We start from the raw sequence: 109,697 nt of genomic DNA, 5'->3' as shown, positions 1-109,697 counted from the left end.
AGCGCCGTGGCCGGCGTGTCGTTCGACGTCCAGCCGGGCGAGACGCTGGGCATCGTGGGCGAGTCCGGCTGCGGCAAGTCCACCGTCGGCCGCCTGGTGGCCGGCCTCGAAGCGCCCACCGGCGGCCGGATCGTCGTGGACGGCGCCGACCTGGCCGTGCTCGACCGCCGCGCCCGCCACGGCATGCACCGGCAGGTGCAGCTCATGTTCCAGGACAGCTACGCGGCCATGAACCCGCGCATGCGCATCGACGCCATCCTCACCGAGCCGCTGGAGATCCAGCAGGTGGGCGACGCCGCCTCGCGCCGAGCGCGGGTGAGCGAGCTGCTCGACCAGGTCGGGCTGCCCCGGCGGGCCCTGGAGCGCTACCCGCACGAGTTCTCCGGCGGGCAGTTGCAGCGCATCGGGCTGGCCAGGTCGCTGGCGCTGAACCCGAGGCTCATCGTGGCCGACGAGCCGGTCAGCGCGCTGGACGTGTCGGTCCAGGCGCAGGTGCTCAACCTCATGCGCGACCTGCAGCGCGACCTCGGCCTGTCGTACGTGTTCATCAGCCACGACCTGTCCGTGGTCGACTACATGGCCGACCGGATCGGCGTGATGTACCTGGGCAAGCTGGTCGAGGTCGGCCCGGCGCACCAGGTGGTCCGCAACCCGCGCCACCCGTACACCCGGGCCCTGCTCGACGCCGTGCCGGCGCCGGAGCCCGGCCGCACGCCCAGCCCGGACACGACCATCCGCGGGGAACTGCCGAGCGCGCTCAACCCGCCGTCCGGCTGCCGGTTCCGCACCCGCTGCCCGCTCGCCCAGGACATCTGCGCGACCGAGCCACCGCTGGCCGGTGACACGCACCAGGTGGCCTGCCACTTCCCGCTGGGCTCCGCCGTACCCGCCTGATCCGCAGGCGGGTACGGCCGGCCGTCAGGGCCGGTAGACGGCGGTGCTCCCGTAGAGCCTGCTGGTGAACGCCGAGATGTAGGAGGCCGTGTTCGCCGCCGTGAGGTTGTAGGTGAGGAAGGCGCCGTACCCCTCGTTGACCGTGCGCTGGGCCAGGCGCGCGGCGGTGGACGAACTGGTCGCGGAGAACGACACCGCGGCCGGGGAGAGACGCGACCTGGAGCTCGGGCCGCTCGGCACCGACCACGTGCCGTACCACGGGTTCCAGGCGTAGTCGAAGGTGTTGGCGATGCTCACCCCGTTGTAGCTCAGGCGGTCCGAGGCCGGGCCGATGTCGTACAGCGTGATGAGCTTGTCCGGCAGCTTCTGGCGCAACGCCGAGACCAGGTAGACGAACGAGAAGGCGTTCGGCTGGCCGGTGCCGTTGTTGCCGTAGCCCGCGTACTCGTCGTCGAAGTCGATGCCGTCGAGGCCGTACCTCCGCACCGCGTCGGCCAGTTCCTGGGCGAACGCGTCGGCGGCCTGCCGGGTCGGGAAGTTCGCGAATCCGGCGCCCTGGTGATTGCCGAGCACGGACAGCAGGACCTTGATGCCCTTCTCCTGCAGCGGGCGGACCTCGGTCGCCACGTTGTCCAGCACCCGCTGCACGTTCTCGTTGAAGTGCAGGTAGGCGCTCGTGCCGTTGTAGTTGATGTTGGCGGCGAAGATGACCGCGATGTCGAACACCTGCGCGCCGTTCCTGGCCAGCGTGTACTTCGCGGCGTTCGTCATGCTCTGGCTGTTGACCTCGATGTACACGACCGAGATCGGCCCGGTCTTCGCGCTCGGCCGGCGCTCGGCGTGCGCCGTGGCGGGTAACGCGACACCGGCGGCGGCTGCGGCCAGGCCGGTCAGGAGGGTCCTTCTCCGCATCAGCGATCCACTCATCGATCGGCTCCTCATCGTCGGGAGCGGGCAGGGGGTTGCTATATCGGTTAAGCCCAGCTCGCCGCCCGTGTCAGCGCCAGGCGGGGAGAGGGAGGTAAACCGGTATAGTGCCCCGATCATCAACAGCCCGGAGCCCGCTGTCAAGGTGTCACCGGCACGCCGATCGCGGAGAGGCGCTGAACGGCGAGCGCCACAGAGGCGAGCCTTATGATCGGCTTCGTCCTGATCGTCGAGATCGAGAAGACGTCAATCACATGCGCCGTGCCATGGTCCTTCTGGGTGGCGCCGCCCTCGCGGTCGGCGCGTTCGTGCTTCTCTACCAGGGCCCGGGGCAGCCGTTCGTCCGCGGTTATGTGAGCGACGTCAGCGCCACCATGCTGGTCTACGCGGTTCTCGGCCTGGTGTGGCGCACCACCACCGCCGCGCGTCGTGCGCTGGCCACGGCGGCGGTGGCCGTCGCGGTCGAGGTGTACCAGATGGTCGGCACGGCCCCGCCGGGCGTGGGCGGTGTGCTGGTCGGGGCGTTTCCCGATCCGTGGGACCTGGTCGCCTACGCCGTCGGGGTGGTCGTGGCTCTGGCTTGGGAGAGGGCGTCGGGCCGATCAGCGCGGCCGAGTCACTGACTCACGGGCTGGCCAGGTCGAGGAAGGCGCGGGCGGCCGGTCCGCAGTCGGTCGGGGACAGGACGGCCAGGGCCAGCGTCCGGGTGAGCCGCGGTTCGAGCGGCCGGGTCACGACCGCGCCGAGCTCGGCGGGCAGGCCGAGCGTGGGCACGATGCTGACGCCCAGGCCGGCGGCGACCATCTCGAGGATCGCGGACTGGCCTCCGGCCTCGTAGGCGATGTCGAGCTCGGCGCCGGCCCGGCGGGCGGCGTCGGTGATGATGGGCCGGCAGCCCGCCGTGGTGAGGATGAACGGCCGCCCGGTCAGGTCGGTGATGTGGAGGGTCTCCCGCCCGGCCAGGTGGTGTCCGGCCGGCACCACGGCGACCATCTCGTGGGTGCTGAGCGGGATGGTGTGCAGGCCGGGGGCGGGCAGGGTGACCACGCCGACCTCGGCCGCGCCCCCGTGCAGCCAGCCGCGGACGTCGTCGTCGGCCCCCTCGAACAGGCGCACCTGGACCTGCGGGTGGCGATCGGTGAAGGTGCGCAGCAGGCCGGCGATGAGGGTGCCGGTGGCGCTGGGCAGGCTGGCCAGGCGCAGCGGCCCGGTGACCTGGCCGGCGGCGGCTGCCACCTCAGGGCGGATGAGGTCGAAGTGCCGCAGCGCCTCGCGGGCGTGGGTGTGCGCCCGGCGGCCGGCCTCGGTGAGCGCGATGCCGTCGGGGTGGCGGACGAACAGCGGGGCGCCGAGTTCACGCTCCAGGCTGGCGATGGCGCGGCTGACCGCGGGCTGGGACATGCCGATCAGGTCGGCCGCCGCGGTGAAACCGCCGTGCTCGGCGACCGCGATGAGGGCGCGGAGCTGCGTCAACGTCATGGGGCCATATCTTAAGCGGTATTTGACCGTTTCCTCCCATTCCCCGATGGTTATGGCCATGCCTACACGCGAAACGATCGAAGTCGACGGCCGGAAGGCCAGCTATCTCACGGCGGGCGAGCACGGCCCGCAGGTGTTGCTGCTCCACGGCACCTACTGGAGCCGGGTCTGGCTGCCGGTGCTGGACGACCTCGCGGCGGCCGGGTTGCGGCCGGTCGCCGTCGACCTGCCCGGCCTGGGCCGCTCGGAAGGGGAGCTGACCCTGGAAACGGCCACGGTGCCGGCGCTGGCCGCCTGGGTGTCGCGGTTCGCGGCGACGCTCGGTATCGACGGGCCGGTGGGGGTGGCCGGGCACGACATCGGCGGCGCGATCGCCCAGCGGCTGCTGGTCGGCGGCGAGCTGCCGGTCGCCCGGCTGGCCCTGGTGAACTCGGTGAGCTACGACTCCTGGCCGGTGCCCGGCGTGCGGCGCTTCCGGGAGCCTGCCGTGGTCGCCGCGACCAGCGTGGAGGAGTTGCTCGCCGCTCGGCGCGTCGCCGTGTCCACCGCCCTGGCGCGGCCGGTCTCCGAGGCGGAGCTGGCCGACTACCTCGACCCGTGGCGCGATCTCCGCGTGGGGAGGTCCTGGATGGCGCTGGCCGGAGCGGCCGACTGCCGGTACACCCTTGAGCTCATGCCCGGCCTGGTCGCCTCCGATGTGCCGAAGCTGCTGGTGTGGGGCGAGGACGACACCTTCCAGGAGGTCCGCCACGCGCAGCGGTTCGCCGACGAGATCCCGAACTCCACGCTGGTCCGGGTGCCCCGGGCCGGTCACATCCCGATGGAGAACGACCCGGCGCTGGTCGCCCGCGCGCTGGCGGAGTTCTTCCTGGCCTGACGGCGTCACTCCGCCGGCGGGGGCAGCAGCGGGCCGAGGGCGCCCAGGGCCGCGCCGACGCAGATGTCGCGCAGTTGGTCGCGGGTGCACGTCTCGCGGGTGAGCCAGTCGACGCACAACACCTGGACGAAGACCAGCCACGCCTTCAGCACCCCGGAGACCGCCTCGCGGGCGTCGTCTCCCGCGAGGGGAAGGACGCCCAGGATCCGTTCCCTGAGCACGTCCAGCTCGTTCGCCATGATCGTCTGGATGACCGGGTCGCCGGCGAGGACCCGGTTCGCGGCGAGGACGGCGTTGCGGTTGGCCACGAAGTAGTCGAGATGGACGTCCATGCCCTGGACGAGCTGCTCCCGCAGGGACTGCGCGGGATCGAGCCGGGTGTCGGCGAGGAGCTGGTCGGCCGCCTGCTGGTAGACGGCGGCGAAGAGAGCCTGCTTGTTCGGGAAGTGCCGGTACAGCAGGGCCCGCGAGATGCCCGCCTCCTCGGCGACCTCCTCCATCAGCACGTCGGCGTACGGGTGCCGGGCGAAGAGCCGCGCGCCGACGGTGAGGAGCTGGGCGCGCCGCTCGTCGGGCGTGAGGCGCTGGCGAGGAGGCATGGGGAGAAGTCTAGTTGACACGCGTCTACTAGCGCGGCCATCTTGGTAGACACACGTCTACTAAGTTGGGAGAGATCATGGCCAAGGCGCTCCGCTTCCTCACGGTCCTGATGGGGTGGTCGTGTGTCCTGATCGGGCTGCTCCACGTCGCGCTCGGCAACGCGGCGATCCGCGGAGCGGCTGACGCCGGCGCGACGATCGACAGTTGGGGGCGTTTCATGGGCGCCGCCTTCACCGGCTACGGCCTGGCCTGGCTGTGGGCCGCCCGCCGGCGGCCCATCCCGGCCTCGGTGGTGCGCTGGCTGGCCGCCGTCTTCCTGCTGGGCGGGGTGGGGCGGCTGCTCTCGCTCGCGGTGTACGGCAGGCCGCACGGGTTCCAGGTCGTGCTGGCGGTGATCGAGCTGGTGCTGCCCCCGGTGTTCTTCTGGCTGGCCGACAAGGAAGAACGCGCCTGACGTCCTGCCGTGGGCGTTCAGGCGGAAGCGTGCCGTTCCGAAGTGACGGCGTGGCTGGAGAGGAGGGTCGCGGTGGCGAGGCTGCCCCAGGGCGCGACCGGACCGTGGGGTGCGAGAGCGGTGATGACCGAAGGTAGGACACGGTGGCACCACCCCGGCGAGCCAGCACGGTCCGGCGGGGGAAGCGGGACAGCGCGACGGCGACCGGGACCTGCCGCGTGACCACCAGCACCGTGTTGGCCACGAAGACGGCCGCCGTCCACACCGGCGAGGCGGGCAGCTCGGGGATGACCGGGGAGGCTGTGCCGTACGCGCAGCCGCGGAGCTACCTGGCCGTCGTCGCGACGGCTGTGGGGCTGGCGGTCGTCACGGCCCGCCTCACCCGGCGGCTCCACCCGGTCGAGGCGCTGGGGACTCGCGAGTGATCCCGGCCGGCTCGGGGAGCGGGAAGAGTGTGAGGAACCGGGACACGACGCCGTCCGGATCGTCGAAGGCGTGCTCCTGGCCGTCCCACAGGGCCGCGGACAGGGTGCCGGGGTCGGTGTCGAGGGTGGCGTCGGGCCGGTCGCACTCGCCGCGGACGGCTTCGAGATGGCCGTCGGCGATACGGACGCGGAACCGGTGCTCGCCGAGGTGCAGCGCGATGCTCGCGTGGAAGCCGCGCGCCGCGCGAGCGTCGAAGAGCGTCTTGAGCGACAGGACGAGCGAGTCAGGGCCGATGGGCGCATCGGTGCGCAGGGCGGGCGAGCGGCTGCTCCAGCGGCCGAGCTCGAGGATGAGCGGTTCGAGCTCGGCCCCCCAGCCGGTCAGTTCGTAGACCCAGGACGCCGCGGGGGGCGGGAGCTTGCGACGCTCCACGATGCCCGATTCGCTCAGCTCGCGCAGGCGCTGGGTCAGCATGTCGGCGCTCGCGCCCGGCAGCCCCGCGCGCAGGTCGGTGAACCTCTTCGGGCCCAGCAGCAGCTCGCGCACGATCAGCAGAGCCCAGCGCTCGCCCAGCAGGTCGAGGCCGTGGGCCACCGCGCATCCGTCGTCGTACTTCCGCCTGCCGGTCATGGAGGCCAGTTTACGTCCGAGTGGATGGTTGTTTTTTCCAACTAGATAGTCATAGAGTCCTACCTATGCCACAGTTCCTGATCGAGGCGCCCACCGGGATCGCCGACGACGCCAAGCGCAAGATGATGACCCTGATCACGGAGGCGATCGACGCCGCCTACCGGATGCCGGACGTGCGGATCTGGCTCCGGGAGTACGAGCCGGGCAACGTCGCCCAGGACGGCAGGATCGGCGCCGAGCCGATCCGGCCGCTCTGCTTCCTCGAAGCCCCCGAGCTGTCCAGCCTGGAGGCCAAGGGGGCCATGGCCGCGAAGATCCACGCCGCGGTCGCCGAGGCCTACGAGGGGCTCGCCAACACCGACGAGACGCTCATCCTGATGAACCACTACCCGCTGGAGAACGCGGGATGGGGAGGCCGGCTGCTCTCGGCGGGCAGCTCGACGTAGACGGTGGTGCCGGGCGGGGAGACGATCCGGCACTGGCCGCCGTGCGCCTCGGTGATCGCCTTGACGATGGCCAGCCCGAGTCCCGTGCCGTCCGAGCCGTCCTTGTGGAAGCGGTCGAACGCCCGCCCGAGGTCGGCCTGCTTGGCCTCCCGGCGGACCCGGGTGGCCGGGTGCAGGGTCCAGGTCTGCACGAAGCCGTCCTTGCTGGTGACCGTCACGCTGGTGTCGGTCTTGGCGGTGAGGGTGCCGCGCTGCCAGGTGTAGCCGATGAACGCCGTCCCCTTGTCGCGGACGGTCGCCGAGCCGTGCAACCCGACGACGAACAGGTTGTAGCGGCTGCGCAGCCCCGGCCCGCGCAGGGTGCGGTCCGCGGCCAGGATCTGGTCGGTGATCGTGGTGACGCCGTCCGGCAGGGGAGAGGGCTCGACCTGGACGGTGGGCGACGAGGCGGCGGTGGCGCTCGACGACGTGGCCAGGGTCATCGACGCGACCGCGGCGGCGGCCAGGCCGAGGGCGAAGGTCTTCTTCATGAAGGTCAGCCAAGTGGGGCCGGCTGGGATCGGCCGGGGAGAAACCTGGGAAATCCATGAGAGCCCGCCCGCCGGGATGTTCACGGTCGCCGGCGGACCTTGATCGTGCGCATGTCCGTCACGGCGACCTGCAGGATCTCGTGCGCGTACCCGTGCGCCTCCAGAGCGGCCATCGCCAGCAGGGCCGCGTCGTCCTCGTCGTCGTCCGCCCCGGCGGGCACCTGGCAGCGGAAGGTGAAGGCCGACCCGCTCGCGTCGCAGGTGAACGTGCCCGCCTCGGTGTAGGCGGGGCTGCTTCCCGCGGCCACGGCGGCCCGCTCGGCGGCGTCGAGGCCCTTGAACTTGCCCCTGATCGTCACTCTGAACACGGTCGTTCCTCTCGTACGGCATAGCCCAGCACCCGCTCGCCGAGCAGGCTCTCCATGACGTCCAGCAGGTCGAGGACCGCCTCGGCGATCGCGTCGGGCGGCTCGCCCGCGGCCGTCCGCCCGCCGATCTCGGACATGACCAGCGCGTGCAGGGAGCCGATGTGCCAGGCGACCGCGCGCGGCAGCGGATCGCCTTCGGGCGCGGCGGTCTCCTCGGCGAGGACGGCCGTCAGTTCGTCCGTCATCCGGCGGCCGAGGTCCTCCAGCCGGGCGGACAGCGTGGGCGCGGCCCGCATCATCTCCAGGACGCGCCCGAACCCGGCGCTCAGCCCCACGCGCCGCTCCCGGCCGCGCACCTCCGCCCGGAGCCGTGCCAGCACCGCGCCCATCGCGGACTCGCCCGGCGCGCGCTCCCGCACGATGTCGGCCAGCCGCTGCGGGGAGGCCTCCTCCGGCGGCAGGACGAGGTCCTCCTTGGACTCGAAGTAGTTGTAGAGGGTGTTGATCGACACCTCGGCGGCGGCGGCGACCTCGGCGATGGTCACGTTCTCGAAGCCGCGCTCCACGAACAGGCCGAGGGCCGTCTCGTGGATGCGCTGCCGGGTCTGCCGCTTCTTGCGCTCCCGGAGTCCTTCCTGCATAGGAGGACTCTACTGCAAATTTGCAGTGGATTATTGTTTTGCAATGGATGCACGGCCTCTGTCATTCTCGACCGCATGCCTGGATCCCGCTGCGAACTGCTGCGCTGGCAGTTCGACCTCACCTGGTCGCTGTTCGACTACCACCTCCAACTGCTGCAGCCGGCGGATTTCCTGTGGGAGCCGGCCTCCCTGTGCTGGACCGTGCGTCCTGACTCCGAGGGGGTCTGGAGGCCGGACTGGGCGGAGACGGAGCTCGATCCCGTCCCGGTGCCGACCATCGGCTGGCTGAGCTGGCACATCGGGTGGTGGTGGAGCGTGACCATCGATCACCTCGACGGCCGTGAGCCCCGGGACAGGACCGCGATCACCTGGCCCGGCGACGGGACGAGCGCCGTCGAGTGGTTGCGGGACCTTCGCACCCGGTGGCTGGCCGTGCTGGACCGCCTCACCGACGCCGACCTGGAGGCTCCTGCGCCCCCCTTCCCGTGGCCGCCGGACTCCGAGCAGACCGTCGCCCACGTGCTCGCCTGGGTCAACGCCGAGCTGATGAAGAACGTCAGCGAGATCGGCCAGCTCCGCCTGCTGAGAGCTGCTTCCTGACCGTTGTTCCGCTCCGACGAGAAGAGAGTTGTGCGGCCATGTCGAACGTCACCTTGATCCGCTCCGCTGCGTTGTCCGACGTCGCGGAGTACGCCTACGCGGCCACGGCCCCCGCCGGGTCGCGCTTCATCTTCCTCGCCGGCGCCTGTCCCCTCGACGAGGACGGCTCGACGGTGGCGATCGGGGACTACGCGGGCCAGGCGGCGAAGGCCGTCGAGAACCTGCGAACCGCTCTCACCGCCGCCGGTGCGACATTGGAGGACGTCATCAGCACCCGGGTCCTGGTCGCGTCGACCCGGCAGGAAGATCTGGGCACGGCCTGGCGGGTGGTCCGTGACTCGTTCGGCGAGCACGACGTGCCGAGCACCCTGATGGGTGTCACCGTGCTCGGCTACCAGGACCAGCTCGTCGAGATCGAAGCGGTCGCCGCCGTGCTCGACTCCTGATACGCGGCTTTCGTCCCCGTACCTCTATGGTGCCGGGGAGCGTAGATCATGGATGGACCGGCGGAACTGGGGGCGGCGCGTGGACTGGATCACGGAAGTCATTCACGTGATCAGCGATCTGCCCTTCCCGGCGGTGGGCGCGGTGGCCGGGCTCATGGCGTTCGCCGAGTCCGGCCTGGGCCTCGGGTCGGTCTTCCCCGGCGAGACGGGCGTGCTGCTGCTGGGAGCCGCCGCTGTCACGCCCGCGCGATTCGTCGTCCTGCTCTTGCTCGTGGCCTTGGGGGTGACGGCGGGTGATCACGTCGGCTACCTGCTCGGCCGCCGTTACGGCGAGCGGATGCGGGACCTGGCGGTGGTGCGGCGGCTCGGCGTGCGGCACTGGGACCGGGCCACCGGGGCGCTGCGCCGCTATGGGGCGGCGGCGGTGTTCCTCACCCGGCTCATCCCCGTCGTGCGCACCCTCACCCCGGCCGCGGCCGGCGCCGCCCAGTTGCGGTACCGGAGCTTCCTGCCTGCCTCGCTGGCCGGATCGCTGTCGTGGTCGGCGCTGTACGTGACCCTGGGCGCTTTCGCGGGGGCCTCCGCGGTGGAGCTGGAGAGGCTGCTGGGGCGCGCGTCCTGGATCCTGCTCGGCGCCCTGATCGTGCTCTTCGTCGTGGTCGGTCTGATCCGGCGCAGGCGGACGCTCAGTAAGAAGCGGGGCTGACTTCGGTGAGGAACCGGCGCTGGCCGTCCAGGAACCCGTCCGCGAACAGCGAGCGAGGGGCGAGGAGCGCGGTGAGCGTGACCAGGAGGTCCGACCGCTCCACGGACTGCTTGAGCAGCGAGTGGGTCGCGTCCGGGAAGTGCCTGACCGTCAAGGCGCCACCGGGGTCCAGGGCCTGGCGGTAGCCGCGCTCGGTGTCGGCGATGTCCACGTTGACGTCGTGACCGGCCAGGACGAGCAGCACCGGGATGCCGCGCAGGGCGGGGAGGTCCCGCGTGGCGTCCGCGGTGTGGTTCTTGGCGATGAAGCCCCAGCGACCGGCGGTCATGCCGTTCGCCTCGCCGCCCATGGCCGTGACGAACTCCGCGAAGCTCGCCCCGCGCCGCAGCAGCCGGCGGACGGTGTCGCTCCTGGTGACCTCCGCCTGGATGCGCGCCGGTGAGGCGCCGTCGGTCCGCAGCTCGGCGAGGAGGTTGTAACGCCCTTGCCGGAGCCAGTTGATCGCGGGCGAGACGGCGATGACGAAGCTCACCGGCGTCCTGGCGGCGATCTTGGGCAGGACCCAGCCCGCCTGGCTGGCGCCCCAGAGCCCGATCCGGTCGCCGTCGATGTCCGGGCGGGTGCGGGCCCAGGCGATCGCGGCGGCCGCCTCGTCGGCCCGGTCGTCCATGGTCTGGCCGAGCCAGTCGCCCGGCGCGCCCGCGACGCCGGGTTTGTCCCAGGACAGCGAGGCGTATCCGGCCTTGGCGTTCGCCTCCCACAGGGGCTTGTAGCCGTCGGCGTGGGTGGCGTCGACCGGGCCGTCGCCGTGGATGTACACGACCAGACCGTGCTGCTTGCGCCCGTCCCTGGGGGTGGCCAGCACGCCGTTGAGGGTGTGGCCGCCGTGGCGGATCGAGACCCGCTGCTCGTCCATGGCGTAGGAGTTCTGCCACAGCACCACACCGGCCGCGATCAGGGCGGCCAGGAGTGACCACAGGGCGAAGCGGGTGACGCGCCGGACCGTCGAGGACATGGGGTGACCGCCTCCGTATAGGTGTTTCTCCTAAACTATCGCTCAAAGAACGATCGTGGCGCATCTGATAGATTTGCTCCATGGGACACGACGTGACAGGGGACGGCACGGTGACCGTACGGCGGGGCCTGCCGTACGGGGCCGAGCGGCGGGCGGCAGAGCTGTACTGGGACGCCTTCGGCCGCAAGCTCGGCCCCGCCCTGAACCCTCCCGGCAAGGCGGTGCCCCTGATCGCCGCGCACCTGAACGCCGATCGCGCGGTCTGCGCGCTCCTCGACGGCCGGCTCGTCGGCCTCGCCGGATACCAGCTCGACGGGCGCTCCTTCACCGGCGGATCGGCTGGCGACGTGCTGCGCGCCTACGGGCACCTGCGCGGACTGCACCGGCTCCTGATCCTCGCCCTGTTCGACCGGAGCCCGGCCCCCGGACAGCTCGTCATGGACGGCCTCGCCGTACACGCGGAAGCTCGCGGCCGAGGAATCGGGAGCCTGCTGATCGAGGAGGTGGCCGCACTCGCGGCGGAGCAGGGCTGCCGGGAGATCAGGCTGGACGTGATAGACACCAATCCGCGGGCCAGGGCCCTGTACGAGCGGCGCGGCTTCACGGCCGTGCGCACCGAGCACACGCCCTACCTGCGCCGGTTGCTCGGCTTCGGCGCGGTGACCACCATGCGCCGCCCGATCCGCACAAGAGGGGAGGAACGGTGAGCGCTGATCCCGACCAGGTCGAGGTCCCCACCCGCACGCTCGTCCACGCCCTGATCCGCGAGGACGGCACCGTCGACGCGGAGGAGCTCTACTCCGTCGCCGGCACCCTGGGCATGAGCGACCAGCAGGTGCGGCTGTGCATCAAACGCCTCGTCGCCGAAGGCCGGTTCACCCACGAGGGCCGGGGCCGCAAGGCTGAACTGCGCGCGACCGCGGAGACCACGCGCGCCCTCGCCCCCAACGCCGACTTCCTGCGGCACGCGTTCGACCAGGACGCCGGGCTCGCCCCCTGGGACGGCGTCTGGCACCTGGCCGCCTTCGCGGTGCCGGAATCGGCGCGCCCGGTCCGGGACGCCCTGCGCGAGACGCTGGTCCACCTCGGCGGCGCCCCGCTCCAAGGCGGATTGTACGTCTGCGCCAACGCCTGGGAACCGTACGTCGAGGAAGCGGCCCACCGCCTCGGCGCCCACGCCGCCCTCACCCTGCTCACCTCCACCGACCTGCGCCGGGGCGACACCCGGGAGCCCGCCGAGCTCGCCCGGCGGCTGTGGCCCCTGGAGGAGATCGCCGCCCGCTACCACCGGCTGAGCCGCATCGCCGAGCCCCGGCTCGCCCGGCTCACCGGCTCCGGCGGACTGTCCTCCGCCGACCTGCTCACCATCGACGTCGAACTGGCCGCCGAGCTCACCCGCGCCATCGAGCCCGACCCGCTGCTGCCCCCTCAGCTCCTGCCCCAGCTCTGGCCGGGCACCCGGGCCCGCGAGTGCGTCGCCCAGTGCTGGGCGGCCCTGTACGAGCGCGACCGGGGTGCGGCCCGCCCGGCCCTCTTCCGCCTCTACACCGAGATCGCCCGGGAGGCGGCCGCCCGGGTCACGCCCTGACGGCGGAGAAACGGCGGCTGCTCGGCGCCAGGGCCGCCAGGGCGGGCGCGGCGAAGCAGACGAGCGCGCAGCCGGCCAGCACCGGCCGCCAGCCGAAGGCGTCGACCGCCGGCGCCAGGAAGGCCAGCCCGGCCGGGGCCAGGCCGTAGGAGAGCAGGAAGTCCAGCGACGACACCCGGGCGAGCAGGCGCGGCTCGATCTCGCGCTGGGTGGCGGTGAACCACGGCACGTTGAACAGCTCGATGCCCAGCCCGGCCAGCGCGTAGGCGGCGAACACCACCGCCGGGTGGAGCGGCAGCAGCAGGCTGAGCGGGGCGAAGCCGTACAACGCCAGCCCGGCCAGCGCGGCCCAGCCCTCCTCGCGCGGTCGCCGCCGCGTCACCAGCACGGCTCCGGCCAGCGCGCCGAGGGTGTAGGCGGTGAGCGCGCCGGCCAGCACCGCCTCGGTCCCGTAGAGGTCGCGACCGGCCAGCGGCAGGGCCACGCCGGTGGCGGAGTAGCCGGTGAAGATCACCGCTGAGAGGGCGGCCAGGCCGGCGAGGAACCACGGGTGCCGCCGCGCCTCGGCGACGCCCTCGCCGAACTCGGTCCAGAACGGCGCCCGCTCGGCGGCCGGCTCCGCCGTACGCGTGCCGCGCGGTGGCAGCAGCGCGGCGATCAACCACAGGGCGCCGGTGCCCAGCAGCAGCGCCCCGGGCTCGACCACGACCGCCAGCAGCGCCGTGGCCGCCGGGGCGAGCAGGGTGGTGAGGCGGACGGCCAGCGTGATGGCGGCGTTGGCCGGCTGCCGCCGCTCGGCGTCCACCACCTCGGCGGTCAGCGCCTGGAAGGCGGGCCGGCAGGCCCCCTGCCCCGCGCCGACCACCGCCGCCGCGACCGCCATGAGGAGCACCGAGCGGCCCAGCCCGAGCGCGACGAACGGCGTCGCGAGCGCGGCCAGCGCCCCGGCCGCCAGGACGACCGCCCGCCGCGAGTGCCGGTCGGCCAGCACGCCGCCGGCCGGAACCGCGACCAGGAAGCCCGCCGTCCGCGCGGCCAGCACGACGCCGAGCCCGGCGGCGGTCAGGCTCCGGTCGAGGACGGCGAGGCCGAGCACGAACGGCATCGACCACGTCGCCAGCCCGGAGGCCGTCGTCCCCGCCCACAGCCGCAGGAACGCGGGTTCCCGCAGGATCGACCGCCCGGAGGGGGAGGCCAGGGTCATCTGCCCAGCCCGCGCAGGTAGGCGGCGAAGCCTTCCAGCCCGTCGATGTTGCGCGGCCCGCTGATGCCCTCGTTGTAGTCGAGGACGTAGAAGCGGTCGTTCACCACGGCCGGCAGCTTGCTGGTGGTGGGGAACTCCTTCAGGAACTTGATCTTCTCCGCCGCCGGCCGGTCGCCGTAGTCGAGGATGATGATGACCTCCGGCTTCGCCTCGACCACGGCCTCCCAGGTGACCTCGCCCCAGCGGGCGTCCAGGTCGCCGAAGACGTTGCGGCCCCCGGCGAAGCGGATGATGTCGGTCGGCGGCACCTGGCGGCCGGCGGTGAAGGGCTTGTCGGTGCCGGAGTCGTAGAGGAAGACCGGCAGCGGCTCGCCGTCCTTGGGCGCCTGGGCCCGCACCGCCTCGACGCGCTGGCGGTAGCCGGCGACGAGGGCGCGGGCCCGGTCCTCGACGCCGAAGATCTGGCCGAGCCGCTGCAGATCGGTGTAGAGCCCCTCGAAGGGCGTGACCCGCTCGGGGTGGCCGGGGTAGTTGAAGCAGGACTCGGCGTGCATGAAGCTCTGGATCCTCAGGCCGTCGAGCAGGGCCGGGGTGATGCCGCGCTGGTCGCTGAAGCCGGACCGCCAGCCGGCCACCACGAAGTCGGCCTTGGCGTCGACGACCAGTTCGCGGTTGAGCAGGTCGTCGCTGAGGAACTTGACCTTGGCGTACTCGGCCGCCCACGGCGACTCCGACACCGGCGGGTTGGCGGGCGGCATGACGTAGCCGTGCACGTGCTGGGTCAGGCCGAGGGCGAACATCTTGTCCGCGCTGTCGGCCTCGTAGACGACGGCCCGGCGCGGCAGGGTGTACTCGACGTCCTGGCCGCAGCGTTTGACCGTCACCTTCCTCTCGGCCGTGGCGCCCTGGACCTGCGCGCCGCAGGCGGTGAGCAGGAGGAGGCCGGTCAGTGCGGCGGCGGTCGCCGAACGGGAACGCGTGATCACGCGGGGGTTCCTTTCATCGCGGTCAGGTCGTAGAGGACCTGGGGGACTCCGGTGAGCGGGTGCGGCACCACGCTCGCCTCGACGCCGAACACCTCGCGCAGGAGGGATGGCGTGAGCACCTCGTGCGGCGGGCCGCAGGCCACGAGTCGTCCCGCGGCCAGCACCGCGAGCCGGTCGCACGCGGCGGCGGCGAGGTTGAGGTCGTGCAGGCTGACCAGCACGCTCAGCCCGGCGCCGCGCAGCATGGCGAGCAGCCGGAGCTGGTGGTGCAGGTCGAGGTGGTTGGTGGGCTCGTCCAGGATCAGGACGCGCGGCTCCTGCACGAGCGCGCGGGCGACGAGCACCCGCTGGCGCTCGCCGCCGGACAACGACAACACGCCGCGCCCGGCCAGGTGCGCGACGTCCATGCGGGCCATCGCCCGGCGGCACAGCTCGTGCTCGGCCGAGCTCAGCGCCTGGTTGCCGCGCAGGTGCGGGGCCCGGCCGAGCGCCACGGTCTCGGCCACGGTGAAGTCGAGGTCGGCGTGGCCCTCCTGGGTGAGCGCGGCGACCCGCCGCGCGGCCGCGCGCGCCGGCATCGCGTTCAGGTCCTCCCCGTCGAGGCGTACGGCGCCGCCGACCGGCCGAAGCGCGCGGTACACGGAGCGCAGCGCGGTCGTCTTGCCCGAGCCGTTGGGTCCGAGGAGCCCCACGACCTCGTCCGGCCCGACCGTCAGCGACAGCTCCCGGACCAGCCGGCGCCCCGCGACGAAGACCGAGACCTCTTCCAGCGACAGCGTCATCAGCGACCGCCGAACAGGTAGCCGCGGCGGCGGAGCAGCGTGACGAAGACCGGCACGCCCACCAGCGCGGTGATCACCCCGATGGGCAGCTCGCGCGGCGCCATCAGGGTTCTCGACGCCAGGTCGGCCCAGACCATGAAGATCGCGCCGGCCAGCGGGGCGACGGTGAGCACCCGGACGTGCGCCGCGCCCACCCACAGCCGCACCAGATGCGGCAGCACCAGCCCGACGAAGCCGATCGCGCCGCTCACCGCGACCATCGCCCCGGTGGCCAGCGAGACCAGCACGAACAGCTTCAGCCGCAGCCGGTGCGTGTCCACGCCGAGGCTGGCCGAGGTCTCGTCGCCCAGGGCCAGCACGTCGAGCCGGCGGCCGTCGCGGCGCAGGAGCAGCGTGGTGGCCAGGACGACCACCGCGACCACGGGCAGCACGCCCCAGGTGGCCGCGCCGAACCCGCCCATCGACCAGAACAGGACCGTGCTGGTGGCCTCGCCGTCCGGGGCGAAGTAGACGATCAGGCTCATCACCGCCTGGAAACCGAAGGCCATCGCCACTCCGGTCAGCACCAGGCGCAGCGGCATCAGGCCGCCCTCGCCGCGCGAGGCCAGGTAGACCAGGGCCGAGACGAGCAGCGCCCCCAGGAAGGCTCCGGCCGAGACCGCGTAGACGCCCAGCGCGGCCAGGCCGCCGAACACCCCCACCAGCACCGCCCCGGCGGATGCCCCGGAGGAGACGCCGAGCACGAAGGGGTCGGCCAGGGCGTTGCGCACCATGGCCTGGATCGCCACGCCGACAGCGCTCAACCCGGCCCCGACCAGCACGGCGAGGAGCACTCTCGGCGTGCGGACCTGCCAGATGATCTGGTAGGCCGTCACCTCGTCGGCGGTGATCGCCCCGCCGGTCAGCGCCGCCCACAGGTAGCGCAAGGTCTGGCCGGGCGGCACGCTCGCGGCGCCCAGGCCGATCGCCAGCAACGCCGACACCCCGAGGGCGCCGGCCAGGAGGGCGACGGTCAACGCGGAGGGGGACCTCAAGAACGGCTCCAGGGAATGGGAATCATTTTCACAAACCCTAGCACCGGAAATGGTAACGGTTTTCACATCCGAGTAGCCCGGCGACAGGCTGCTCGGTGGCGGATAGGTCAGACCTCCGTGTGCCGATCGATGCCGAGCGTGGCGATCAGGTCCTCGTGCAGCTCGAACCAGACCCGGTGGCAGGAGTCGACGTCGGTGCGATCCACCCAGGCGATGTCCCCGGCCTGGGCGCGCGCCAGCGCAGCGGCGAACCGCGCGTCGTAGCCCCGGAATCGGCTCAGCAGGCCCGCGAGCCGGTCCGTGAGCGGGGCGAGCGCGTGGCCGACCTGCGCGAGCTCGTCCAGGACCCGGGCGTCCCAGGCCGGATCGGTGTGGTCGTTGGTCGCGAGCCGGTCCCCGGCGGCGGGCCGGAGCTGCCAGTCGGTGCAGGCCCGCTGCAGGCGCGTGTTCAGCGGCAGGAACTCTCGGTAGACGGCACGGACCTCGTCGCCCCCGCCGACGGCGGCGAGTTCGGCCGCGAGCAGGCGCTCGTTCTCGGCGCGGCCCCGCTCGGTCAGCGACCAGCCTCCGGTGCCGGCGAAGGCTGAGTGCTGGACCCGGCCGTAGGCCTCCGCGTCGTACAGCAGCTCCTTCGTCTCGGCCGCGTCGAGCCCGTAGCGGGCCGCGATCACGGGGGTGTCGGCGAAACCGGTGATGCGTACGGCATGCAGCACCAGCAGGTCGGGGGCGGAGTCGTGCGTCATCAGTCGGCGTCCTGTCGTGCCGTGAGGCGGTTGTAGTGCTGCTGGCAGGCCTGCGGGGAGTTGAACCCCATCGCCTGCGCCATCTGGGCCCAGGTCAGTCCGGCGCTCCTGGCGATGAACAGCAGGGCGGATTCGAGCCCGTCCACCTCCGCGCGGGCGGCGGGCAGGAGGGCGAGCGCGCTCAGCGCGTCCTCCGGGGTCAGCTCGGCCTGGCGCCAGACGGCGAACTGCACGAGGTCGACCGCCGACGGCGGGACGGGCGGCGGGCGCCACGGCCGGGGTTCGAGCGCGTCCGCGCCCCGGGTCAGGAGGCGCTCGCGGGCCTCCTGCTCGCGGCGGGCCTGGGCCTGGTCGTCCTGCGCTGCAGGGGTGAGCTCGTGCTTGCGCGGCATGGGACCATCGTGCACAATCAACAAAATGTTGTCAACAAAACGTTGATGAGGGGGATGAGTGATCGTAGCTCTGGCCGAGGCCGTCGCCGGCACCTGCGGGGGCAAGGCCGGTGCGCTCGGCGCGTTGATCCGTGCTGGGCTGCCGGTGCCCGGGGGGTTTGTCGTGCCGTTCGCCGCGTACCTGGCCGCTGTCCGTGGGCTGGACCTTCGGGAGCCGTCCTCGGTACGGCAGGCGATCGAGGCCCGGCCGCTCGACGCCGCCCTGGTCGAGGCGCTGGGGCGGGCGCTCGATGAGCTCGGTGAGCACGGTGAGCTCGGCGGCCCGCCGGTGGCGGTGCGGTCGTCGGCCGCGAACGAGGACACCGGTCTTGCCTCGGCGGCTGGGCAGCACGAGAGCTTCCTGGGGGTGCGGGGTGTCGGTGCTGTCGCCGAGGCTGTGCGGGGGTGCTGGGCCTCGCTGTTCACCTCCCGGGCCGTCGGCTATCGGGGTGGGCCTGGTGAGGGTGAGCTGGCGATGGCCGTGCTTGTTCAGCGGCATCTGGACGCCGAGGTGTCCGGGGTCATGTTCACGCCCTCGCGCCCGGGTGGGCCGACCGAGATCGAGGCGTCCTGGGGGCTTGGGCCCAGCGTCGTCGAGGGCCGGGTCACCCCGGATTCCTTTCGGGTCGCCGGGGACGGGGCGGTTCTGCGTGCGCTCGCCGACAAGCGCACCCGCCTTGACCGGCGTGGCGGCCGGCTCGTGGTGAGTGACGTGCCGGCCTCCTCGCGGCGGCGGGCGGCGCTCGACGAGGCGACCGTCGCGCGGCTCGCCGGGCTGGGCGCGGAGATCGCCGCGCTCCGGGGCGGGCCGCAGGACATCGAGTGGGCCCTCGCCGACGGGCACCTGTGGATCCTCCAATCCCGCCCCATCACCGCCGCCCTCCCCGCACCCCAGACCCCACCCGCCGCCCTCCCCGGACCACCGGCCCCAGCGGCCCCTTCGTCGGCCGCCCTCCCCGGACCACCGGGATCCCCGCTGGACCTTCGGGCCGCCACCCTCCCCCCACCGGCTGCTGCGGTCGGTGTGCTCGTGGGGACGGGCGGGAGTCAGGGGGTGGTGACCGGGACGGCGCGGATCGTGCGCGGGCCTGCGGACTTCGGGCGGGTGCGACCGGGTGACATCCTCGTCTGCCCCTACACCGACCCGGCCTGGACACCGCTGCTGCGCATCGCCGCGGGCGTGGTCACCGAGACCGGGGGCCTGCTCTCGCACGCCGCTATCGTGGCCCGCGAGCACGGCATCCCCGCCGTCCTAGGAGCCCCGGAGGCCACCACCAGGCTCCGCGACGGCAGCGCCATCACCCTCGACGGCACCTCCGGCACCGTCACCTACCCGGCGACCGCAAGCTGACGACCGCCCCCCACCGACCGGAAGCCGACGACCGCCCACCCCCACCGACCGAAAGGAGACGGGGACGCCCCGCGTCCCTCACCCCCATGGCGACTCGACACCTCTACCTGGCCCGCCACGGCGCGGCCGACGCGTTCGGCAACCTCACGGACGCCGGGCACCGGCAGGCCGCCCTGCTGGGCCGGCGGCTGGCCGGGGTACCGGTCGACGCCGTCTGGCACTCCCCGCTGCCCCGCGCCGTCGCGAGCGCCACCGAGCTGGCCCGGTCCCTGCCGGACGTCCCGGTGGCCGAGGCCGCCGAGCTCGTCGACCACGTGCCCTACATCCCGGACACCACCGAGATGCCCCGCGAGTGGGCCGGCTTCTTCGACGGCTACGACGACGCCGAGGCCGCCTCGGGGCAGCGGCTCGCCGAGGCGCTGGTCGACCGGTTCGCGAAGGCCGCCGACACCGACACCTACGAGGTCCTGGTGACGCACGCCTTCCAGATCGCCTGGCTCGTACGGCACGCACTGGGGGCTCCGCCGTACCGGTGGCTGGGTCTGCACAGTGCCAACACCGCGCTGACGATCATCGAGTACGCCACCGGCCTGCCGCCCACCCTCGTGATGTTCAACGACATGAGCCACCTCCCGCCCGACCTGCGCTGGACCGGCTTCCCGGACAGCGGCCGCCGGCTCGTCGACCGCCCGTGACGGCGGCCTCGCGGGCGGGCAGACTGGGCGGATGACGCTGGAAGTCGAGAGCCGGCCGTCGGACTCGCCGTACATCGAGCGGGTGTGGCGGAGCCGGAGCCACGCGGTCGACCGGATGTCCTCCGTGGCCACGCCGTACTGGGACCTGGTGTTCTGGGAGCACCGCGGCCAGGTCCACGCGTCGGTCCAGGGGCCGGAGTCGCGGGCGAGCCTGGCCCCGGTGCCGGAGGAGGCCACGTTCTTCGGCATCGTGTTCTCGCTGGGCAGCTCGATGCCGCACCTGCCGGTGCGGGACCTCGTGGACGGTTCCGTGGTGCTGCCCGGCGCCACGCGCAGGTCGCTGTGGCTGAAGGGCTCCACGTGGTGCCGCCCCGGTTACGGCAACGCCGAGGACTTCGTGCGGCGGCTGGTGCGCGAGGGCGTCGTCGAGCGGGACCCGGTCGTGGCCGCGGCCCTCGACGACCGGCCGCCGGACGTGTCCGACCGCACCCTCCAGCGGCGGTTCGCCGCCGCCACCGGGCTCACCCGCACCACCATCCGGCAGATCGAGCGCGCCCGGCGGGCCGCGGTCCTGATCGGGGAGGGGGTGCCGGTCCAGGGTGTGATCGACCGGCTCGGCTACTTCGACCAGCCGCACCTGGCGCGCTCCCTCGCCCGCTACATCGGGCGGACCGCCACGCAGCTCGGCGACCCGGATCCGGCCCGGCCGCTGTCGCTTCTGTACAAGACCTGAGGCCGCTTCCGGATCTACCCTCTTCCCCACCAGCACCGACGGTTGAGGAGCCTGCCATGGCCAAGATCATTTCCAGCTTCTTCATCGCCCTGGACGGCGTGGTCGAGTCCCCCGACCAGTGGCACTTTCCGTACTGGAACGACGAGATGGGCGCGGCCGTCCAGGCCGGCATGGCCGACTCGGCGGGCATGCTGATGGGCCGCGTGCTCTACGAGGAGTGGGCCGCCTACTGGCCCACCGCCGAGGCCGACGCGGAGATCGCCGCGATCATGAACGACTCGCGCAAGTGGGTCGTCTCCAGCACCCTGGACAAGGCGGAGTGGGCCAACACGACGCTCCTCCGCGGCGACGTGGCCGCCGAGATCCGCAGGCTCAAGGCGGAGGTGGAGGGCAACATCCAGATGTCCGGCTCCGCCACCGCGGTCCGCTGGCTGCTCGCCAACGGCCTGCTCGACCAGCTCAACCTCCTCGTTCACCCCATCGCCGTCGGCCACGGCCGGCGCCTGTTCGAGGGCTCCGGGACGCAGCCGCTCAAGCTGGTCAAGTCGGAGACCTTCGAGACGGGCGTCCTCAACCTGTCCTACGTCCCCGCCGCCGGGTGAGCGCCCCGCCGTCCTACAGCCGCCCGTCCCGGACCAGCGCCAGCGTCATGTCGTAGAAGGCCAGGATCGAATCCCCCGGCCCCTCCTCGAACTGCTTGCGCGCCTTGCTGATCGGGAAGGCCCAGTTGCCGCTGGGGAACTCGATGCCCCAGCCCTGCTCCTCGTCCCTGGCCCACCGCCCCGGCGTGGCCTCGACCAGGCACGCGCCGAGGAAGCACCCCACGACCGACGGCAGCGCGCCCAGCTCGCCGGGAGCCAGCCGGGCCCGCTGCCGCTCGACGAAGCCGTCCACCCACTCCACGGACGCCCGGTCCAGCCCGAAGTCGTGGTCGCTGGCGGGAGCGCACTGCGCGATGAACAGGTCGACGTTCGCCTGGATCCGGCGTAACTGATCTTCAAGCTCCATGCTCGGCAGGCTAACTCCTCGCGGGGATCGTCGCGCAGCTGGATTTAGGATAGCCTCACCTAACTTTGCCTTTTCCAGGGAGGATCCATGGGCGCGCCCCGAATCGTCGACCGTGAAGGTTATCTGGACCGCATCGCCGAGGTGCGAACCGGGGAGAGCGCCCGCCAGGTGGCCTACCCGATCAAGATCCGCGAGGTCGAGGTGATCCGCAACGCGATGATCGGGGAGCGGCTGATCCGGGTGACGTTCGGCGGCGAGGGCACGGCCGGGTTCGAGGCGCACGCCCCCGACGAGCACGTCAGGCTGATCTTCCCCGAGGCGGACGGGACCCTGCGCGTCCCCGGGCAGGACGGCTTCATGCTCGCCTGGCCCAAGCCCTTCCCGACCACCCGTAAGTACACGGTCCGCCGTTACGACCCGGCGACGGGGGAGCTCGACCTCGACTTCGTGCTCCACGGCTCGGGGGTCGCCTCCGACTGGGCGCGTACGGCGGAGCCGGGCGCGAAGGTGCACATCGCCGGTCCGCCCGGCGGGCTGGTCGTGCCGCACACCTATGACCGGTACCTGCTGGCCGGTGACCTGACCGCGCTGCCGGCGATCGCCCGGTGGCTGGAGGAGATGCCGCGCACGGCCGCGGGCTGGGCGTTCATCGAGGCCGAGGAGGAGATCGAGCTCGCCGCGCCGGAGGGGGTCGAGGTCCGCTGGGTCGGGCCGGGTGAGCTGGCGCGTGCCGTACAGGAAGTGGGGATCGAGGGACGGGTCTTCGTGTGGGCGGCGGGCGAGGCGGGGGAGCTGAAGCCCCTGCGCCGCTGGGTGCGCGAGGAGCTGAAGCTGGCCGCCGACGACTACGACATCACCGGCTACTGGAAGCGTGGCGCGACCGACTACAGCGACGATCATTGATCTTCTAGTAAGGTTAGGCTAACCTAATTTTGCCTGCCTGAGGGAATACCCATGTCTGTACGCCGGACGCTCGCTCCCGCGCTGCTGCTCGCCGTCACCCTGGTCGCCGCGGGCTGCGGCACCGGATCGGCCGACGAGCCCGCACCCGCCGCGAAGGCGGCCACCCGGGTCTTCAAGCTCCCCGACGGTGAGGTCACCATCCCCGCCGACCCGCAGCGCGTCGTCGCGACCGGCTACGCCGTACCGGCCCTGATCGAGGCGGGAGCGCCGCTGGCGGGGATCTCCTCCTGGAAGCGCGGGCTGCCGATGATGGACGACAAGGCCCGCGCCACCTACGACAAGCTGCCGAAGGTGGCCGGCGAGACGGCGGCCGAGACCAACTACGAGGCCATCGCCAACGCCAAGCCCGACCTCATCGTCATCGGCGTCCCCAAGCCGGTCCTGGCCGACATCGACCTGGACCGGCTGCGGTCCATCGCGCCCGTCGTGACCATCGGCCCGACCATCCCCTCGGCCTGGCGCGAGCTGTCGCAGAGCCAGGCCGACGCCGCGGGCGCCCTGGAGGGCTTCGACACGGTCAAGGCGGCCTACGACGCCAAGGCCGCCGAGCTGAAGAAGAAGTACGAGAAGGTGCTGCCGCAGCTCAAGCTCGCCCACGTCGGCTCCTACGGGCAGGTCGACAAGGGCGCCTTCCACCGCGAGTTCAACGGCTCGTGGGGCACCAACATCGCCAACGACATCGGCGCGAACTACTACGGCCAGGTCAAGGTGAAGGGCGGCGGCAGCAAGGACGTCAGCGAGTACCCCTCGATCGAGGAACTCCCGGCCGCGCTCGGCGAGGCCGACGCCGTCACCTACTCCGTCGGCCCGGACGGCAAGCCGCTGCCCGCCGTGCAGTACGTCCTCGACTCCGAGCTGTGGAAGCAGCTCCCGGCGGTGAAGGCGGGCAAGGTCTTCCCGGTCCGCTACACCGAGGCGGCGACCTACGGCCAGGCCCTGCTCGCCCTCGACGCGCTCGACCAGTCATTGGCTCCGCTGGCCGCGCAGTGATCTCCCCCGAGATCTCCCGAACCCTGGTGCTCGTCGCCGGGCTGGCCGCCCTGGCCGCGGTGGCCGTCGTCAGCGTCGGGATCGGCGCCCACGGCGTCGCCCCCGCCGAGGTGGTGCGCGCCCTGGTCGCCTTCGACGGCTCCGGCGACCACACCATCGTGCGCGACATCCGGCTGCCCCGCGCGGTGGTCGGGATCGGCGTCGGCGCCGCGCTCGGCGTGGCGGGCGTGCTCGTCCAGACCCTGTCGCGCAACCCGCTGGCCGAGCCCGGCATCCTGGGCGTCACCGCCGGGGCCGGGTTCGCCATGACCCTCGGGGCGGCGCTCGGGCTGAACGTCTCCTCCTCGGCCGAGCTCGTCCTGGCCGGCGCGGGCGCGGCGCTCGCCGCGGTGCTGGTGTACTCCGTCGGCCGCACCTCGCCGCTGCGGCTGGTGCTGACCGGCGTCGCGCTGAGCGCCGTGCTGGCCGGGATCTCCCTCGGGCTGCGGCTCATGGTCCCGGACGTCTTCGACCGCTTCCGCTTCTGGTCGGTCGGCTCGCTGGCCGGCCGCGAGAAGGACCCGGTGCTGCTGCCCCTGCTGCTGATCGGCCTGGCCGTCGTCGCGGCACTGCTGCTGGCCCGGCCGCTCAACGCGGTCGCGCTCGGCGAGAACGTGGCGCGCACGCTCGGCGCGAACGTCTCCCGGGTACGGCTGGCCGCCCTGGCCTGCATCACCGTGCTGGCGGGCGCGGCGACCGCGGTCGCGGGGCCGATCCTGTTCGTCGGCCTCATGGTGCCGCTGGCGCTGCGGCCCCTGGCCAAGAGCTCCGTCCCGTGGCTCACCGCCTACGCGGCGGTGCTCGGGCCGATCCTGATGCTCGTCTCCGACATGGGCTCGCGGGTGCTCCTGCCGACCGGCGAGGTGCCGGTGGCGATCGTCACCGCCTTCTTCGGCGGTCCGGTGCTCATCTGGGCGGTCCGGCGGTACGGGGCGGGGACGCTGTGAGCGCGCTCGCCCTGCGGGCAGGACGCCGCGCGATCCTCGTCGAGCGCCGGACGCTGACCGCCTCGGCCGCCCTCCTCACCGCCCTGGCCGGGCTCGCGCTGCTCGGCCTGTGCCACGGCGCCTCCTGGGCGACGCCCGGTGAGGTCCTGGCCGCGCTGGGCGGATCGGGCGACTCGGTCGTGGTCATCCGCGACTGGCGGCTGCCGCGCGTACTGGCCGGACTGATCTTCGGCCTGGCCCTCGGGGTGGCGGGGGCGATCTTCCAGAACCTCACCCGCAACCCGATGGGCAGCCCCGACGTGATCGGCCTCGACGCGGGCGCCTACACCGGCGCGCTCGTCGTGATCACCGTGTTCGCCGGCGGCCCCCTCCTGCTGGCCGCGGGCTCGGTGGCGGGCGGCCTGGCCGTGGCGACCGCTATCTACCTGCTCTCCTCCGGCGGCGGGCTGTCCGGGCTGCGCCTGGTCGTGATCGGCATCGCGGTCAGCGCGATCGTCACCGCCCTGAACTCGTGGATCGTGCTGCGCGCCGAGCTGGAGGTGGCGATGGCGGCGGCCGGCTGGCACGCCGGCTCGCTCAACGGCGTCGACTGGGCCGACCTGCCCGTCCCGTTCGTCATCATCGGGACGCTCCTGGTGGTGATGGCCGGCTCGGCGCACGCCATGCACCAGGCCACCCTGGGCGACTCGGTGGCCGCCGCCACCGGGGTCGGGTTGCGCCGGCTGCGGCTGCTGATGGTGGTCGTCGGCGTCGGCTGCACGGCGACCGTGACCTCGGTCGCGGGGCCCATCGTCTTCATCGCGCTGGCCGCCCCGCAGATCGGCCGCCGGCTGGCCGGCGCGGCAGGGGTGCCGCTGCTGCCCGCCGCGCTCACCGGCGCGCTGCTGCTGATGGGCGCCGACCTGGCCGCCCAGCTGCTGCTCGCCCCCGAATCCCTGCCCGTCGGCGTCGTCACCACGGCGATCGGCGGCTGCTACCTGATCTGGCTGCTGGCCAAGGAGGTGAGGCGCCGGTGACCGAGGTCCGCCTGCGCGCCCAAAACCTGGAGTTGCGTTACGCCGAACGGGTCGTCTCCACGCGGCTCAGCCTCGACGTGCCCGACGGCTCCTTCACCGCGATCGTGGGCGCCAACGCCTGTGGCAAGTCCACCCTGCTGCGGGCCCTGGTCCGGCTGCTCCGGCCCGCCGAAGGAAGCGTTCAGCTCGACGGCCGCGATGTCGGCTCGTACGCGCCGAAGGCGCTCGCCCGCTCGCTCGGCTTCCTGCCCCAGGACCCGCTGGCCCCGGAGGACATCAAGGTCCACCAGCTCGTCGGCCGCGGGCGCTTCCCGCACCAGCCGCTGCTGGCGTTCTGGTCGGCGGCCGACGAGGAGGCGGTCGCCGAGGCCATGGAGACCGCGGGCGTCTCCGGCCTGGCCGACCGGCCGGTGAACGAGCTGTCCGGCGGCCAGCGGCAGCGGGTGTGGGTGGCCATGGTGCTGGCCCAGCGCACGCCGTACCTGCTGCTGGACGAGCCCACCTCCTTCCTGGACCTCGCCCACCAGTACCGGCTGCTGGCCCTGCTCGCCCGGCTGCGCGACCAGGGCCGCACGGTGATCGCGGTGCTGCACGACATCAACCAGGCCTGCCGCTTCGCCGACCACCTCATCGCGATGAAGGACGGCCGCATCGTCGCCGAGGGCGCGGCGGCGCGGATCGTGGACGCGGCGCTGATCAAGGACATCTTCGACCTGCCCTCGGTCGTGGTGCCCGACCCGGTCACCGGCACCCCGATGATCGTGCCCACCCTCGACCTCCACTGACCCGATGGCACGGGGTGGAACGGTGCGGAACGCCTTGGGGGTGAGGGCGCGGGGGCGCGCCCGATCATCCGAACCGGAGGCATCACATGTCCATCACACGGGGAGCATCTGTCCTGGCTGCCGCCGTCGCGGCGGCCGGACTTCTCGCGTCCGCCCAGCCGGCGCAGGCCCTGGGCTACTTCAAGATCGTCAGCTCGGCGAGCGGGATGTGCCTGCAGCCCGACCCGAGCGTGCCCGCCAACTCCGACGCCCGCATCTTCCAGGCCAAGTGCGACGGCAGCGCCGGCCAGAACTGGCTGCCGCTCCAGGTCAACAACAGCACCACGACCTACCGCTTCGTCAACCAGCGCACCGGCTGGTGCCTGGAGGCCCGCGAGGGCGCCGTGAACCTGGGCCGCGTCGACCAGTGGCCGTGCAACAGCATCAGCAACGAGCGGTGGGTGTGGCACGGGTCGTTCAACAACTCCACGCCCAAGCAACTGCGCTCCGCGGTCAGCGGCACGCGCACCCACTGCATCGACGTGCCGGGCGGCTCCCCGACCGTGCCGGTCAGCGTCTTCCGCTGCAACGGCAGCGCGGCCCAGCTGTTCTACATCCGCCCCTGACCGGGGTGCGGCCCGGTGGGTGACCCGCCCGGGGAGCTGTCCGAGGCAGCACAATGCCTGGCGTGGGCTCCTCTTCTCTGATCACCATCACCCCGCTCCTGCCGGTCGTGCTGTTGCTGCTCGTGGTGCTGGGGGTCGTCGTCGCGTGGCTGGGGCGGCTCGGCCATGCGAAGGCGGTCCTGACCGCCAGCTTGCGGGCGGCCGTCCAGCTCGGGGCGGTGTCGGTGCTGATCACCTGGGTGGTGCAGTACGCGGGCGCGGTGGCGGGCTTCGTGCTGCTGATGTACGGCGTGGCCGCCCTCACCGCCGGGCGGCGCATCACGCGAGGCGCGCGCGCCGGGTGGGCGGCGCTGCCGATCGCGGCGGGGACGGCGCCGGTGATCGCGACCCTGGCGATCAGCGGGGTGATCTCGCTGGACGGCATCGTGCTGATCCCGGTGGCGGGCATCGTGCTGGGCGGCTGCATGACCGCGACCACGCTCGCCGGCCGCCGGGCCGTCGACGATTTGCGCCAGCGCCGGGGCGAGGTGGAGGCGGCGCTGGCGCTGGGCCTGCCGCCCCGGGAGGCGGCGCTGGAGATCTGCCGTCCGGCGGCGAGCCAGGCCCTGGTCCCGGCGCTGGACCAGACCCGGACGGTGGGCCTGGTCACGCTGCCCGGCGCCTTCGTCGGGATGTTGCTCGGCGGTGCGACGCCCATCGAGGCCGGCGTGGTGCAACTCGTCGTGCTCGTGGCCCTGCTGGCCGCCGAGGCCGTCGCCACGCTGGTCACCGTCGAGCTGGTCGCGCGCGGCCTGTTCACGGACACGCAGGACGCGTGACCTCCGGTCAGAAGTACTGGGGGGACAGGTCACCGGCGGGCCAGGTCTTGATCGCCTGAGCGGCGTTGAAGAGCTCGCCGTGGAAGGCGTCGAAATCGGGTGACCCCGACTCCTCGCGCCGGTTGAAGGTGGCGCACAGCGCGATCCCGTTGTGGCTCCGGCTCAGCACGGCGAAGGCGCCGGGCAACGACCCCGAGTGCATGAGCTTCAGCCCGCCGCCCACGGGGGTGACGCCCCAGCCGCCGCCGTACCAGAAGTCGCTGCCGAAGGGGCCGCCCACCGGCCGGGCCAGCAGCGTGGCGACCGAAGCGGGGGTGAGCACCGGGGTGGCGCCGTCGAAGATCCGCGTCAGCCGTACCAGATCGACCGCGGAGGTAGCCCAGCCGCCCGCGGAGTCGCTGTTGGCGTAGTTGGTGCCGCCGTAGGGGTAGGGCACGACCGTGCCGGAGTCGTCGAGCACGGTGGTGACCCGGTACTTGGAGAGGTAGGGCACCTCGCCGGTGCCCGCGTTCGTGGTCAGCCTCGGGCGGCTCACGCCGAGCGGGGCCATCACCTTGGTCTTGACGTACGTCTCGTAGTCCTGGCCGGAGACCTTCTCGATGATCCGGCCCAGCAGCAGGTAGTTGTAGTTGTTGTAGGAGTAGCGGGCGCCCGGGTCGTGGTCGAGCGGGCGGGCGGTGGCATAGCGGAGGATGTGCTCCATGCCGATCGGCAGCGGCACGCCGAACTCCTCGGCGATGGCGCGGTCGGAGAACAGGTAGTCACGCCCGGCGGCGGCCTTGTCCCAGCCGCCGAGATGCTGGAGCAGGCGGCGCACGCTGACCGTGACCAGCCGGGGATCGGCGGCGAGCGAGAGGCCGAGCAGGTCGGCCACCGAGTCGGACAGCCGCAGCCGGCCCTCCTGGACCAGCCGCATGATCGCGGCGGCGGTGAGCTGCTTGCTGAGGCTGGCGACCCGGAACAGGCTGGTCGGCTGGACCGGGGTCTCCGCCGGGCCGTACGAGCCGTAACCGCGGGCCAGCACCAGCCGGCCCGCCTTGGCGACGGCGAGCTGCGCGCAGGAGATGTCCCGCTCGGCGATGAAGGCGCGCAGCAGCGCGTCGAGGGGTGCGAGTTCGGGCGGCAGGTCCCCGGTGACCGGCGTCGAGGCGAGGGCGGCGCGGGCGGGCAGGGCGCCGAGCGCGAGCGTGGCCGCGCCGGCCGTGAGCAGGGTGCGTCGGGTGATCATGGCTTATCCCTGCGGGCAGAGGGCCGGGGTGGTGCGCTGGCCCCACTCGTGATCGCCCCACTGGGTCGCGCCGAAGACCTGGAAGCAGGGCTTCGTCCGCTTGACCGCGAGCCTCGCCGAGCGCGCCGCCTCGTTGTCGGTCCGGACGCTCGTCCACGTGGTGCAGCCGGAGCCCGCCGCCGCGCACTGGCGGAGCGCGACGAGCATGCGCTTCCTGGTGTACTGCGACTGCGCGGTGGTGGTGACGTAGGCGCAGACCGTGGCGTTGGAGGCCGTGTAGAAAACGTCCAGGTAGGTGCCGATCACGTCGTTGGTGCGGATCTGCTCCCGTGCGATCCGCTGGCCGTAACACTGCGGCAGTTCCTGGGCCGACGCGGGCACCGCCGGGACGGCGGTGAGCGCCGCGACGACGGCGAGGCCGCCGATCTTGAGGACGTTCATGCGGCAGAATCATGCGCGACGATCAGGTTGATCACACACCTTGGCCACGTCCCGCGATCAATGCGATCAAAGGCCCCAACAGGAGGTTGACCGGTGCCGGAGGGTCCGCGGCGCGGCAGGCGCAAGAAGCCGCTCGTTCACGACGGCACCCCGGTGACCGCCTTCGCGCTGGGGCTGCGGGAGTTACGGGCCCGGGCGGGCGATCCGCCCTATCGGACGATGGCCGAGAAGACGCATGTCGCGGCGAACGTCCTGTCCCAGGCCGACGCCGGGCATCGCCTGCCCACGACGGAGGCGCTGGTGGCCTACGTCCGGGCCTGCGACGGCGACGTCGAGGAGTGGACGGTACGGCTGACGCGCGCCCAGGCGGCGCAGGCCGCCCTCGACCGTCCCGAGCTGCCCGCGCCCATTGATCAGAGCCCGCCCACCCCCGAGCCGACCAATTCCCGCCCGCGCCCCCGTGTGAGTGCCCGCCTGCTGCTGCCGATCGGCGGCCTGGTCGTCGTGGCGGCGGTGGCCGGGCTCCTGCTGTCCGGTCTGTGGCCGCGCGGCGTGTGGCCCCGGCCGCCCGCGCCCCACCCGCCGGCGCCGCCCGTCACCCCCGCGGCCGCCTCGTGCCGGCCCACCTGGTCCTACATGGAGGCGGCCGAGATCTTCTTCCTGCCCTGCATCGAGCGCAGGCCGGAGGGCCTGCTCGTCTCCGCGCTGGCCAAGCCGGTCGCGCGGGGCGTGGTCGAGGGCGGCGTGACGGTGTGGGTCTGGCCGATGAACCTCAAGGAGAACCTGCTGCGCTCGCGCGAGTACCACCTGACCAGGAACCGGTTCACGCTACGCCACTGCCTGCTCGACTTCGACGGCGGCGACGAGATCAAGACCTGTGGCCCGTTCCTGGTCCGGCCCGCCGACCAGGGGACGCTGTACGCGGCGTCCGGCACGGCCGACGAGGACCACGACCAGGTCCCGCCGGGCTGGTCCTCGTCCTCGTTCACCGGCACGCAGAGCCCCGCCGTCGAGTGGCGCGCCCGCTAGGCGCCTGGTCCTTGAGGAGGAGCAGGTCAGGCCGATCGCACGAGCCGGATCCGCGCCGGTGGCCGACACACTGGGCGCATGAGAAGCACAAGAGCCGTGACGGCACTGGTGATGGGGGCGGTGCTGGTCGGCGTGGCGCCGGCGGCGGCGGCGACGACGGCACAGGGATGCGACACCGGCGCGCTGAAGAAGTCACTGGACGCGCTGGTGCGGGCGGGTGACACGCCGGGCATCCTCGCGACGGTCAGCTCCCCGGCGTGCGGGCGGGTGTCGCTGAGCAGCGGGGTGGCCGACCTCGGCACGAAGCGGAAGCTGCGCGGGGACGAGCGGGTCAGGATCGGCAGCGTCACCAAGTCGTTCACCGCGACCGTCGTGCTCCAGCTCGTCGCGGAGGGCAAGATCGACCTGGACCAACCGCTGACCCGGTACCTCCCGGACCAGAACGTCACCGTGCGCGACCTGCTCCGGCACACCAGCGGCCTCGGCGACTACACCGCCTCCGACGAGATCGACGCCCTGCGCGACCGCTACAAGCACTTCGAGCCGGAGGAGCTGTTCGCCATCGGGCTGCGCATGCCCCGGTCGGACCGGCCCTGGAACTACTCGAGCACCAACTACGCCCTGCTGGCCATGATCGTGAAGGAGGCCACCGGCCACGACATCGGCGCCGAGATCACCCGCCGGATCATCAAGCCCCTGAAGCTCACCCGGACCTGGTGGCCGGGCGACAACCCGCGCATCCCCGGACGGCACGCGCACGGCTACGTCTACGACGAGGGCCGGCGCTACGACACCACCCGCTGGAACATGTCGTACGGCGGAGCCGCCGGCGCCCTCGTGTCGACGCCCGCCGACCTGAACCGCTACTGGGCCGCGCTGCTCACCGGCAAACTGCTGCCCCCCGCCCAGCTCAAGGCGATGCGCGCCACCGTACCCGCCGACCCGGCCCGGATGTGGCCCGGCGCCAACGCCGGCCTCGGCCTGTACGAGACGAAGCTGAAGCACTGCGCGGGCACCTGGGTCGGGCACGGCGGCGGCGCCAACGGCTACCGCACCATCGCGGCCTCCAGCCCCGACGGGCGCCGCCAGGTCACCCTCGCGATCAACCGGCACCCGAGCGAGATCACGCCCCAGCTCCTCGACCTCGCCGACGCCACGCTCTGCGCACTCCGCTGAGGAAACTGCGCTGAGAAAACGGCAGAGCGCGGGCGGTGGTGCTCGCCCGCGCTCTGCCGTACCGGCTGGTCAGAACTGTGTGTGCGTCATCGAGTACCACGTCGGGGCGAAGACCAGCAGGACCATGCCCACCAGGACCACCACCGACTTGACCACGCCCCGGGTGGTCAGCGCCGAGGCCGCGACCGGCCGCAGGTTCCACCGCCCGGCCGCGACGAACGCCGCGACGCCGCCCAGGACGAGGTTCGCCGGGATGAGCCCGAACTCGCCGCGCAGCAGGTGGAAACCCGCCGCGAGGACCATCGTCAGGGCCAGCCCGGCCGCCGCGAGCGGGGTGAGCCTCGGCTGTACGCGGGTCATCGCCGGCAGGATGAGGCCGATCCCGCCGAGCACCTCGACGACGCCGATGAAGACGATCAGCGCCTGCGGCACGGCGGCGTACCAGGCGACCGCCTGCGGCGCGGCGGCGTAGAGGGCGTCGTCGGCGAGCAGGACCTTCCCGAACCCGCTCCCGGCGAAGAAGAGCCCCCACAGTCCCTGGAGGGCCCACAGGACGCCGTTCATGGTCGGCTTCTTGCTCCGGGTCCGGCCGGGCAGGAGGGTGGCGGTCTGGGTGGCGTTCATCGCGGTGCTCCTTCGGGGAGGTCGTCGTGCTGACGATTCCGAGGATGCTCGCCCGGCTTGATACATCCACGATGGGCCGGCGATGCGCCGCGATTGTGCTCCGGCCGCGCACTGGAAATGATGGCTGTTTCCATTTGTCGCGTCCATCGAGGGGGAGCCGCATGCGGGTGCGGGGCAGTGACACGTCCAGGCTGAGGCGGATCAACATGGTCACCACCCTGCGCGCGTTGCGCGGCCAGCGGGCGATCGGGCTGACGGAGCTGGCCGGGCGGGCCGGGTTGTCGCGGCCGACGGTCGAGGGCCTGGCCGAGGACCTGCTGGCGGTGGGGTGGCTGGCCGAGGTGCCGCCGGAGACGGGGCAGATGGGGCGGCCCAGGAGGTTGTTCCGGTTCCGGGCGGAGGCCGGGTACGTGCTCGGGGTGGACGTCGGCTCCTACTCGGTGCGCGCGCTGGTCTGCGACCTGGAAGGGCAGGTGGCCGGCCGGTCGGTGGTGCGGGTGGCCGGGGAGGCGGGCCGGACGGCCAGGCTGGAGGGCGTCAGGAACGCCGCCGCCGGGGCGCTGAAGGACGCGGGACTCGACGCCGGGCGGCTGATGGCGGCCTGCGTGGGCACCACGGGCGTGGTGACCAGAGCCGGGGTGGTCAAGCTGTCGATGGCGCTGCCCGAGTGGACGGGCGTGGACCTGGTGGGCGAGCTGGGCGGCGAGTTCGGCCCGGTGGTCCTGGTCGAGAACGACTGCAACCTGGCGGCGCTGGCCGAGCGGTGGAAGGGCGTGGCGACCGGCATCCAGGACCTGGCGTTCGTGTTGTCGGGCGTCCGCACCGGCGCCGGGCTGCTGATCCGCGGCGAACTATACGGCGGAGCCCGCGGCATGGCCGGCGAGATCGGCGCGCTGCGGCTGGTCGGCTGGCATCGGGCCCCCTCGCACCTGGCCGGCTGCCCGGGCCTGCCGGAGGGGACGGCCGCGGAGGAGGTGGCCGGCCTGGTGTTCGCGGCCGCCAGGCAGGGCGACCCGGCCGCGCGCTGGGCGGTCGAGCAGTACGCGCACGACCTGGCCGAGGGCATCGCCGCGGTGGTGCTGACGATGGACCCCGAACTGGTGGTGATCGGCGGCGGCGTCTCCCGTTCGGGCGACGTGCTGCTGGAGCCGTTGCGCCGCCACCTCGACCCGCTCTGCCTGGAGCCGCCCGCGCTGGCGGTGTCCACCCTGGGGGACCAGGCGGTGGTGCTCGGCGCGGTCCGGCACGCGCTCGACCACGTGGACGCCCGGCTCTACGACGTGGACGCCGCGCTCCCCGAGGCGCACACCGGCTGACGCCGCTTCCGGATCCCTTGACGGGGACGCCTGGGCCGCTACATATTTAACCTCGCTTCGTTAATAAGTCGGCTCAGCAGAGAAGCGGCACAGAGGAGCACCATGGCAAGGAGTGCACGTCTGGCAGGAGCGGCCTTAGCGCTGGTCCTCGCCGGAGCCGGGTTGACCGGACTCGCCCGGTTGACCGTCCCGCCCCCCGCCGCGCACGCGGCCACGAGCACCTACTACGTCGACCCCGCCGGCGACGACACCGCCGACGGCCGCACCCCGGCGACGGCCTGGAAGAGCCTCGGCAAGGTCAACGCCCAGACCTTCCAGCCCGGCGACACCGTCGGCTTCAAGGCCGGCGGCCAGTGGACCGGCCAGCTCGCGCCCAAGGGCTCGGGCACCAGCGCCGAGCCCATCACCATCACCTCCTACGGCACCGGCACCAAGCCGCTGATCGCGGGCGGGGGAGCGGTGGACGCCGCGGTCAAGCTGCAGAACCAGCACGACATCGTGGTCAGCGGCCTGGAGGTGACCAACACCGGCTCCGGGACCACCCCGCGCATCGGCATCGGGGTCAGCGCCACCGACGCCGGAGCCGTGCCCGGCATCACCATCCGCGGCAACCACGTGCACGCCATCCAGGGCGCCTCCTCGGGCAACCAGTCGTCCAACCCGTCGGCGGGCGGGATCATCGTCAGCGCCCGGGGCAAGAACGTCCCGACCTACTACCAGAACCTGCTCATCGAGGGGAACGAGGTCGCCGACTCCCGCTCCTACGGCATCGTCACCTGGTCGCAGTGGATGCAGCGCGAGGGCTGGACCTACCTGTGGGAAGACCTCATGGGCATCCCGGCCGCCGACTACCGCCCGTGGACGCCGAGCACCGGCGTGGTCGTCCGGGGCAACCACGTGCACGACATCTCCGCGGGCGGCATCAGCGTCATGCAGGCCGCCGGGGCGCTGATCGAGCACAACCGGGTGCACAAGACCGCCCAGAACCACGGCAACGTCGGCATCTGGTGGGCCGGCACCGACGACACGGTGGTGCAGTTCAACCAGGTGTCCGGCACCAAGTACTGGGGCCTGGCCCACGACGGCAACGCCTTCGACGCCGACGCCTCCGCCCACCGCAGCCTGGTGCAGTACAACTTCAGCCACGACAACGAGGGCGGCTTCTTCATCGCCGTCTCGACCGGCACCGGGCCGGCCGAGGCGACCATCCGCTACAACGTCAGCCAGGGTGACGCCAACCAGGTCTTCGCCCTGTCGACGAACGCCACCAACATCGACGTCTACAACAACACCATCTGGGTGCCGCTGACGCCCTTCATTCGCGACCATCCGGACCGGGGCTCGTTCAGCCTGGTCAAGGTGTGGAACTCCAGCGTGGGCAGCGTCCGGTTCCGCAACAACGTCATCCACAACTCGGCCGGCCTGCCGTACAACGACAGCGGGAAGGTCGTCTACGACCGCAACCTGTACCACGGCGGTCCCGTGCCGTCGCGCGACAAGGCGGCGCTGACCGGCGATCCGCTGCTGACCTCGCCGGGGACGGCCACCGCCATCACCGGGCTCGCCGGATACCTGCCGGCCGCCGGCTCGCCGGTGCTCCGCCAGGGCCTGGAGATCCCGCTCGACGGCGGGCGGGACACGGTCGGCACCGCACTGCCCGCCGGCATGCCCGACCTCGGCGGCCTGCAGCGCGCCGCGGGCTCCGGGAGCAACGAGGTCGCGGCCTCGGTGGCCACCACGTTCGGCAACGGCCAGTCGACCACCCCGGCCGGCCTCACCGACGGCACCGACTACGTGACCTGGGCCAGCCCCAGCTCCGGGGTCACTCTGCCGGGCAGCATCACGCTGACCTACCCGAGCTCGCGCCAGGTGTCGGAGGTCGTGCTCGCCACGCACTTCGGCCAGGGCCAGGGCATCACCAAGCTGGACGTCCAGACGTGGAACGGCTCGGCCTGGGTCACCCAGGTGACCGACGCCGCGATCACCTGGGCGAGCAACACGGCCACCGTGGAACGCCGGGCCGTACCCCTGCCCGCCGCGGTCGCCACGACGCAGGTACGGCTGGTCGTCAAGGCCGCCAACCGCACGTGGGGCAACCTGTCGGTCAACGAGATCACCACTCGCTGACGCCCCGGCCCCGGCGGCCCGTGCCGCCGGGGCACACCGGAAAGCGCTTCCCTCTCGCTCTTGACAGGCTCCGGCGCGAACTAATAAAAACACTAACCATTAATAAGTCGGGGGAGAACACTCATGGTCACACTCGCCGTCATCGGGGCGGGACTGCGCGGGCTCGGCTACGCGCGCCACGCCCTGGAGAGCGGCCGGGCCCGCGTCGTCGCGGTGGCGGAACCGGACCGCCACCGGCGGGAGAGCTTCGCGGCCGAGCACGACCTGCCCGCCGCGAACGTCTTCGCCGACTGGAGCGAGCTGCTGGCCGGGCCGAAGCTGGCCGACGCGGTGATCGTGGCCACGCAGGACCGGATGCACGTCGGCCCCGCCGTACGGGCGGCTGAGCTGGGCTACCACATCCTGCTGGAGAAGCCGATGGCGCCGACCGAGGCGGACGCCACCGTGATCGCCGAGGCCGCCGAGAAGCACGGCGTGCTGCTGGCCGTCTGCCACGTGATGCGCTACACGCCCTACACCCGGACGCTGAAGGCGCTCATCGACGAGGGCCGCATCGGCCAGGTCATGAACATCCAGCACCTGGAGCAGGTCGGCTGGTGGCACATGGCGCACTCCTTCGTCCGCGGCAACTGGCGCAACGAGGCCGAGTCCGCGCCCCTGCTGCTCGCCAAGGCCTGCCACGACCTCGACTGGCTCGTCCACCTGAAGGGCGCGCTGCCCGAGCGGCTGTCCTCCTTCGGCAACCTGGTGCACTTCCGGCCCGAGCAGCGCCCAGACGGCGCCGCCGCCCGCTGCCTCGACTGCCCGATCGAGGCCACCTGCCCCTACTCGGCCAAGCGCCTCTACCTCGGCTGCCTGGGCGACCCGGAGCAGGAGTTCTGGCCGCTGTCGGCGGTGACGCACGACCACACCGAGGCCGGCGTGCTGGCGGCGCTGCGCGAGGGACCCTACGGCCGCTGCGTCTACGCCGCCGACAACGACGTCGTCGACACCCAGGTCGTGACTATGGAGTTCGCCGACGGCACCTCCGCCACCTGCACGGTCACCGCCTTCGCCGCCCTGGAGCACCGCAAGACGCGCGTGTTCGGCACGCACGGCTCGATCGAGGGCGACGGCGTCACACTGCGGCTGCACGACTTCCTCACCGACCAGGTGTCGGTGATCGACACCCGCACCGGCGCGGGCGCCTCGGCCGCCACCGGCCACGGCGGCGGCGACGGCGGGCTGCTCGACGCGTTCGTGGCCGCCGTCGCCGGCGGCGACCCCTCGCTCGTGCTGACCAGCGGCCGCGAGAGCCTCGCCACCCACCGCGTGGTCTGGGCCGCCGAGCAGGCCCGGCACGCCGGCACCGTCGTCCCCTTCACCCCCCACCCCTGAAAGGCATCCATCATGCGCAAGTTGACGGCCGTCCTCACCGTCGGAGCCCTCGCCCTGGGCCTGGCCGCGTGCGGCAAGAAGAACAGCGACGCCGGCGCCGCGCCGGCCGCCTCGCTGGCCTACCGCTCCTCCTGGGGCGCCGACGAGCCGCAAGGCAAGATCATCAAGACCCTGCTGGACGACTTCGCCAAGCAGACCGGCACCAAGGTCGACCTCAAGTTCGTCGGCCGCAACGGCAACGAGAACCTCTCCACCGAGATGGCCTCGGGCCAGGGCCCCGACCTGTTCGACACCTCGACCGACAACCTGGCCACCTACGCCGCCCAGAACCTGGTCGAGCCGCTCGACGACGTGCTGACCGCGCAGGTGCCCGGCGAGGGCAAGACCGTCCAGGACGTCCTGCCCGCGTCGGTACGGCAGGCGTCCTCGAACGACAAGGGCCTCGCCTTCGTCCCGCACACCGTGATCTCCACCGCCGTCTGGTTCGACGCGGCCAAGCACCCCGACCTGGCCGCCACGCCCCCGCAGAGCTGGGAGGACTTCGTCGCCTACCTCGACCGGGCGAAGAAGGAGGGCCGCACCCCGATCGGCCAGGACGGCACGATCAACTTCTACAACGTGTACTGGTTCTACAGCCTCCTCGTGCGCGCCAACGGCGCCGGCAGCCTCAAGGCGCTGGCCACCGACCCCGCCGCCTGGGACCGGCCGGAGGTGCTCGCCGCCGCCGAGCGGGTCTCCCAGCTCGCCAAGGGCGGCTACTTCCAGAAGGACTTCATGGCCACCAAGTTCCCGGCCGCGCAGGACGCCTGGGCCCAGGGCCGCTACGACCTGAACCTCAACGGCACCTGGCTGGCCAGCGAGACCAAGCCCAAGCTGGCCGCCGGCGCCAAGGTCGCCTCCTTCCAGCTCCCGGCGGGCGGCAAGAACTCCGTCGAGGTCGGCACGCTCGGCTGGGCCGTCAACGCCAAGGGCAAGAACGTGGCCACGGCCAAGAGCTTCCTGGCCTTCGCGCTGCAGAAGAAGTACGTCGAGCAGATCTCCGCCACCGCGCTGAACATCCCCTCGCGCGCCGACGTGCCCGCCCCCGAGCACCTGGTGGCCGTGCAGCAGGCCGTCGCCGAGGCGACGGCCACGCACAAGACCTACGACGACGCGGCGGCCGACAAGACCTGGTGGAACGACCGCTTCCTGCCGCTGCACGACCAGCTCATCGGCGGCAAGATCGACGCCGCCGCGTTCGTGAAGAACGGCAAGCAGGCGACCACCGACTACCTCGCGAACAAGAACTGAGCTCATGGGAGCGGGAACCCTCACCCAGGCGCCGCCGGTGGCCCCACCGGTCAGGAGCAGGCCGCTGCGCCCCGGGCGCGAACGGGCCTTCTGGCCGTTCCTGCTGCCCGCGCTCATCGCCTACACCGCGCTGTTCGTGGCGCCCTCGCTGTTCGGCTTCTGGGTCAGCCTGAACAAGTGGTCCGGCCCCGGCTCGGAGATGACCTGGCGCGGGCTGGACAACTACCTGGCCCTGCTCACCAACGAGGCCTTCCGCACCTCGTTCGTGAACACGTTCGTGCTGGCGATCGTCGGCGGCGGGCTGGTCTTCGGCTTCACGTTCCTGTCGATGGTGGTGCTACGGCACATCAAGGGCCGGGCGTTCATCCGGTCGGTGATGTTCCTGCCGATGATCATCTCGATGATCGCGGTGGGCGCCGCCATCGGGTTCCTGCTCAACCCGGAGGGCGTGGTCAACTCCCTGCTGACCGGGCTCGGGCTCGACCCGCAGCCCTGGCTCGGCCCCGACCTGGTCTTCCGGTGCATCGTGGGCGGCCTGGTCTGGTCGAGCACCGGCTTCTACGTGGCGCTGATGATGTCGGCCGCCGACTCCATCCCCGCGCACATCTACGAGGACGCCCAGATCGTCGGCGCCACCCGCTGGGAGCAGTTCCGGCACATCACGCTGCCGCTGACCTGGGACGTCTTCGCCGTGTCCGCTGTGCTGTGGGTGGTCAACAGCCTGAAGATCTTCGAGATCGTGCTCGCCTTCACCACCGCCGGCACGCCGGGCAGCCCGCCCATGCAGGCCAGGACGGTGGCCGTGCAGCAGTTCTCCATGGTGGCCGGCGGCGGCGTGCCCGACCTCGGCAGTGCCGCGGCCATGGGCGTGGTGGTGCTGATCGTCACCGCCGTGCTCATCGCCCTGACCCGGCGCATCACCCGGCGCGATCGAGTGGAGCTGTCATGAGACGCCTGATCGGCGACGTCCTGCTGCCGCGCGTCACCGCGATCGCCCTGTGGGCCTGGGTGGCCTTCAACCTCGCGCTGGTCGGCTGGGTGGGCCTGCAGTCGCTCAAGGAGTCGGGCGAGGTGTGGCTCAACCCGTTCGCGCTGCCCGCCGACCCGCAGTGGGGCAACTACGCCTCCGCGTGGCAGGCCGCCGAGTTCTCCGTCGCCGCGCTGAACAGCACCGCGCTCACCCTGCTCGGCGCGCTGCTCATCGTGGCGCTCGCGGCGCCCGCCGCCTACGTGCTCGCCCGGTCCAACCGGCGCGCGGCCGGGCCGCTGACCGGCTACTTCGCGATGGGCCTGAGCATCCCGCTGCAGACGCTGGTGATCCCGGTCGTGGTGGTCAAGCTCTCGCTCTACACCTTCATGGAGGACTGGGTCACCGGCTGGTGGGACAACCGCATCACGCTGCTGATCTTCCAGGTCGCGTTGTCGCTGCCGTTCGCGGTGTTCGTCCTGACCGGCTACATGCGCTCGCTGCCGCACGAGATCGAGGAGGCCGCGGAGATCGACGGCGCGGGCCCGTTGCGGTCCTTCGTCCGGATCGTGCTCCCGGTCGCCAGGCCCGGCGTGATGACCGTGCTCGTGCTCAACATCATCGGCCTGTGGAACGAGACGCTGCTCGTGCTGCTCATCGCGCCGCTGCCCGAGGAGCGCACGCTGCCCGCGGCGCTGCTCAACCTCTACAGCTCCATGCAGTACAGCTCCGACTGGGGCGGCCTGTTCGCCGGGATCGTCATCCTGATCTACCCCATGGTCGTGCTCTACCTGTGGCTGGGCCGCCGCATCGTCGACGGCATGACCGCCGGAATCGGCAAGTAACCCCCCTCCGAAAGGACCAGAGGTTTTGCGTACCCGCTTCGGGTGGGCAGGGCTCGCCCTGCTCGCCATGATGGCCTCGTTCGCCACCCCCGCGCACGCGCGGGCCGCCGGCACCACCTTCTACGTCGACGCCGAGTCCGGCGACGACACGGCGGCGGGCACCAGCCGGACGACCGCGTGGAAGTCGCTGGCCAAGGCCGGCACGCTGCGGCTCGGCCCCGGTGACCGGCTGCTGTTCAGGGCCGGTCAGCGCTGGCAGGGCCGGCTCCTCCTCCAGGGCGCGGGCGCGCCGGGCGCGCCCGCCCTCGTCGGCTCGTACGGCGAAGGCCCCAAGCCGGTGATCGACGGCCAGGGCCTGGTGGAGTCCGCCGTCCGGATCAGCGACGTGCACGACTTCACCGTCGACGGCCTGGAGGTCACCAACTACAGCGCCGACACCTCCGCCTACCGCAGCGGCGTCAACCTGTACGCCAAGGACTCCGGCCGGCTGGAGAACGTCACGCTCCGGAACCTGACCATCCACGGCGTCAACGGCCAGGGCGGCCACAGCGTCGCCGCGGCCGGCCTGCTGATCTCCATCCGGGGCAACACCACGCCCACCTACTTCCACAACCTGGTCGTGGAGAAGAACGAGATCTCCAGGATCGGCTCGTACGGGATCATCATGTGGTCCACCTGGTCCCGCCGGAGCGGCATGACCAGCCTGTACCCCGTCGAGACCGGCATCCCCGACAGCGAGGTCGTCACCTGGACGCCCAGCACCGGCGTCCGCATCAGCGACAACTACGTGCACGACGTGACCGGCGGCGGCATCACCCCGATGCACACCGCGGGCGCCGTCATCGAACGCAACCGGGTGGAGCGGGCCGTACGCGGCCGGACCAAGACCACCGGCGGCAACGTCGGCATCTGGTGGCAGGGCAACGACGACATCGTCGTCCAGCACAACGAGGTCTCCCACACCGGCTTCAACGGCCCCGGCAGCGACGGCCACGGCTTCGACGCCGACGCCGACAACAACCGCAGCCTCGTGCAGTACAACTACAGCCACCACAACGACGGCGGTTTCTTCCTGGCGGTCTCCTTCGCCGCGGCCCCGACCCGGGACACCGTGGTGCGCTACAACGTCAGCCGCGACGACGGCTTCGAGGGCCTGGCCGCCTCGACCTCCACCACCGGCACCCACTTCCTCAACAACACGCTCTACATCACCGACCGCGTCGTCGAGGTGAAGCCGCCCTTCAGCGGGGCCGGCAAGTACCCGTTCGAGCAGGTCGTGCGCCTGTACAACAACGCCGCCGACGTGACCGTGCGCAACAACGTGTTCGTCAACCTCGCCGGCGCGGGCTTCGACAACAAGAACGGCATCGTCTACGACCACAACCTCTACTGGGGCAAGGCTGGCGGCAACGGCCGGCCGCCCACCGGCCAGGACCACGCGCCGGTCGTCGCCGACCCCAAGCTGGCCGAGCCCGGCTCCGCCGACCCGGCCGGCTACCGCCCCCTGCCCGGCTCGCCCGCCCTCGACGCCGGCGTGACCGTGGACTCCGGGCTCTTCGCCCAGGGCACCCTGGACGCCGGGCGCGACTACGCCGGCACCCCGATCCCCGACGGCGCCCCCGACCTCGGCGCCTTCCAGCGGGAGATCGCGCCCGCCCGGGTGGCCGCCACGCTCGTGCCCCAGGGCCACCTGGAGCGCCTGGCCGACCGCGACCAGGCCACCGCCTGGCGCAGCGTGCCCAAGCCGCGCCTGCCCGGCACCGTCGAGCTGACCTACCCGGTCGCCCGCACCTTCCGCACGGTGACCGTCTCGGCCGCGCACGCCGCCTCCCGCGCGGTCACCGAGGCCGAGGTCCAGACGCACGACGGCCGGGACTGGGTCAGCCGCGGGAGCGCCAAGCTCGTCTGGAAGACCGACGACGACACCGTCGAGCGGCAGCCGATCACCCTGCCCGAGACCGTCACCGCGAGCCGGGTCCGCCTGATCGTCAAGGCGGCGGCCGGGGGTCCGCTGCAGATCAACGAGATCGCGCTCGGCGTGCCCGCGGCGGGCGAGCCGTACCGGCCGGGGCCGTCCACGGTGGCGAGCACGACCTTCCAGACCTCGCCGACGCACACCGTGGACGCGCTCGTGGACGGTGACCCGGGCAGCCCGTGGGCCTCGGTGAGCGAGGGGGTGAGCTTCCCCGGCGAGTTCGTGGTGGACTACGGCAGCGACCGGCCGATCGCCGCCGTCACCCTGCACACCGCCTGGGCCAAGGGGCAGGGCGTCACCGACGTCTCCCTCGACACCTGGGACGGGACCCGCTGGGTCAGCCAGGCCGCCCACCACCGGCCCGCCTGGCAGGAGCTGAGCGCCAAGGTCGAGACCAGCACGATCACCCTGCCGAGCCCGGTCAGCACCCGCAAGATCCGGCTGACCGTGCACGACGCGAACCTCCAGTGGGGCAATATCGCCCTGTACGAGATCACCACCTCCTGACCCCCGTGCGGTCCGCGGCGCCGTCGCGGACCGCACCCCTCAGGAAAGGACAGCGGCGATGCGGGTGCTCACCTTCAACATCCACCACGGGCGCGGCCCGGACGGCCGGCTCGACCTGCGGCGGGTCGCGGAGGTGATCCGCGCGGGCGAGGCCGACGTCGCCTGCCTCCAGGAGGTGGACCGGCACCTCTCGCCGCGCAGCGACTTCGCCGACCAGGCCGGGTGGCTGGCCGACGACCTGGGCATGGACCTCGCCTACGGCGCCAACGTGGACTTCGATCCGCCCGCTCCGGGCCGCCCGCGCGGCCGGTACGGCACCGCGATCCTGTCCCGCCTGCCCCTGCGCGACAACGGCAACAACTTCCTGCCCGGGGCGCCGGGCAACGAGCGGCGCGGGCTGCTGAGCGTCACGGTCGTCGCGGACGGCCGGCCCGTCGAGGTCCTCACCACCCACCTGCAGGACACCGACGCCGCCGAGCGGCTCGACCAGGCCCGGGCCGTCGCGGTCCTGGTCGCCGGACGGCCTGGACCGGTGGTGCTGACCGGGGACTTCAACGCCCAGCCCGGCACCCCGGAGATCCGCGCCCTGACCGGCTTCCTGCGCGACGCCTGGCAGCAGGCCGGCGCGGGAGCGGGGATCACCTACCCCGCCACCGGCTGGCGGATCGATTACGTGTTCACCTCGCCGGACGTCGGGGTGAGTTCGGTCACGGTGCCGCCCAGCGACGCCTCCGACCACCTGCCACTCCTCGCCGACCTGCGGTTGCCCGGCTGAGCCTGGGATCCCGCGAACCCGCAATTCGGCACACCGTGGTCAGGGCGATCGAATATCTGGTGCCGCAAGTACAGAAATTGGCGCGGCGCTCGGTCAGATTTATGCCATGTCCGTGTATATTCCGGGCCTGCGCTCTTCTTTGATTCCGGCACTGTGCTAGTGTCTCTGTTGGTTGCAGTTGTGGTTCCCAAAGACTTCAAGTGCCTTCACCGGAGACATGAGCCGGAGTGGGCACTTTGTATTGCCGGTGCTTTTCCGGACGGGGTAATCATCGCGGCGATGCGAGGCCCGCACAGTGCGGACCTTACGGGCACTGCCCCAGAAGGAGAAAAGAAAATGGCTACTGGCACCGTGAAGTGGTTCAACGCGGAAAAGGGCTTCGGCTTCATCGAGCAGGACGGCGGCGGCGCTGACGTCTTCGCCCACTACTCGAACATCGCCGCCCAGGGCTACCGTGAGCTCCAGGAAGGCCAGAAGGTGAACTTCGACATCACCCAGGGCCAGAAGGGCCCGCAGGCCGAGAACATCGTTCCCGCCTAAGGCTCACGCCTGACATGGACCGAGGCCCGCGCCGCACGGCGCGGGCCTCGGTTTTTTGCATTTCTTTTATCGCCGGCAAAGGCGAATTGTTTTCCGCTCAGCCCGCCCACAGGTGGTTGGTGAAAACCAGCACGTGCAGTGCCATCAACGGCCCCGCCACCCAGGCGTACACCACCAGCCGGCGCCGGTCGCGGGCGAGGAGCAGCCACAGCGGGAACCACAACAACGCCGCCCGCGGGATCGACATGTAGAACGTCGAGGTGACCAGGGCCGCCACCTGCAGCCCGACATACGCGAACGCGCCCCAGTCGCGGCGCCGGGCCAGCCAGCAGGTGAGCGCCACCCCCAGCACCGCCGCCGCGAGTTCGCCGCGGAAGGCCCAGGTGAAGGCGTTGTCCACGTCCCAGGCTCCGGCCCAGCTCGTCCGCCACGCCTCCCACGGCCACACCAGTTCCCTGCCCCAGCCCAGCCGCTGTGCGGTCTGCCAGGCCAGCCAGTCACCGGTGCGGGTCCACTGGTAGAGGCTGTATCCGGCCAACGGGAGGAAAGGCACCACCAGCCAGCCGCCCGAGCGCACCCGCGCCTCGCCGCGCCGCCACGCCAGGCCGAACTCCACGACGAGCGCCACGGCCAGGAACAAGCCGGTGACGCGCACGCAACTGGCCCCGGCCGCGCACCCGGCGGCCGCCGCCCAGCGGCCCTGCCGGGCCAGCAGCCAGGCGGGCAGCGCGAAGGCCAGGAACAACGCCTCGGTGTACCCGGCGAACAGGAACACCGCCGGCGGCGCGAGCAGCAGGGCCGTCACCGCCCGCCGCCCGCTGCCCGGCGGGCCCTCCCGCTCGGCCAGCAACGCCAGCGCGCAGACCGCCACCGCCCCGGCGACCAGCGAGATCAGCAACCCGGCCGCCGTCCAGTCGCCCACGACCGTGTGCACCGCGCGCAGGGCCAGCGGCAGGCCGGGGAAGAAGGCGGGCAGCCCGGGGTCGGCCGGATCGGCGTAGCCGTCGCGGGCGATGGTGACGAAGTGCACCGCGTCCCAGCGCATCCAGCGCTCCAGGTGCCCGGTGTCGCGGCCCAGGTTCAGGAACCACGCGCCCCCGGCCGCCAGCAGCGCCACCCCGAGCCGGCTCAGCAGCCAGACTCCCAGCGCTTCGGCGATCACCCGGCCGGACGGGCTCCTCCGGAACGCGTTCTCGGCACCGTACGGCATGCCGTACCCCCTCGATGTGGCCGTCAGGGCGGCCAGCTCACCAAGCGGGCCGTCTGCCGGGCGTCGCGGAAAATCCATACGCTCGCCATAGGCCCGGCCTGCTGGACTGGGCGCGGCCGGAACGAGGGGTGGCGCGGGTGCGGGTGCTGGTGGTCGAGGACGAGCCCTACCTGGCCGAAGCCCTGCAGGCGGGCCTGCGCCGCGAGGCGATGGCCGTCGACGTCGCCCTGGACGGCGACGCGGCGCTGGAACGGCTCGCGGTGCACGACTACGACGTGGTCGTGCTCGACCGCGACCTGCCCGGCGTGCCCGGCGACGACATCTGCCGGACGCTGGCCGTCCTGAAGCCCGGGTGCCGGATCCTGATGCTGACGGCGGCGGCGCGGCTGGACGACAAGGTGGCCGGGCTGGAGCTGGGCGCCGACGACTACCTGGCCAAGCCGTTCGACTTCCCCGAGCTCGTCGCCCGGCTCCGGGCGCTGCAGCGGCGGGCGGCTCCCGCGACGCCGCCGGTGCTGGAGCACGCCGGGCTGCGGCTGGACCCGTTCCGGCGCGAGGCCTACCGGGACGGGCGCTACCTGCGGCTGACCCGCAAGGAGTTCGGGGTCCTGGACCTGCTGATGCGGGCGGCGGGCGGGGTGGTGAGCGCCGAGCGCCTGCTGGAGAAGGTCTGGGACGAGCACGCCGACCCCTTCACCAACGCGGTGCGGATCACCGTCTCCACGCTGCGCCGCAAGCTCGGCGACCCGCCCCTGATCCACACCGAGACGGGGGTCGGCTACCGGCTGGGCGGGCGGCCGTGAGCCGGTTCACCGTCCGCACCCGGCTCACCCTCGTCCACGGCGGGCTGTTCGTGGTGGCGGGGACGGCCCTGGTGGCCTTCGTCTACCTGCTGATGCGGTTCGCGCCGCGCTACGTCTTCCCCACGCCGGCGGCGGAGGAGAGCGGGGCGCGGGTCCCCACGCCGATGCCCACCGCCGCTGCCCCGCTGGACATCAGCGACAAGGAGGACGTGCTCCGCACCCTGCTGCTGTTCAGCGGGCTCGGGCTGGCCGTGCTCGGCGTGGCGGCCCTCGCGCTGGGCTGGTGGATCTCCGGGCGGGTGCTGGCGCCGCTGCACGACATCACCGCCACGGCGCGCGCGGTCGCCTCCGGCAACCTGCACGAACGCATCGGCCTCCAGGGGCCCGCCGACGAGCTCAAGCACCTGGCCGACACCTTCGACGCCATGCTCGCCCGCCTCGACGCGGCCTTCGAGGCGCAGCGCCGGTTCACCGCCAACGCCTCGCACGAGTTGCGCACGCCGCTGGCCACCACGCGGACCATGCTCCAGGTCGCGCTCGCCGACCCGGAGGGCCAGGACCTGCTGGAGCTCGGGCGGCGGCTGCTGGAGACCAACCAGCGCAGCATCGACATCACCGAGGCCCTGCTGACGCTCACCCTCGCCGACCACGGCCTGACCGCCGCGGACCCCGCCGACCTGGCCCGGCTGGTCGCCGAGGTGGTCGCCGCCGTCGATCCGGGCGACGTCACGCTCACCACCTCGGTACGGCCCGCCACCGTCGTCGGCGACGCCACCCTGCTCCGCCAGCTCGTCGGCAACCTCGTGACCAACGCGGTGCGGCACAACCACCCCGGCGGCCGGGCCGAGGTGCGCCTCACCCAGGACTCCTTCGCGACCCGGCTGACCGTGACCAACACCGGCCCGCTCCTGTCGGCCGCCGACCTCGCGCTGATCGTCGAGCCCTTCCACCGCCTGGCCCCCCGCACCGCACGAACGGCCGGGCACGGTCTCGGCCTGCCGATCGTGCGCTCCATCGTCGAAGCCCACCGCGGGGTCCTCGCGATGCGCCCGGTGCCGGGCGGCGGCCTGGAGGTGACCGTGACGCTGCCCGGCTGATCGGTCTCAGCCGGCGCGGAAGGACTGGCGGTAGGCCGAGGGCGGGACGCCGATGGCGGTGGCCAGGTGCTGGCGCAGCGAGGCGGCCGTGCCGAAGCCGGCCAGGGCGGCGACCTGGTCGACCGGCAGGTCGGTGGTCTCCAGGAGGCGGCGCGCGTGCTCGACCCGCTGCCGGGTGAGCCACTGGCCGGGCGGCAGGCCGGTCTCGTCGCGGAAGCGGCGGCAGAAGGTCCGGACGCTCATGCCGGCGTTGGCCGCCAGTTCGGCCAGGGTCAGCGGCCGGTGCAGCTCCCGCAGCGCCCAGACGCGGGTGGCGGAGGTGGTGGCGGCCGCGGGCTCGGGCACGGGGCGCTCGATGTACTGCGCCTGGCCGCCCTCTCGCCACGGGGGCACCACGCACAGGCGGGCCACCCGGTTGGCGACCTCGCTGCCGTGGTCGCGGCGGACCAGGTGCAGGCAGAGGTCGATGCCCGCGGCGACGCCCGCGGCGGTGAGGATCCGCCCCTCGTCGACGAACAGCACGTTCGCGTCGACCTGGACCCGCGGGAAGGACCGCTGGAAGTGCTCGGCCTCGTTCCAGTGCGTGGTGGCGGGCCGGTCGTCGAGCAGTCCGGCGGCGGCCAGGACGTAGGAGGCCGTGCAGATCGAGACGATGCGCGCACCGGCCGGCACCAGCGCCAGCGCGTCGCGCAACGAGTCGGGCAGCCAGTCGCGCTCCACCCCCGGGCCGCAGGCGAACGGCGGGATGACCAGGGTGTCGGCCGAGCGGAGCGCCTCGGCTCCGTGCGCGACGGTGATGGCGAAGTCGGCGCTCGTGGTGACCGGCCCGCCGTCCAGGCTGCAGGTGGTGACCTCGTAAAGCGGCTCGCCGTCGAGACCGGCGGCGGTGCCGAAGATCCGCACCGGGATGCTGAGCTCGAACGGATAGACCCCGTCGAGGGCGAGGACACGAACACGATGCATGGCACGATCCTTGCACATGTTGTCACTCTTGCCACTCGTGGGCCGGGGCCGGAGCGCGAGAGCCTGGACCTCGCCGGGCCGCCAGGGCCCGGCCGGAGAAGGCAGGAGATGACGATGCGCGCGATCGGCCAGGACGGGTTCGGCGGTCCCGAGGTGCTGAAGGTGATCGAGGTGGAGCGGCCGGAGCCCGGCCCGGCGGAGGTGCTGGTGCGGGTGCACGCGGCCGGGGTCAACCCGACCGACTCCTGGCACCGGGAGACCGGCGGGCTGGCCGGCGCGGTGGTGCCGCTCGGCTGGGACCTGTCCGGCGTGGTCGAGGCCGTGGGGCCGGGGGTGGCCACGCTCGCCCCCGGCGACGAGGTGTTCGGGATGCCGCGCCACCCGCTTCCGGCGGGCACGTACGCCGAGTACGTGACCTCCCCGGCCCGGCACCTGGTCCGCAAGCCCGCGAGGCTGACCCACGAGCAGGCCGCGGCGCTGCCGCTGGCCGCGCTCACCGCCTGGCAGGCCCTGGTGGACGTGGCCGAGGTGCGGGCGGGGCAGCGAGTCCTGGTGCACGCGGCGGCGGGCGGGGTCGGGCACCTCGCCGTCCAGATCGCCAAGGCGCGCGGTGCGCACGTGATCGGCACCGCGCGTACGGCGAAGCACGAGTTCCTGCGCGGGCTCGGGGCGGACGAGCTGATCGACTACACCGAGACCGACTTCGAGACGGTCGTGGAGCCGGTGGACGTGGTGGTCGACGCGATCGGCGGTGCGTACGGGCCGCGTTCGCTGCGGGTTCTGCGGCCGGGCGGCATCCTCGTCTCGCTCGCCTCACCGGCCGAGGCCTACCTGGCCGAGGAGGCCGCCGCGGTGGGCCGGCGTGCGGTGTTCATGATCGTGGAGCCCGACCAGGCGGGGATGCGGCAGGTGGCCGAGCTGGTGGAGGCGGGGCTGCTCCGCCCCGAGGTCGACCGGGTGCTTCCGCTGGAGCGGGCGGGCGAGGCTCACGAACTCAGCGATGCCCGCCGTACCACGGGGAAGATCGTCTTGAGCACGATCGGTTGAACAGTTTGTTTAAAACGTTCTGTTGACATCAGAGTGTGTGGCCCGGCAAGGTGGTCCCCATGTCCGATCCCTTCACCGCGCCGCACCCCGAGCAGGCCCGCGCGCAACGCGTGCACGCCTCCCTCCTCCGGATCGCCGAACGGCACGCCGCCACCGCCGAGCAGCGTCACCGGCAGGTCCACCCCTCCGTCCTCGCCCCGCACGAGGCCGTCCGGCTCGTGTCGTTCCTGCTCAGCGGGGCCGCGAAGCTCGACGCGGACGAGCCGGAGGTGGACCACGCCGACGTCACCGCGGCGCTGAGCCTCGTCCCGCTGGTCCGCGGGGAAATGGACGCGCTGGAGGCGGCGCTGCTGCAGATGGCGCGCGGGCGCGGCATGACCTGGCAGGAGATCGCCTTCGGGCTCGGGCTGGGTACGGCACAGGCCGCCCGGCAACGCGCCGAACGCCTCGCCGACCGGGCCCTGTCCGAGGATTCCTAGACCGACCCTACGAAAGTCGTGCCGGGGTCCAGACGATCGTGCACTGTGCCCTACCTGGGCGAACTCCTACCTTCTCACTCATCGGGCGGACATGACGAAAGGAACCCCCCATGAGGATGAAGAAGGTCGCGGCTGCGGCCGGTGCGGTGCTGGCGCTGGGACTGACCGCCGGACCGGCCGCGGCGGGAGCGCCGGCGGGCGGGGAGCTGAGCGCGGGCGCGATCGACGCCTACGTGCGCGGCTATGCCGAGCGGACGGGGTTGCCGGGTGCCGTGGTCGCCGTCACCAAGGGCGACCAGGTGGTGCACGTCGCGGGCTATGGCCGCACCGCCGCAGGTGAGCCGTTCACCTCCACCACCCGGGTGCCGCTCGCCTCGCTCTCCAAGTCGTTCACCGCCTTGGGAGTGCTGCGGCTGGCCGAGGAGGGCAGGATCGGGCTGGACGTGCCGGTGCGGAGCTACCTGCCCGAGTTCACCTTGGACGACCCGCGGGCCGCGAAGATCACCGTGCGCCAGTTGCTCCAGCAGACCTCGGGGATGAGCGACCGGAGCTTCCCCGAGCTCACGCTCGACGCGCCGGACACGCTGAAGGACGCCGTCGCGATGATGCGCACCGCGCCGCTCGCCGCCGACCCCGGAGCCAGGATGGCCTACCACAACCCCAACTTCGCCGTCGCGGCGCGGCTGGTCGAGGTGGTCGCCCAGCGGCCGTTCGCCGACTACATGGCGGCCACCGTGTTCGGGCCGCTCGGCATGACGTCGACCCGGACCGTGAACACCACCACCGACCTGCCCGGCCGGGGCGCCGGCTACATCCGGGCCTACGGGCAGCTCATCCCGCGGGCGCAGCCGAAGTGGTTCGTCAACGGCGGCGCGGGCGTCGTCAGCACCGCCGACGACCTGGCCCGCTGGCTCATCGCGCAGCACGGCGGCAGCCGTACGCTGCCGGAAGGCATCCGGAAGACCATGCAGACCCCCTCTGGCGTGGGCGGCAGCACCTACGCCATGGGCTGGGGCGCCGGGACCACTCCCGGGGGAGCGGCGCAGCTCCGGCACACCGGCTGGCTGCTCACCCACAACGCCGCCCAGACCCTCCTGCCCGGCAGCGGGTACGGCATCGCCGTCGTCACCAACACCGGGATGGTCGCGGGCGACGACGCCCTGCTGATCTCCGACGGCCTGATCGACCTCCTCGAAGGCCGCCCCGACAGCGGGCTGGAGCCCCTGAGCCTGACCGCCGACCTCTGGCTGGCCGGCCTGACCGTCCTCACCCTCGCGCTGGGCGTCCTGGGCGTCGTCCGCAGCGCACGCTGGTCGCGCCGCCGCCAGAGCAAGGCCCCCTGGCGGACGATCGTGCGGCTCCTGCCGTACGGCCTGCCGATCGCCTTCTTCTTCGGCCTCGCCGGACTGTTCGGCCTGGTCATGAACCGCGCCGGCACCCTGGACCAGATCACCTACGTGTGGCTCGCCCTCTACATCTGGGCCGCCTCCACCGCCCTCACCGCCACCGCCGTCCTGTCCACCCGGATCTTCCACCGCATCCGCGCGCGGCGGAGTCTGTGAGTCCGATCACAAAGGGGTCGGCGGGTGGATTCGCGGCTGGGAGGATCGGGTGCCTACCTAGCGGCGGGTGCGTGACGGATGGCTGGTGTTCGGGAGTGGCTGGACAGGACGAGCGAGACGTGGACGCCTCCGGGTCCGAGTGAGGTGGGCGGGTCGTTCCGGTTTCTGTTCTGGCTGGTGCGGGAGCAGGGGCGGCGGGTGGTGCTGGGCGGGGTGCTGGGCACGTGCTCGATGCTCGGGCTGGTGGTGGGGCCGTGGGTGCTGGCCAGGGTGGTGGACGAGGGGCTGGTCGCGGGGGATACGGGCGCGCTGGTCGGATGGACGCTGGTGCTGCTCGTGGTCGGGGTGCTGAACGCGGTGGTGGGGATCGGGCGGCACCGGACGATGACCAAGATCCGGATGGACGCGTCGTTCCGGGCGATCCGGGCCACGGTGTGGCAGACGTCCCGGCTGGGCGCCTCGCTGGCGCGGCGGGTGGACGCGGGTGAGGTGGTGACGGTGGGCATCGCCGACGTCCAGACGGTGGCGCAGGCGTTGACGGTCACCGGGCCGGGGATCGGGGCGGTGGTGGCGTACGCGGTGGTCGCGGTCGCGTTGTTCGCGATGTCGCCGGTGCTGGCGGCGGTGGTGCTGGCCGGGGTGCCGCTGCTGGCCGTGGCGGTTGGGCCGTTCCTGCACCGCATCGAGCGGACGAGCGGGGACTATCGGGCGCACCAGGCGGGGCTGACCACGCGGCTGGTGGATGTGCTGGCCGGGCTGCGGGTGCTCAACGGGCTGGGCGGGAAGGCGTTCGTGGCCGAGCGGTACGGCCGGCAGTCGCGGGACCTGGTGGAGCGGGGGTACCGGGTTGCCGGGCCGGCGAGCTGGGTGGGCGCGTTGGCGGGAGGCTTGCCGGCGTTGTTCGTGGCGGCCGTGGTGTGGTTGTCGGCCCGGCTGGCCGCGGCGGGGGAGATCTCGATCGGGGACGTCGTCGGGGTGTACGGGTATGTCGCGGCGTTGATCATCCCGGTGTCGTCGCTCATCGAGGGGGGCGGGGACCTTGCCCGGGCCCGGGTGGCCGGGGGGCGGATCGTCGGCCTGTTGAACCTGCCGGTGCCCAAGGAGGGGGCTGGGGGTGCGCCGGCGGGGTGCGGGCCGTTGGCGGATCCTGGCTCGGGGGTGATCGTGCGGCCGGGGGTGTTCACGGCGCTCGTCGCGGCTCGGCCGGGGGAGGCGGTGGCGGTGATCGAGCGCCTTGGGCGGGTGGACGAGGCAGCGGCGCCTTCCGATCGGCTCAGAGAGGGGCGGCCTGGGCGCGGCGATGCTGCGGGGAGTGTGACGTGGGCGGGGGTGCCGGTTGGGGAGGTGGCGCGGGAGGAGTTGCGGAGTCGGCTGCTCGTGGCGGACAACGACGCCGAGGTGTTCGCCGGTACGGGCCGGGACGTGGTGGCGGGGCGGCTGGAGGCGGATGACGGGCGGATCCGGGCGGCGCTTCGTGTCGCGGTGGCCGAGGATGTCGTGGAGGCGTTGCCCAGGGGTCTGGACGCCACGGTTGCCGCCGGGGGGAGTGACCTGTCCGGTGGGCAGCGGCAGCGGCTTCGGTTGGCTCGGGCGGTGTATGCCGGTCCTGATGTGCTGCTGGCGGTTGACCCGACTTCTGCGGTGGACGCCACGACTGAGGCGGCCATGATCGAGCGGCTTCGGGAGGTGCGGCGGGGGTTGACCACGGTGGTCACGACGAGCTCGCCGCTGGTGCTGGCTCGGGCCGATGAGGTGGTCGTGCTGGAGGACGGGTACGTGGCGGCGGTGGGGACGCATGCTGCGCTGCTGCGAGGTGACCCCGCCTATCGGGCCCTCGTCTCTCGTGCCCAAGACACCCAGGAACTCCGGGACGCTCAGGACGCTGGGGCGGGGCGATGAGTGGGGGGCTGCCGGTGGCGGGGGTGGCCGCGGTTCGGGGGGCGGCGGTGCGGGATCTGCGCGCCGATCGTGGAGCCGTGGTGGGGCTCGTGCTGGTCAGTGGGCTGGCTTCTGTGGCCGGGTTGCTGGGGCCGTGGTTGCTGGGCGGGATCATCGACACGATCCAGGCCGGTTCCGGTCCCGGTTCCGGTGGTGTGGTGGGGGTGGTGGATCGGCTGGCGCTGGGGGTGGTGCTGTGCACCGTGGCGCAGGTCGTCCTGCGGTGGTGGGCGCTCAAGATCGGCTATCGCTTCGGCGAACGGACCGCGGCGCGGGTGCGGGAACGGTTCCTGACCCGGGCCCTGGCCCTGCCCCCTCGGGCGGCGGATCAGCTGCCGCTCGGTGACCTGATCGCCCGGGGGAGCACGGACGCCTCCCTGGTGGCCGCGGTGCTGCGGTCGGCGGTGCCTGAGGTGCTGGTGGCGGTGGTGCACGCCGTACTGCTCATCGTCGCGGTGCTCGTGCTGGACCCGCTGCTCGGGCTGTGCGGGCTCGGCTGCCTGCTGGGCGTGGGGGCGGCGGTGCGGTGGTACCTGCGCCGGGCCCGGCCCGCCTACCTGGCGGTGGCCGACACGGGGGCCGAACTGGCCGAGGTGATCACGAGCACCGCCCGGGGCGCGCGGACCGTCGACCTGCTCGGGCTGCGGCACCGCCGTACGCAGGTGACGGAGGCCGCGCTGGCGCAGGCCCGGTCGGCCCGGCTGGGTGCGCTGTGGTTGCGCACGGTGCTGTTCCCCTGGGCGGACGTGTCGTTGGTGGTGCCGGTGGCCGGGGTGCTGCTGGCCGGTGGCGCCCTCTACAGCGGCGGGGTGGTCAGTCTCGGCGCCGTGGTGACGGCCACCGTCTACCTCCGCCAGCTCTCCGGCCCGCTGGACACGCTGATGCTCTGGATCGAACAGCTCCAGGGCGCGGGCGCCTCCTACGCCCGTGTCGAAGGGCTCGCCGCCCTGCCCGGCGAGGAACCGCCGGTCCCCCCGCGCGAGCCGGAGGGCGGCGACCGGATCCAGGTGGCGAACGCGCACTACAGCTACACCGGCCGCCGCGACGTCCTGCGCGGCATCGACCTCGTCGTCCGGCCCGGCGAGCGGCTGGCCGTCGTGGGCACGTCGGGGGCGGGCAAGACGACGCTGGCCCGCCTCCTGGCCGGGCTCGACCGCCCGCACACCGGGTCGGTGACCATCGGCGGCACGGCGGTGGCCGATCTGCCGCCCGAGCGGCTGCGCGAGCACGTCGTGCTGATCACCCAGGACCATCACGTCTTCCACGACACCGTCCGCGACAACCTGCGGCTCGCCCGCCCGGAGGCCACCGACGAGGAACTGCGCGCCGCCCTGGAAGCCGTCGGCGCCACGTGGCCGGCCGGCCTGCCGTACGGGCTGGACACCGAGCTCGGCCGCGACCTGCACCTCGACGCCGCCGGCGCTCAACACCTCTCGCTGGCGCGCGTCGTCCTGGCCGATCCGCACACGGTGATCCTGGACGAGGCGACCGCCCAGCTCGACCCGAGGACGGCCCGGCGCACCGAGCGGTCCCTGGCCGCCGTCCTGCGCGGCCGGACGGTCATCGCCATCGCGCACCGCCTGCAGACCGCGCACGACGCCGACCGGATCGCGGTCATGGAAGCCGGCCGGCTCGTCGAGCTCGGCACGCACGACGAGCTGGTCAGCGCGCGCGGCGTGTACGGCAAGCTCTGGCGGACCTGGCAGTCGGCCTCACCGGACGGTCTCTAGCGCCGCGCCCACCTGCAGCCGCAGGTCGCCGAGCGCGGAGGCGAGCTCCGGGTCGGCCTGTCCCGCCTCGTGCAGGGCGGCGCTCAACGTCTCGGCGTAGGTACGGCTCGCCTCGGCGTGCCGCGCGCGACCGGCCTCGGTGATGACCGTGTAGACGCCGCGCTTGTCGTCCGGGCACACGTCGCGGTAGGTGAGCTCGGCCGCGTTGAGCCGGGCGACCAGGCGGGTCACCGAGCTCTGGTTGAGCCCGATCCGGTCGGCCAGCTCCTGCATGCGCAGCTCGCCCTTGGGGGCGGCGGCCAGGTGCTCCAGGGCGCGGTACTCCGACAGGCCGATGCCGTGCCGGCGCTGCACCGCCGTACCGAGCCTGCCCTCGACGCGGGCGTGCAGCAGCAGGACGTGGTGCCAGGTCGCGACGGATGCTGCGGAAGCCATGGGGATCCTCCAGGCGCTGGGGCGTCCGGTCCGTCATCCGGACCGGCTTGACAAGAAGATACATGTACATACATGCTCTTGCCCAGCCCAACTGTTTGCAGATACATGCAAATTCCTGAGGAGTCTCCCCGATGCCCTGGATCTACCTGCTCATCGCGGCCGTTTTCGAGGTCGTCTTCGCCCTGGCCACCAACGCCACCGAGGGCTTCACCCAACTGGGCCCGTCCCTGCTCACCGCGGCCGCGGCGGCCGGCGGGATCTTCTTCCTGAGCCTGGCGCTGAAGACCCTGGACGTCGGCGTGGGCTACACCATCTGGACCGGCATCGGCTCGGTCGGCACCGTCGTCCTGGGCTCGGTGATCTTCAACGAGGAGATCACCATCTGGAAGGCGCTGGCCTTCGTCCTCATCATCGGCGGCGTGCTGGGCCTCAAGCTCTCCGACCGCCGGCCCGCCGCCGAGCCGTCCGCCGCCTGATCACCCCCACGAGCTGAAGGAACACCGTCATGGCCTGGATCTACCTCTCCATCGCGATCGTCTTCGAGATCGGCTTCGCGCTCGGCACCAACGCCACCCAGGGCTTCACCCGGCTCTGGCCCTCGATCTTCACCCTGCTGGCCGCCGCGGGCGGGATCTTCACCCTGAGCCTGGCGCTGAGGACGCTGGACGTCAGCGTCGGCTACACCATCTGGACCGGGGTCGGCTCCATCGGCACCGTCGTGCTCGGCGCGCTGCTCTACAAGGAGAAGATCACCCTCGCCAAGCTCGGCTCGTTCGCCGCGATCATCGGTGGCGTCGCGCTGCTCAAGATCGCCGCGGGCATCTGAGCCGGGCGGCCTCAGCCGGCGTCGACCTCTTCCACGAAGGCGAGTACCCGGGCGTTCACCCGCTCGGGGAACTCGCCGTTGATCGCGTGGGAGGCGTCCGGCCACAGCTCGACGACGCCGTGCGGGAGCAGGCGCCGGGCGCGCAGGGCGGCCTTGCGCGGGTCGTGGATGATGCTGCGCCCGGCGATCAGGGCCAGCACCGGCACGCCGGCCCCCGCCACCTGCTCGTCGGAGGGGTAGCTCGGCGGCGGCAGGAACGCGGTGAAGTCCCGCATCCCGGCCGAGATCAGGTCGGCGACCGGCTCGTCGCCGGAGGCGTCCGCGCCGCCGGAGATCCAGCTCAGCAACCTGCGCCGCCACGACTCGGGGAAGGACGGCACCACCGAGCCCAGCGAGACGACCACCACCTTCCAGGTGATCCGGCCGAAGAGGTGGGCGGGGTCCAGCACGCTCACCGAGGCGACCCGCTCCGGGGCGCGCAGGGCCAGGTGGAAGGCGCTCCATCCGCCGATCGACACCCCCAGCAGGTGCACCCGCTCCTCGTCCAGGGCGGCCAGCACCTCGGCCAGCCAGGTGGCCTGGTCGTCGGAGCCGGTGAACGGCCGGGTCTGCACCGACAGGCCGGGCTCGCCGAGCAGGTCGATCGCGTACACCGGCCTCCGGGCGGCCAGAGCGGCCAGGTTGGGCTCCCACATCGGGGTCGCCGCGGTACGGCCCGGCAGCAGCAGGAGCGGCACGCCGTCGCCGGCGCCGAAGCGATAGACCCGGACCGTCCCGAACTCGGTGGAGACGTCTCGCGTGGAGCCGGGCACGGGCAGGCCGCGCATCGCCCGGTCGTAGGCGCTCCGGTAGCGCGCGAAGGCGGCCGCGTCACGGAAGTGGCCCAGCCGCCGCTCGCGGAAGGCGGCTCCGATGTTGGGTTCCACGATGAACCCTCCCTTTTGGCAATACGATCGTATAGCAACACCGTCACGATACACTCGTATCGCCAAGAAGGGGGACCGGGCATGCCCAAGCAGGTCGACCACGCGGCGCGGCGCGCGGAGATCGCCCAGGCCGCGCTGCGGCTGTGCGCGCGGGAGGGCCTCGCCGAGGTGAGCATCGGGCGGGTCGCGCAGGAGGCCGGTATCTCCAAGGGCCTCGTCCAGCACTACTTCGCCGCCAAGGCCGACCTGCTGCGGGCGAGCGCCCATCTGCTGCGGCAGGAGATCGAGCAGCATTTGCGCGCGGCGTCGCGGGAGGCCGACGGGCCGGCCGGCACGCTGCGCCGTACCCTCCTGGCCGTGGTCGAGCTCGGCGCACAGGCGCCCCTGCTCCTGCTCGCCGGGCACGCCTTCTTCGCGCGGGCCGCCGCCGACCCCGAGGTCCGCGGGCTGTACCGCACCGGGGGCGACATGCTCCACCGCGAGGTCGCCCAGCTCGTCGCCGCCGCGGCCCCGGACGCCGACGCCTCGGCCGAGGCCCACGTGCTGCTCGGCGTCGCGCGCGGCCTCGGTGACAGCGTGCTCGTCGGCGAGCTGAGCGTCGCGGAGGCCACCACGATCCTCGACCACCAGCTCCGCCGCCTGAACCGCCCGGCGGGGGTCAGCGGGGATTGAAGGGGGAGTACTCGGGCGGGCCCCAGCGCAGCGGGCTGGCGCCGGAGGTCTCCACGACCCGCTCGACCTCCAAGGTCACCATGCGCTCCGCGCCGCTCCAGTCGGCCCGGGCCCGCCCGCCGACCTCCAGGGTGTGGCCGTTCGACCAGTCCACGAACAGCAGTGCGGCGGCCGGCTCCAGCTCCAGGTTCCCCAAGGTCAGGAACATGAAGTTGCCCGGGTAGTCGAGCCATCGCACCACGCCGTCGCCCGCCGTCACGAAGCCGGGCATGCCGCCCCGATGGGAGGCGTCGGCGCCGTGACCGGGGGCGTGCGTGGCGATGAAGAAGGTGTCGGCCGCCGCGATCCACTCGCGGTGACGCCCGGCGAGCGCGGCGTGCTCGCTCGTCCGGTACGGCTCGCCCGCCACGACGCCGGTGATCCGCCGGTCCTGGAGGTACTTGGGGCAGTTGGAGATCACCTGGTCGGTCTGCACGAGCAGCACGTCCCCCTCCCGACGGGCCCGGCCGTTGACGCGCATGCGCCGCCGGGTCCACGGCTCGATCGCCAGCAGGCCGATCTCCCCGTCGAGGTCGAAGGGGAGAACTGCCTCCACCGCGAGCAGGCGCGGGCCGAGTGGCCGGACGAAGCCGGGCTCACCGGTGAGCAGGCCCGCCCGCAGGCCGCCGTCCGGGCCGGGAGCGCCCACGACCAGCATGCGCTGGTGGCGCAGGAACTCCTGCGCGACCGGCGGCAGCTCGGCCCGCGCCCGCGCCGAGCCGAGCGGCTTGCGCACGCCGGCCCGGCGCTGCGCGGCCTCCTCGCCGGGATGCGCGCCCATGGCTAGAAGAACCCGCAGGTCGGCGCCTCGTCGTGCGGGGCGGGCGCGGACAGGCCCTCGGTCACGTACAGCTCCAGCCGGGTGCCGTCCGGGTCCTCGAAGAACAGCCCGCCCGACTCGGCGCCCTCGCGATGGGCCGCCAGGCCGTCGTGGCGGACGTGCGCGCCGAGCGTGCGCAGCTTGGCGAGCGTCTCTTCGAGCTCGGCCACGCCCGGCGCCTCGAACGACAGGTGGTGCAGCCCCGGCCGGTCGGTGGCGAAGCGGCCCTCGCTCTGCTGCCAGAGGGTGAGCACGAGCTGCCCGCCCTGGCCGAGCCGGGCGTAGCTCCAGCCGTCGCCGTCGGTCCGTCCGGCCAGGTCGAAGCCGAAGACCTGGCGGTAGAAGTCGATCGAGCGGTCGAGGTCGGTGACGTTCAGCCCGACGTGGCCGGTCTGGAATGCGGTCGCCATGGGCGACTCCTCTCTAATGAATGAGCGCCTCATTTGACCATTAGTGAGCTAACGTGTGCAAGTCCGGGATAGCATTAGTTTCGTGGTGCATCTCGCCGTCGCCCTCGCCAACACCGTCCGCGCCTCCACGGGAGACGCGCTGGCCGGTCCTGACGGGCTGGCCGCCTGGTTGCGCGAGGTCCGGCCGCGGTTGCGCACGCCCGTGACCGAGGCCGACCTGGACGCGATCACCGAGCGGGACGCCGCCGCGGCTCGCCGGGTGCGTGACGCCGTCCGCGCCCTGATGGCCGGCGCCGTCGAGCCGGACGGGCACGTCGCCGAGCTCAACGCGGCCTGCCGGGCCGCGCCGCGCTGGCACGAACTGGTGTGGGGCGAGCCGCCCGCCCTCGCCACCCGTACGGCCCAGCCCGCCGTGCCGTCCGCGCTCGCCGAGGTGGCCGAGCAGGCGATCCTGCTGCTGTCGGGGCCCGACCGCGAGCTGGTCCGGCCGTGCGGCGCGCCCGGGTGCGTGCAGTTCTTCCTGAAGGAGCATCCGCGCCGGGAGTGGTGCTCGACCGGCTGCGGCAACCGGGTCCGGGTGGCCCGCCACTACGCCCGCAGCCGCGAGCGCTGATCACCTGCTTCAGCGGGAGCCGAAGGAGCGGCGGTAGGCGGCGGGCGTGGTGCGCACCAGGGTGTGGAAGCGCCTCCGCAGGTTCGCCGCCGAGGCCAGGCCGACGCGGGTCGCGATCGTCTCCACCGGCAGATCGGTCTCCTCCAGCAGCACCCGGGCCGCCGCGACCCGCTGCTGCAGCACCCACCGGCCTGGACTGAGACCGACCTGGTCGGCGAACCGGCGCGCGAGCGTGCGCGGCGCGAGACCGGCCCGGGCGGCCAGGTCCTCGACGGTCAACGGCAGGTGCAGCCGCTCGCCCGCCCAGTCCAGCAGCGGCGCCAGCGACCCCGGCGGGTGCGCGGCGGGTCTCTCCGCCGGGCCGTACTGCAACTGGCCGCCCTCGCGGTGCGGCGGCATGACCATGTGCCGGGCGACGTGCGCGGCGTAGGCGGCCCCGTGGTCGGCGCGGGCCAGGTGCAGGCACAGGTCGATGCCCGCGGCGGTGCCCGCGCTGGTGGCCACGTCGCCCAGGTCGGCGTAGAGCGTGTCCGGCTCGACCCGCACGCGGGGGAAGCGCGAGGCCAGCTCGCCGGCCAGCCGCCAGTGGGTGGTGGCCCGGCGGCCGTCGAGCAGGCCCGCCTCGGCCAGCAGGAACGCCCCGGAGCAGATCGCCACGATGCGGGCGCCGCGCGCGTGCGCCTGCCGTACCGCGTCGAGTACGGCAGGCGGAGCCGGCCGCGCCCGCTGGTGCCAGCCGGGCACGACCACGGTCCGCGCGGCGGCGAGCGCGTCGAGCCCCGCGCCGACCAGCATGTCGTAACCCGCCAGCGTGGCCACCGGGCCCGGCCGCTCGGCGCACACCGAGAAGGCGTAGCGGCCGGGCAGCCCGGGCCGTTCCATCCCGAAGACCTCCGCCGCGCACGCCAGCTCGAACGTGGACTGCGGCGGCAGGACCAGCGCGACCACCTGGTGAACGGCCATGGCAAGAAAGTACCTGAACGGGGCAATCCTGACACTCACCGCCGGCTCGCCCGGGCGACGACGATGCTGGACATGACGCGAGACTCTTTTGACGACGTCCAGATCCTCAACGTCGACGACGTCGAGCCGGTCGAGGTCGTCCCCGGCATCGTCCGGCGCCGGCTGCCGGCCACCGCGTGGGCCCGTGGCTGGATGTACGACTTCGCGCCCGGCGCCGAGTGGCCCGAGGACGACGTGCACGAGGGCGAGGAGCGCTACTACGTGCTCTCGGGCGAGTTCCTCGACCGGGGACGGCGGCTCGGGCCGGGCAGCTACGTCGTCTTCGCCCCCGGCAGCCGGCACCGCCCCCGGACCGAGACCGGCGCCCGCATGCTGGGCATCAGCATCCTCGCCCCGTGAGGCCCTACAGGGCGCGGGACTCGGCGTCCTGCTCCAGCCACGCCTGGAGCGGGTCGACGCTGCCGGTGATCGCCTCGTGGAACCAGGCGAACTGGCGGGAGGTCAGGTAGGCCTCGGCGCGGGTGAGCTCGGGCTCCGGATCGGGCCCCTCGTACAGGTCGGCGATCGACCGGCCGGCCGGCACGACCACGACGCCCCGGTGGTCGCGGATCGGGCCCTGCCAGAGGTCCAGCTCGCCCGCGCGCAGGGCCCGGGCGGCCTCGACGGCCCGCTGGGCGGCGGCGTGCGGCACCACCGCGGCGGGCGGGGTGTTGCGGACCACGCCGTCGCGGGCCCGCAGGTAGGCGTGCCGGGCCCGCCAGGTGCCGTCCTGGACGGCCCGCACCTCCCGCAGGTAGAAGGGCGCCCAGTCGATGTAGGCCACGTCGAGCACCGCGCTCTGCCCGGCCGAGCGCAGGTCGCGGCCCATCGACCACAGGCCGCGCTCGGAGGCCAGCCGGGTGATGGTCGGCATCTCGGTGAGGGTGCCGCCGAAGGTGTCCACGCCGAGCGCGACCAGCTCGTCCACCGCCGCCGTCTCACGCTCGGCCTGGTCGTCGGCGAAGTAGCTGCCGACCCAGCGGTCGTGGATGACCGCCGTGGGGTTGACCGCCCGCACGCCGATCGCCCAGGCGTTGACGATCTGCAGGTCGAGCGGGCCGGGCGTGCCGCCGATCACGCCCAGCACGCCGGTCCTGGTCATCGCCCCGCACAGCAGCCCCGACACGTAGGCGTGCTCGTCGCGGGCCTCGCGGTAGGTGCCGAAGTTGGGCGCCAGATCCACGCCCTGGTTGTGCATGAACCGGGTGCCGGGGAAGCGCCCGGCGACCGGCAGGACCTCCAGCCCGCCCCGGGTGTCGCAGGCGAAGACCAGGTCGAAGCCGCGTTCGGCGAAGTCGGTGGCCGCCGCGGCGAACCCCTCGGCGCGGCCGACGCCGTCGGCGACCTCGGTGTGGACGGCGGCGCCGAGCTCGGCCTCGACGGCCTGGCGGGCCTGCTCGTGGCCGTGCAGCCAACTGCTGATCCGGTCGCCCACCTTGGCGCGGTGGATCCAGCCGACGCGGACCGGCGAAGAAGTAGTCATGACGTCCTCAGGTAGTGGGGGTGAACTGGGGGGCCAGCAGCCGGCCGCCGTCGTCGAAGAGGGCCGAGGCCGAGATCTCGACGACGTCCGCGCCGCTGTGCTCGCGCAGCCGGTCGAGGGCCGTGCGCAGCTCGGGGCGGGGCGCGGCCAGGGTGAACTGGGGCAGCAGGTCCGGGGGCACCAGGGCGGCGGCCCGGTCCAGCGAGCCGCCGCCGAACAGCTCTCGCTTGACCGCCTCGACCAGCGCGGCGTCGATGCCGGCCGCCTCGCGGTACTCCTCGCGCAGGTTGCCGAGCTCCAGGGCGACGCGGATCAGGCCGTCGCGGGTGCTCGCCGTACCGTCGCCTCCGTAGGCGACGCTCAGGCCGAGGGTGACCGGGCGGTCCATCGCCGCGCGCAGCTTGGCGGTCACCTCCGGCAGCAGGGCGTGCGGGACCCCGGACAGCAGCAGGCCGTCGGCGTGCCGCAGCGCCATCGCGGCCATCGCCGGGCCCTTGGTGGCGACCCAGGTCTCGGCACCGGGGCACAGCTCGCCGATCACCCGCAGGCTCTCCTGGACGGCGGCGATCGGGCGGTGGGCGACGGCGCCGCCGCCGGACAGGATGCGTTCGCCGCCTCTGGCCAGCACCACGAAGGCCCGGCCGCCGGTCAGCTCGCGCAGCGTGCGCAGCGCGTTGGCGGTGGTGGCGGGGGTCCGGGTGAACGGGTTGGTCACCAGGCCGAGGCGGATGTGCCGGGTGGTGCGGGCCGTCGCGCCGAGCATCACCCACTGGTCGCGGCCGTCGAGCCCGCGGTCGGCCAGGTGGAAGCGCCCGAACCCGTGCCGGTCCGCGGCCTCGGCCCGGTTGGCCCCCGCATCGGTCGGACTGTCCGCCAGCATCACCCCGGCAAGCACAGGAGCAAGCCCTGGGAGCCCTGCTGGCAGCCCTGCGTCCATGGGTTCCCGGCTCATGCGGGCTCCTTCCCCGTGTCGGCGCCGCCCGCCAGGTGGCAGGCGGCCTGCGTCCCACCGGCCAGCTCGCGCAGGACCGGCACCTCGGTCTGGCACCGCTCGACCACCAGCGGGCAGCGCTGCTGGAACGCGCACCCGCTCACCACCTCCGCCCCGAGCGGCTCGGCGAGCGTGAACCGCCGCCGCTCGGCCCGCCGCCGCCGCTGCCGAGCCGGATCGGCCACCGGCGTGGCCTCCAGCAACATCCGGGTGTAGGGATGCACGGCCCGCCGGAAGACCTCCGCCACCGGCCCGATCTCCACGATCCGGCCGTGGAACAGCACCGCCAGCCGGTCGCTGACGTGCGCCACCACGTCCAGGTCATGGCCGATGAACAGGTACGACACCCCCAGCTCCGCCTGCACGTCGGCGAACAGGTTGATCACCTGCGCCTGCGTCGAGACGTCGAGCGCCGCCACCGGCTCGTCGCAGACGATGAGCCGGCCGCGACCGGCCAGGGCCCGCGCGATGGCGATGCGCTGCTGCTGCCCGCCGGAGAACTCGGCCGGGTAGCGGTGCCGGTGATCGGCGGGGATGCCCACCAGGTCCAGCAGCTCGGCCACCCGGGCGTCGGCGGCGGCCCCGCGCAGGCCCAGGTGCAGCCGGAGCGGCTCGGCGATCGCGTCGGCAATGGGGTGCGAGGGGTCCAGCGACGAGCCGGGGTCCTGGAAGACCGCCTGGATCTGCCGCCGCACCTCCTTCGGCATGCCGTTGGCGGCGCCGTACTCGTGCTCGCCGAAACCGATCGTCCCGGCGGTGGGCCGGTGCAGCCCGAGGACGGCCCGCCCGATGGTGGACTTGCCCGAGCCGGACTCGCCGACCAGGCCGAGGGTCGTGCCGGGCGGGACGGCGAAGGAGACCTCCTGCACCGCCCGCACCACCCCCGGCCGCCGGTACGGCAGGCCGCGGTGGGCGAAGTGCACCGACAGGTCCCGCACCTGGAGCAGGCCGGGGTCGACCCGCTCCTTGCCCGGCACGCCGGGCGCTCTGGAGGTGTTCACAGCCAAGGTGACTCCTGTGCTCGCAGGCAGCGCGATCGGTGATCGCCGCTGAGCGCGGTGGTCGGGACGGCGGCGGCCGAGCAGCCGGCCACCGCGTGGGCGCAGCGCGGCTCGAAGCGGCAGCCGCCGGGCCAGTGCCCGGGGGCGGGCACCGAGCCGGGGATGGTCGGCAGCCGGCGGCCGGTCAGGGCCGAGGGCCGGGCCCCGAGCAGGCCGTGGGTGTAGGGGTGGGCGGGCGAGCGGAAGAGCTGCTCGGCCGGGGCCTGCTCCACCAGCTCACCGGCGTAGGCGACGATGGTGCGGTCGCAGGCGTCGGCCACCACGCCCAGGTCGTGGGTGACCAGCAGCACGGCCATCCCGAACTCGGCCCGCAGGTCCAGGAGCAGGTCCAGGACCTGCTCGCGGACGCGGACGTCGAGCGCGGTGACCGGCTCGTCGGCGATGAGCAGCTTCGGGCGGCCGGCGACGGCCATCGCGATCATGGCGCGCTGGGCCATGCCGCCGGAGAACTCGTGCGGGTACTGGCGGGCCCGGCGCGCGGGGTCGGGCACGCCCACCTTCTCCAGCAATGCGACCGCTTCGGCGCGGGCGGCGCGGGCGCTGTGGCCGGCCAGCCGCAGCGGCTCGGCGATCTGGTCGCCGATGCGCATGGTCGGGTTGAGGCTGGCCTGCGGGTTCTGGAAGATCATCGCCAGGTCGCGGCCGCGGAGGCGCTCCCATCGGGCTTCCGGGGCACCCACCAGCTCGGTGCCGGACAGTTCGACGGAGCCCGCGGTGATCCGCCGCGGCTCGTCGAGCAGGCCCATCAGCGCCAGCGCGATGGTGGACTTGCCGCAGCCGGACTCGCCGACCAGGCCGACCACCTCGCCGGCCTCCACGTCGAAGGAGACGTCGGACACGATCGCCGCCGCCCCGGCCGTGACGGTCAACCCGCGCACCCGCAACAACGGCGCGGCCCCCTCACCCTCCGATCCGCGCGCCTGCACCAGCGGCGCGGCCCCCTCACCCTCCGGCCTGTGCACGTGCGGCGGGGGCTCGGGCGCGGGCGTGGCCGGCGGCGGTGCGGGGGTCTTGGCGGGCCGGGCGGCGCCGGGCTTGAGCGCGCCCAGCAGCCCGTCGCCGACCAGGTTGAGCGCCAGCACGGTCACCGTGATCGCCAGGCCCGGCCACACCACCAGCCACGTGTCGGCCCCCTCGATACTGGTGGCGGCCATCGCCAGCAGCGTGCCCCAGCTCACGTCGGGCGGCTGCGCGCCGAGCCCGATGAAGCTCAGCGACGCCTCGATGGTCAGCACCACCCCGCACTGCAGCGCGAGCTGCACCATGATCGGCCCGAGCGCGTTGGGCAGCACGTGCCGGCGGACGAGCCGCCACGTCGGCACCCCGATCACCTTCGCCGCCGCCAGATAGGTCTCCGCGCGGATCTCGGTGACCGCGTTGCGCGCCACCCGGATGAAGCCGGTGGAGAACACCAGCCCGAGCGCCGCCATCGACGGCCCGAGCCCGGTCCCCAGCACCGCGATCACCAGCATCACCAGGACCAACGCGGGAATGGCGAAGACCAGGTCGTTGAGCCGCATCACCAGCCGGTCGGGCAGCCCGCCGCGGAAGCCGGCCAGCAGCCCGATCGGCACCCCGATCACCACCGCGAGCCCCATCGCCTCGGCCACCGCCAGCAGCGAGATCCGGGTGGCGACCAGCATCCGGCTGAGCTCGTCGCGCCCAAGTTCGTCGGTGCCCAGCCAGTGCTCGGCGCTCGGGCCGCCGAAGGCGGCGAGCAGGTCCTGCCGCTCGGGGTCGTACGGCGTGACCCACGGCGCGAACAGCGCGACCAGCACCAGCAACGCCAGATAGGCCGCGGCGACCAGCGCCCAGCGGTCGGCACGGAAGCGCCGCCACACCTGACCGGCCCGGCTCGCCGGAGCCGCGGCGCTCACGCCTGCCTCGCCTTCGGGTTGAGGGCCGACAGGCACAGATCGACCGCCAGGTTGACCAGCACCACGATCACCACCAGGACCAGTGCCAGCCCGACCAGCAGCGGCACGTCGTGCTGCATGATCGCGTTGCTCATCGCCCCGCCGAGGCCGGGCAACGAGAAGACCTGCTCGACGATGAGCGAGGTGCCCAGCATGATCGCCACCCAGAAGCCGAGCTGGGTGACCACCGGCCCGGCCGCGTTGCGCAGCGCGTGCCGCCGGACGATCCGCCCGCGTGGCACGCCCTTGGCGCGAGCCGTACGCACGTAGTGGCTGTCCATCACCTCGGCGATCGAGGTCCGCATCTGCCGGGCCAGGGCCGCGGCCGGGGTCAGCCCCAGCGCGACCGCCGGCAGGACGAGCCCGGCCAGCCAGCCTCCCGCGTCCACGCCCGGCGGGACGTACCCGGTGGCCGGCAGCCAGCCCAGGCGCAGCGAGAACAGCGCGACCAGGATGAGTCCGAGCCAGAAGGCCGGGAAGGCGACCCCGACCGAGGCCCCGGCGGTGGCCAGCCGGTCCCACACCGAGCGGGGCCGCAGCCCGGCCAGCACCCCGGCCGGCACGCCCAGCAGGCAGGCGACCACCGCACCGGCCGCGGTCAGCGACAACGTGACCGGCAGCCGGTCGGCGATGGTGCCCGCCACCGGTGCGCCGTCGACGAGGGAGCGGCCGAGGTCGCCGCGCACCGCGCCCAGCAGCCAGGACAGGTACTGGCTCGGCAGCGGGGCGTCCAGCCCCATCTCCTGGCGCAGCCTTTCCACCTGCGCGGCGTCGGCCTGCACGCCGGCCGCCGACTCGGCGGCGTCGCCCGGCACCAGGTAGGTGATCCCGAAGATCACCACCGACATCGCCAGCACGACCAGCGGCAGCGACACCAGCCGTTCGAGGAGGACCTTCCGCATCGATCAGCCCTTCTCGCCGACGCTGACGCCGTACACCGGCGGGCCCATGTAGCCGCCCGCCCACGGCCGCAGCCCCTTGACGTGGCCGGCGTAGGCCACCCCGACCGGGCTCCAGAAGGCCGGGATGACCACGCCCTCCTCGGTCAGCGCCGCCATCATCTCGGCGTAGAGCGCCCTGCCCTTCGCCTCGTCGGCGACGCTGGCCGCCGCGGCCTGCCGGGCCAGGTCGAGTGCCTTGGTGTACGGCCGGCCGGTCGGGTTCATCGCCCCGCCCTCGGGCGCCAGCGCGTCGGCAAGCGTGGGCGCGTCCGGGACGAAGACCGGCACGTAGGCCAGGTGGTACTTGCCGGAGTAGATCTCCCGCCCGATCATCTGCGGCGGCGGGGAGACCACCTTCGCCTTGAAGCCGACCGCGTTGAGCATGCCGGCGACCGCCTCGGCCTCGGTCTTGTTCTGCGGGCCCGGCATGGCCGGGATGGTCACCGGCACGTCCTTGACGCCGGCCTCGGCCAGCAGGGCGCGGGCCTTGGCGGGGTCGTGGGTGTAGGCGAAGGCCGGGGCGTCGGCGTGGCCCGCGTTGCCGGGGGAGAAGAGCTGGTCGGAGGGGGTGGACATGCCCTTGCGGAACGGGGTGCCGGTGAGGGCGGCCCGGTCGAGGGCGTAGCCGACCGCCTGCCGTACTCGCTGGTCGGCGAAGGGGCCGCTGGGGTCGACGGTGATGACGCCGATCGGGTCGCCGCCCTCGGTGACCGCGGTCTGCAGGCCGGCCTCGCGGTAGCTCGCCAGCTCCTGGGCGTCGCCGATCATGGAGGCGTCCACCTGGCCGGTGCGCAGGGCGGCGACGCGTTGCTGTGCCGTGCCGATGAGCACGATCTCCAGCCGGTCGAGCGTCTGCTGGGCGGGGTCCCAGTAGTGCTTGTTCTTGGTGTAGACCCACGTCGAGCCGGGGACGGTGGCGGCGGCGTCGAGCACGTACGCGCCCGCGCCGACCGGGGCCCGGCCCAGGTCGGGGGAGTCGAAGGCCTTGGGGCTGACCATCATCCCGGCGCCGGTGGTCAGGCCGAAGAGCAGGGCCGGCTGGGGACCGTCCGTCTTGATCACCACGGTGGTGGCGTCGGGCGCCTCCACGCCGGTGACGTGCGCCAGCGTGCTGCCGCAGCCGCCGCCGGCGGCTTTGCAACGCTCCAGGTTGGCCTTGACCGCGGCGGCGTCGAGAGTCTCGCCGTCGCTGAACTTCAGCCCGGGGCGCAGGGTCAGCGTGAGGTCGCCGGCGCTCAGCTTCCACGCGGTGGCCAGGCCCGCGACCACCTTGCCGGTCGGGTCGGTGCGCAGCAGCGGGTCGTAGACCGGGAAGAGGTAGTTCAGGCCAGAGGTGCCGGCGGAGCGCTTGGTGGGGTCGAAGGTGTCGGGCACGGTGAAGGTGGCGAACCTGAGCACGCCCTTGGCGGCGCCGGCCTGGCCCCGGGCGGCGGAGCCGGCGCCCGGCGCCTGACCACCGCCGCAGGCGGCCAGCGTGAGCAGGCCGGTCAGGGCGGCGACCGCCGGACCGGTGTGGCGAAGACGCATGACGGTCTCCTTCTGGATCGGGGGGTGAGGAGAAGCGGTCAGAGGCGGGTGCGGACCGCCCACAACTCGGGGAAGAACTGGTGCTGGACGATCTTCCGCAGCCAGCCCGAGCCGCTGGTGCCGCCGGTCCCGGGCTTGTAGCCGATGATGCGTTCCACCGTGATCAGGTGCCGGTAGCGCCACTGCTGGAAGCGGTCGGCGACGTCCATCAGCGCCTCGCCGAGCAGGTACAGGTCGTTGTCCGGGCGCGAGTCGGCGTAGACCTCGAACCAGGCCTGCTCCACCGAGTCGTCGGCGGTGTACGGCTGCGCCGGGTCGCGCCGGAGCACGCTGTCGTCGATCTTGTGCCCGCGAGCCGCCAGCAGCGCGATGACGTCGTCGTAGAGGCTGGGCGCGTGCAGCGCCTCCTCCAGCTCGCGGTGCACGCTCGTCACGCCGCGGTGCGGGTTCAGCAGCGCCCGCACCTTGTTGCCGAGCAGGAACTCCAGGTGCCGGTACATGTACGACTGGAAGCCCGACGCGGTGCCGAGATGGTCGCGGAAGGCGTTGAACTGGGCCGGGGTGATCGTGCCGAGCACGTCCCAGGTGGAGACGAGCAGCTCCTGGATGCGCACGACCCGGCGGAAGGCCTCGAAGGCGCCGGGCAGCCGGTCGGCCCGGATGTGCCGCTGCGCGGCCAGCAGCTCGTGCCGCATCAGCTTGAACAGCAGCTCCTTGACCTGGCCCATGATGTAGAAGGCCAGCTCGTCGTGGGTGCCGCTGCGGGTGTGCTGCAGGTTGAGCAGCACGTCGATGCTCTCGTAGTCGATGTACGGCGTGCTCTCCCCGGCCGGTTCCAGCAGCGGGCCGCCGCCGGTGCGGGCGGCGGTCGCGGCTCTGGCCTCGTCCGACGAGCGCTCGATCCGCCGGGGCTCGGGGGTGGGTGCGGGGGTCATCGCGGGATCTCCTCCAGGACGGAAAGGGTGGCCGCGCCCACCGGGGTGGCCGGGTCGGTGAGCGCGAAGACGTTGTCGAAGTGGTTGAGCCCGGCCAGCTCCCAGGTCTGGACCGGGGTGCCGGCGGCGGCCAGGGCGGCGGCGAAGGCGCGGCTCTGGGCCACGAACTGGGCGGTCTCGATCTCGCCCCAGGCCACGAGCACCGGGGGGCCGGCCTGCCGTACCCGGCGGATGGGGCTGAGCTCCCAGGCCTGCTCGGCGGTCAGGCCGAGCGCGTGGTTGACCGTGGTGGGGACCAGGGGGCGCAGGTCGTAGACGCCGGACAGCAGGGTGAGCGCGCGCAGCGGCACCCGCCCGTGCAGCAGGACCTCCGCCGCCAGGTGGGCGCCGGCCGAGCTGCCGGCGAGCTGGATGCGGGCGGGGTCGATGCCGTGCTCGGGGGCGTGGCGGTGCAGCCAGGCGACCGCGCGCCGGACCGCGTCCACGATCTGGGCCAGGCTCGCGGCCGGGGCCAGGGGGTAGCCGATCGAGGCGTAGGCCGCGCCGCGGGCCAGCACGGGGGCGGCCGGGAAGGCGGCGTCGTGCTTGCCGAGCTCCTGCCAGTAGCCGCCGTGCACGAAGGCCAGCAGCGGGACCTGCGCTGCGGGCCGGCCTGTGGGCCGGTCTGTGGGCCGGTCGGGGAGGTACAGGTCGAGGAGCTCGCCGGGGCCGGGGCCGTAGCGCAGCTCGATCGGGGGATGGGCGGCCTGCGTGCGGGCGCTGGCCGCGGCGTAGACGCGTAACTCGGCCGCCAGTGAGGCGACCATCGAGCTCGGGGTGTACTCGCGCTCCAGCTCGGCGACGCTGAGCGACTGCCAGGAAGGGGCGCCCATCTCAGCCGGCCTGCCCGTCCGAAAAGGCCTGCCCGGTCGGGAAGGTGTGCCCGGTCGGGAAGGTGTGCTGGAGGGTGGTGCGGCTGACCACGACGCCGTCCTTGAGGACGAGGCGGGCGGCGGGCCGTTCGGCGATGGCCTCGCGCAGGGAGGCGGCCGGGAGGGCGACCAGGTCGGCCCGGGCGCCTGCCTCGACCCCGGCCGCGGGCAGCCCCATGACCCGGCGAGCCGTACGGCTGACCGCGTCGGCGGCCGAGGCGGCGCCGAGGTGGGCGGCCAGCATCAGCAGCAGGGCCACGTCCAGCGCGTCCCCGTTGCCGGCCGGGTTGAACGCGTCCTGCACGTTGTCACCTCCGGCGGCGACCAGGCAACCGGCATCGAGGAGCGCCGCGACCGGGGCCAGCCCGCGCGGGGTGGCGACCGGTTGCCCGCGCCCCTGCAGCCACAGGTTGGTCTGCGGGCAGGTCACCACCGCGATCCCGGCGGCGGCCAGGGCCGCGGCGACCCGTGCCTGGGTCTCGGGCGCCTGCGTCACCAGGCTCACGCAGTGCCCCGCGGTGACGTCCGGGACGCTCTCCCCGGTCGAGCGCAACGCGCTGACCAGTCCCGCCAGCGCGGCCAGGTCGAGGTCGGGGCGCAGGTGCTCGTCCATGTGCAGGTCCACCGGCCGGTCCCGGCGGACGGCCAGGTCCAGGCAGTACCGCATCGCCGCCACCGGGTCGTGCTCGCCGTGCGGGACCCCGCCGATCACGTCCACGCCCTCGTCGAGCGCCCGTTCCAGCTCGGCCCGCCCGGCGGCGGCGTCCGGGCCGGTGAGCGGCGCGCCCATGGCGACGATCTGGACGTCGACCAGCCCGGCCAGCCGCTTCCTGGCCGCGACCAGCCCGGCCAGCGCGGTGAAGTCCACCCCGGGCCCGCCGACGTGGGTGCGGACGGCGGCCGTGCCCTTGACCAGAGCCGCGAGCGCGCCCCGGACCGCGCGCTCTTCGAAGTCGGCCGCGCTCAGCCTCGACCGGTGCTCCCGCCAGCCGCGCACCGCGCCCGGCAGGTCGCCGGCCGGGTTCGGCACCGCGTCGGCGGTGTAGGCCTTGTCCAGGTGCGCGTGCGGTTCGGCGAACGCCGGACCGAGCAGGTGGCCGGTCAGGACGAGCGGCTCCTCGCCGGGCGCCGGTGTCAGCGACCCGGCGGGGAGCACTTCGGCGACCACGCCGCCGGCGATCCGTACGTCCACCCGGTCACCACCGAAGGTGGTCGCGTCGAGCAGCACTGTTCGGATCATGCGCGTGTCCCCTCACTGGGAATGGCGGGCCAAGAGTGAGGGAGACGTTAATAGCTGATTAGCGAATGGAGAAGAGTGGTCCGGCAATTAATTGCCGAATTTCGGCAACTTTCTTTTTCTTCTTGACGTGATCGCGGCAAACGTGCACGTCTACTGTGAGTCAGTCAGTTCCGGCAGGTGGACCTCGGTCTTGTAGAAGGCGCTGGAACGTGCACTTGTGGATAACGCGGTAAGCGCGTTTTCCTTATCCGGCGGCCGATTGATTTCGCGGGTTTTATCGTTCCCATGCGGCGGCGCCGCGCAGCAGGTGGTGGTCGGACATGCCCGGCGTGCAGGCCGCCGCGTCGCCGCGGACGGTGGTGAACCAGGAGTAGCTCAGGAAGATGTAGTCGATCTTGCCGGGGGTGCCCACCTTGGGCGAGCAGATCGGCTCGGCGGTCGCCTCGCCGCTGCGGCAGCGGTCCGCGCTCTGGGCGCAGGTGGCGCCGAAGAACTCCTTGTCGTTCTCGTCCACCTCCTGGAAGACCCCGTGGCCGCCGGTGTGGTCGTAGAGCGGGTCGAGGACGGGGTCGGCGGGCAGCACGTTGAAGTCGCCGCCGAGCACGACCGGCTCGCCCTGCGCGGCGAAGCCCTCGGTGAGGGAGGCGACCCGCTCGACCTGGACCTTGGCGGTCGCGGCGTGGTAGTCGATGTGCGTGGTGCAGGCGCGCACGTTCCGCCCGGTGACCGTGGCGCGCGCGCACAGCATGATGCGGTCCTCCACCGGCTCGGCCTCGGGCAGCCGGTGGACCGAGCGGGTGCCGTTGTCGATCGTCCCGGCCGGGCCCTTGGCGAAGATCACCAGGCCGAAGCGGTGGTCCGTGCCCCAGCGAGAGCAGCCGGCGGTCGCGGCGCTCGCCGGCAGAGCCGCGGCCCAGACCGAGTCGTAGGCCGGAGCGCCGGTGCGGCTGCTCAGGTGGTTGCGCAGGAGCGTCCACTGGTTGTAGCAGACCTCCTGCAGCATCACGAGGTCGGCGTCCCAGTGGTCGATGGCCTTGACGACCTGGTCGCGCCAGGCGGCGGGGGAGCCGCCGTAGAGGTCGGCGCACTGGCTGGCGGCGCCGCAGACGTTGTAGGAGAGGAAGCGCGGCCGGGGCCAGCCGGCCGCGTCGGGGGTGTCGGCGTTCGCGGGAACGGGTCCGGTGAGCAGGGTCAGGGCGATCAGGAGGAGGGTGGCTAACGCTGCCCGCATCGCGAGCTCCTTTCACATCGGTGTCACCCCACGGTGACGACCTGGTCGGTGAGCCTCGCCCGTTCGGCGGCGAAGACCGCGCGGTGGGAGGCGAGGGATTCGGCGGGGCCGGAGCGGATCAGGCTGCGGTCGCCGGTGGCGACGGCGCGCACGAAGGCGGCCATGAGCCGCTCGTCGCCGCCCGCGTGCCCGCCGCCCGCCGTGGCGTCCCCGCCCGCGTGCACCGGGACCGTCGTGGCGGTGCCGGTGCGGAAGTCCTCGACGTGCACGCTCACCCCGTCGCAGGCCAGCTCCCCGTGCGTGCCGAAGATCCGGGTACGGCGGTGCCCCCCGGTGTTGAACGCGGTCATGGTGAAGGTCCCGCTCGCGCCGCCGTCGAACTCCATGGCGACGACCTGGTGGTCGACCACGTCGTTGTCGCAGTCGTAGACGCACCTGCCGTACGGCCCGTGCCGCAGCGCCTCGGTGAGCGCCTCCTCGGTGAAGACCGGGGTGACCACGCTCAGCGGCCACTCGTGCCGCCCGGCGTGCAGCCGGTCGAAGTACAGCCGCTTGGCCGAGTACGGGCAGTCGGGCTCGACCGGGCAGTCGAGGCAGCGCGCGGCGGCCCCCGCCGGGCGCTGGTCCGGGCGGAAGTGCTGGAGCCCGCCGAAGCTGGAGACCCGGCGGATGCGCCGGCCGACCACGTACTGCAGCCAGTCGAGGTCGTGCGAGGACTTGGCCAGCAGCATGAACGCCGCCTGGTCGCTGCGCCGCCAGTTGCCGCGCACGTAGGAGTGCGCCTGGTGCCAGAAGCCCACCGGTTCGAGATGCTGGACCGAGACGACCTCCCCGATCCGTCCCGAGGCCAGCACGGAGCGGACGGCGTCGGTGTAGGGCGCGTACCGCAGCACGTGACAGACCGCGAAGATCACCCCCGCCCGCTCCACGGCGGCGACGATCGCCTCGCATTCGGCCTCGGTCGGCGCCAGCGGCTTCTCCACCAGCAGGTGGTAGCCGAGCCCGGCCAGCGCGACGGCCGGTTCGGCGTGCTCGCCGTCCTGGGTGGCGAGCACGACCGCGTCGGCGATCCGGCCCGCGGCCACCAGCTCACGCCAGTCGGCGAAGACCCGCGCGCCGCTCGCCTCGGCCAGCGGGCGCGCCCGATCGGCCACCGGGTCGGCGACGGCCACGATCCGCGCCTGCTCCGGGTGCGCCAGCGCCCACCGGGCGTACCCGGTGCCGCGGTCCCCGGCTCCGACGATGGCCAACGACACAGGTGACATGCTGCTCCGCTCAGGCATTCAGGTTGTCCAGCAGGGAACTCTCGACGGTGTCCAGGGCCGTGCGCAGCGCGCCGACGGTCACGGCGCGATCCCCCAGCAGGGACACCTCGAGCTGGGGCGGCAGGGAGGTCATCTGCGGCAGCCTGCGCCGGATCGGCTCGGCGATCTGCTCGCCGGCCGCCGCGACGCCGCCGCCGATGACGATCAGTTCGGGGTTGAGCAGCAGGGCCAGCGTGCCGACCGCCCGGGCCATCCGGGCGAGGATCTCCTCCAGCACCTGCTGGGCCTCGACGTCGCCGTCGCGGGCGGCGGCCAGCAGGAGCGCGGCGTCCCCGGTCAGCTCGTGGCCGTGCTCGCGCAGCCGGGCCACGACCTCCTTGCCGATGTTGCTGGCCAGCGCGCCGATGCCCTCGGCGCCGGGGGTGTGCTCCAGCAGGCTGAGGAAGGCCATTTCGCCCGCGCCCCCGTCGTGGCCGCGGAAGACCTGGCCGCCCGAGACGATGCCCGCGCCCAGCCGCTCGCCGGCCAGCACGTAGATCACGTCCTGGCTGGCCGAGGCGACGCCGCGCCACCGCTCGCCGATCACGGCCAGGTTGGCGTCGTTGTCCGCCAGCACGGGCGCGCCGAAGGAGCGGCCGAGCTCGGTGCGCAGGTTCAGCCCCTTCCACTCCGGCAGGACGTCGCAGGTCAGCACCACCCCGGTGCGGGGATCGACGATGCCCGGGGTGGCGGCGCAGGCGGCCAGCACGGCCGAGCGCTCGACCCGGGCCGCCTTCAGCGCGGCCCGGACGGCCTTGCGCACCCCGTCCAGCCGGTCCCGGCGGCCGAGCTCCTGCCCGAGCGGGCGCACCTCGGTCGCCAGGACGGTCCCCCGCAGGTCGGCTACCGAGACCATGCACTTGTGCACGCCGATGTCGAGGCCGACCACGTGCCCGCGATCGGCCTTCAGCCGCACGAGCCGGGCCGGGCGGCCCCGCCGTCCCGGTGTGTCGTCCTCCGTCTCGTCGATCAGCCCGATCCGCCGCAGGTCCTCGATCACCGCGTCGACCGTCGGCCTGGACAGGCCCGCCGCGTCGGCCAGCTCGGTGAGCCGGATCAGGTCGACCTCCCGCAGCACGCCGAGCACCGACTCGGCGTTCAGGCGGCGGAGCAGGGGGGCGGTGGCGGAAGAGGTCATGGGGCTACCCTCGGGAGGAGTCTGACAAGGTCGGCAGGAGGCATCAGATCACCCCTTCACCGCGCCGGAGGTGAGCCCGGCGACGATGCGGCGCTGGCTGAGCAGGACAAGCACTACCACGGGCACCGTCACCATCAGGGCGGCCGCGGCGATCGCGCCGTAGGGCTGCTGGAACTCCGAGTCGCCGGTGAAGAAGGCCAGCGCGGCGGGGACCGTACGGGAGGCCTCGGTCGAGGTGAGCGAGATCGCGAACAGGAACTCGCCCCAGCAGGCCAGGAAGGTGAGCAGGAACGTGGTGACCACGCCCGGCGCCGCCACCGGCAGGATCACCCGGACCAGCGCCTGGAGCCGGGTCGCCCCGTCCACCTGCGCCGACTCCTCCAGATCCCGCGGGATGGTGCGGAAGAAGGCGGTCATCAGCCAGATCGCCAGGGGCAGCGAGAACGACACGTACGGGATGACGAGCCCGAGCCAGGTGTCGAACAGCCCGATCTCCGTCCAGAGCGTGAACAGCGGTCCGACCAGCGCGATGGCCGGGAACATGGTCAGGCCCAGCGCGACCCCGAGCACCAGCCGGTTGCCGCGGAAGCTCAGCCGGGCCACCGCGTAGGCCGCGACCACCGCCACGACCACGGAGACGGTCGTGGCCAGCAGCGAGATGCCCACCGAGTTGCCCAGCGCGGTGGTGAACATCGGCTTGGTGAACAGGCCGGTGTAGTTCTCCAGCGTGGGGGAGGCGGGCAGGAAGCGGCCGTCGTTCTGCAGCGTGGGCGGCTTGAGCGACAGGCTCACCACCCACACCAGCGGGCCCAGCGTCCAGACCGCGACGGTGGCGGTGACCAGGAGGTCAGTGATCTTGCGCCTCATCGTGCCCCGCCCAACTCGGACCGGAAGGCCCGCACGAACCCGCCGGCGATCAGCGCGACGCAGACGAACAGCAGCACCGACACGGCCGAGCCCAGGCCCACCTCCAGGTCCCTGATCAGGAACCGGTAGCTCAGGAAGGACAGCGTCTCGGTGCCGACCGCGCCCTGCGTCTGGATGTAGACGGTGTCGAAGATCCGGAAGGCGTCCAGCGTGCGGAAGAGCAGGGCGACCATGATGGCCGGCCGTACGCAGGGGACGGTGACCCGCCAGAAGCGCTGCCAGGCCCCCGCCCCGTCCACCCGGGCCGCCTCGTACACCTCGCCGGGTACGGTCACCAGCCCGGCCAGCAGCATCAGCGCCATGAACGGGGTGGTCTTCCACACCTCGGTCAGCACGATCACCGTGTAGGCCGACCACGTCTCGCCCAGCCAGTTGAAGTCGCCGCCCACGAACCCCACCGAGGGCTGGAAGGCGAAGCGGAAGGCGAAGGCGGACACCACGGTCAGCACCGCGTACGGCACCAGCACGACGGTCCGCAGCAACTGCCGCCCCCACAGCACCTTGTGCATGGCCAGCGCGAGGGCGAAGCCCAGCACGAACTCGGCCCCCACGCTGGTCACGGTCAGGATCAGCGTCGCGCCGAGGTCCTGCCACCAGGCCTGGCTCGCCAGGATCTCCCGGTAGTTGCCGAGCCCGGTGAAGGCGCGCTCGTCCGGGGCGCTCAGCGAGTAGTCCTCCAACGACAGCCAGGCCGTCCGGAGCACCGGGACGATCGTCACCGCCATCATGAGCAGCAGGGCGGGGCCGACCATCAGCCAGCCCAGCCGCTGCTCGGCCCGGACCCGGTTCACTGCCCCACGGCCTCGGCCAGCGCCGCGCCGGCCTTGGCCGCGGTCTCGGGCGTCACCGACGCGGGCGGGTGGAAGGCCGTCTGGATCGCGGTGGACAGCGCGTTGTACTTGCGCACCATCGGCCGCGGCGCCGCCTCGGCGATCGAGTCGCGCATGACGTCGGCGAACGGGAACCTGGCCCGCACCTCCGCGTCGTCGTAGACCGACGAGCGGGCGGCCGGGATGCCGGCGTCCAGCATGAAGCCCTTCTGCGACTGGGTGGAGGTCAGGCAGGCCAGCGCGGCGAAGGCGCTGTCGCGCTGGTCCTCGGGCGTGCCGGCCCCGACGGCGATGTTGGAGCCGCCGAGCGGCGGCGCGCTGGGCACCCCGGCCGTGACCCTCGGGTAGCGGGCCCAGCCGTAGTCGTCGAAGACCTTCTTGAACTCCGGCTCCTTGGCCGCGCGCTCGGCGGCGGCGGCGTAGACGTAGCCCCAGTTGGTCATGAACGAGGCCTCGCCCTTCTCGAAGGCGGCCCGCATGGTCTCCTCGTCGAGCGTGCTGATCCCGGTCAGCGCGGCCGGGCCGGTGGCCAGCGAGCTGATCACGCCGGCCGCGGCCCGCCCGGCGTCGCTGTCGAGGCCCGGCTTGCCCTGCGCGTCCACGACCTGGCCGCCCGCCGAGGCGACGAGCGCGTTGATGAAGACGGTGTAGCCCTCGTAGCGGTTGCCGGGCGTCGCGACGCCGCGCTGGCCCTCCGGCAGGCCGCCGGCCGCCTTGATCAGCTCGTCCCAAGTCAGCTCGCCCTTGGCGGGGTCGATTCCCGCCTGCTCGGCGCGGGACTTGCGGTACCACAGCAGTTGCGAGCCGGACAGCAGCGGCGCGGCGTAGACCTTGTCCTCCCAGGTCGCCGACTTCAGCGCGCCGCCCAGCGTGCCCTCGGTCACCGTCGCGGCGGTGCCGGCGGGCAGGGGCAGGATCCAGCCGGCCTCGGCGAACTCGGCCGTCCAGACGACGTCCATGGTGATCAGGTTCACCGCCCGGTCCTTGGCCGACAACCGCCGGACGAGCTGCTCGCGTTGCTTGTCGGAGCCTTCGGGGAGGGTCTCGACCTTGATCGTGTACTTGCCGTCGCGGGTGCAGGCCGCCACGGCGGCCTGGGTGGGCTTGTCGGCGTTGGGGCCCTGCCACCAGGTGAGCGCGACGGGGCCTTCGCTCCCGGTCCCGGCGGCGCACGCGGTGAGCGGCAGGGCGGTCAGCGCGGCCACGGCCAGGCGAAGCAGATTCTGCATGGGGATCCTTGGGGGCGGCGGTTTTTTCAGCTACATTTATTAATTGTCTCGGAAGAATAAGCAAGCAGGAAGCCCTCGTCAAGGCATGCCCGGCTTGCCCCCATGCGAAGGACCCAGATGCCCCCCAGAGCCCTGACGACCCTGGTCGCCGCCCTCACCCTGGCGCTCCCGGCCACCGCCGCACCCGCCTCCGCGACCGCGCCCGCCCTGGATCCCGCCCTGCCGCCGGGCGTCACGCTGACCTCGTTGTCGCTCGGCGCGCAGGACGCCGACGACTACTGGACGGTGCACGTCTACCTCCCGGCGACCCTCGACGGGCCGCTGAACACCGCCCCGACCGCGCTCGGCCCGAAGGAGATCGCCGACCGCGTCGCCGCCGCCCTGCGCGACAAGGGCTTCGAGCCCCGCGTCGAGCAGGTCGACCTGCCCGCCTTCGCCGACCGCCCGGCCGGCGTCCTCGGCTGGACGGTACGGCTCGGCCGCCACGCCACCAGCGGCGAGGCCTCGGCCGCGCTCACCAAGGTCAGGGCGGCCGGCTTCGCCGGCGGCACCCGCTACACCGCGCAGGACGGCACCGACCCCGGCGCCCCGCAGCGCGTCCACGTCCTGCGCGTCGACTTCAGCCAGTTCCGCGGCAGCGTGGACACCGACTTCGGGCCGGCGCTGAACGGCATGGAGACCCTCACCGACCTCGTCGCCGCCTCCGGCGCCGCCGCCGGGATCAACGCCCAGTGGTTCTACAACCGCGCCCCCGGCGGCCTGTACGTCAAGAACGGCAAGCTCATCGGCTCGGCCACCCAGGGCCGCGGCGGCATCAAGATCACGCACGGCGGCCGCCGCGTCGACGTGGACGCCTACACCGCCCGCGTCACGCTGCACGCCGGCGGCGAGCGCGTCGAGCTCGACGGCGTCAACCGCCTGCCCGGCGAGGTCTGGAACTGCGGCGGCGTCGGCGGCGACCAGCCCACCGAGAAGGCCCAGCACGACCTGAAGTGCACCGACGCCAGCGAGCTCGTGCGCTTCACCCCCGAGTTCGGTGTCACGCCGGCCGGTGAGGGCGCCGAGGCCGTGCTCGACTCCCGTGGCACCGTGCTCGCGCTCAACCCGACGCGTGGTGCGGCCGTCCCTCCGGGCGGTTCCGTCATCCAGGCCATCGGCGACAGCACCGCCTGGCTCCAGGCCCACGCCCGTCCCGGAAGCCGGTTGCGCGTCTCCGAGCGGGTCGAGGACAGCCGCGGCCACCGCGTCCCGCTGACCCCCGACACGACCATCCTCCAGGTCGGCCCCACCCTCGTCCGCGACGGCCGGGTGTCGGTCAACGCCGACGCCGACGGGCTGATCCGCGAGGGCGCCGACCAGACCTTCACCTACAACTGGACCCTGCGCGCCAACCCGCGCTCCATGATCGGCATGGACGCCCAGGGCCGGCTGATGCTCGTCGTGGTCGACGGCCGCCAGGCCGGCTACAGCGAGGGGCTCGGCATCCCGCAGACCGCCGAGCTGATGCGCAGCCTCGGCGCGGTCGAGGCGCTCAACCTGGACGGCGGCGGCTCCAGCGTGCTGGCCACCGCCGGGACCGGCATCGTGAACCGCCCCTCCGACGCCACCGGCCAGCGCTCCCTCGGCAACGTCATCCTCGTCCGCCCGTAACCGGACCCCTCGGACCGCCCCGGGCCGGCCGGCCACCCGGCCCGGGGCCTGCACGGTGAGCAACTCCCGGGCTCGTCGCGGGCGAGCCGCCGCGTCCCTGGGTCACGCCAGCCGGTTGCAAGATCTTTCCAAGTCCGCCCGCCTAGGCTCCCGCCCATGAGAACGAACCTTGTCCTGGGCGCCACCGTGGCTCTCCTGCTCGGCGCCGCCTTGCCCGCCCCGGCGTCGGCCGCCGCCGGCGTCCACTGGGGCCCCGTGCAGTCGGCGGGCGGGCACGGCGGCTACGCCAAGGCCGACGTGTGGATCTCCGACTTCAGCGCGGAGACCTTCCAGGTGTACGGCAAGCTGTACGACCGCGACCCGCACCGCGACCACTGCGCGACGGTCCGGGCCCGCTTCCACTACGCCGGCGGCGGCACCGGCTGGAGCCGCGCCAAGTCCACGTGCTCGCCCAGCGGCTCGTTCCGGTTGAGCTCCGACGGGGAGATCAAGCGGGTGGACGTCCGGGTGTGCGTGTACGACACCGCGCGGCGCGCGACGCTGAAGTGCCACCACGACGCCATCACCCCCGAGATCATCGCCGGCTGGCCGCAGTAAATGAAATGACAGATATTTGTGTCATTTCCGCGATTTGCGATAGCCTCCAAGCGTGGCACACGACGAGCAGCTGATCTTCGCCGACCATGTGGGCCGGTTCTACGCCCGGCACTACGGCTTCCCGCCGATGGCCGGGCGGCTGCTGGGCTACCTGCTCGTGTGCGACCCGCCCGAGCAGCCGATCGACGAGCTGGCCGACGCCCTCCTGGCCAGCCGGAGCGCGATCACCGGGGCGGTGAAGCTGCTGGAGGGCTACCAACTGGCCCGCAGGACGCGGGCCGCAGGCGAGCGGATGGACAGGGTGAGCGTCGACCCGGCCAGCCGGCAACCGCAGAACTTCGACGCCACCCTCCATCTGCAGCACGCCGCCCTCTTCCGGGAGGGTCTGGCGTTGCTCGCCGACGCCCCGGCCGAGCGCCGCGCCCCGCTGGAGGAGATGGTGGCGCTCGCCGAGTTCCTGAGCGAGCGGTTGCCGGCGTTGCGGGAGGAGTGGCTCGCCCATCGCGCGGCGCGAGAGCTTGGAGGCTCGGCATGACCCACCTCGACCTGACCGAACTGCGGGCCCGATCCGACGCCGGCGACCGTGACGCGACCGACCTGCTGGTCGAGGCCGCCGGAGAGCTCGGCGACGTGGCCGAGCTGCGGCGGCTGTCCGACGGCGGCAACGCGGACGCCACCGACCTGCTGCTCGAACTGGCCGCCGAGCACGGTGACCTGGGCGAGCTGCGGCGGCTGTCCGACGCCGGGCACTCCGGCGCGACCGACCAGCTCATCGAGACCGCCACCGAGCTGGGCGAGCTCGGCGAGTTGCGCCGGCTGGCCGCGCTGGGCAACTCCACCGCCGCCGAACAGCTCGCCGAGCTCACCGGCCAGTAGCCCCGCCGTACGAGCCGGCTTTCGGCGGGGGCGCCTGCCGTACGGGCAGGGTCAGAGCTGTTGCCAGAGGGAGGGCGCGGCCGGGGGCTCCCACCCGGCCTGAGCGGTGTGCGCCTGGAGGCAGCGGTAGGTGACGCCCCCGTAGACGACCTGGCTGTTCACCGCGTACACGGTGCCGGACCGCCAGGTGGTGGCGCCCGTGGAAGTGGGGGAGGGAGACGGCGTGCTTCCCGCGGTGCCGTAGACCTGGAATTCGTGCAGGCTGTAGCCGTAGGGGGTGGCGCGCTGGGTGCCGTGGACGCGGATGTGGCGGGCGTTGGCGTTCAGGGTGAGGTCGTCGGTGCCGCCGTCGCCGTTGGTGGTGGTGTGGACGGTGGTCCAGGTGCTGGCGTCCGGGCTGGTCTGGATCGTGTACGCCTTGGCGTAGGCGGCTTCCCAGGTGAGTTTGACGCGGGTGATGGCGGCGGTGGCGCCGAGGTCGACGCGCAGCCACTGCGGGTCCTGGCCTTCGAGGCTGGCCCAGCGGGTGGCGGCGTCGCCGTCGACGGCCTTGCCGGCTTCGAAACCCGCGCCCTCGATGGAGGAGGCGTAGGCGGGCTTGCCCTGCGACAACAGCGTCCCGGTGCTCGTGCCCGCGGTGGTGCCGGTGACCGGACCGCCGGCCGCTGAACGGTTGCCCGCGGCGTCGAGGGCCTTGACGGTGTAGGCGTAGCCGGTCGAGGGGCTCAGGCCGGTGTCGGTGTGGGTCGTCCCGGTGACGGTGGCGACCAGGGTGGAGCCGCGGAAGACCTCGTAGCCGGTGACGCCGACGTTGTCGGTGGAGGCGTTCCAGGCCAGCGACACGCTGGAGGAGGTCGTGCCGGTGACGCGCAGGCTCGCCGGGGTGCTGGGCGCGGCGGTGTCCCCGCCGCCGCCGTCGGTGAGCTGGTAGGCACGCAGGTTGCGCAGCAGCAGGTAGGTGTCCTGCAGCGAGCCCGAGGTGTCGCCGAGCGAGCGGTAGATGCCCCACTTCGGGCGGACGCGGTCGGCGAGGAAGGTGTCCACGCCGGTCTTGGTGGCGTCCACGATCGTGGTGCCGCCGCTCTTGACCACCCAGCGCACCGAGCCGTCCGTCCCGTTGCCGATCTTCATCTCGTACTCGATGTCGATCCACTTGTCGTGCAGCGGCTCCAGGTTGGTCCGGCCCACCAGGATGTTCTGCTCGAAGACCTTGTGCTCGATGGTCTGCACGCCGTTGACCCGGCGCAGCGAGGTGACCGTGATGGGCGAGCCGCCCGATCCCGGCTGCTTGGTCTGCATGATGTGGGTGAAGGTCGTGGTGGCCTTGAGCGTGCTCGGGATGTACATCGAGTAGGTGACGCGCCAGGTCTCGCCGAGCTTCCACTGCAGGTGACCGGCGGGCGTACGGTTGCCGGTGACCTCCTGGCGCTGGCGGTCGGTGATGGAGTCGCGGTCGACCATGTGCATGTCGAAGCGGTAGGCGTCGCCCGAGACCTTGATGTGCGGCCTGGCGGCGGGGTGGGAGTCGGCGCGGTCGTCCTCCAGGGTCTCGAAGGCCTGCGCGGGGGTGTGCGTGGTCGCGTTCGGCGACCAGCGCAGCGTCCAGGTGGGGGCGGCGTGCGCGGCGGGGGTCAGCAGCGCGAGCAAGAGCGTGGACGCGGCTAAGACGCCGAGCCTGCGGATCATGGGGGCTCCCGGGGCTGGGGGATAGATCGGACCTCATAGTGCCCGAGACTTGACTGATCGTAAAGATTCTTAACAAAAGATGGGCCCGGATATTGAGCTGGGCCGCCGGCTGTCCTAGGGTCATTGTTTATTAGGAAGCTTTCCTAACTGATGAGAGGAGTACGGATGCGCCGCGCCACCCCCCTCCTTCTGCTCGCCGCGCTGCTGGTTCCGTTAGGACCCGTCGCCCCCGCCTGGGCGGCCGGGACCGGACCGGCCGTCTCGGTGCGAGCGGCGTACCCGGCCTGGACGCCGGGCACGACCTACCCCACCGGTTCCCTGGTCACCTACGCCGGGACCGACTACGAATGCCTGCAGACCCACACCGCCCAGACCGGCTGGGAACCCGCGACGGCGGCCGCGCTCTGGAAGGCGGTCGGCGGTGGCGGCGGTCCCACCCCGACGCCCACCCCCACCCCCAGCGCCTCCGCCACCCTGCTGTCGCAGGGCAAGCCCGCCTACGCCTCCTCCATCGAGGGCGCCGGTTTCGAAGCCGGCAAGGCCGTCGACGGCGACGCCGCCACCCGCTGGGCCAGCCTCGAAGGCCAGGACCCGCAGTGGCTGCGCGTCGACCTCGGCGCCACCGCCGCCATCACCCGCGTCAAACTCACCTGGGAAGCCGCCTACGCCAAGGCCTACACGATCCAGACCAGCCCGGACGCCAGCACCTGGACCACCGTCCACACCACCACCAACGGCGACGGCGGCACCGACGACCTCACCCTGAACGCCAACGCCCGCCACATCCGCGTCCACGGCACCCAGCGCGCCACCCCCTACGGCTACAGCCTGCACGAATTCCAGGTCTACGGCACGCCCGGCAACGGCGGCGGCGACACCGCCGCGCCGAGCGTCCCGGCGAACCTGCGGGTGACCGGCACGACCTCCTCCAGCGTGTCGCTGGCCTGGAACGCCTCGACGGACAACGTCGGCGTCACCGGCTACGAGGTCTTCCGCGGCTCGGCGCTGGTGGCCACGGTCTCCGGGACGACGCACACCGACACCGGCCTGAGCGCGTCCACCGGCTACGCCTACACCGTCAGGGCCACCGACGCCGCGGGCAACCGCTCGGCGGCCGGCGGCCCGGTCACCGGCACGACCACCCAGGGCGGGAGCGGCACGCCGGTCGAGGCCAACGGCCAGCTCCGGGTGTGCGGCAACCGGCTGTGCAACGCGAACGGCAAGCAGATCCAGCTCCGGGGCATGAGCACGCACGGCCTGCAGTGGTACCCGCAGTGCGTCACCGACGCCTCGCTCAACGCGCTGGCCGGCGACTGGAAGGCCGACATCGTCCGGCTGTCGATGTACATCCAGGACGGCGGCTACGAGTCCAACCCCCGGCTGTTCACCGACCGGATGCACAGCCTGATCGACAAGGCCACCGCGCGCGGCCTGTACGTGATCGTCGACTGGCACATGCTCAGCCCCGGCGACCCCAACTACAACCTCTCCCGGGCCAAGACCTTCTTCACCGAGATCGCCCAGCGGCACGCGGGCAAGCCCAACATCCTGTACGAGATCGCCAACGAGCCCAGCGGGGTGAGTTGGTCCAGCATCCGGTCCTACGCGCACCAGATCATCCCGGTCATCCGCGCCCAGGACCCCGACGGCATCGTGCTGGTCGGCACCCGCGCCTGGTCCTCCCTCGGCGTCTCCGAGGGGGCCAGCGAGACCGAGGTGGTGAACAGCCCGGTCAACGCCGCCAACATCATGTACACCTTCCACTTCTACGCCGCCTCGCACGGCAGCACGTACCTGTCCACGCTGTCCCGCGCGGCCGACAAGCTGCCGATCTTCGTCACCGAGTTCGGGACGCAGAACTCGGCGGGTGAGGAGGCGAACGACTTCGCCATGTCCCAGCGCTACCTCGACCTGATGGCGCAGAAGAAGATCAGCTGGGTCAACTGGAACTTCTCCGACGACCATCGCTCCGGCGCGGTCTTCAAGACCGGCACCTGCTCGGCCGGCGGCCCCTGGACCGGCACCGGTCCGCTCAAGGAGGCCGGCATCTGGGTCCGCGAGCGGATCCGCACGGCCGACGACTTCTAGCCGGGCCACCCCGGCCGGCGGTGCCCGAAACGGCGCCGCCGGCCGATTCCGGCTGCCCAGACCTCCGATGAATCACCCCGCGGCGGGCCTCGCTCACCGATCCCGTTACGGTGGGCGGCGTGAAGGGTGCGTTGCTGGTCGCGGGGACCACGTCGGATGCGGGCAAGAGCGTGGTGACGGCGGGCATCTGCCGCTGGCTGGCCCGCCAGGGGGTGCGGGTGGCGCCGTTCAAGGCGCAGAACATGTCGCTCAACTCCTTCGTCACCGCCGACGGCGCCGAGATCGGCCGCGCCCAGGCGATGCAGGCGCAGGCCGCCGGGATCGAGCCGGTGGCCGACATGAACCCCGTCCTGCTCAAGCCGGGCAGCGACCGCCGCAGCCAGGTGGTCCTCATGGGCCGGCCGATCACCGACGTGGACGCCATGGAGTACGGCGAGCTCAAGGACATGCTCCGCGAGGCGGCGCTGGCCTCCCTCGCCCGGCTGCGCGCCGCCTACGACGTGGTGGTCTGCGAGGGCGCGGGCAGCCCGGCGGAGATCAACCTGCGCGCCGGCGACCTGGCGAACATGGGCCTGGCCCGGGCCGCCGACCTGCCGGTGGTGGTGGTCGGCGACATCGACCGGGGCGGCGTCTTCGCCGCCTTCTACGGCACCGTCGCCCTGCTGGAGGCGGCCGACCAGGCGCACATCGCCGGGTTCGTGGTCAACAAGTTCCGCGGCGCGGCCGAGCTCCTCGAACCCGGCCTGGACATGCTGCGCGAGCTCACCGGCCGCGAGGTCTACGGCGTCCTGCCGTGGCTCGACGGGCTGTGGCTGGACGTGGAGGACTCGCTCGCCCTGGAGGGGCGCTCGATCGAGGTCCGCGAGCCGTACCAGGGCAAGGGGGTGCTGCGGGTGGCCGTCGTTCGGCTGCCGCGCATGTCCAACTTCACCGACCTCGACGCGCTCGCCGGGGAGCCCGGCGTGGTGGTGCGCTTCGTGACCAGCCCCGCCGAGCTGGAGGACGCCGACCTGGTCGTGCTGCCCGGCTCGCGGGCGACGGTCTCCGACCTGGCGTGGTTGCGCGCCCGCGGCCTCGACGTCGCGCTCGCCGCGCGGACCAGGCCGGTGCTCGGCATCTGCGGCGGCCTCCAGATGCTCGCCCGCGAGATCGTCGACGAGGTGGAGTCGGGCGCGGGCCGGGTCGAGGGACTCGGACTGCTGCCGGTCCGCGTCGAGTTCGCCGCCGGCAAGACCCTCGGCCGGCCGCGCGGGGAGTGGCGCGGCACGCCGGTCACCGGCTACGAGATCCACCACGGGGTGGCGAGCGTCGAGGGCGGCGAGCCCTTCCTGGACGGCTGCCGCGTCGGCCCGGTCTTCGGCACCACCTGGCACGGCGCGCTGGAGAACGACGGCTTCCGCCGGGCCTTCCTCGCCGAGGTCGCCGCGCTGGCCGGCCGCGACTTCGTGCCCCACCCCGACGTCAGCTTCGCGGCCCTGCGCGAGGAGCGGCTGGACGCGCTCGGCGACCTGGTCGAGCGGCACCTCGACACCGGCGCGTTGCTCCGGCTGATCGAGCACGGCAGCCCGGAGGTCCCCTTCCTGCCGCCGGGCGCGCTCAGGGCTTGACGCCCACGCGGTGCTCGTCCACCCAGACGTCGATCAGCTCCCACTGGTCGTAGAGCCAGGCGATGCGCTCCTCCTTCGGCACGTCCGCGGCCGGTACCCGCCACCACTTGGCGGTGATCCGGGCCCGCACCGGCAACTGCCGCCAGACGTCCCCGACGGTGACCAGGTGGTCGAGCCCAGTGTGCGCGACGAAGATGACGTCGGCCTGCGGGCACGCCTCGATCGCCGCGATGGCGCCGCCGGGCCGGGGCGGCAGCAGGTGGTCCATGCCGCGGGCGCGCTCGGCCTCGGCGGCCAGGCCCTTCTCCTCCAGCCGGCGGATCGCCAGCCGGCGCCGGCGCGGGGTGAAGTTGCCGCCTTCGGGGAAGATCACCAGCGCGTCGTCGTCGTCCATGGAGGCCGCGAGCCGCCTGATCTCCTGGAGCACGCCGCTCTCGGTGATCTTGCGGGGAACGAAGGCGTTGGGCAGCCGGTTGATGATCACGTCGAGCGACGGGTCGAACTGCAGGGCCGCCTTCATCACGATCCTCGGCTGCCTGCCGTACCGGGCGAGCAGGTGGTGGACCAGCAGGAACGAGTCGCCGGGACCGGCGTGCCGGGCCAGGACGATGATCGGCCGGCTGAGCCGGGCGGCCTGCTCGGCGGAGGTCAGCGGGGGCTCCTCGACCTCGACGCTGAGCTGGAAGATCCGGACCGCGGCGGCGTACACCCGGCCCAGGAACCACCGGATGAGCGCGTAGTGCCGCTCCCGGTAGGAGTCGCGCTGGAGCCGGCCGCCGAAGCCGGCGGCCACCCACAGCCCGAGACAGGCCAGCAACATCCCCGACTCCAGCACCAGCCACGAGACGCCGAACCACAGGAAGCGGGTCCCGCGGCGCTGCGGCGGCGGCAGGCGCATCGAGGCGGCGGTGATCACCAGCAGCCAGATCGGCAGCGTGACCACCAGCGCCACCGTCAGGACCAGCACCAGTGGAGCGAGGATCAGACGCCGCAGGATCCGAGGGGGGAGCACCCCTTCATACTGCGCTCGTCCGGAGGTATCGGGAAGAAGCCTCATACGCCCGCTCGATGGAGGTGCTGATCCGCGACAGGTCGCGGTATCGGAACGGCGAGGCCGGCCCGGGCGCGCCGGTCGGCAGCACGTGCACCTCGACCTCCGGCGGGAGCAGCGCCATCTCCTCGGCGAAGCGGTGCCGGCGGGCGATCTCGAAGGCGACCAGCCCGACCTCCCACGGCCGCCGCGGCGCCTTCAGCGGATGCTCGATCCGCCCCACGTGCAGGACGAAGACCCGCTTGGCGCCCAACTGCACCGCCCGGCCGACCGGGATGCTGTGCACCAGCCCGCCGTCCAGGTAGTGCTGGCCGTCGATCGGCACCGGCGGCAGCAGCCCCGGCACCGCGCAGGACGCCAGCACCGCGTCCACCAGCGGCCCCGAACCGAACCACCGCGCGCTGGCCTGCTCGATCGAGGCCGCCACACACTCGAAGCGCACCGGCAGGTCCTCGATCAGCTCGTACGGCACAGCGGCCCGCAGCACCTTCCGCAACGGCCCCACCGGATGCAGATGCGTCCCGGTGCGCGCCAGCGTCGACAACCGGGTCAGCAGGTTCCCCGCGAAGGCCGACCGCACCACGTCCGACAACCACAACTCGGTCAGCCGCGCCGCCGCCTGCGACCCGGCGGCGGCCACCACGGCCCCGTTGATCGCCCCGATCGAGGTGCCCACGACCAGGTCGGGCCGGACGCCCGCCTCGTCGAGCGCCCGCAGCATGCCCACCTCGCGCGCGCCGAGCACGCCGCCGCCACCCAGCACGAAAGCCGTCTCCACCGCACCATGATGCCTCGCCCCGCGGTTGCCTCGTTCCGGAAAGGAAGCGCCTGCCGTACTGCCGGATCCGGCCGATGACGCGGCGGCGGCGGAGGCGGACCATGGCTGGCATGACAGCAGTGGTGCAGGCCGAGGGCCTGACCAAGTACTACGGACGGCGGCGCGGGCTCGAGGACCTGACGCTGGAGATCCAGCCGGGGGAGATCTTCGGCTACCTGGGTCCCAACGGCGCGGGCAAGACCACCACGCTCCGGCTGCTCCTGGACGTGATCCGGCCGACCCGCGGCTCGGTGCGGGTCCTGGGGGAGCGCTCGCGCGACCCGGCGGTGCGCGGCCGCATCGGCTACCTGCCCGGCGAGCTGGCCCTGGAAGGGCGGGAGAAGGCCCGTGACTACCTGCGCTTCCTGGCGCGCATCCGGGGCGGGGTGCCGGTCGCGCGGATCGACTCGCTGGCCGAACGGCTGGACGCCGACCTGGGCGTGCCGATGCGCAAGCTGTCCAAGGGCAACAAGCAGAAGGTCGGGCTGATCCAGGCGTTCATGCACGAGCCGGAGTTCCTGATCCTGGACGAGCCGACCGGCGGGCTCGACCCGCTGGTGCAGCAGGAGTTCCTGGCCATGGTGCGGGAGGTGCGCGCCTCCGGCCGGACGGTGCTGATGTCCTCGCACGTCCTGGCCGAGGTGGAGAGCGTCGCCGACCGGGTGGGCATCGTGCGCGACGGGCGGCTCGTGGCGGTGGAGAACATCGCGGCGCTGCGTGAGAAGGCGGTGCGCCGGGTCGAGCTGCACTTCGACGCGCCGGTGCCGGCCGAGGCCTTCCGCGACCTGCCGGGCGTGCGCGACCTGCGCATCGACGGCGCGGCGCTGAGCTGCACCATCGACGGCCGGCCGGACGCGCTGGTCAAGGCGGCGGCGAGGTTCACCGTGGTGCACCTGGTGAGCGCCGAGCCCGACCTGGAAGAGATCTTCCTGACCTACTACAGCGAGGAATCATGATCACCAGGACGTTGCGCGAGTACCGGCGCGGGCTGCTCGGGTGGAGCACCGGGATCGGCCTGTTCATGGCGATGTACATCAGCATCTTCGCCAGCCTGCGCGACGACCCCGCCACGCTCAGCGCCCAGGCGATGGCCAAGTACCCCGGCCCGCTCAAGGACCTCATGGGCGGCATGCAGGACATCGGGACCGGCACCGGCTACCTGCAGACCGTGGTCTACCAGCTCATCGTGCCGCTGGTCTTCCTGGTCTACGCCGTCGGGCTGGCCAACCGGGCGCTGGCCCAGCCGGAGGAGGCCAGGACGCTGGAACTGGTGATCACCCTGCCGATCGACCGGCGGCGGCTGCTGCTGGAGCGGTGGGCCGGGACGGCGCTCACGCTGGTGGCGCTGGCGGTGGCGACCGGGGCGGTGGTGCTGCTGGTCGCGCAGAGCATCGACCTGGGCGTGCCGGCCGGCCGCATCCTGGCCGCGCACACCGGCGTGCTGCTGATGACGCTGTGCTGGGCGACGCTGGCGCTGACCGTGGGCTCGGCGACCGGACGGGCGATCTACGGCACCGCCGCGGTCGGCGTCTGGGCGCTGGCCGGGTACACCGCGACGACCGTCGGGCGCAGCATCGAGGCGATCTCCTGGCTGAAGTGGGTCTCGCCGTTCCACTATTACGGCGAGGCGCGCCCGCTCTACACCGGTCTGCCGGTGAGTGACTACCTTGTCCTGGTGGCCGTGGTCGCGGTCCTGCTGCTGACCGCCGTGCTCGCCTTCGATCGGCGTGACGTGGGAGTGTGAGTGGACCACCGGGCTGCGGGACGGCAGGCGGCCGAACAGGGGGTGCCCCTGCGCGAACTGGTCGGCGCGGCGCTCGCGGACGAGGCGTTGCGGCGTAAGGTCCTCGCGCTGATCGACGGGTACGAGGCCGCCCAGCTCGACGCGCTGCGCAAGGAGCACCAGGCCCGCCACGAGTTCGTGGACGACCTGCTGCAGGGGCGGTCGGAGCGGCTGGCCGAGCGGGCCGAGCACTTCGGGCTGCGCCTGGCCGAGTCCTACGTGGTGACCGTCGCCCGCCCCCGGCCTGAAGCCGACGCCCGCCCCCGGACGGACGCCCGCCCCTCTACCGAGGCCCGCGTGGAGTCCGGGGGCCGGCCGCTGGGTGGGTGGCAGCGGGCCATCGAGGAGGCCATGACCGCCCGGTTCGGCTCCCACAACGTCCTGGTCGCCGTGCGGGACGGCCTGCTGGCCTGCGTCGCCCCCGCCTCGCTCCCGGCGGCGGTCGGCGAGTTCACCCACCACGTGCGGTCCCGTTTCGAGGAGGGCTGGCGGGTCGGCGTCGGCCGCCCGCACCGCGGCCCCGGCGGGGTGGTGACCTCCTTCCGCGAGGCGGCCAACGCCCTCGACCTGGCCGACCGGCTGGGCCTGGGCCGCCAGGTGGTCAAGGCGGCCGACCTGCTCGTCTTCCCGGTGCTGCTGCGCGACCGGGAGGCGATCGAGGACCTCATCACCAGCGTGCTGAGCCCGCTGCTGACCGCCAGGGGCGGCGCGACGCCGCTGCTGGAGACCCTGGAGGCGGTCTTCGCGGCGCAGGGCAACCAGGCCGCCGCCGCCCGGCGGCTCGGCATCAGCACCCGTGCGGTCACCTACCGGCTGGAGCGCATCCGGCGGCTGACCGGCTTCGCCCCCGACGACCCCACCCAGCGCTTCACCCTGGAGACCGCCGTGCTCGGCGCGCGGCTGCTCGACTGGCCGGGATGACGTATCGTGGCATCGAGACACGCATGTCTCATAGCGAGATACGAATGACTCGGAAGAGGTGGGCGTCATGCGCTGGGATCACAGCTATGACGTAGTGGTGGTCGGCTCCGGCGCGGCCGGGCTCGCGACCGCGCTGACCGCGCAGTTGCACGGCCTGAGCGCGGTGGTCGTGGAGAAGACCGGCAAGTACGGCGGCTCCAGCGCGCTGTCCGGCGGCGCCATCTGGGTGCCGGGCAACCTCTACCTCGACGGCACCGAGCTGCGCGACACCAGGGAAGAGGCCCGCACCTACCTGAAGTCCACCGTCGGCGAGCGCGTCCCTGAGGAGCGCCGCGAGGCCTACCTCGACCGCGGCCCCGAGATGGTGCGCTTCCTGCACGAGCGCACCCGGCACGTGCGCTTCGAGTACACCCCCGGCTACGCCGACTACTTCCCCGAACTGCCCGGCGGCAAGGCCCTCGGCCGCAGCGTCGAGCCCGCCCTGTTCGACCTGCGCCGGCTCGGCGCGCTACGCAAGATCATGCGCCGGGCCGAGCTGCCCACCTACGGCATGGTCATGAACAGCCGGGAGTTCCACAAGGTCAACATGATCACCCGCACCTGGCGAGGCCGGCGCATGGCGCTCAAGATCGGGCTGCGCGCGGTCGCCTCCCTGTTCACCGGCGCCCGCTGGGCGGCGCTCGGCGAGGCGCTGGTCGGGCGGCTCTCGCTCAGCCTGGCCGAGGCCGGCGGCCGGATCTGGGTCAACACCCCGTTCGAGGACCTGGTCGTCGAGGACGGCCGGGTCACCGGCATCCGCGCCGGCGGCAAGACCATCCAGGCGAAGGGCGGCGTCGTCCTGGCCGCCGGCGGCTTCTCGCACAGCCAGGAGCTGCGCGAGCGCTACCTGCCGCAGCCCACCGACGCGCGCTGGAGCTCCGCCTCCGAAGGACAGACCGGCGACGTGCTCGGGGCCGCGCTCCGCGCCGGGGCGGCGCTCGACCTCATGGACCGCGTGTGGGGCATGCCCGCGGCGGTGCCGCCGGGGGAGAAGCCGGTCTTCCTCGTCACCGACCGGGCCGTGCCCGGCATGATCGTCGTCGATCCGCGCGGCGAGCGGTTCGTCAACGAGGCCGCGCCGTACCACCAGTTCGTGGACACCATGTACGCCAAGGACGCGGTGCACTCCTGGATGGTCATCGACTCGCGGACCAAGAACCGCTACATCATGCTCAACCACTTCCCCGGGCAGCCGTTCAAGGCGGCCTGGCTCAAGTCGGGGTTCGTCAAGAAGGCCGGGACGGTCGAGGAGCTGGCCCGGCGGATGGGCGTGGAGCCGGACAAGCTGGCGGCGACGGTCGAGCGCTTCAACGGCCTGGCCCGGCGCGGGCGGGACGAGGACTTCGGGCGGGGGGACAGCGCCTACGACCGCTACTACGGTGACCCGACGCTGCCCGCGCCCAACCTCGCGCCGCTGGACAAGGGGCCGTTCTACGCGATCCCGCTGGTTCCCGGGGACATCGGCACCAAGGGCGGTGTGCTCACCGACGTGCGGGCCAGGGTGCTCCGGGAGGACGGCACGGCCATCGAGGGGCTGTACGCGGCGGGGAACGTGTCGGCGGCGGTGATGGGGGAGACCTACCCCGGGCCCGGGGCCACCCTCGGACCGGCGATGACCTTCGGCTACGTCGCCGCCACCGACATCCACACCCACCTCAACCCCTGACCCAGCCTCTCCTGAGGGCTCGCTGCCCGGGGTGGCCGGTGTCCTAGCGCGGGGTGGCGGCGCCTTCCAGGAAGAGCCGGACGATCGCGTCGGTGGCGTCCTCGACCCCGAGCTGCGCCAGCGGCGCGACGCTCAGCGCGCCCAGGACGAGCGAGCCGTGCAGGGCGGCGAGCTGGTCGTCCGGCAGGTCGGTGCGCAGCACGCCGTCGGCCTGTCCCCGCCCGGCCAGGGCCCGCAACCGCTCGCCGACCTCTTCCTCCTCCGGCCACAACCGGGCCCGGTGCGTGCTGACCACCCAGAACTCCCGGCCCACGGTCAGCAGCGCCCGCGTCATCCTGGCCAGCCCCTCGGCCACCGGCACGGCGTCGATGTTGGCCGCGTCCAGCACCCGGACCGACTCCTCGGCGGCGAACCGCCCCAGCTCCAGCAGCAGTTCCTCGCGGTTGGCGAAGTGCCGGTAGAGGGTGGCGCGGCCGACCCCGGCGGCGGCGGCGATGTCGGCCATCCCGGCCCGCTCGTGCGTGCGGAGCGCGGCGGCGGCCGCCCGCAGGATCGCCTCCCGGGTCCGTGACATGCGGCCATCCTAATGATCAGACCCCCGCCCCCCGACCCAGCCGCGCAGCGCGGTCAGGGGCGGAGGTGCCGTCCCGGCACGAGGCGGTGCCGGGGCAGCGCACCAGCGTGCCCAGCGCTCAGGGGGTCACGGGGTGAAGCTGGTCAGGGTCCCGGACTCCATGGCCACCCAGATCCGCCCGTCCGCCCCCACGGCAAGCCCATGCGGCTCGGCCCCGTCGAGCTCGAACTCCGTGATCTCCCCCTCAAGAGTGATCCGCCCCAGCCGGCCGGCCCCCCACTCGGTGAACCACAACGCCCCGTCCGGCCCGGTGATGATCGCGTGCGGCCGGGCCGAGCGGTCAGGCAGGGGATACTCCACGATCCCCCCGTCCGGCGTGATCCGCCCGACCTGCCCGGCCCCGATCTCCACGAACCACACCGCCCCGTCCGGTCCGGCGGTGAGACCCACCGGCATGGCCCCCTCGGTCGGCAGCGGAAACACCGTCACCTCACCCGCGGTCGTCACCCGCCCGATCGCGTTGCCCTGGTTCAGCGTCACCCACAGCGCCCCGTCGGCCCCCGCGGTGATCGCCGAGGGCATGCCCGGCATCTCGACGGAGGTCACCGTCCCGTCCGGCCCGATCCGGGCCACCCGGTCGGCCTGCACCTGGGTGACCCACAACGCCCCGTCCGGCCCGTGGGCCATCCCGTACGGCGAAGCCAGCTCCACGGAGCTCACGCGCCCCTCGCGGGTGATCCGCGAGAGCCGTCCCCCGGCGAACTCGGTGACCCACACCGCCCCGTCCGACGCTTCGGCGAGCACCGTAGGCTGCCCGTCGGCCGGGTCGAGCTGGAAGACCTCCACCTCGCCGCCGCCCGACACGCGCCCGACGCGTCCCTCCTGGGCCATGCTGAACCACATCGTGCCGTCCGACGCCGTCATGACGCCGTACGGTGAACCGTCAACCTTGATCGTCATCAGACGCTCACCCGCTTCCCCTCGAACCTGGCGCGCAGCGCCCGGTCGTGGGTCACCACGACCAGCGCGCCCTCGTACTCCCGCAACGCCGCCTCGAGCTCCTCGACCAGCACCGGCGACAGATGGTTGGTCGGCTCGTCCAGCAGCAGCAGGTCGTGCTCCCCGGCCAGCACCTTGGCCAGCGCGAGCCGCCGCCGCTGCCCTTCGGACAGCGCGCCCACCTTGACGTCGAGCAGGTCGCCGGGCAGCAGCCCGGTGGCCTCCAGCGCCGAGCGCGGCCCGCCGTAGGCCTGCGCGACCGTCTGGCCGGGGTCGAAGACGACCTCCTGCCGCAGGTAGCCGACGCGGCCCCGGGCCTGTTCGTGGATGCGTTCCAGCAGCGTGGTCTTGCCCGAGCCGTTCGGGCCCTGGATCAGCAGCCGCTCGCCCGGTCCCACGCTGATCCCGGCCGTCACGCCAGGCCCGTCGCCATCGGGGCCGGTCAGGTCGAAGGCCCGGGTGCGTCCGTGCCCGGCGAAACGGCCGCGGAAGCGCAGCGGCTCCGGCGGTCGCGGGACCGGGTCCTCCTCCAGGCGCCGCAGCCGCTCGTGCGCCTGCCGTACCCGGGAGGCGACGGAGCTCTGCACCCGCCCGGCGTTGCGGTCGTAGGCCATCTTGTTGCCGTCCTTCATCGCCCGGCCCGCCGCGACCCGGCGGGCGGTGGTGGCGGCGAAGTCGCGCACCTGGCGGACCTCCTCCTGCCAGGCGGCGTAGGCCTGCTCCCAGCGCTGCCGCGCGGCGGCCTTCTCGGCCAGGAAGGCGGCGTAGCCGCCGCCGAACCGGGTCACCCCGCCGTGCTCGACCTCGATGATCGAGGTGGCCACCCGCTCCAGGAAGGTGCGGTCGTGCGAGACGACCACGACCGTGCCGGGGTGGGCGCGGAGCCGGTCCTCCAGCCAGGTCAGTGCCGCCTCGTCGAGGTGGTTGGTCGGCTCGTCCAGCAGCAGCACCTCGGGCGAGGCGGCCAGCAGGCAGGCCAGGCCGAGCCGGGCCTGCTCGCCGCCGGACAGGCTGGTCAGGGGACGGTCGCGGCCGATCCCGGCCAGGCCGAGACCGTGCATCGAGCGCTCCACCCGCAGGTCGGCCTCGTAGCCGTCGCGGGCCTCGAAGGCGGTCAGCAGCTCGCCGTAGGCGACGAGGTCCTGGTCCTCCGCGGCCCGCTGCAGCGCGGCCTCGAGCTCGCGCAGCTCGGCCAACGCCAGGTCGATCGCCTCGCCGACGGTGCCGCCGGCCAGGGTCTGCGCCAGGTGCCCGGCGCCGCCCGCGGCGCTCACCGTGACCTCGCCGTCGTCGGGCCGTTCCACGCCCGCCAGGATCCGCAGCAGCGTGGACTTGCCCGAGCCGTTCTCCCCGACGATCCCGGCGCGCTCGCCGGGCCGGATGGAGAGGGTCACGTGGTCGAGGACGACCCGCTCGCCGTACGTCTTGGACACGCCGTGAAGGCTGAGCTGAGTGGACAGGATGGACCTCCAAAGACAACTTGTGTAGCTTTAAGCTAGCCGACTGTCCCGCTAAATGCAACTGGAGTTGTCTTTGAAACGTCCCGGTGGGCGCAGCGCCCGCGTTCGCGACGCCGTACGGCAGGCCACGCTGGCCGAGCTGGCCCTGCACGGCTTCCAGGGCCTGACGGTCGAGAACGTCGCCCAGCGCTCCGGCGTGCACAAGACCACCGTCTACCGGCGCTGGGGCAGCGCGGAGGGGCTCGTCGCCGACGCGCTCGACCTGGCGGGGGAGGAGCCCTGGCCGGTGCCGGACACCGGCACGCTCGCCGGCGACCTGCGCGAGCTGGCGGACATGGTCCGCACGGGCGTCCAGGACGACTCGCTGGTGCACTCCTTCGTCGCCGCCGCCTTCCAGAACGGCGCGGCGGCCGAGGCGCTGCACCGCTTCTACCAGGCGCGGCACGAGCAGTCCGCCGAGGTCGTGCGCCGCGCGGTGGACCGGGGCGAGCTGGGGGCGGAGGTGGACGCCGAGGAGCTCGTCCGGCTGGCCATCGGGCCGCTGTTCTACCGGATCTTCATCTCCCGCGAGCCGATCACCGAACGGGAGGCCGAGCGGGTCGCCGACGCGGCCCTCGCCGCCGCCCGCGCCGGGATCCTCGACCGCGCCCCGGCGGAGGTCAGGACCGAGCCGGCCGGTCCAGGGAGTGAAGCTGGGCCAGCGTCGGCATCCGGGGCACGGTGAGCACCCGGCAGCCGGCCGCCCTCGCCGCGGCGATGCCGGTGGGGCTGTCCTCGATGGCCACGCAGCGGGCCGGCTCGACGCCCAGCCGGGAGATGGCCTCCAGGTAGGGGTCGGGGTACGGCTTGCCGCGCGGGGTCTCACCGTCGGCGACGACCGTGCGGAAGGGGTGCGGGAGCTGCTTCAGGACGAGGTCGACGATGCGCCGCGGCGAGGCGCTGACCAGGGCGGTCGGCACCTCGCCGGCGGCCAGCTCGCCGAGCAGGCCGAGCGCCCCGTCCACGAAGCGCACGCCGGCGGCGATCCGGGCGGCGAACTCCTCGGTGAGCCGCTCGGAGACCACCGCCATGTCCGCGACATGGTCGTCCTGGGCGCGGCTGGCCGAGGCGGCGCGGGACAGCAGGTGGGCGGCGGTGTCGGCCACGGTCCGGCCGTGGACCGAGTCGGCGTCGTCGCCGGTGAGCCGCACCCCCAGGTCGCGGGCGACCGAGGAGGCCGCCTCCCACCACAACCCCTCGGTGTCCACCAGCGTGCCGTCCATGTCGAACAACACCGCGTCAAAAGGCACAGCGTCAAAAGGCACAGCGTCAGACCCCGCTGCGTCAGACGACACTGGCCGGGTCCTCGGCGGGGCTGACCGGCACGGGGGTCTCGGCCCGGCGGGCGGAGACCAGGACCGGGCGCTCGACCAGCCGCACCGACACCCGGGTGCCGGGCGCGAGCCGTACCGCCTCGTGGCCGGGGACGTCGGCGAGCACCTCGCCACCCTCCAGCGCGACCCGCAGCCGCACCGAGGCCCCGCGGAAGGACGCGGCGACGATCTCGGCGCGGCCGTCCTCGGCCGGGCTGACCTGCACGGCCTCCGGCCGCACCAGCACGTCCACCTCCGCGCCGGGCGCGGTGCCGTCCAGCGGCAGGAGCTGGCCGAGCACGGTGACCCGGTCGCCGGAGACGCGGCCGGGCAGATGGTTCATGGTCCCGACGAACTCGGCGACGAACGGCGTGGCCGGGCGGTCGTAGACCTCGGCGGGCGCGCCGCACTGCTCCAGGCGGCCGTCGCGCAGCACCGCGACCCGGTCGGCGACCGACAGGGCCTCCTCCTGGTCGTGCGTGACGAAGATGGTGGTGATGCCCAGGTCGAGCTGGAGCCGGCGGATCTCCTCGCGCAGCCCCACCCGGACCTTCGCGTCCAGCGCCGACAGCGGCTCGTCCAGGAGCAGCACGCGCGGCTCCAGCGCCAGCGCGCGGGCCAGGGCGACGCGCTGCTGCTGGCCGCCGGAGAGCTGGTGCGGGAACCGGTCGGCGTGGGTGGCCAGGCCGACCAGCTCCAGCAGTTCCTGGGCCTTGGCCCGGCGCACGGCCGCGGCGACCTTGCGCACCCGCAGGCCGAAGGCGACGTTGTCCAGCGCGCTCAGGTTGGGGAAGAGCGAGTAGGCCTGGAAGACCATGCCCGCGTCGCGCTTGTTGGCCGGGACGCCGGTGATGTCCTTGCCGTCGAGCAGCACTGCGCCGGAGTCGGGCCGCTCGAACCCGGCCACGCAGCGCAGCGCGGTCGTCTTGCCGCAGCCCGACGGGCCGAGCAACGCGACCAGCTCGCCCGGCTCGACGGTCAGGTCGAAGCCGTCGAGCGCGACGGTCTTCCCGAAGGTACGGCGAAGCGCACGGAACTCAAGCCTGGCGGCCACGGTTGGTCCCCCTTGAGACGAGAAGCAGCAGCAGCCAGGTGAGCAGCAGGCTGAGCACGGAGACGGCGACGGAGAGCTGGCCCTTGGACCCGGAGATCGACACGATCCACACCGCGAACGGCCGGTAGCCCATGATGCTCGCCATGGTGTACTCGCCCAGCACCAGCGCCAGCGACAGGAAGGCGGCACTGGCCAGCGCCGAGCGCAGGTTGGGGATGATCACCCGGAACATCACGTGCGGCCAGGAGGCGCCCAGGTTGCGCGCGGCCTCGACCATCGTGCGCAGGTCCATGGTCCGGAGCCCCGCGTCGAGCGAGCGGTAGACGAAGGGCAGCACGAGGATGACGTAGGCGAAGACCAGCACGGCCGGGAAGGTCGTGCTGCGCATCGCGGTCAGCGTGGCCCAGAACGGCGTGGGCGCGACCAGGTCCTGGGCCAGCGCCACGGAGCGGCTGTAGCCGGCCACGAAGGCGATGGGCGGGATGACCAGCGGCAGTGTGCAGATGATCTCCAGCACGGGACGCAGCCTGGGCGCGGCCAGCCGTACCGTGATCATGGCGGGCAGCATGAGCAGCAGGACCAGCGCGATGGTGGCGGCGGCCAGCCCGAGCGAGAGCAGCAGGCTGCTCCAGAAGCCCTCGGCGCTCCACAGCTCGGCGTAGGGCGCCAGCGAGAAGCCGGTGACCCGGTTGTAGGCGGTGAACCAGAAGGCGGCGCCGAGCGGCACCAGGAAGTACAGGCCGGCCAGCGCCAGGACGACGCCGCGCCACAGGCGGGGCATCTCGCCGCGGGCGGCGATCGGCTCGGCGGTGGTGGCTACTGCAACCACTTGGTGCTCCTTCGCTGCAGCGGCAGGTAGACCGCCATGACCAGGGCGGCGACCAGGACCATGTCCAGGCTCAGCGCCAGCCCCACGTTCTCGAAGCCGGTCTGCACGTCGCCGGAGAGCGCGGCGGCGATCTTGAGCGTGATCAGCGGCAGCACGGTGCCCGCGCCCATCGCGGCGGCGGTGGCGTAGGCGGCGAAGGCCGAGCCGAACAGCAGCACCACCCCGCCGAGCAGGCCGGGGGCCAGGACCGGCAGGCCGACGTAGCGCCAGTAGTGCCAGGCGGTGGCGCCGTTGTTCAGCGCCGCCTCCCGCCACTGCGGCTTGAGCCCGTCCAGCGCGGGCGCGATGACCAGCACCATGAGCGGCACGGAGAAGTACAGGTAGACCAGCGCCAGTCCCCAGAAGCTGTACAACGCGCCGGACGGCAGCCCGAGCAGGCCGCTGACCAGCCCGGAGTTGCCCAGCGTGGCCACCCAGAAGAAGGCCAGCGGCACGCCGCCGAAGTTGGCCAGCACGCCGGAGGCGGTCAGCACGCCCTCCCGTAGCGGCTTCCAGGGGGAGGTGACGATGGCCTGGGCCAGCACGGTGCCGAGCACCGCGCCCAGCACGGCCACGACGGCGGACAACTTCACGCTGTTGAGCAGGGCGAGCAGATAGCCGCCCTGCATGGTCAGCGCGAGCGTCTCCGTGCCGCGGTCGAAGGCCCCCGTCACCATGACGACGGCGGGGGCTCCGAAGGCGAGCGCGGTGAACAGCAGGAGCGGCCAGGCGCCCAGCGACCTCTTCAAGACCGATCAGCCCGCGACGGCCGCGTCCCAGGTCTTGGCCAGGGCTTCCTTGGCCTTGGTCACCTGGTCCTCGGTCGGGAACTTGGTCTCGCCCTCGACCGGCGGCAGCTTGTCGGCCAGCGCCTTGTCGATGGTGCCGTCGGCGGTCATGGAGGGCATCAGCACCGGGCGGGCGCCGCCCTTGAGCCACAGGTTCTGGCCCTCGGTGCTGTAGAGGAACTCCATCCACAGCCGCGCGGCGGCCGGGTGCGGGGCGTCCTTGTTGATGGCCTGCGCGTAGTAGGAGGCGTAGATGCCGTCGGTGGGCACCGAGACCTGGAAGTCGATGCCCTTGGGCATGAACTGCTCGCGGTAGCCGGCGTTCAGGTAGTCCCAGTCGATGCTGATCGGCGTCTCGCCATTCTCGACGGTGGCCGGGGTGGACTCGACCGGGTTGTAGTTGCCGACGCTCTTCAGCTTCTTGAAGAACTCGACGCCCGGGGCGATGTCGTCGAAGGTGCCGCCGTTGGCCAGCGAGGCCGCGTAGACGCCGCCGAAGGCCGAGCCCGACTTGTTCGGGTTGCCGTTCAGCGCGACCTTGCCCTTGTACTCGGGCTTGAGCAGGTCGGCGAAGGTCTGCGGGCAGGTGCCGATCTTCTTGGCGTCGCAGCCGATCGAGACGTAGCCGCCGTAGTCGTTGACCCACAGGCCGTTCGGGTCCTTCTGGCCTTCGGGGATCTTGTCGAAGGACTGCACCTTGTAGGGCGCGTACAGGCCCTCCTTGGCGCCGCTGAAGGCGAAGGCCTGGCCGACGTCGAGCACGTCGGGGGCGCTGGGCTGGCCCTTGCGGTCCTTGACCGCCTTGATCTCGTCGGCGCTGGAGGCGTCCGGGTTCTCGCTCTCGATCTTGATGCCGTACTTGGCCTCGAAGGTCTTGATGATCTCGCCGTAGTTCGCCCAGTCGGGCGGGAGCGCGATCACGTGCAGCGCCCCCTCCTTCTTGGCCGCCTCGACGAGCTTGTCGAGACCGCCGAAGTCGGCGGCCGAGGTGGCGGTCCGGGCGTCCACGCCGCCGGCGGCGGAGGACGAGGGCTGGGTCTGGGTGGAAGGTGCGGCACCGCAAGCCGCGGTGACCAGGGTCAGGGCTGCCAATACGCCGGCCGCGCGGGGTGCGGACACGTCGCCTCCACTCTCCGGGGATCTGGATCGAAACTAGGGGAACTTGTACAAACAAGCCAGACCTAGTTAGTCGCATAAAGATTGCTATTTCGTGAACTGAAAGGGTCAGTAATGGTTGCTCGCTATGAACGAATTGCCGCTGAGCTGCGAGAGGACATTCTGCGCGGCGCGCATCCGGTCGGCTCCCAGCTCCCCTCCGAGTCCGAGCTGGCCGCGCGCTACTCCGCCGCCCGCGGCACCGTACGGCAGGCGGTAGCCGTGCTGGCCGCGGAAGGATTGGTGGGCTCTCGGCAGGGCGCCAGGCGGATCGTGCTCGGCACCACGCGCAGCCAGAGTTTCGCCGAACTGCACAGTTTCGCGCAGTGGGCGCGGGCCAACGGCTATGCCTTCGGCGGCGAGGTGATCTCGCAACACCGCCGCCCGGCCACCGGACCGGAGGCCGAGCGGCTGGGCGAGCAGGACGTGCTCGAAGTGCTCCGCGTGCGCACCCTCGACGGCGAACCCGTCCTGCTGGAACGCACCGTCTACGCCGGCTGGATCGCCCCCGCCGTCGCCGCCCTGCCCGCCGACTGCGGCTCGGTCACCCAGGCGCTCTACGACGCCGTCGGCCTCGTCTTCGCCTACGGCGAGCACCTCATCGACGCCGTCGCCGCCACCACCGCCGACGCCCGCCACCTGGGAGTACGGCGCGGCAGCCCGCTCCTGCGCCAGCGCCGCGTCACCACCACCCACGAGGGCCGGCCCGTCGAGTGGTCCGACGACCGCTACCGCGCCGGGAGCGTCGCCTTCAGCATCCGCAACTCCATCGGCGCCAACCCGCTCGTCCGGCAGGCCGGCGACTTGCGCTTTGGCGCTTGAGAACATATGTTCGACATGTAGCGCCCGACCTTCCCCCGGGCAGTTGGCAACTGGCCCCCGGGGAGACAAGCGTCTTGAGCAGACTTTATGGCGATCCCATAGAGGTATGGACCCGAGACGGGGAACCGACCCAGTTCGTCTGGCGTGACCGGCTTTACCTGGTGCGCCGGATGCTCGACCACTGGGTGGTCTCCCGCGAGTGGTGGAAGACCGGCGACGACGATCCCGGCGAGCGCCTCTTCTGGCGGGTCGAAGCCAGCCCCGGCCGCGAGGTCGGCACCTACGAACTCCGTTACGACACCGCCAGCGGCGGCTGGCTGCTGCTGAGGGCGTGGGACTGATGCGCGACTTCCCGCACCTCAACGTGTCCTCGGCCTACTCCATGCGGTACGGCACCGCCTTCCCGCCCGCCCTCGCCGCCCGCGCCCGTGAGCACGGCATGGACATCCTCGCCCTCACCGACCGCGACGGCCTCTACGGCGCGGTCAAACACGCCCAGGCCTGCGCCGACACCGGCCTCCGCCCCGTCTTCGGCGTCACCCTGGTCCTCGACCCCTCCGCCCCGGGGAGGGAAGGTCCCCCCTCCCCTGGCCACCCCAGGCTCGACGACGAGTCGGCTCGTCTACGGCGGCAGGGGCCGACGCCGGGCTTTTCCTCCGGCCACCCCAGCCAGAGCGGCGGGACGGCTGGTCTACGGGGACGAGGGCCGACGGCGGGCGCTCTTCCCGGCCACCCCAGCCCAGGTGGCGGGACGGCTGGTCTACGGCGCTCCCAGGCAACGGCGGGTGCTTTTCCCAGCAGACCAACCCCCAGCCCCTCCCGAACCCCCACCGGCCCAGACGCCCACGACAGGGTCACCGTCCTGGCCCTGTCCGACGGCTGGCCGAGGTTGTGCCGCCTGGTCACCGCCGCCCACGCCGCCGGCGACCGCGGCGCCCCCCGCGTGTCCCACGCCCTCCTGGCCGAGGCCGGCCCCGGCCTGGTGGTCCTGCTGGGCCCCCGTTCCGACGTCGGCCGGGCGGTGGCCGCGGGCCGGGACGAGCTGGCCCGCGCCCTCCTGGACCGCTGGAAGGCCACCGTCCCCGCCCTGGCGGTCGAGGCCGTCGACCAGTACGGCTACCGCGACGCCGCCACCGCGGTCCGGATGATCGCGCTGGCCGACGCCGCCGGCGTGCCCGCCGTCCTGACCAACGCCGTGCGGTACCTCGATCCCGCCGACCACCAGGTGGGCGACGTCCTGGACGCCGCCCGCCAGTTGGTCCCCCTGCACCCCAGGCATCTGGAGCGCACCACTTCGCACGCCTACCTGAAGAGCGGCGAGGAGATGGCCAGGGTCGCCGCGAAGATCTGCGGCGGCGACCGGGGGAGGGCCGAGCGCCTGCTGCGCACCACCCGCCACCTGGCCGAGCGGTGCGCGATGGACCCCTTGCGGGTCCTGGCGCTCAAGGACGGCCGCCTGCACCTGCCAGAGATGGGCAGGGATCCGGTCCCGCTGCTGCGCAACCGCTGCTTCGACGGCCTGTACGAGCGCGGCCTGCACCGCGACCGGGACGCCAAGGACCGGCTGCGCGAGGAGCTGGCCGTCATCGAGCGCAAGAACCTGTCCGGCTACTTCATCGCCGTCGCCGGCATCACCGACATGATCCGCGGCATGGGCGTGCGGTGCGCCATCCGCGGCTCGGGCGCGGGCAGCCTGGTCAACTACCTGATCCGCATCGGCGAGGTGAACCCGCTGGAGCACGGCCTGCTCATGGAGCGGTTCCTGTCGGAGGGCCGCGTCGGCCTGCCGGACATCGACGTGGACGTCGAGTCGGCCCGCCGTCTCGACTGCTACAAGGCGATCTTCGACCGGTACGGCGAGTCGCGGGTGGCCTGCGTGTCGATGATGGAGACCTACCGCGCCCGCAGCGCGCTGCGGGACGTCGGCGCGGCCATGGGGCTGCCGCCGCACGAGATCGACCTGATCGCCAAGGCCTTCCCGCACGTGCGGGCCCGCCAGATCACCGCCTCGCTGGCCGATCTGCCCGAGCTGCGCGAGTCACGGCTGGGCGAGGCGGGTCTCGACCGGGTGTTCAAGCTGGCCGAGCGGCTCGACGGCCTGCCCAGGCACATCGCCCTGCACCCGTGCGGGGTGCTGGTCGGCAACGCCGGGCTGGGGGACGTCACGCCGGTCGAGCGCAGCATGCTGGAGTTCCCCATGTCGCAGTTCGACAAGGACGACGTCGAGGAGGCCGGGCTGCTCAAGCTCGACGTGCTCGGCGTGCGCATGCAGTCGGCGATGGCCTACACGCTCACCGAGATCGAGCGGGTGGACGGCGAGAGGATCGAGCTCGACGCCGTGCCGCACGACGACGCGACCACCTACGACATGATCTGCGCCAGCCGTACGCTCGGCTGCTTCCAGATCGAGTCGCCCGGCCAGCGCGAGCTGGTCGCCAAGCTGGAGCCGCGCACGATGAACGACCTCATCGTGGACATCTCCCTCTTCCGCCCGGGGCCGGTCAACTCCGACATGGTCACGCCGTACCTGGAGGCGCGGCACGGCTGGCGCAAGCCGGTCTACGCGCACGAGCGGCTGCGCGCGGCGCTGCAGGAGACGCACGGCGTGGTCGTCTTCCACGAGCAGGTGCTCAAGGTCATCGAGGTGATGACCGGCGAGGACCTGTCGTTCGCGGAGAAGATGCGCCGCACCCTCGCCACGCCCGAGGGCAGGGCGCGGGTGCGCAAGGAGTTCGTGCCGCGCGCCAAGGCGCAGGGGTTCGCCGACGCCGAGGTGGAGCGGGCCTGGGAGGTGCTGGACGCGTTCGGCGCGTTCGGCTTCTGCAAGGCGCACGCCGCCGCCTTCGCGCTGCCCACCTACCAGTCGGCCTGGCTCAAGCGCCACCACGCCGCCGCCTTCTTCGCCGGGGTGCTCACCCACGAGCCGGGCATGTACCCGCAGCGGGTGATCGTGGACGAGGCCCGCCAGTGCGGGGTGCGGATCCTGCCGCTCGACATCAACAGGTCGGGCCGGGAGTGGCGGGTGGAACGGCTCGGGATGGAGGTGCGCGCGCCCGCGGCGGCGCTGGAGAAGCCGGGGGAGCGGCGGCCCTTCAACGCCGAGGAGCTCGGGCGCGGCTACGCCCTGCGGGTGCCGTTCTCCTCGGTCAAGGGGGTCAGCGAGGCCGAGGTCGACCGGATGCTGGCCGGCCAGCCGTACACCTCGCTGTCGGACTTCTGGGAGCGGGCCCGGCCCTCGCGGCCGGTCATGGAGCGGATCGTGCAGGTCGGCGGGCTCGACGCGCTGCACGAGCTCGACCCGGGCGGCGGCGGGCCGCGCTGGCGGCCCGGCCGGCTGACCAGGCGCGACCTGATCGCCCAGGTGGGCGCGCTGGAGCGGGCCTCCACCTCCGGCACCCGAGCCCCGGCCCGCGCCGGCAAGCGGTACGGCAGGCCGGACCCGCCGCCGCCGGAAGCGGCGGCGGCGATCCAGCTCCCGCTGGGCTTCACCGAGCACATCGCCCCCGGCGAGCTGCCGGAGATGACGGAGACCGAGATGGTCGAGGCCGAGCTGGAGATCCTCGGCATCGACGTCAGCCGGCACGTCATCAGCTTCCACGACGAGCTGCTCGACGCGCTGGGCGTGGTGCGCTCGCGTGACCTGCTGACCCAGCGCAACGGCGCGGAGATCCTGGTCGCCGGGGTCAAGGTGGCCACCCAGACGCCGGCGGTGCGGTCGGGGCAGCGGGTCATCTTCGCCACCCTCGACGACTCGACCGGGCCGGTGGACCTGACCTTCTTCGAGTCGGTGCAGGGGCACTGCGCGTCGACGGTCTTCGGTTCGTGGCTGATGGTGGCGCGCGGGGTGATCCGGCGGACCGGGCCGCGGGCGGTGTCCATGCGGGCGCTGGACTGCTGGAACCTGGTCGATCTGGAGGCGGCCTGGCGGCGCGGCGGCCTCGCGGCGGTCCGGGCGATCGTCGACCGCGTGCCCGAGGAACGCGAGGGCGTCGGCGGGCGGCGGATCGAGTACGCCAACGGCTTCCGGCTCTCGCCCTACGCCGATCTCGGCCCGGCGATCGTCTCGCCGTCACGCCGGCTCTGGCACGCCAGCCAGGGCAGTTCCGGCCCGGCCGCCGCCTGACCCGGCCGCCGCCTGAGCTGGCCGCCGCTTGAGCTGGCCGCCGCTTGAGCCGGCCGGGCAGAAGGCTCACACGTGCGACAGCGAGCCGGGCAGGGCGCGGCGGGCGCGGGCGGCGACGGTCTGGATGCGCTCGATCTCCCGGACGGTCGCCGCGCACAGCACGGCGGCGAACGCGGCCAGCGCCAGCTCGCGCACGCCGATGCCGGTGAGCGTGCCCGCGCTGTCGTCGCCGAGCCGGATGATCAGCGAGGCGACCGCGGCCAGCCAGCTCAGCCACCAGGCGCCGAGCAGGAAGAGCCAGCGGGGCCGCTGGTCGAACGGCGGGCGGGAGTTCTTCCAGACGTCGTCCACCAGCACGACCGGCGCGACCAGGGCGACGCCGGGGATCAGCCAGCCGAGCAGCACCGGCGCGGGGGAGGCGGCACGGTCGTGGGCCTGGCGGACCCGGACCAGCCAGGTCAGGTAGGCGACGGCGGCGACGGCCAGCGTGCCGACGACCAGCATGATCAGGACGGCGAAGACGGTGACCGCGCCGACCACGGCCTGGGCCGCCGTGCTGTCCGGGTGGTCGATCGAGGCGAGCTGGGTGACGAGGCTGTGCCCGCGCAGCTCCTCGAAGACCACGAGCGCGGTCAGGGACGCGATGTGGGCGGCGAGGGCCACATAAACGGCCCGGGTGATGAATCGCACGTAGTTCTCCCCTGCTGTGCTGATTCACTTTTATCCCGCCGGGCGCGTTCCTAATCAGCTCACCACGCCGGACTCCCAGGCCCAAGCTGCGATTTCGCCACGATTCCTGGCCCGGAGTTTGCCCTGGATACTGCCAAGGTGGGTCTTAACCGTCGAAAGTGAAACGAACAGTTCGGCGGCCACCTCCTGATTGGTCCGGCCGCGCGCCACCAGCCGCACCACGTCGAGCTCGCGCTCGGTCAGCGGGTCGTCCAGCGGCTTGGCCACGGTCGGCTTGGTGAGGTGCTGCAGCAGCCGCACGGTGACCGAGGGGGAGACCAGCGCGTCGCCGTTCACCGCCGCCCGGATCGCCTCCAGCAGCAGGGTGGGGCCGCTGTCCTTCAGCAGGAAGCCGGTCGCGCCCGCGCGCAGCGCGCCGTAGACGTACTCGTCGAGGTCGAAGGTGGTCACGATCACCACGCGCAGCGGCTCGGCCACGCCGGGCCCGGCCAGCAGGCGGGTGGCCTCCAGCCCGTCGAGCTTGGGCATGCGGATGTCCAGCAGGCACACGTCGGGGCGCAGCCGTCTGGCCTCGGCCACCGCCTCGGCGCCGTCGGCGACCGCGGCGACGACCTCCATGTCCGGCTGCGCGTCAATGATCATCTGGAAGCCGGTGCGGACGAGCTCCTGGTCGTCGGCGATGAGCACTCGAATCACCCGTCCAGCATAGGATCAGCCGTTCGGCCGATCTCGCTCCGTCCACGTGGCCGATCCGCCGGGCGAGCCGGGCCTCCAGGCTTGGTGACCATGAGCGAGGTACTCGGGGGCTACGCCCTGACGAAGCATTTCGGACCCACCACCGCCCTGGCCGGGGTGGACATCGCCATCGGCGAGGCGGAAGCCGTCGCGATCATGGGTCCGAGCGGTTCCGGCAAGTCCACCCTGCTGCACTGCCTGGCCGGGATCATGAAGCCCGACTCCGGCGAGGTGCACCTGATGGGCCAGCGGGTGGACAACCTGGGCGAACGCCAGCGAAGCGCCCTGCGCCGCACCCGCTTCGGCTTCGTCTTCCAGTTCGGCCAGCTCCTGCCCGAGCTGCCTGCCGAGGAGAACGTGGCCCTCCCGCTCATGCTGGGCGGCGTCTCCCGCACCCAGGCGGTACGGCAGGCGTGCGACTGGTTCGGCCCGCTCGGCCTGCAGGGCATGGAGGGCCGGCGGCCCGGCGAGCTGTCCGGCGGCCAGGCCCAGCGCGTGGCCATCGCGCGCGCCCTGGTCACCAAGCCGGCGGTGGTCTTCGCCGACGAGCCCACCGGCGCGCTCGACCAGAGCACCGGGCACGACACCATGCGGCTGCTGGTCGAGGCGACCAAGCACAACGGCGCCTCGCTCGTCGTGGTCACCCACGACCCGAACGTGGCCGGCTGGTGCGACCGCACCGTCGAGGTGCGCGACGGGCGGCTGAGCGGCTCCGCCGTACCGGACCAGACCTTCACCCAGCTCCTGCCGGGGGTCCAGGCGTGAACGCGACCCTCTCGCTGGCCTGGAGGCTGCTGCGCGGCGGGGGCCGCCGCGGCCTGCTGGGCACGTGGCTGACCTTCGGCGCGGTCGCCGTCTCGACCGCCCTGCTGCTCTTCGCGATCAGCGCCAACCTGGCCTTCGACGCGCGGGCCGAACGCGGCGCGTGGCGCAACCCGGTCGCGGCCAAGAGCGGCGCGGTGGCGGTGCAGGCCACCCGCCTCGACTACGTGGCCGGCCGCCCGATCACCGTGGTGGACATCGCCGCGCTCGGCGACCGGGCGCCCGCACCGCCCGGACTCCCGCGCGTGCCGGCCCCCGGCGAGGTGTGGCTCTCGCCCGCCCTGCGCGAGCTCGCCCGCGAGCTGCCCGCCGACCGGCTGGCCGCCCGCTACCCCGAGCAGCGGGGCACCCTGGGCGAGGAGGCGCTGGTCCACCCGGAGGAGCTGGTCGTGGTGGCCGGGCACCGCCCGGACGACCCGGCGATGAAGAGCCGCGATCGCGACGTGGCCATGGGCTCGGTCAAGCCGACCCGGGTGGCCTCCTTCGCCGGCACCCCGACCGACGACGCCATCGGCTACCGGATCCTCGCGCTGATCGCCGGCGTGCTCATGGTCGTGCCGTTGCTCGTCTTCGGCGGCGCGGCGGCCCGGCTCACCGTGGCCCGCCGTGACCAGCGGCTGGCCGCGCTCCGCCTGGTCGGCGCCACCCCGGCGCAGGTCGCCGGGATGACCGTGGCCGAGGCGATGCTCGTGGCCCTGGCCGGCGCGCTGGCCGGAACCGTGCTGTACGGCCTGGCCGCCCCGCTGCTGACCAGGATCGAGATCGGCGGCGGCCCCTGGTACACCGCCGACCTGTGGCCGCCGGTGTGGATCGTCGCCGTGGCCCTGGCCGGCGTCCCGGTGCTGGTGGGGCTCTCGGCGGTCGCCGGGCTGCGGCGCGTGGTGGTCAGCCCGCTGGGCGTGGCCAAGCGGGAGACCCCGCCCGGGCTGCGCTTCGTCCGGGTGCTGGTGCTGCTCGCCGCGCTGATCGCGGTGCCGGTGCTGAGCCGCCAGGCCGGCGTGGCGGTGATCGCCGGCGCGCTCGGCCTGGCCTTCCTCTCCCTCAACCTGGTCGGGCCGTGGGTGGTCGCCGTCATCGGCCGGGTGACCGCCGCGAGGGCCCGGCGGCCCGGCACGCTGCTGGCCGGGCGGCGGCTGGTCGACGACCCGCGCTCGGCCTGGCGCACCGTCAGCGGCGTGGCGCTGACCGGCTTCGTCGCGGGCTTCCTCGGGCTGCTCAGCCCCAGCGCCGACCTGCTCGGCTCGCCCGACCGGCACCAGTTGAC

General features: G+C 72.9%; 114 protein-coding genes (2 of these 114 running past the window's edge). 61 read left to right on the top strand and 53 right to left on the bottom strand.

Annotation, left to right across the window (positions count from 1 at the left end):
- Positions 1-894, top strand: the final stretch of a protein-coding gene (locus ACIBG7_RS26380) for a dipeptide ABC transporter ATP-binding protein (protein WP_397337917.1). The gene continues 1,116 nt to the left of window position 1, outside the view; the window shows 894 of its 2,010 coding nt (coding positions 1,117-2,010); its start codon lies beyond the left edge, outside the window; the stop codon is at positions 892-894.
- A 24-nt stretch (positions 895-918) separates the two neighbouring features.
- On the opposite strand, the gene ACIBG7_RS26375 is transcribed toward ACIBG7_RS26380, so the two are convergent.
- A complete protein-coding gene (locus ACIBG7_RS26375) occupies positions 919-1,806 on the bottom strand; it encodes an endo-beta-N-acetylglucosaminidase H (RefSeq protein ID WP_357932331.1) in 888 nt (295 codons plus the stop codon).
- A 281-nt stretch (positions 1,807-2,087) separates the two neighbouring features.
- Between ACIBG7_RS26375 and ACIBG7_RS26370 the strand changes: the two genes are divergently transcribed.
- Positions 2,088-2,444, top strand: coding sequence for a DUF2809 domain-containing protein (locus tag ACIBG7_RS26370; protein WP_357932333.1), 357 nt, complete (start codon positions 2,088-2,090; stop codon positions 2,442-2,444).
- Position 2,445: 1 nt separating this feature from the next.
- Here ACIBG7_RS26370 and ACIBG7_RS26365 read toward each other — a convergent pair whose 3' ends face one another.
- Entirely contained in the window at positions 2,446-3,300 is an 855-nt protein-coding gene (locus tag ACIBG7_RS26365; protein ID WP_357932336.1) for a LysR family transcriptional regulator, read from the bottom strand.
- Between the two features lie 58 nt (positions 3,301-3,358).
- Here ACIBG7_RS26365 and ACIBG7_RS26360 point away from each other — a divergent pair, with 58 nt between their 5' ends.
- Positions 3,359-4,177 carry an alpha/beta fold hydrolase gene (locus tag ACIBG7_RS26360; RefSeq protein ID WP_397337916.1) on the top strand — a complete coding sequence of 273 codons (819 nt, stop codon included), beginning with the start codon at positions 3,359-3,361 and terminating at the stop codon, positions 4,175-4,177.
- A 5-nt stretch (positions 4,178-4,182) separates the two neighbouring features.
- Here the strand turns inward: ACIBG7_RS26360 and ACIBG7_RS26355 are convergent, their stop codons facing one another.
- Positions 4,183-4,776 (bottom strand): TetR/AcrR family transcriptional regulator, encoded by a 594-nt coding sequence (locus ACIBG7_RS26355; RefSeq protein WP_357932341.1) that lies wholly within the window; start codon positions 4,774-4,776, stop codon positions 4,183-4,185.
- Positions 4,777-4,853: 77 nt separating this feature from the next.
- On the opposite strand from ACIBG7_RS26355, the gene ACIBG7_RS26350 reads away from it, so the two are divergent.
- Complete coding sequence (locus tag ACIBG7_RS26350; protein WP_397337915.1) at positions 4,854-5,231, top strand: DUF4345 domain-containing protein; 378 nt, start codon at positions 4,854-4,856, stop codon at positions 5,229-5,231.
- Positions 5,232-5,449: 218 nt separating this feature from the next.
- Complete coding sequence (locus ACIBG7_RS26345; protein ID WP_397337914.1) at positions 5,450-5,656, top strand: hypothetical protein; 207 nt, start codon at positions 5,450-5,452, stop codon at positions 5,654-5,656.
- Here the strand turns inward: ACIBG7_RS26345 and ACIBG7_RS26340 are convergent.
- Positions 5,610-6,287: a winged helix-turn-helix transcriptional regulator gene (locus ACIBG7_RS26340; RefSeq protein WP_397337913.1), complete on the bottom strand. Its 678-nt coding sequence runs from the start codon at positions 6,285-6,287 to the stop codon at positions 5,610-5,612. The genes ACIBG7_RS26345 and ACIBG7_RS26340 overlap by 47 nt on opposite strands.
- A 65-nt stretch (positions 6,288-6,352) precedes the next feature.
- Between ACIBG7_RS26340 and ACIBG7_RS26335 the strand changes: the two genes are divergently transcribed.
- Complete coding sequence (locus tag ACIBG7_RS26335) at positions 6,353-6,733, top strand: hypothetical protein (RefSeq protein ID WP_357932355.1); 381 nt, start codon at positions 6,353-6,355, stop codon at positions 6,731-6,733.
- On the opposite strand, the gene ACIBG7_RS26330 is transcribed toward ACIBG7_RS26335, so the two are convergent.
- The 3 genes from ACIBG7_RS26330 to ACIBG7_RS26320 form a co-directional block, all read right to left on the bottom strand.
- Positions 6,673-7,263: an ATP-binding protein gene (locus ACIBG7_RS26330; RefSeq protein ID WP_397337912.1), complete on the bottom strand. Its 591-nt coding sequence runs from the start codon at positions 7,261-7,263 to the stop codon at positions 6,673-6,675. The two genes, ACIBG7_RS26335 and ACIBG7_RS26330, sit on opposite strands and share 61 nt — an antisense overlap.
- Positions 7,264-7,343: 80 nt before the next feature.
- On the bottom strand, positions 7,344-7,631 hold the full coding sequence (locus tag ACIBG7_RS26325; protein WP_397337911.1) for a DUF6204 family protein: 288 nt from the start codon (positions 7,629-7,631) through the stop codon (positions 7,344-7,346).
- On the bottom strand, positions 7,619-8,272 hold the full coding sequence (locus ACIBG7_RS26320) for a TetR/AcrR family transcriptional regulator (protein WP_357932365.1): 654 nt from the start codon (positions 8,270-8,272) through the stop codon (positions 7,619-7,621). The genes ACIBG7_RS26325 and ACIBG7_RS26320 overlap by 13 nt, the downstream gene beginning before the upstream one ends.
- 75 nt (positions 8,273-8,347) lie before the next feature.
- Here ACIBG7_RS26320 and ACIBG7_RS26315 point away from each other — a divergent pair, with 75 nt between their 5' ends.
- The 3 genes from ACIBG7_RS26315 (at position 8,348) to ACIBG7_RS26305 (ending at position 10,024) form a co-directional block, all read left to right on the top strand.
- Entirely contained in the window at positions 8,348-8,872 is a 525-nt protein-coding gene (locus ACIBG7_RS26315; protein WP_397337910.1) for a DinB family protein, read from the top strand.
- A 38-nt stretch (positions 8,873-8,910) separates the two neighbouring features.
- Entirely contained in the window at positions 8,911-9,318 is a 408-nt protein-coding gene (locus ACIBG7_RS26310; RefSeq protein ID WP_397337909.1) for a RidA family protein, read from the top strand.
- Positions 9,319-9,397: 79 nt separating this feature from the next.
- A complete protein-coding gene (locus tag ACIBG7_RS26305; protein WP_397337908.1) occupies positions 9,398-10,024 on the top strand; it encodes a DedA family protein in 627 nt (208 codons plus the stop codon).
- Here the strand turns inward: ACIBG7_RS26305 and ACIBG7_RS26300 are convergent.
- Positions 10,005-11,039 carry an alpha/beta hydrolase family protein gene (locus tag ACIBG7_RS26300; protein WP_397337907.1) on the bottom strand — a complete coding sequence of 345 codons (1,035 nt, stop codon included), beginning with the start codon at positions 11,037-11,039 and terminating at the stop codon, positions 10,005-10,007. The two genes, ACIBG7_RS26305 and ACIBG7_RS26300, sit on opposite strands and share 20 nt — an antisense overlap.
- A gap of 80 nt (positions 11,040-11,119) precedes the next feature.
- On the opposite strand from ACIBG7_RS26300, the gene ACIBG7_RS26295 reads away from it, so the two are divergent.
- Both ACIBG7_RS26295 and ACIBG7_RS26290 read left to right on the top strand, forming a co-directional pair.
- Entirely contained in the window at positions 11,120-11,746 is a 627-nt protein-coding gene (locus tag ACIBG7_RS26295; RefSeq protein WP_397337906.1) for a GNAT family N-acetyltransferase, read from the top strand.
- Entirely contained in the window at positions 11,743-12,627 is an 885-nt protein-coding gene (locus ACIBG7_RS26290) for a PaaX family transcriptional regulator C-terminal domain-containing protein (RefSeq protein WP_397337905.1), read from the top strand. Before ACIBG7_RS26295 ends, ACIBG7_RS26290 begins: the two co-directional genes overlap by 4 nt.
- Here ACIBG7_RS26290 and ACIBG7_RS26285 read toward each other — a convergent pair.
- The 6 genes from ACIBG7_RS26285 to ACIBG7_RS26260 all read right to left on the bottom strand — a co-directional run bounded on the left by ACIBG7_RS26285 (position 12,617) and on the right by ACIBG7_RS26260 (position 17,768).
- A complete protein-coding gene (locus ACIBG7_RS26285) occupies positions 12,617-13,831 on the bottom strand; it encodes an MFS transporter (protein WP_397337904.1) in 1,215 nt (404 codons plus the stop codon). The genes ACIBG7_RS26290 and ACIBG7_RS26285 overlap by 11 nt on opposite strands.
- Positions 13,828-14,817, bottom strand: coding sequence for an ABC transporter substrate-binding protein (locus ACIBG7_RS26280; RefSeq protein WP_397337903.1), 990 nt, complete (start codon positions 14,815-14,817; stop codon positions 13,828-13,830). The genes ACIBG7_RS26285 and ACIBG7_RS26280 overlap by 4 nt, the downstream gene beginning before the upstream one ends.
- Positions 14,814-15,599: an ABC transporter ATP-binding protein gene (locus tag ACIBG7_RS26275; RefSeq protein WP_397337902.1), complete on the bottom strand. Its 786-nt coding sequence runs from the start codon at positions 15,597-15,599 to the stop codon at positions 14,814-14,816. The genes ACIBG7_RS26280 and ACIBG7_RS26275 overlap by 4 nt, the downstream gene beginning before the upstream one ends.
- Positions 15,599-16,633 carry an iron ABC transporter permease gene (locus tag ACIBG7_RS26270; RefSeq protein WP_357932391.1) on the bottom strand — a complete coding sequence of 345 codons (1,035 nt, stop codon included), beginning with the start codon at positions 16,631-16,633 and terminating at the stop codon, positions 15,599-15,601. The genes ACIBG7_RS26275 and ACIBG7_RS26270 overlap by 1 nt, the downstream gene beginning before the upstream one ends.
- Positions 16,634-16,740: 107 nt before the next feature.
- Entirely contained in the window at positions 16,741-17,376 is a 636-nt protein-coding gene (locus ACIBG7_RS26265) for a transcriptional regulator (protein ID WP_357932394.1), read from the bottom strand.
- Positions 17,376-17,768 (bottom strand): DNA-binding protein, encoded by a 393-nt coding sequence (locus ACIBG7_RS26260; RefSeq protein WP_357932397.1) that lies wholly within the window; start codon positions 17,766-17,768, stop codon positions 17,376-17,378. The genes ACIBG7_RS26265 and ACIBG7_RS26260 overlap by 1 nt, the downstream gene beginning before the upstream one ends.
- 58 nt (positions 17,769-17,826) lie before the next feature.
- Between ACIBG7_RS26260 and ACIBG7_RS26255 the strand changes: the two genes are divergently transcribed.
- The 4 genes from ACIBG7_RS26255 to ACIBG7_RS26240 all read left to right on the top strand — a co-directional run bounded on the left by ACIBG7_RS26255 (position 17,827) and on the right by ACIBG7_RS26240 (position 21,188).
- On the top strand, positions 17,827-19,158 hold the full coding sequence (locus tag ACIBG7_RS26255) for a PEP/pyruvate-binding domain-containing protein (RefSeq protein ID WP_397337900.1): 1,332 nt from the start codon (positions 17,827-17,829) through the stop codon (positions 19,156-19,158).
- Positions 19,159-19,244: 86 nt separating this feature from the next.
- A complete protein-coding gene (locus ACIBG7_RS26250; RefSeq protein ID WP_397337899.1) occupies positions 19,245-19,853 on the top strand; it encodes a histidine phosphatase family protein in 609 nt (202 codons plus the stop codon).
- 31 nt (positions 19,854-19,884) lie between these two features.
- Positions 19,885-20,586, top strand: coding sequence for a helix-turn-helix domain-containing protein (locus tag ACIBG7_RS26245; protein WP_397337898.1), 702 nt, complete (start codon positions 19,885-19,887; stop codon positions 20,584-20,586).
- 56 nt (positions 20,587-20,642) lie between these two features.
- Positions 20,643-21,188 (top strand): dihydrofolate reductase family protein, encoded by a 546-nt coding sequence (locus ACIBG7_RS26240; RefSeq protein WP_397337897.1) that lies wholly within the window; start codon positions 20,643-20,645, stop codon positions 21,186-21,188.
- Between the two features lie 13 nt (positions 21,189-21,201).
- On the opposite strand, the gene ACIBG7_RS26235 is transcribed toward ACIBG7_RS26240, so the two are convergent.
- Positions 21,202-21,594 carry a hypothetical protein gene (locus ACIBG7_RS26235; protein ID WP_397337896.1) on the bottom strand — a complete coding sequence of 131 codons (393 nt, stop codon included), beginning with the start codon at positions 21,592-21,594 and terminating at the stop codon, positions 21,202-21,204.
- A gap of 87 nt (positions 21,595-21,681) precedes the next feature.
- On the opposite strand from ACIBG7_RS26235, the gene ACIBG7_RS26230 reads away from it, so the two are divergent.
- The 7 genes from ACIBG7_RS26230 (at position 21,682) to ACIBG7_RS26200 (ending at position 27,757) form a co-directional block, all read left to right on the top strand.
- Positions 21,682-22,497 carry a siderophore-interacting protein gene (locus ACIBG7_RS26230; RefSeq protein ID WP_397337895.1) on the top strand — a complete coding sequence of 272 codons (816 nt, stop codon included), beginning with the start codon at positions 21,682-21,684 and terminating at the stop codon, positions 22,495-22,497.
- A 51-nt stretch (positions 22,498-22,548) separates the two neighbouring features.
- Positions 22,549-23,547 (top strand): ABC transporter substrate-binding protein, encoded by a 999-nt coding sequence (locus ACIBG7_RS26225; protein WP_357932414.1) that lies wholly within the window; start codon positions 22,549-22,551, stop codon positions 23,545-23,547.
- Positions 23,544-24,533 (top strand): iron chelate uptake ABC transporter family permease subunit, encoded by a 990-nt coding sequence (locus tag ACIBG7_RS26220; protein WP_357932417.1) that lies wholly within the window; start codon positions 23,544-23,546, stop codon positions 24,531-24,533. Before ACIBG7_RS26225 ends, ACIBG7_RS26220 begins: the two co-directional genes overlap by 4 nt.
- Entirely contained in the window at positions 24,530-25,549 is a 1,020-nt protein-coding gene (locus ACIBG7_RS26215) for an iron chelate uptake ABC transporter family permease subunit (protein ID WP_357932420.1), read from the top strand. The genes ACIBG7_RS26220 and ACIBG7_RS26215 overlap by 4 nt, the downstream gene beginning before the upstream one ends.
- Positions 25,546-26,334, top strand: a complete 789-nt coding sequence (locus ACIBG7_RS26210; RefSeq protein ID WP_397337894.1) for an ABC transporter ATP-binding protein — start codon at positions 25,546-25,548, stop codon at positions 26,332-26,334. Before ACIBG7_RS26215 ends, ACIBG7_RS26210 begins: the two co-directional genes overlap by 4 nt.
- A gap of 86 nt (positions 26,335-26,420) precedes the next feature.
- Positions 26,421-26,939 (top strand): RICIN domain-containing protein, encoded by a 519-nt coding sequence (locus ACIBG7_RS26205; RefSeq protein ID WP_357932426.1) that lies wholly within the window; start codon positions 26,421-26,423, stop codon positions 26,937-26,939.
- Between the two features lie 62 nt (positions 26,940-27,001).
- On the top strand, positions 27,002-27,757 hold the full coding sequence (locus ACIBG7_RS26200) for an ABC transporter permease (protein ID WP_397337893.1): 756 nt from the start codon (positions 27,002-27,004) through the stop codon (positions 27,755-27,757).
- 7 nt (positions 27,758-27,764) lie between these two features.
- Here ACIBG7_RS26200 and ACIBG7_RS26195 read toward each other — a convergent pair whose 3' ends face one another.
- Both ACIBG7_RS26195 and ACIBG7_RS26190 read right to left on the bottom strand, forming a co-directional pair.
- Positions 27,765-28,985, bottom strand: coding sequence for a serine hydrolase domain-containing protein (locus ACIBG7_RS26195; RefSeq protein ID WP_397337892.1), 1,221 nt, complete (start codon positions 28,983-28,985; stop codon positions 27,765-27,767).
- Between the two features lie 3 nt (positions 28,986-28,988).
- Positions 28,989-29,426, bottom strand: a complete 438-nt coding sequence (locus ACIBG7_RS26190; RefSeq protein WP_397337891.1) for a hypothetical protein — start codon at positions 29,424-29,426, stop codon at positions 28,989-28,991.
- A gap of 93 nt (positions 29,427-29,519) precedes the next feature.
- Between ACIBG7_RS26190 and ACIBG7_RS26185 the strand changes: the two genes are divergently transcribed.
- Positions 29,520-30,455: a helix-turn-helix domain-containing protein gene (locus ACIBG7_RS26185; RefSeq protein ID WP_397337890.1), complete on the top strand. Its 936-nt coding sequence runs from the start codon at positions 29,520-29,522 to the stop codon at positions 30,453-30,455.
- Between the two features lie 78 nt (positions 30,456-30,533).
- A complete protein-coding gene (locus tag ACIBG7_RS26180) occupies positions 30,534-31,631 on the top strand; it encodes a serine hydrolase domain-containing protein (protein ID WP_397337889.1) in 1,098 nt (365 codons plus the stop codon).
- Between the two features lie 69 nt (positions 31,632-31,700).
- On the opposite strand, the gene ACIBG7_RS26175 is transcribed toward ACIBG7_RS26180, so the two are convergent.
- Positions 31,701-32,255, bottom strand: a complete 555-nt coding sequence (locus ACIBG7_RS26175) for a DoxX family protein (protein ID WP_397337888.1) — start codon at positions 32,253-32,255, stop codon at positions 31,701-31,703.
- 206 nt (positions 32,256-32,461) lie between these two features.
- Here ACIBG7_RS26175 and ACIBG7_RS26170 point away from each other — a divergent pair, with 206 nt between their 5' ends.
- The 9 genes from ACIBG7_RS26170 (at position 32,462) to ACIBG7_RS26130 (ending at position 43,974) form a co-directional block, all read left to right on the top strand.
- Entirely contained in the window at positions 32,462-33,571 is a 1,110-nt protein-coding gene (locus ACIBG7_RS26170; protein WP_397337887.1) for an ROK family protein, read from the top strand.
- Between the two features lie 102 nt (positions 33,572-33,673).
- The gene (locus ACIBG7_RS26165; RefSeq protein ID WP_397337886.1) at positions 33,674-35,698 is read left to right on the top strand and encodes a right-handed parallel beta-helix repeat-containing protein; all 2,025 of its coding nucleotides are present in this window, start codon (positions 33,674-33,676) and stop codon (positions 35,696-35,698) included.
- Positions 35,699-35,821: 123 nt separating this feature from the next.
- Complete coding sequence (locus ACIBG7_RS26160; protein WP_397337885.1) at positions 35,822-37,075, top strand: Gfo/Idh/MocA family protein; 1,254 nt, start codon at positions 35,822-35,824, stop codon at positions 37,073-37,075.
- Positions 37,076-37,087: 12 nt separating this feature from the next.
- The gene (locus ACIBG7_RS26155; RefSeq protein WP_397337884.1) at positions 37,088-38,365 is read left to right on the top strand and encodes an ABC transporter substrate-binding protein; all 1,278 of its coding nucleotides are present in this window, start codon (positions 37,088-37,090) and stop codon (positions 38,363-38,365) included.
- Positions 38,366-38,369: 4 nt separating this feature from the next.
- Positions 38,370-39,314, top strand: coding sequence for a sugar ABC transporter permease (locus ACIBG7_RS26150; RefSeq protein ID WP_357932456.1), 945 nt, complete (start codon positions 38,370-38,372; stop codon positions 39,312-39,314).
- Entirely contained in the window at positions 39,311-40,177 is an 867-nt protein-coding gene (locus ACIBG7_RS26145) for a carbohydrate ABC transporter permease (protein WP_397337883.1), read from the top strand. The genes ACIBG7_RS26150 and ACIBG7_RS26145 overlap by 4 nt, the downstream gene beginning before the upstream one ends.
- A gap of 25 nt (positions 40,178-40,202) precedes the next feature.
- The gene (locus tag ACIBG7_RS26140) at positions 40,203-42,659 is read left to right on the top strand and encodes a discoidin domain-containing protein (RefSeq protein ID WP_397337882.1); all 2,457 of its coding nucleotides are present in this window, start codon (positions 40,203-40,205) and stop codon (positions 42,657-42,659) included.
- A gap of 58 nt (positions 42,660-42,717) precedes the next feature.
- A complete protein-coding gene (locus ACIBG7_RS26135) occupies positions 42,718-43,434 on the top strand; it encodes an endonuclease/exonuclease/phosphatase family protein (RefSeq protein ID WP_397337881.1) in 717 nt (238 codons plus the stop codon).
- A 336-nt stretch (positions 43,435-43,770) separates the two neighbouring features.
- Positions 43,771-43,974 (top strand): cold-shock protein, encoded by a 204-nt coding sequence (locus tag ACIBG7_RS26130; protein ID WP_357932468.1) that lies wholly within the window; start codon positions 43,771-43,773, stop codon positions 43,972-43,974.
- A 97-nt stretch (positions 43,975-44,071) separates the two neighbouring features.
- Here ACIBG7_RS26130 and ACIBG7_RS26125 read toward each other — a convergent pair whose 3' ends face one another.
- A complete protein-coding gene (locus ACIBG7_RS26125) occupies positions 44,072-45,184 on the bottom strand; it encodes a hypothetical protein (RefSeq protein WP_397337880.1) in 1,113 nt (370 codons plus the stop codon).
- A gap of 137 nt (positions 45,185-45,321) precedes the next feature.
- On the opposite strand from ACIBG7_RS26125, the gene ACIBG7_RS26120 reads away from it, so the two are divergent.
- Together ACIBG7_RS26120 and ACIBG7_RS26115 are read left to right on the top strand one after the other, a co-directional pair.
- Positions 45,322-45,987 carry a response regulator transcription factor gene (locus ACIBG7_RS26120; protein WP_357932474.1) on the top strand — a complete coding sequence of 222 codons (666 nt, stop codon included), beginning with the start codon at positions 45,322-45,324 and terminating at the stop codon, positions 45,985-45,987.
- On the top strand, positions 45,984-47,084 hold the full coding sequence (locus ACIBG7_RS26115; protein WP_397337879.1) for a sensor histidine kinase: 1,101 nt from the start codon (positions 45,984-45,986) through the stop codon (positions 47,082-47,084). The genes ACIBG7_RS26120 and ACIBG7_RS26115 overlap by 4 nt, the downstream gene beginning before the upstream one ends.
- A 6-nt stretch (positions 47,085-47,090) precedes the next feature.
- On the opposite strand, the gene ACIBG7_RS26110 is transcribed toward ACIBG7_RS26115, so the two are convergent.
- Positions 47,091-48,047: a helix-turn-helix domain-containing protein gene (locus tag ACIBG7_RS26110; RefSeq protein WP_357932478.1), complete on the bottom strand. Its 957-nt coding sequence runs from the start codon at positions 48,045-48,047 to the stop codon at positions 47,091-47,093.
- A 108-nt stretch (positions 48,048-48,155) separates the two neighbouring features.
- Here ACIBG7_RS26110 and ACIBG7_RS26105 point away from each other — a divergent pair, with 108 nt between their 5' ends.
- From ACIBG7_RS26105 to ACIBG7_RS26085, 5 genes are all read left to right on the top strand, one after another.
- Complete coding sequence (locus ACIBG7_RS26105) at positions 48,156-49,094, top strand: NADP-dependent oxidoreductase (protein ID WP_397337878.1); 939 nt, start codon at positions 48,156-48,158, stop codon at positions 49,092-49,094.
- Positions 49,095-49,153: 59 nt separating this feature from the next.
- A complete protein-coding gene (locus ACIBG7_RS26100) occupies positions 49,154-49,573 on the top strand; it encodes a DNA-binding protein (RefSeq protein ID WP_357932483.1) in 420 nt (139 codons plus the stop codon).
- A gap of 110 nt (positions 49,574-49,683) precedes the next feature.
- Entirely contained in the window at positions 49,684-51,135 is a 1,452-nt protein-coding gene (locus tag ACIBG7_RS26095) for a serine hydrolase domain-containing protein (protein WP_397337877.1), read from the top strand.
- 78 nt (positions 51,136-51,213) lie between these two features.
- On the top strand, positions 51,214-53,034 hold the full coding sequence (locus ACIBG7_RS26090; protein WP_397337876.1) for an ABC transporter ATP-binding protein: 1,821 nt from the start codon (positions 51,214-51,216) through the stop codon (positions 53,032-53,034).
- The gene (locus ACIBG7_RS26085; RefSeq protein WP_397337875.1) at positions 53,031-54,803 is read left to right on the top strand and encodes an ABC transporter ATP-binding protein; all 1,773 of its coding nucleotides are present in this window, start codon (positions 53,031-53,033) and stop codon (positions 54,801-54,803) included. The genes ACIBG7_RS26090 and ACIBG7_RS26085 overlap by 4 nt, the downstream gene beginning before the upstream one ends.
- Here ACIBG7_RS26085 and ACIBG7_RS26080 read toward each other — a convergent pair.
- Positions 54,786-55,238 carry a MarR family winged helix-turn-helix transcriptional regulator gene (locus ACIBG7_RS26080; protein WP_397337874.1) on the bottom strand — a complete coding sequence of 151 codons (453 nt, stop codon included), beginning with the start codon at positions 55,236-55,238 and terminating at the stop codon, positions 54,786-54,788. The two genes, ACIBG7_RS26085 and ACIBG7_RS26080, sit on opposite strands and share 18 nt — an antisense overlap.
- Before the next feature lie 131 nt (positions 55,239-55,369).
- On the opposite strand from ACIBG7_RS26080, the gene ACIBG7_RS26075 reads away from it, so the two are divergent.
- Entirely contained in the window at positions 55,370-55,714 is a 345-nt protein-coding gene (locus tag ACIBG7_RS26075; RefSeq protein ID WP_397337873.1) for a DMT family transporter, read from the top strand.
- Positions 55,715-55,743: 29 nt separating this feature from the next.
- Positions 55,744-56,064, top strand: a complete 321-nt coding sequence (locus tag ACIBG7_RS26070; RefSeq protein ID WP_357932499.1) for a multidrug efflux SMR transporter — start codon at positions 55,744-55,746, stop codon at positions 56,062-56,064.
- Between the two features lie 11 nt (positions 56,065-56,075).
- On the opposite strand, the gene ACIBG7_RS26065 is transcribed toward ACIBG7_RS26070, so the two are convergent.
- Positions 56,076-56,990 carry an alpha/beta fold hydrolase gene (locus ACIBG7_RS26065; RefSeq protein ID WP_357932501.1) on the bottom strand — a complete coding sequence of 305 codons (915 nt, stop codon included), beginning with the start codon at positions 56,988-56,990 and terminating at the stop codon, positions 56,076-56,078.
- A gap of 81 nt (positions 56,991-57,071) precedes the next feature.
- Here ACIBG7_RS26065 and ACIBG7_RS26060 point away from each other — a divergent pair, with 81 nt between their 5' ends.
- Entirely contained in the window at positions 57,072-57,662 is a 591-nt protein-coding gene (locus tag ACIBG7_RS26060; protein ID WP_397337872.1) for a TetR/AcrR family transcriptional regulator, read from the top strand.
- Here the strand turns inward: ACIBG7_RS26060 and ACIBG7_RS26055 are convergent.
- Entirely contained in the window at positions 57,649-58,482 is an 834-nt protein-coding gene (locus ACIBG7_RS26055) for a pyridoxamine 5'-phosphate oxidase family protein (protein WP_397337871.1), read from the bottom strand. The genes ACIBG7_RS26060 and ACIBG7_RS26055 overlap by 14 nt on opposite strands.
- A 2-nt stretch (positions 58,483-58,484) precedes the next feature.
- Complete coding sequence (locus ACIBG7_RS26050; RefSeq protein ID WP_397337870.1) at positions 58,485-58,931, bottom strand: VOC family protein; 447 nt, start codon at positions 58,929-58,931, stop codon at positions 58,485-58,487.
- An 82-nt stretch (positions 58,932-59,013) separates the two neighbouring features.
- Here ACIBG7_RS26050 and ACIBG7_RS26045 point away from each other — a divergent pair, with 82 nt between their 5' ends.
- Positions 59,014-59,544 carry a CGNR zinc finger domain-containing protein gene (locus ACIBG7_RS26045; protein ID WP_397337869.1) on the top strand — a complete coding sequence of 177 codons (531 nt, stop codon included), beginning with the start codon at positions 59,014-59,016 and terminating at the stop codon, positions 59,542-59,544.
- A 9-nt stretch (positions 59,545-59,553) separates the two neighbouring features.
- Here the strand turns inward: ACIBG7_RS26045 and ACIBG7_RS26040 are convergent, their stop codons facing one another.
- On the bottom strand, positions 59,554-60,507 hold the full coding sequence (locus ACIBG7_RS26040) for a helix-turn-helix domain-containing protein (protein WP_397337868.1): 954 nt from the start codon (positions 60,505-60,507) through the stop codon (positions 59,554-59,556).
- 72 nt (positions 60,508-60,579) lie between these two features.
- Between ACIBG7_RS26040 and ACIBG7_RS26035 the strand changes: the two genes are divergently transcribed.
- Positions 60,580-60,906 (top strand): cupin domain-containing protein, encoded by a 327-nt coding sequence (locus ACIBG7_RS26035; protein WP_397337867.1) that lies wholly within the window; start codon positions 60,580-60,582, stop codon positions 60,904-60,906.
- 4 nt (positions 60,907-60,910) lie between these two features.
- On the opposite strand, the gene ACIBG7_RS26030 is transcribed toward ACIBG7_RS26035, so the two are convergent.
- The 15 genes from ACIBG7_RS26030 to ACIBG7_RS25960 all read right to left on the bottom strand — a co-directional run bounded on the left by ACIBG7_RS26030 (position 60,911) and on the right by ACIBG7_RS25960 (position 78,210).
- Positions 60,911-62,029: a BMP family ABC transporter substrate-binding protein gene (locus ACIBG7_RS26030; RefSeq protein ID WP_357932522.1), complete on the bottom strand. Its 1,119-nt coding sequence runs from the start codon at positions 62,027-62,029 to the stop codon at positions 60,911-60,913.
- 7 nt (positions 62,030-62,036) lie between these two features.
- Positions 62,037-62,981: an LLM class flavin-dependent oxidoreductase gene (locus tag ACIBG7_RS26025; protein WP_397337866.1), complete on the bottom strand. Its 945-nt coding sequence runs from the start codon at positions 62,979-62,981 to the stop codon at positions 62,037-62,039.
- Positions 62,978-64,021 (bottom strand): oligopeptide/dipeptide ABC transporter ATP-binding protein, encoded by a 1,044-nt coding sequence (locus ACIBG7_RS26020; RefSeq protein WP_397337865.1) that lies wholly within the window; start codon positions 64,019-64,021, stop codon positions 62,978-62,980. The genes ACIBG7_RS26025 and ACIBG7_RS26020 overlap by 4 nt, the downstream gene beginning before the upstream one ends.
- Entirely contained in the window at positions 64,018-65,958 is a 1,941-nt protein-coding gene (locus ACIBG7_RS26015; protein ID WP_397337864.1) for a dipeptide/oligopeptide/nickel ABC transporter permease/ATP-binding protein, read from the bottom strand. Before ACIBG7_RS26015 ends, ACIBG7_RS26020 begins: the two co-directional genes overlap by 4 nt.
- Complete coding sequence (locus ACIBG7_RS26010; RefSeq protein WP_397337863.1) at positions 65,955-66,899, bottom strand: ABC transporter permease; 945 nt, start codon at positions 66,897-66,899, stop codon at positions 65,955-65,957. Before ACIBG7_RS26010 ends, ACIBG7_RS26015 begins: the two co-directional genes overlap by 4 nt.
- A gap of 3 nt (positions 66,900-66,902) precedes the next feature.
- Entirely contained in the window at positions 66,903-68,465 is a 1,563-nt protein-coding gene (locus tag ACIBG7_RS26005; RefSeq protein WP_397337862.1) for an ABC transporter substrate-binding protein, read from the bottom strand.
- Between the two features lie 38 nt (positions 68,466-68,503).
- A complete protein-coding gene (locus ACIBG7_RS26000; RefSeq protein WP_397337861.1) occupies positions 68,504-69,400 on the bottom strand; it encodes a tryptophan 2,3-dioxygenase in 897 nt (298 codons plus the stop codon).
- A complete protein-coding gene (locus tag ACIBG7_RS25995) occupies positions 69,397-70,272 on the bottom strand; it encodes an alpha/beta hydrolase (protein WP_397337860.1) in 876 nt (291 codons plus the stop codon). The genes ACIBG7_RS26000 and ACIBG7_RS25995 overlap by 4 nt, the downstream gene beginning before the upstream one ends.
- A gap of 1 nt (position 70,273) precedes the next feature.
- Positions 70,274-71,551 (bottom strand): amidohydrolase family protein, encoded by a 1,278-nt coding sequence (locus ACIBG7_RS25990; protein WP_397337859.1) that lies wholly within the window; start codon positions 71,549-71,551, stop codon positions 70,274-70,276.
- Positions 71,552-71,825: 274 nt separating this feature from the next.
- Positions 71,826-72,782, bottom strand: a complete 957-nt coding sequence (locus ACIBG7_RS25985; protein WP_357932548.1) for an endonuclease/exonuclease/phosphatase family protein — start codon at positions 72,780-72,782, stop codon at positions 71,826-71,828.
- Between the two features lie 23 nt (positions 72,783-72,805).
- A complete protein-coding gene (locus ACIBG7_RS25980; protein ID WP_397337858.1) occupies positions 72,806-74,047 on the bottom strand; it encodes a Gfo/Idh/MocA family protein in 1,242 nt (413 codons plus the stop codon).
- A 10-nt stretch (positions 74,048-74,057) separates the two neighbouring features.
- A complete protein-coding gene (locus ACIBG7_RS25975; protein WP_397337857.1) occupies positions 74,058-75,224 on the bottom strand; it encodes an ROK family protein in 1,167 nt (388 codons plus the stop codon).
- Positions 75,225-75,272: 48 nt separating this feature from the next.
- Positions 75,273-76,091 carry a carbohydrate ABC transporter permease gene (locus ACIBG7_RS25970; protein WP_397337855.1) on the bottom strand — a complete coding sequence of 273 codons (819 nt, stop codon included), beginning with the start codon at positions 76,089-76,091 and terminating at the stop codon, positions 75,273-75,275.
- Positions 76,088-76,942, bottom strand: coding sequence for a carbohydrate ABC transporter permease (locus ACIBG7_RS25965; protein WP_397337854.1), 855 nt, complete (start codon positions 76,940-76,942; stop codon positions 76,088-76,090). Before ACIBG7_RS25965 ends, ACIBG7_RS25970 begins: the two co-directional genes overlap by 4 nt.
- Positions 76,939-78,210, bottom strand: a complete 1,272-nt coding sequence (locus ACIBG7_RS25960) for an extracellular solute-binding protein (protein ID WP_397337853.1) — start codon at positions 78,208-78,210, stop codon at positions 76,939-76,941. Before ACIBG7_RS25960 ends, ACIBG7_RS25965 begins: the two co-directional genes overlap by 4 nt.
- 117 nt (positions 78,211-78,327) lie before the next feature.
- Here ACIBG7_RS25960 and ACIBG7_RS25955 point away from each other — a divergent pair, with 117 nt between their 5' ends.
- From ACIBG7_RS25955 to ACIBG7_RS25940, 4 genes are all read left to right on the top strand, one after another.
- Positions 78,328-79,860: a phosphodiester glycosidase family protein gene (locus ACIBG7_RS25955; protein WP_397337852.1), complete on the top strand. Its 1,533-nt coding sequence runs from the start codon at positions 78,328-78,330 to the stop codon at positions 79,858-79,860.
- Between the two features lie 156 nt (positions 79,861-80,016).
- Complete coding sequence (locus tag ACIBG7_RS25950; protein ID WP_397337851.1) at positions 80,017-80,457, top strand: hypothetical protein; 441 nt, start codon at positions 80,017-80,019, stop codon at positions 80,455-80,457.
- A gap of 52 nt (positions 80,458-80,509) precedes the next feature.
- On the top strand, positions 80,510-80,992 hold the full coding sequence (locus ACIBG7_RS25945) for a hypothetical protein (RefSeq protein ID WP_357932571.1): 483 nt from the start codon (positions 80,510-80,512) through the stop codon (positions 80,990-80,992).
- Entirely contained in the window at positions 80,989-81,333 is a 345-nt protein-coding gene (locus ACIBG7_RS25940; protein ID WP_397337850.1) for a hypothetical protein, read from the top strand. Before ACIBG7_RS25945 ends, ACIBG7_RS25940 begins: the two co-directional genes overlap by 4 nt.
- A gap of 51 nt (positions 81,334-81,384) precedes the next feature.
- Here the strand turns inward: ACIBG7_RS25940 and ACIBG7_RS25935 are convergent, their stop codons facing one another.
- Positions 81,385-83,019, bottom strand: coding sequence for a discoidin domain-containing protein (locus tag ACIBG7_RS25935; protein ID WP_397337849.1), 1,635 nt, complete (start codon positions 83,017-83,019; stop codon positions 81,385-81,387).
- A 165-nt stretch (positions 83,020-83,184) separates the two neighbouring features.
- Here ACIBG7_RS25935 and ACIBG7_RS25930 point away from each other — a divergent pair, with 165 nt between their 5' ends.
- Positions 83,185-85,107, top strand: coding sequence for a cellulase family glycosylhydrolase (locus ACIBG7_RS25930; RefSeq protein ID WP_397337848.1), 1,923 nt, complete (start codon positions 83,185-83,187; stop codon positions 85,105-85,107).
- Between the two features lie 119 nt (positions 85,108-85,226).
- Positions 85,227-86,714 (top strand): cobyric acid synthase, encoded by a 1,488-nt coding sequence (locus ACIBG7_RS25925; protein WP_397337847.1) that lies wholly within the window; start codon positions 85,227-85,229, stop codon positions 86,712-86,714.
- On the opposite strand, the gene ACIBG7_RS25920 is transcribed toward ACIBG7_RS25925, so the two are convergent.
- Positions 86,704-87,726, bottom strand: a complete 1,023-nt coding sequence (locus ACIBG7_RS25920; RefSeq protein ID WP_397337846.1) for a 1-acyl-sn-glycerol-3-phosphate acyltransferase — start codon at positions 87,724-87,726, stop codon at positions 86,704-86,706. The genes ACIBG7_RS25925 and ACIBG7_RS25920 overlap by 11 nt on opposite strands.
- Positions 87,727-87,730: 4 nt before the next feature.
- Positions 87,731-88,543, bottom strand: coding sequence for a patatin-like phospholipase family protein (locus ACIBG7_RS25915; RefSeq protein ID WP_357933319.1), 813 nt, complete (start codon positions 88,541-88,543; stop codon positions 87,731-87,733).
- Positions 88,544-88,653: 110 nt separating this feature from the next.
- Here ACIBG7_RS25915 and ACIBG7_RS25910 point away from each other — a divergent pair, with 110 nt between their 5' ends.
- From ACIBG7_RS25910 to ACIBG7_RS25895, 4 genes are all read left to right on the top strand, one after another.
- Entirely contained in the window at positions 88,654-89,538 is an 885-nt protein-coding gene (locus tag ACIBG7_RS25910; RefSeq protein ID WP_397337845.1) for an ATP-binding cassette domain-containing protein, read from the top strand.
- A complete protein-coding gene (locus tag ACIBG7_RS25905) occupies positions 89,535-90,326 on the top strand; it encodes an ABC transporter permease (protein WP_397337844.1) in 792 nt (263 codons plus the stop codon). Before ACIBG7_RS25910 ends, ACIBG7_RS25905 begins: the two co-directional genes overlap by 4 nt.
- Positions 90,327-91,286, top strand: a complete 960-nt coding sequence (locus ACIBG7_RS25900) for a PucR family transcriptional regulator (protein WP_397337843.1) — start codon at positions 90,327-90,329, stop codon at positions 91,284-91,286. It abuts the gene before it with no gap.
- A 67-nt stretch (positions 91,287-91,353) separates the two neighbouring features.
- On the top strand, positions 91,354-92,991 hold the full coding sequence (locus ACIBG7_RS25895; RefSeq protein ID WP_397337842.1) for an FAD-dependent oxidoreductase: 1,638 nt from the start codon (positions 91,354-91,356) through the stop codon (positions 92,989-92,991).
- Between the two features lie 43 nt (positions 92,992-93,034).
- Here ACIBG7_RS25895 and ACIBG7_RS25890 read toward each other — a convergent pair whose 3' ends face one another.
- From ACIBG7_RS25890 to ACIBG7_RS25880, 3 genes are all read right to left on the bottom strand, one after another.
- Positions 93,035-93,565: a TetR/AcrR family transcriptional regulator gene (locus ACIBG7_RS25890; RefSeq protein ID WP_397337841.1), complete on the bottom strand. Its 531-nt coding sequence runs from the start codon at positions 93,563-93,565 to the stop codon at positions 93,035-93,037.
- Between the two features lie 126 nt (positions 93,566-93,691).
- Positions 93,692-94,525, bottom strand: a complete 834-nt coding sequence (locus ACIBG7_RS25885) for a virginiamycin B lyase (protein WP_397337840.1) — start codon at positions 94,523-94,525, stop codon at positions 93,692-93,694.
- Entirely contained in the window at positions 94,525-95,997 is a 1,473-nt protein-coding gene (locus ACIBG7_RS25880; RefSeq protein ID WP_397337839.1) for an ABC-F family ATP-binding cassette domain-containing protein, read from the bottom strand. The genes ACIBG7_RS25885 and ACIBG7_RS25880 overlap by 1 nt, the downstream gene beginning before the upstream one ends.
- 100 nt (positions 95,998-96,097) lie before the next feature.
- On the opposite strand from ACIBG7_RS25880, the gene ACIBG7_RS25875 reads away from it, so the two are divergent.
- Entirely contained in the window at positions 96,098-96,748 is a 651-nt protein-coding gene (locus ACIBG7_RS25875; RefSeq protein ID WP_397337838.1) for a TetR/AcrR family transcriptional regulator, read from the top strand.
- Here ACIBG7_RS25875 and ACIBG7_RS25870 read toward each other — a convergent pair.
- From ACIBG7_RS25870 to ACIBG7_RS25850, 5 genes are read right to left on the bottom strand one after another with little or no spacing between them, the layout of a single operon-like run.
- Positions 96,684-97,313: an HAD family hydrolase gene (locus tag ACIBG7_RS25870; RefSeq protein WP_397337837.1), complete on the bottom strand. Its 630-nt coding sequence runs from the start codon at positions 97,311-97,313 to the stop codon at positions 96,684-96,686. The genes ACIBG7_RS25875 and ACIBG7_RS25870 overlap by 65 nt on opposite strands.
- Before the next feature lie 34 nt (positions 97,314-97,347).
- Positions 97,348-98,430, bottom strand: coding sequence for an ABC transporter ATP-binding protein (locus tag ACIBG7_RS25865; protein WP_357933347.1), 1,083 nt, complete (start codon positions 98,428-98,430; stop codon positions 97,348-97,350).
- Entirely contained in the window at positions 98,414-99,259 is an 846-nt protein-coding gene (locus ACIBG7_RS25860; protein ID WP_357933349.1) for an ABC transporter permease subunit, read from the bottom strand. Before ACIBG7_RS25860 ends, ACIBG7_RS25865 begins: the two co-directional genes overlap by 17 nt.
- Positions 99,247-100,047 carry an ABC transporter permease subunit gene (locus ACIBG7_RS25855; RefSeq protein ID WP_357933351.1) on the bottom strand — a complete coding sequence of 267 codons (801 nt, stop codon included), beginning with the start codon at positions 100,045-100,047 and terminating at the stop codon, positions 99,247-99,249. Before ACIBG7_RS25855 ends, ACIBG7_RS25860 begins: the two co-directional genes overlap by 13 nt.
- A gap of 6 nt (positions 100,048-100,053) precedes the next feature.
- Entirely contained in the window at positions 100,054-101,205 is a 1,152-nt protein-coding gene (locus ACIBG7_RS25850) for an extracellular solute-binding protein (protein ID WP_357933354.1), read from the bottom strand.
- A 111-nt stretch (positions 101,206-101,316) separates the two neighbouring features.
- On the opposite strand from ACIBG7_RS25850, the gene ACIBG7_RS25845 reads away from it, so the two are divergent.
- Genes ACIBG7_RS25845 through ACIBG7_RS25835 form a run of 3 tightly spaced genes read left to right on the top strand, consistent with a single transcriptional unit; the run spans position 101,317 to position 106,186 of the window.
- Positions 101,317-102,063 (top strand): GntR family transcriptional regulator, encoded by a 747-nt coding sequence (locus tag ACIBG7_RS25845; RefSeq protein ID WP_357933357.1) that lies wholly within the window; start codon positions 101,317-101,319, stop codon positions 102,061-102,063.
- Positions 101,955-102,404 (top strand): DUF6504 family protein, encoded by a 450-nt coding sequence (locus ACIBG7_RS25840; protein ID WP_357933360.1) that lies wholly within the window; start codon positions 101,955-101,957, stop codon positions 102,402-102,404. Before ACIBG7_RS25845 ends, ACIBG7_RS25840 begins: the two co-directional genes overlap by 109 nt.
- Positions 102,404-106,186: a DNA polymerase III subunit alpha gene (locus ACIBG7_RS25835; protein WP_397337836.1), complete on the top strand. Its 3,783-nt coding sequence runs from the start codon at positions 102,404-102,406 to the stop codon at positions 106,184-106,186. The genes ACIBG7_RS25840 and ACIBG7_RS25835 overlap by 1 nt, the downstream gene beginning before the upstream one ends.
- Positions 106,187-106,252: 66 nt before the next feature.
- Here the strand turns inward: ACIBG7_RS25835 and ACIBG7_RS25830 are convergent, their stop codons facing one another.
- Together ACIBG7_RS25830 and ACIBG7_RS25825 are read right to left on the bottom strand one after the other, a co-directional pair.
- Positions 106,253-106,876, bottom strand: a complete 624-nt coding sequence (locus tag ACIBG7_RS25830) for a DUF4328 domain-containing protein (protein ID WP_357933365.1) — start codon at positions 106,874-106,876, stop codon at positions 106,253-106,255.
- A 54-nt stretch (positions 106,877-106,930) separates the two neighbouring features.
- Positions 106,931-107,572: a response regulator transcription factor gene (locus ACIBG7_RS25825; protein WP_357933367.1), complete on the bottom strand. Its 642-nt coding sequence runs from the start codon at positions 107,570-107,572 to the stop codon at positions 106,931-106,933.
- Between the two features lie 90 nt (positions 107,573-107,662).
- Between ACIBG7_RS25825 and ACIBG7_RS25820 the strand changes: the two genes are divergently transcribed.
- Together ACIBG7_RS25820 and ACIBG7_RS25815 are read left to right on the top strand one after the other, a co-directional pair.
- Complete coding sequence (locus tag ACIBG7_RS25820; protein WP_397337835.1) at positions 107,663-108,376, top strand: ABC transporter ATP-binding protein; 714 nt, start codon at positions 107,663-107,665, stop codon at positions 108,374-108,376.
- A protein-coding gene (locus tag ACIBG7_RS25815) for an FtsX-like permease family protein (RefSeq protein WP_397337834.1) crosses the window boundary here: on the top strand, positions 108,373-109,697 show its 5' portion. 619 nt of this gene lie beyond the right edge of the window; the window shows 1,325 of its 1,944 coding nt (coding positions 1-1,325); the start codon lies at positions 108,373-108,375; its stop codon lies beyond the right edge, outside the window. Before ACIBG7_RS25820 ends, ACIBG7_RS25815 begins: the two co-directional genes overlap by 4 nt.

It is taken from the genome of Nonomuraea sp. NPDC050328 (assembly GCF_044459405.1).
Classification (GTDB): Bacteria; Actinomycetota; Actinomycetes; order Streptosporangiales; family Streptosporangiaceae; genus Nonomuraea.
Note: the sequence above shows the minus strand (reverse complement) of the source record. Positions and strands in the feature narration are given on the sequence as shown.

Bases quoted from the DNA above. Each gene is read 5' to 3' on its own strand.
- ACIBG7_RS26375 (WP_357932331.1), bottom strand. From the start codon at position 1,806: ATGCGGAGAAGGACCCTCCTGACCGGCCTGGCCGCAGCCGCCGCCGGT.
- ACIBG7_RS26370 (WP_357932333.1), top strand. From the start codon at position 2,088: ATGGTCCTTCTGGGTGGCGCCGCCCTCGCGGTCGGCGCGTTCGTGCTT.
- ACIBG7_RS26365 (WP_357932336.1), bottom strand. From the start codon at position 3,300: ATGACGTTGACGCAGCTCCGCGCCCTCATCGCGGTCGCCGAGCACGGC.
- ACIBG7_RS26360 (WP_397337916.1), top strand. From the start codon at position 3,359: ATGCCTACACGCGAAACGATCGAAGTCGACGGCCGGAAGGCCAGCTAT.
- ACIBG7_RS26355 (WP_357932341.1), bottom strand. From the start codon at position 4,776: ATGCCTCCTCGCCAGCGCCTCACGCCCGACGAGCGGCGCGCCCAGCTC.
- ACIBG7_RS26350 (WP_397337915.1), top strand. From the start codon at position 4,854: ATGGCCAAGGCGCTCCGCTTCCTCACGGTCCTGATGGGGTGGTCGTGT.
- ACIBG7_RS26340 (WP_397337913.1), bottom strand. From the start codon at position 6,287: ATGACCGGCAGGCGGAAGTACGACGACGGATGCGCGGTGGCCCACGGC.
- ACIBG7_RS26335 (WP_357932355.1), top strand. From the start codon at position 6,353: ATGCCACAGTTCCTGATCGAGGCGCCCACCGGGATCGCCGACGACGCC.
- ACIBG7_RS26330 (WP_397337912.1), bottom strand. From the start codon at position 7,263: ATGAAGAAGACCTTCGCCCTCGGCCTGGCCGCCGCCGCGGTCGCGTCG.
- ACIBG7_RS26320 (WP_357932365.1), bottom strand. From the start codon at position 8,272: ATGCAGGAAGGACTCCGGGAGCGCAAGAAGCGGCAGACCCGGCAGCGC.
- ACIBG7_RS26315 (WP_397337910.1), top strand. From the start codon at position 8,348: ATGCCTGGATCCCGCTGCGAACTGCTGCGCTGGCAGTTCGACCTCACC.
- ACIBG7_RS26310 (WP_397337909.1), top strand. From the start codon at position 8,911: ATGTCGAACGTCACCTTGATCCGCTCCGCTGCGTTGTCCGACGTCGCG.
- ACIBG7_RS26300 (WP_397337907.1), bottom strand. From the start codon at position 11,039: ATGTCCTCGACGGTCCGGCGCGTCACCCGCTTCGCCCTGTGGTCACTC.
- ACIBG7_RS26295 (WP_397337906.1), top strand. From the start codon at position 11,120: ATGGGACACGACGTGACAGGGGACGGCACGGTGACCGTACGGCGGGGC.
- ACIBG7_RS26285 (WP_397337904.1), bottom strand. From the start codon at position 13,831: ATGACCCTGGCCTCCCCCTCCGGGCGGTCGATCCTGCGGGAACCCGCG.
- ACIBG7_RS26275 (WP_397337902.1), bottom strand. From the start codon at position 15,599: ATGACGCTGTCGCTGGAAGAGGTCTCGGTCTTCGTCGCGGGGCGCCGG.
- ACIBG7_RS26265 (WP_357932394.1), bottom strand. From the start codon at position 17,376: ATGACGCACGACTCCGCCCCCGACCTGCTGGTGCTGCATGCCGTACGC.
- ACIBG7_RS26260 (WP_357932397.1), bottom strand. From the start codon at position 17,768: ATGCCGCGCAAGCACGAGCTCACCCCTGCAGCGCAGGACGACCAGGCC.
- ACIBG7_RS26250 (WP_397337899.1), top strand. From the start codon at position 19,245: ATGGCGACTCGACACCTCTACCTGGCCCGCCACGGCGCGGCCGACGCG.
- ACIBG7_RS26245 (WP_397337898.1), top strand. From the start codon at position 19,885: ATGACGCTGGAAGTCGAGAGCCGGCCGTCGGACTCGCCGTACATCGAG.
- ACIBG7_RS26240 (WP_397337897.1), top strand. From the start codon at position 20,643: ATGGCCAAGATCATTTCCAGCTTCTTCATCGCCCTGGACGGCGTGGTC.
- ACIBG7_RS26235 (WP_397337896.1), bottom strand. From the start codon at position 21,594: ATGGAGCTTGAAGATCAGTTACGCCGGATCCAGGCGAACGTCGACCTG.
- ACIBG7_RS26230 (WP_397337895.1), top strand. From the start codon at position 21,682: ATGGGCGCGCCCCGAATCGTCGACCGTGAAGGTTATCTGGACCGCATC.
- ACIBG7_RS26225 (WP_357932414.1), top strand. From the start codon at position 22,549: ATGTCTGTACGCCGGACGCTCGCTCCCGCGCTGCTGCTCGCCGTCACC.
- ACIBG7_RS26205 (WP_357932426.1), top strand. From the start codon at position 26,421: ATGTCCATCACACGGGGAGCATCTGTCCTGGCTGCCGCCGTCGCGGCG.
- ACIBG7_RS26195 (WP_397337892.1), bottom strand. From the start codon at position 28,985: ATGATCACCCGACGCACCCTGCTCACGGCCGGCGCGGCCACGCTCGCG.
- ACIBG7_RS26190 (WP_397337891.1), bottom strand. From the start codon at position 29,426: ATGAACGTCCTCAAGATCGGCGGCCTCGCCGTCGTCGCGGCGCTCACC.
- ACIBG7_RS26180 (WP_397337889.1), top strand. From the start codon at position 30,534: ATGAGAAGCACAAGAGCCGTGACGGCACTGGTGATGGGGGCGGTGCTG.
- ACIBG7_RS26175 (WP_397337888.1), bottom strand. From the start codon at position 32,255: ATGAACGCCACCCAGACCGCCACCCTCCTGCCCGGCCGGACCCGGAGC.
- ACIBG7_RS26170 (WP_397337887.1), top strand. From the start codon at position 32,462: ATGGTCACCACCCTGCGCGCGTTGCGCGGCCAGCGGGCGATCGGGCTG.
- ACIBG7_RS26165 (WP_397337886.1), top strand. From the start codon at position 33,674: ATGGCAAGGAGTGCACGTCTGGCAGGAGCGGCCTTAGCGCTGGTCCTC.
- ACIBG7_RS26160 (WP_397337885.1), top strand. From the start codon at position 35,822: ATGGTCACACTCGCCGTCATCGGGGCGGGACTGCGCGGGCTCGGCTAC.
- ACIBG7_RS26155 (WP_397337884.1), top strand. From the start codon at position 37,088: ATGCGCAAGTTGACGGCCGTCCTCACCGTCGGAGCCCTCGCCCTGGGC.
- ACIBG7_RS26150 (WP_357932456.1), top strand. From the start codon at position 38,370: ATGGGAGCGGGAACCCTCACCCAGGCGCCGCCGGTGGCCCCACCGGTC.
- ACIBG7_RS26145 (WP_397337883.1), top strand. From the start codon at position 39,311: ATGAGACGCCTGATCGGCGACGTCCTGCTGCCGCGCGTCACCGCGATC.
- ACIBG7_RS26135 (WP_397337881.1), top strand. From the start codon at position 42,718: ATGCGGGTGCTCACCTTCAACATCCACCACGGGCGCGGCCCGGACGGC.
- ACIBG7_RS26130 (WP_357932468.1), top strand. From the start codon at position 43,771: ATGGCTACTGGCACCGTGAAGTGGTTCAACGCGGAAAAGGGCTTCGGC.
- ACIBG7_RS26125 (WP_397337880.1), bottom strand. From the start codon at position 45,184: ATGCCGTACGGTGCCGAGAACGCGTTCCGGAGGAGCCCGTCCGGCCGG.
- ACIBG7_RS26110 (WP_357932478.1), bottom strand. From the start codon at position 48,047: ATGCATCGTGTTCGTGTCCTCGCCCTCGACGGGGTCTATCCGTTCGAG.
- ACIBG7_RS26105 (WP_397337878.1), top strand. From the start codon at position 48,156: ATGACGATGCGCGCGATCGGCCAGGACGGGTTCGGCGGTCCCGAGGTG.
- ACIBG7_RS26100 (WP_357932483.1), top strand. From the start codon at position 49,154: ATGTCCGATCCCTTCACCGCGCCGCACCCCGAGCAGGCCCGCGCGCAA.
- ACIBG7_RS26095 (WP_397337877.1), top strand. From the start codon at position 49,684: ATGAGGATGAAGAAGGTCGCGGCTGCGGCCGGTGCGGTGCTGGCGCTG.
- ACIBG7_RS26090 (WP_397337876.1), top strand. From the start codon at position 51,214: ATGGCTGGTGTTCGGGAGTGGCTGGACAGGACGAGCGAGACGTGGACG.
- ACIBG7_RS26085 (WP_397337875.1), top strand. From the start codon at position 53,031: ATGAGTGGGGGGCTGCCGGTGGCGGGGGTGGCCGCGGTTCGGGGGGCG.
- ACIBG7_RS26080 (WP_397337874.1), bottom strand. From the start codon at position 55,238: ATGGCTTCCGCAGCATCCGTCGCGACCTGGCACCACGTCCTGCTGCTG.
- ACIBG7_RS26075 (WP_397337873.1), top strand. From the start codon at position 55,370: ATGCCCTGGATCTACCTGCTCATCGCGGCCGTTTTCGAGGTCGTCTTC.
- ACIBG7_RS26070 (WP_357932499.1), top strand. From the start codon at position 55,744: ATGGCCTGGATCTACCTCTCCATCGCGATCGTCTTCGAGATCGGCTTC.
- ACIBG7_RS26060 (WP_397337872.1), top strand. From the start codon at position 57,072: ATGCCCAAGCAGGTCGACCACGCGGCGCGGCGCGCGGAGATCGCCCAG.
- ACIBG7_RS26055 (WP_397337871.1), bottom strand. From the start codon at position 58,482: ATGGGCGCGCATCCCGGCGAGGAGGCCGCGCAGCGCCGGGCCGGCGTG.
- ACIBG7_RS26050 (WP_397337870.1), bottom strand. From the start codon at position 58,931: ATGGCGACCGCATTCCAGACCGGCCACGTCGGGCTGAACGTCACCGAC.
- ACIBG7_RS26040 (WP_397337868.1), bottom strand. From the start codon at position 60,507: ATGGCCGTTCACCAGGTGGTCGCGCTGGTCCTGCCGCCGCAGTCCACG.
- ACIBG7_RS26035 (WP_397337867.1), top strand. From the start codon at position 60,580: ATGACGCGAGACTCTTTTGACGACGTCCAGATCCTCAACGTCGACGAC.
- ACIBG7_RS26030 (WP_357932522.1), bottom strand. From the start codon at position 62,029: ATGACTACTTCTTCGCCGGTCCGCGTCGGCTGGATCCACCGCGCCAAG.
- ACIBG7_RS26025 (WP_397337866.1), bottom strand. From the start codon at position 62,981: ATGAGCCGGGAACCCATGGACGCAGGGCTGCCAGCAGGGCTCCCAGGG.
- ACIBG7_RS26010 (WP_397337863.1), bottom strand. From the start codon at position 66,899: ATGCGGAAGGTCCTCCTCGAACGGCTGGTGTCGCTGCCGCTGGTCGTG.
- ACIBG7_RS26005 (WP_397337862.1), bottom strand. From the start codon at position 68,465: ATGCGTCTTCGCCACACCGGTCCGGCGGTCGCCGCCCTGACCGGCCTG.
- ACIBG7_RS26000 (WP_397337861.1), bottom strand. From the start codon at position 69,400: ATGACCCCCGCACCCACCCCCGAGCCCCGGCGGATCGAGCGCTCGTCG.
- ACIBG7_RS25995 (WP_397337860.1), bottom strand. From the start codon at position 70,272: ATGGGCGCCCCTTCCTGGCAGTCGCTCAGCGTCGCCGAGCTGGAGCGC.
- ACIBG7_RS25990 (WP_397337859.1), bottom strand. From the start codon at position 71,551: ATGATCCGAACAGTGCTGCTCGACGCGACCACCTTCGGTGGTGACCGG.
- ACIBG7_RS25985 (WP_357932548.1), bottom strand. From the start codon at position 72,782: ATGCGGGCAGCGTTAGCCACCCTCCTCCTGATCGCCCTGACCCTGCTC.
- ACIBG7_RS25980 (WP_397337858.1), bottom strand. From the start codon at position 74,047: ATGTCACCTGTGTCGTTGGCCATCGTCGGAGCCGGGGACCGCGGCACC.
- ACIBG7_RS25975 (WP_397337857.1), bottom strand. From the start codon at position 75,224: ATGACCTCTTCCGCCACCGCCCCCCTGCTCCGCCGCCTGAACGCCGAG.
- ACIBG7_RS25970 (WP_397337855.1), bottom strand. From the start codon at position 76,091: ATGAGGCGCAAGATCACTGACCTCCTGGTCACCGCCACCGTCGCGGTC.
- ACIBG7_RS25960 (WP_397337853.1), bottom strand. From the start codon at position 78,210: ATGCAGAATCTGCTTCGCCTGGCCGTGGCCGCGCTGACCGCCCTGCCG.
- ACIBG7_RS25955 (WP_397337852.1), top strand. From the start codon at position 78,328: ATGCCCCCCAGAGCCCTGACGACCCTGGTCGCCGCCCTCACCCTGGCG.
- ACIBG7_RS25950 (WP_397337851.1), top strand. From the start codon at position 80,017: ATGAGAACGAACCTTGTCCTGGGCGCCACCGTGGCTCTCCTGCTCGGC.
- ACIBG7_RS25940 (WP_397337850.1), top strand. From the start codon at position 80,989: ATGACCCACCTCGACCTGACCGAACTGCGGGCCCGATCCGACGCCGGC.
- ACIBG7_RS25935 (WP_397337849.1), bottom strand. From the start codon at position 83,019: ATGATCCGCAGGCTCGGCGTCTTAGCCGCGTCCACGCTCTTGCTCGCG.
- ACIBG7_RS25930 (WP_397337848.1), top strand. From the start codon at position 83,185: ATGCGCCGCGCCACCCCCCTCCTTCTGCTCGCCGCGCTGCTGGTTCCG.
- ACIBG7_RS25910 (WP_397337845.1), top strand. From the start codon at position 88,654: ATGACAGCAGTGGTGCAGGCCGAGGGCCTGACCAAGTACTACGGACGG.
- ACIBG7_RS25905 (WP_397337844.1), top strand. From the start codon at position 89,535: ATGATCACCAGGACGTTGCGCGAGTACCGGCGCGGGCTGCTCGGGTGG.
- ACIBG7_RS25895 (WP_397337842.1), top strand. From the start codon at position 91,354: ATGCGCTGGGATCACAGCTATGACGTAGTGGTGGTCGGCTCCGGCGCG.
- ACIBG7_RS25890 (WP_397337841.1), bottom strand. From the start codon at position 93,565: ATGTCACGGACCCGGGAGGCGATCCTGCGGGCGGCCGCCGCCGCGCTC.
- ACIBG7_RS25885 (WP_397337840.1), bottom strand. From the start codon at position 94,525: ATGACGATCAAGGTTGACGGTTCACCGTACGGCGTCATGACGGCGTCG.
- ACIBG7_RS25845 (WP_357933357.1), top strand. From the start codon at position 101,317: ATGGTTGCTCGCTATGAACGAATTGCCGCTGAGCTGCGAGAGGACATT.
- ACIBG7_RS25835 (WP_397337836.1), top strand. From the start codon at position 102,404: ATGCGCGACTTCCCGCACCTCAACGTGTCCTCGGCCTACTCCATGCGG.
- ACIBG7_RS25820 (WP_397337835.1), top strand. From the start codon at position 107,663: ATGAGCGAGGTACTCGGGGGCTACGCCCTGACGAAGCATTTCGGACCC.